General features: G+C 63.9%; 101 protein-coding genes and 1 tRNA gene. 71 read left to right on the top strand and 31 right to left on the bottom strand.

What is annotated here, in order from left to right:
- Nucleotides 1-411: 411 nt before the first annotated feature.
- From GGQ90_RS19530 to GGQ90_RS19535, 3 genes are all read left to right on the top strand, one after another.
- Entirely contained in the window at nt 412-1,890 is a 1,479-nt protein-coding gene (locus tag GGQ90_RS19530; RefSeq protein ID WP_246428329.1) for a glycosyl hydrolase family 79 N-terminal domain-containing protein, read from the top strand.
- Nucleotides 1,891-2,388: 498 nt separating this feature from the next.
- Nucleotides 2,389-2,799: a hypothetical protein gene (locus tag GGQ90_RS29075; protein ID WP_223178359.1), complete on the top strand. Its 411-nt coding sequence runs from the start codon at nt 2,389-2,391 to the stop codon at nt 2,797-2,799.
- Entirely contained in the window at nt 2,796-4,007 is a 1,212-nt protein-coding gene (locus GGQ90_RS19535) for a S1 family peptidase (RefSeq protein WP_188083576.1), read from the top strand. Before GGQ90_RS29075 ends, GGQ90_RS19535 begins: the two co-directional genes overlap by 4 nt.
- 863 nt (nt 4,008-4,870) lie before the next feature.
- Here the strand turns inward: GGQ90_RS19535 and GGQ90_RS19540 are convergent.
- The 3 genes from GGQ90_RS19540 to GGQ90_RS29720 all read right to left on the bottom strand — a co-directional run bounded on the left by GGQ90_RS19540 (nt 4,871) and on the right by GGQ90_RS29720 (nt 5,778).
- Nucleotides 4,871-5,062, bottom strand: a complete 192-nt coding sequence (locus GGQ90_RS19540; RefSeq protein WP_188083577.1) for a helix-turn-helix domain-containing protein — start codon at nt 5,060-5,062, stop codon at nt 4,871-4,873.
- A complete protein-coding gene (locus GGQ90_RS19545; protein WP_188083578.1) occupies nt 5,059-5,268 on the bottom strand; it encodes a helix-turn-helix transcriptional regulator in 210 nt (69 codons plus the stop codon). Before GGQ90_RS19545 ends, GGQ90_RS19540 begins: the two co-directional genes overlap by 4 nt.
- A 381-nt stretch (nt 5,269-5,649) precedes the next feature.
- Nucleotides 5,650-5,778 (bottom strand): hypothetical protein, encoded by a 129-nt coding sequence (locus GGQ90_RS29720; RefSeq protein WP_281391448.1) that lies wholly within the window; start codon nt 5,776-5,778, stop codon nt 5,650-5,652.
- A 192-nt stretch (nt 5,779-5,970) separates the two neighbouring features.
- Here GGQ90_RS29720 and GGQ90_RS19550 point away from each other — a divergent pair, with 192 nt between their 5' ends.
- Nucleotides 5,971-6,606, top strand: coding sequence for a hypothetical protein (locus GGQ90_RS19550; RefSeq protein WP_246428330.1), 636 nt, complete (start codon nt 5,971-5,973; stop codon nt 6,604-6,606).
- Nucleotides 6,603-8,108 (top strand): HEPN domain-containing protein, encoded by a 1,506-nt coding sequence (locus GGQ90_RS19555; RefSeq protein WP_188083579.1) that lies wholly within the window; start codon nt 6,603-6,605, stop codon nt 8,106-8,108. Before GGQ90_RS19550 ends, GGQ90_RS19555 begins: the two co-directional genes overlap by 4 nt.
- On the opposite strand, the gene GGQ90_RS19560 is transcribed toward GGQ90_RS19555, so the two are convergent.
- Both GGQ90_RS19560 and GGQ90_RS19565 read right to left on the bottom strand, forming a co-directional pair.
- Entirely contained in the window at nt 8,093-8,329 is a 237-nt protein-coding gene (locus tag GGQ90_RS19560; RefSeq protein WP_188083580.1) for a conjugal transfer protein TraD, read from the bottom strand. The genes GGQ90_RS19555 and GGQ90_RS19560 overlap by 16 nt on opposite strands.
- Before the next feature lie 22 nt (nt 8,330-8,351).
- Nucleotides 8,352-8,657, bottom strand: a complete 306-nt coding sequence (locus GGQ90_RS19565; RefSeq protein WP_188083581.1) for a conjugal transfer protein TraD — start codon at nt 8,655-8,657, stop codon at nt 8,352-8,354.
- A gap of 173 nt (nt 8,658-8,830) precedes the next feature.
- Here GGQ90_RS19565 and traA point away from each other — a divergent pair, with 173 nt between their 5' ends.
- From traA to virB11, 15 genes are all read left to right on the top strand, one after another.
- Nucleotides 8,831-11,785, top strand: a complete 2,955-nt coding sequence (gene traA / locus GGQ90_RS19570; RefSeq protein WP_188083582.1) for a Ti-type conjugative transfer relaxase TraA — start codon at nt 8,831-8,833, stop codon at nt 11,783-11,785.
- 12 nt (nt 11,786-11,797) lie between these two features.
- Nucleotides 11,798-12,544 (top strand): DUF6118 family protein, encoded by a 747-nt coding sequence (locus tag GGQ90_RS19575; protein ID WP_343053921.1) that lies wholly within the window; start codon nt 11,798-11,800, stop codon nt 12,542-12,544.
- Nucleotides 12,545-12,640: 96 nt separating this feature from the next.
- Nucleotides 12,641-12,979 (top strand): TrbC/VirB2 family protein, encoded by a 339-nt coding sequence (locus GGQ90_RS19580; protein WP_188083583.1) that lies wholly within the window; start codon nt 12,641-12,643, stop codon nt 12,977-12,979.
- A 288-nt stretch (nt 12,980-13,267) separates the two neighbouring features.
- Entirely contained in the window at nt 13,268-14,011 is a 744-nt protein-coding gene (locus GGQ90_RS19585) for a Calx-beta domain-containing protein (RefSeq protein ID WP_223178360.1), read from the top strand.
- Between the two features lie 13 nt (nt 14,012-14,024).
- Nucleotides 14,025-15,785 (top strand): hypothetical protein, encoded by a 1,761-nt coding sequence (locus tag GGQ90_RS19590; protein WP_188083585.1) that lies wholly within the window; start codon nt 14,025-14,027, stop codon nt 15,783-15,785.
- Nucleotides 15,782-18,511, top strand: a complete 2,730-nt coding sequence (locus GGQ90_RS19595; protein ID WP_188083586.1) for an RHS repeat-associated core domain-containing protein — start codon at nt 15,782-15,784, stop codon at nt 18,509-18,511. Before GGQ90_RS19590 ends, GGQ90_RS19595 begins: the two co-directional genes overlap by 4 nt.
- The gene (locus GGQ90_RS19600; RefSeq protein WP_188083587.1) at nt 18,502-18,906 is read left to right on the top strand and encodes a hypothetical protein; all 405 of its coding nucleotides are present in this window, start codon (nt 18,502-18,504) and stop codon (nt 18,904-18,906) included. Before GGQ90_RS19595 ends, GGQ90_RS19600 begins: the two co-directional genes overlap by 10 nt.
- Entirely contained in the window at nt 18,907-19,263 is a 357-nt protein-coding gene (locus tag GGQ90_RS19605; RefSeq protein WP_188083588.1) for a TrbC/VirB2 family type IV secretion system protein, read from the top strand. It abuts the gene before it with no gap.
- Nucleotides 19,264-19,267: 4 nt separating this feature from the next.
- Complete coding sequence (locus tag GGQ90_RS19610; RefSeq protein WP_188083589.1) at nt 19,268-19,552, top strand: VirB3 family type IV secretion system protein; 285 nt, start codon at nt 19,268-19,270, stop codon at nt 19,550-19,552.
- Nucleotides 19,525-21,912, top strand: a complete 2,388-nt coding sequence (locus tag GGQ90_RS19615) for a VirB4 family type IV secretion/conjugal transfer ATPase (protein WP_343053923.1) — start codon at nt 19,525-19,527, stop codon at nt 21,910-21,912. The genes GGQ90_RS19610 and GGQ90_RS19615 overlap by 28 nt, the downstream gene beginning before the upstream one ends.
- A complete protein-coding gene (locus tag GGQ90_RS19620) occupies nt 21,912-23,159 on the top strand; it encodes a TrbL/VirB6 family protein (protein WP_188083590.1) in 1,248 nt (415 codons plus the stop codon). The genes GGQ90_RS19615 and GGQ90_RS19620 overlap by 1 nt, the downstream gene beginning before the upstream one ends.
- Nucleotides 23,156-23,944 (top strand): VirB8 family type IV secretion system protein, encoded by a 789-nt coding sequence (locus tag GGQ90_RS19625; protein WP_188083591.1) that lies wholly within the window; start codon nt 23,156-23,158, stop codon nt 23,942-23,944. Before GGQ90_RS19620 ends, GGQ90_RS19625 begins: the two co-directional genes overlap by 4 nt.
- A gap of 20 nt (nt 23,945-23,964) precedes the next feature.
- Nucleotides 23,965-24,630 (top strand): TrbG/VirB9 family P-type conjugative transfer protein, encoded by a 666-nt coding sequence (locus GGQ90_RS19630; protein ID WP_188083664.1) that lies wholly within the window; start codon nt 23,965-23,967, stop codon nt 24,628-24,630.
- Nucleotides 24,627-25,709, top strand: a complete 1,083-nt coding sequence (locus tag GGQ90_RS19635; RefSeq protein WP_246428331.1) for a TraB/TrbI/VirB10 family type IV secretion system protein — start codon at nt 24,627-24,629, stop codon at nt 25,707-25,709. Before GGQ90_RS19630 ends, GGQ90_RS19635 begins: the two co-directional genes overlap by 4 nt.
- A 17-nt stretch (nt 25,710-25,726) precedes the next feature.
- Nucleotides 25,727-26,710: a P-type DNA transfer ATPase VirB11 gene (gene virB11 / locus GGQ90_RS19640; protein ID WP_188083592.1), complete on the top strand. Its 984-nt coding sequence runs from the start codon at nt 25,727-25,729 to the stop codon at nt 26,708-26,710.
- A gap of 163 nt (nt 26,711-26,873) precedes the next feature.
- On the opposite strand, the gene GGQ90_RS19645 is transcribed toward virB11, so the two are convergent.
- Nucleotides 26,874-26,948, bottom strand: a tRNA-Glu gene (locus tag GGQ90_RS19645).
- Between the two features lie 101 nt (nt 26,949-27,049).
- Complete coding sequence (recJ, locus tag GGQ90_RS19650; RefSeq protein WP_188083593.1) at nt 27,050-28,816, bottom strand: single-stranded-DNA-specific exonuclease RecJ; 1,767 nt, start codon at nt 28,814-28,816, stop codon at nt 27,050-27,052.
- A 150-nt stretch (nt 28,817-28,966) separates the two neighbouring features.
- On the opposite strand from recJ, the gene GGQ90_RS19655 reads away from it, so the two are divergent.
- The 5 genes from GGQ90_RS19655 (at nt 28,967) to GGQ90_RS19675 (ending at nt 38,666) form a co-directional block, all read left to right on the top strand.
- Nucleotides 28,967-31,138 carry an autotransporter assembly complex protein TamA gene (locus tag GGQ90_RS19655; RefSeq protein WP_188083594.1) on the top strand — a complete coding sequence of 724 codons (2,172 nt, stop codon included), beginning with the start codon at nt 28,967-28,969 and terminating at the stop codon, nt 31,136-31,138.
- A complete protein-coding gene (locus tag GGQ90_RS19660; RefSeq protein WP_188083595.1) occupies nt 31,138-35,358 on the top strand; it encodes a translocation/assembly module TamB domain-containing protein in 4,221 nt (1,406 codons plus the stop codon). The genes GGQ90_RS19655 and GGQ90_RS19660 overlap by 1 nt, the downstream gene beginning before the upstream one ends.
- Before the next feature lie 38 nt (nt 35,359-35,396).
- The gene (locus tag GGQ90_RS19665; protein ID WP_188083596.1) at nt 35,397-36,092 is read left to right on the top strand and encodes a hypothetical protein; all 696 of its coding nucleotides are present in this window, start codon (nt 35,397-35,399) and stop codon (nt 36,090-36,092) included.
- 73 nt (nt 36,093-36,165) lie between these two features.
- Complete coding sequence (locus GGQ90_RS19670) at nt 36,166-36,972, top strand: transglutaminase-like domain-containing protein (protein ID WP_188083597.1); 807 nt, start codon at nt 36,166-36,168, stop codon at nt 36,970-36,972.
- A gap of 56 nt (nt 36,973-37,028) precedes the next feature.
- Nucleotides 37,029-38,666 (top strand): alpha-N-arabinofuranosidase, encoded by a 1,638-nt coding sequence (locus GGQ90_RS19675; RefSeq protein ID WP_188083598.1) that lies wholly within the window; start codon nt 37,029-37,031, stop codon nt 38,664-38,666.
- A gap of 37 nt (nt 38,667-38,703) precedes the next feature.
- On the opposite strand, the gene GGQ90_RS19680 is transcribed toward GGQ90_RS19675, so the two are convergent.
- Nucleotides 38,704-39,456, bottom strand: coding sequence for an isocitrate lyase/PEP mutase family protein (locus GGQ90_RS19680; protein WP_188083599.1), 753 nt, complete (start codon nt 39,454-39,456; stop codon nt 38,704-38,706).
- A 90-nt stretch (nt 39,457-39,546) separates the two neighbouring features.
- Here GGQ90_RS19680 and GGQ90_RS19685 point away from each other — a divergent pair, with 90 nt between their 5' ends.
- From GGQ90_RS19685 to GGQ90_RS19695, 3 genes are read left to right on the top strand one after another with little or no spacing between them, the layout of a single operon-like run.
- On the top strand, nt 39,547-40,365 hold the full coding sequence (locus tag GGQ90_RS19685) for an ImuA family protein (RefSeq protein ID WP_188083600.1): 819 nt from the start codon (nt 39,547-39,549) through the stop codon (nt 40,363-40,365).
- Nucleotides 40,259-41,854, top strand: coding sequence for a Y-family DNA polymerase (locus GGQ90_RS19690; protein ID WP_246428332.1), 1,596 nt, complete (start codon nt 40,259-40,261; stop codon nt 41,852-41,854). Before GGQ90_RS19685 ends, GGQ90_RS19690 begins: the two co-directional genes overlap by 107 nt.
- Nucleotides 41,851-45,426 carry an error-prone DNA polymerase gene (locus tag GGQ90_RS19695; protein WP_188083601.1) on the top strand — a complete coding sequence of 1,192 codons (3,576 nt, stop codon included), beginning with the start codon at nt 41,851-41,853 and terminating at the stop codon, nt 45,424-45,426. Before GGQ90_RS19690 ends, GGQ90_RS19695 begins: the two co-directional genes overlap by 4 nt.
- A 187-nt stretch (nt 45,427-45,613) precedes the next feature.
- Here GGQ90_RS19695 and thiL read toward each other — a convergent pair whose 3' ends face one another.
- The 6 genes from thiL to mnmA all read right to left on the bottom strand — a co-directional run bounded on the left by thiL (nt 45,614) and on the right by mnmA (nt 51,909).
- Nucleotides 45,614-46,528, bottom strand: coding sequence for a thiamine-phosphate kinase (gene thiL / locus GGQ90_RS19700; RefSeq protein ID WP_188083602.1), 915 nt, complete (start codon nt 46,526-46,528; stop codon nt 45,614-45,616).
- Between the two features lie 158 nt (nt 46,529-46,686).
- The gene (gene nusB, locus GGQ90_RS19705) at nt 46,687-47,133 is read right to left on the bottom strand and encodes a transcription antitermination factor NusB (RefSeq protein ID WP_188083603.1); all 447 of its coding nucleotides are present in this window, start codon (nt 47,131-47,133) and stop codon (nt 46,687-46,689) included.
- Between the two features lie 100 nt (nt 47,134-47,233).
- On the bottom strand, nt 47,234-48,520 hold the full coding sequence (hisD, locus tag GGQ90_RS19710; RefSeq protein WP_188083604.1) for a histidinol dehydrogenase: 1,287 nt from the start codon (nt 48,518-48,520) through the stop codon (nt 47,234-47,236).
- Nucleotides 48,510-49,172, bottom strand: a complete 663-nt coding sequence (gene hisG / locus GGQ90_RS19715) for an ATP phosphoribosyltransferase (protein WP_004208839.1) — start codon at nt 49,170-49,172, stop codon at nt 48,510-48,512. The genes hisD and hisG overlap by 11 nt, the downstream gene beginning before the upstream one ends.
- Nucleotides 49,173-49,237: 65 nt before the next feature.
- Nucleotides 49,238-50,701, bottom strand: a complete 1,464-nt coding sequence (locus tag GGQ90_RS19720) for a CYTH and CHAD domain-containing protein (RefSeq protein WP_188083605.1) — start codon at nt 50,699-50,701, stop codon at nt 49,238-49,240.
- 101 nt (nt 50,702-50,802) lie between these two features.
- Nucleotides 50,803-51,909 (bottom strand): tRNA 2-thiouridine(34) synthase MnmA, encoded by a 1,107-nt coding sequence (gene mnmA / locus GGQ90_RS19725; RefSeq protein ID WP_188083606.1) that lies wholly within the window; start codon nt 51,907-51,909, stop codon nt 50,803-50,805.
- A gap of 291 nt (nt 51,910-52,200) precedes the next feature.
- Here mnmA and GGQ90_RS29725 point away from each other — a divergent pair, with 291 nt between their 5' ends.
- The 3 genes from GGQ90_RS29725 (at nt 52,201) to GGQ90_RS19740 (ending at nt 53,188) form a co-directional block, all read left to right on the top strand.
- Nucleotides 52,201-52,329: a hypothetical protein gene (locus tag GGQ90_RS29725; protein WP_281391450.1), complete on the top strand. Its 129-nt coding sequence runs from the start codon at nt 52,201-52,203 to the stop codon at nt 52,327-52,329.
- Nucleotides 52,330-52,436: 107 nt separating this feature from the next.
- Nucleotides 52,437-52,736, top strand: a complete 300-nt coding sequence (gene sciP / locus GGQ90_RS19735; protein ID WP_004208844.1) for a CtrA inhibitor SciP — start codon at nt 52,437-52,439, stop codon at nt 52,734-52,736.
- A gap of 194 nt (nt 52,737-52,930) precedes the next feature.
- Complete coding sequence (locus GGQ90_RS19740) at nt 52,931-53,188, top strand: GlsB/YeaQ/YmgE family stress response membrane protein (protein ID WP_007713007.1); 258 nt, start codon at nt 52,931-52,933, stop codon at nt 53,186-53,188.
- 63 nt (nt 53,189-53,251) lie between these two features.
- On the opposite strand, the gene GGQ90_RS19745 is transcribed toward GGQ90_RS19740, so the two are convergent.
- Nucleotides 53,252-53,500 (bottom strand): GlsB/YeaQ/YmgE family stress response membrane protein, encoded by a 249-nt coding sequence (locus GGQ90_RS19745; RefSeq protein WP_188083608.1) that lies wholly within the window; start codon nt 53,498-53,500, stop codon nt 53,252-53,254.
- Nucleotides 53,501-53,732: 232 nt separating this feature from the next.
- On the opposite strand from GGQ90_RS19745, the gene GGQ90_RS19750 reads away from it, so the two are divergent.
- The 3 genes from GGQ90_RS19750 (at nt 53,733) to GGQ90_RS19760 (ending at nt 59,509) form a co-directional block, all read left to right on the top strand.
- Entirely contained in the window at nt 53,733-54,905 is a 1,173-nt protein-coding gene (locus GGQ90_RS19750; protein WP_188083609.1) for an efflux RND transporter periplasmic adaptor subunit, read from the top strand.
- Between the two features lie 92 nt (nt 54,906-54,997).
- Complete coding sequence (locus GGQ90_RS19755) at nt 54,998-58,162, top strand: efflux RND transporter permease subunit (RefSeq protein WP_188083610.1); 3,165 nt, start codon at nt 54,998-55,000, stop codon at nt 58,160-58,162.
- Between the two features lie 81 nt (nt 58,163-58,243).
- Nucleotides 58,244-59,509 (top strand): DUF445 domain-containing protein, encoded by a 1,266-nt coding sequence (locus GGQ90_RS19760; protein ID WP_188083611.1) that lies wholly within the window; start codon nt 58,244-58,246, stop codon nt 59,507-59,509.
- 90 nt (nt 59,510-59,599) lie between these two features.
- On the opposite strand, the gene GGQ90_RS19765 is transcribed toward GGQ90_RS19760, so the two are convergent.
- The gene (locus GGQ90_RS19765; RefSeq protein WP_188083612.1) at nt 59,600-60,202 is read right to left on the bottom strand and encodes a hypothetical protein; all 603 of its coding nucleotides are present in this window, start codon (nt 60,200-60,202) and stop codon (nt 59,600-59,602) included.
- A 185-nt stretch (nt 60,203-60,387) separates the two neighbouring features.
- Between GGQ90_RS19765 and GGQ90_RS19770 the strand changes: the two genes are divergently transcribed.
- From GGQ90_RS19770 to ribH, 6 genes are all read left to right on the top strand, one after another.
- Nucleotides 60,388-61,077 (top strand): energy transducer TonB, encoded by a 690-nt coding sequence (locus GGQ90_RS19770; protein WP_188083613.1) that lies wholly within the window; start codon nt 60,388-60,390, stop codon nt 61,075-61,077.
- A gap of 52 nt (nt 61,078-61,129) precedes the next feature.
- Nucleotides 61,130-61,624, top strand: coding sequence for a hypothetical protein (locus tag GGQ90_RS19775; RefSeq protein WP_188083614.1), 495 nt, complete (start codon nt 61,130-61,132; stop codon nt 61,622-61,624).
- 35 nt (nt 61,625-61,659) lie between these two features.
- On the top strand, nt 61,660-62,613 hold the full coding sequence (gene ribD / locus GGQ90_RS19780) for a bifunctional diaminohydroxyphosphoribosylaminopyrimidine deaminase/5-amino-6-(5-phosphoribosylamino)uracil reductase RibD (RefSeq protein WP_188083667.1): 954 nt from the start codon (nt 61,660-61,662) through the stop codon (nt 62,611-62,613).
- Between the two features lie 36 nt (nt 62,614-62,649).
- Nucleotides 62,650-63,258, top strand: a complete 609-nt coding sequence (locus tag GGQ90_RS19785) for a riboflavin synthase (RefSeq protein ID WP_188083615.1) — start codon at nt 62,650-62,652, stop codon at nt 63,256-63,258.
- A gap of 72 nt (nt 63,259-63,330) precedes the next feature.
- Nucleotides 63,331-64,611, top strand: coding sequence for a 3,4-dihydroxy-2-butanone-4-phosphate synthase (gene ribB / locus GGQ90_RS19790; protein WP_188083616.1), 1,281 nt, complete (start codon nt 63,331-63,333; stop codon nt 64,609-64,611).
- Nucleotides 64,612-64,622: 11 nt separating this feature from the next.
- Nucleotides 64,623-65,045, top strand: a complete 423-nt coding sequence (gene ribH, locus GGQ90_RS19795; RefSeq protein WP_004208857.1) for a 6,7-dimethyl-8-ribityllumazine synthase — start codon at nt 64,623-64,625, stop codon at nt 65,043-65,045.
- Nucleotides 65,046-65,120: 75 nt separating this feature from the next.
- Here ribH and GGQ90_RS19800 read toward each other — a convergent pair whose 3' ends face one another.
- Nucleotides 65,121-66,212 carry an alkene reductase gene (locus tag GGQ90_RS19800; RefSeq protein WP_188083617.1) on the bottom strand — a complete coding sequence of 364 codons (1,092 nt, stop codon included), beginning with the start codon at nt 66,210-66,212 and terminating at the stop codon, nt 65,121-65,123.
- 68 nt (nt 66,213-66,280) lie between these two features.
- On the opposite strand from GGQ90_RS19800, the gene GGQ90_RS19805 reads away from it, so the two are divergent.
- From GGQ90_RS19805 to GGQ90_RS29730, 7 genes are all read left to right on the top strand, one after another.
- The gene (locus tag GGQ90_RS19805; RefSeq protein ID WP_188083618.1) at nt 66,281-67,162 is read left to right on the top strand and encodes a DMT family transporter; all 882 of its coding nucleotides are present in this window, start codon (nt 66,281-66,283) and stop codon (nt 67,160-67,162) included.
- 9 nt (nt 67,163-67,171) lie between these two features.
- Nucleotides 67,172-67,837, top strand: coding sequence for a COQ9 family protein (locus tag GGQ90_RS19810; RefSeq protein WP_188083619.1), 666 nt, complete (start codon nt 67,172-67,174; stop codon nt 67,835-67,837).
- 75 nt (nt 67,838-67,912) lie between these two features.
- The gene (locus GGQ90_RS19815) at nt 67,913-68,170 is read left to right on the top strand and encodes a FeoA family protein (RefSeq protein ID WP_188083620.1); all 258 of its coding nucleotides are present in this window, start codon (nt 67,913-67,915) and stop codon (nt 68,168-68,170) included.
- Nucleotides 68,167-70,023: a ferrous iron transporter B gene (gene feoB / locus GGQ90_RS19820; protein WP_188083621.1), complete on the top strand. Its 1,857-nt coding sequence runs from the start codon at nt 68,167-68,169 to the stop codon at nt 70,021-70,023. Before GGQ90_RS19815 ends, feoB begins: the two co-directional genes overlap by 4 nt.
- An 89-nt stretch (nt 70,024-70,112) precedes the next feature.
- Nucleotides 70,113-70,739: a single-stranded DNA-binding protein gene (gene ssb / locus GGQ90_RS19825; RefSeq protein WP_188083622.1), complete on the top strand. Its 627-nt coding sequence runs from the start codon at nt 70,113-70,115 to the stop codon at nt 70,737-70,739.
- 28 nt (nt 70,740-70,767) lie between these two features.
- A complete protein-coding gene (locus tag GGQ90_RS19830) occupies nt 70,768-71,721 on the top strand; it encodes an NAD-dependent epimerase/dehydratase family protein (protein WP_188083623.1) in 954 nt (317 codons plus the stop codon).
- A 162-nt stretch (nt 71,722-71,883) separates the two neighbouring features.
- A complete protein-coding gene (locus GGQ90_RS29730; protein WP_281391451.1) occupies nt 71,884-72,015 on the top strand; it encodes a hypothetical protein in 132 nt (43 codons plus the stop codon).
- A 47-nt stretch (nt 72,016-72,062) separates the two neighbouring features.
- On the opposite strand, the gene GGQ90_RS19835 is transcribed toward GGQ90_RS29730, so the two are convergent.
- The 3 genes from GGQ90_RS19835 to GGQ90_RS19845 form a co-directional block, all read right to left on the bottom strand.
- Nucleotides 72,063-72,941, bottom strand: coding sequence for a UTP--glucose-1-phosphate uridylyltransferase (locus GGQ90_RS19835; RefSeq protein ID WP_188083624.1), 879 nt, complete (start codon nt 72,939-72,941; stop codon nt 72,063-72,065).
- 89 nt (nt 72,942-73,030) lie between these two features.
- Nucleotides 73,031-73,507: a hypothetical protein gene (locus GGQ90_RS19840; protein WP_188083625.1), complete on the bottom strand. Its 477-nt coding sequence runs from the start codon at nt 73,505-73,507 to the stop codon at nt 73,031-73,033.
- A gap of 158 nt (nt 73,508-73,665) precedes the next feature.
- Entirely contained in the window at nt 73,666-73,839 is a 174-nt protein-coding gene (locus GGQ90_RS19845; RefSeq protein WP_188083626.1) for a DUF1674 domain-containing protein, read from the bottom strand.
- A gap of 108 nt (nt 73,840-73,947) precedes the next feature.
- On the opposite strand from GGQ90_RS19845, the gene htpX reads away from it, so the two are divergent.
- From htpX to GGQ90_RS19880, 7 genes are all read left to right on the top strand, one after another.
- Entirely contained in the window at nt 73,948-74,892 is a 945-nt protein-coding gene (gene htpX / locus GGQ90_RS19850; RefSeq protein WP_223178363.1) for a zinc metalloprotease HtpX, read from the top strand.
- On the top strand, nt 74,892-75,209 hold the full coding sequence (locus GGQ90_RS19855; protein ID WP_188083628.1) for a hypothetical protein: 318 nt from the start codon (nt 74,892-74,894) through the stop codon (nt 75,207-75,209). Before htpX ends, GGQ90_RS19855 begins: the two co-directional genes overlap by 1 nt.
- Before the next feature lie 37 nt (nt 75,210-75,246).
- Nucleotides 75,247-76,557, top strand: a complete 1,311-nt coding sequence (locus GGQ90_RS19860) for an RsmB/NOP family class I SAM-dependent RNA methyltransferase (RefSeq protein WP_188083629.1) — start codon at nt 75,247-75,249, stop codon at nt 76,555-76,557.
- A gap of 51 nt (nt 76,558-76,608) precedes the next feature.
- Nucleotides 76,609-77,094, top strand: coding sequence for a diguanylate cyclase (locus GGQ90_RS19865; protein WP_188083630.1), 486 nt, complete (start codon nt 76,609-76,611; stop codon nt 77,092-77,094).
- Nucleotides 77,095-77,166: 72 nt separating this feature from the next.
- The gene (gene rpe, locus GGQ90_RS19870; RefSeq protein WP_188083631.1) at nt 77,167-77,829 is read left to right on the top strand and encodes a ribulose-phosphate 3-epimerase; all 663 of its coding nucleotides are present in this window, start codon (nt 77,167-77,169) and stop codon (nt 77,827-77,829) included.
- Entirely contained in the window at nt 77,826-79,592 is a 1,767-nt protein-coding gene (locus tag GGQ90_RS19875; RefSeq protein WP_188083632.1) for a heparinase II/III domain-containing protein, read from the top strand. The genes rpe and GGQ90_RS19875 overlap by 4 nt, the downstream gene beginning before the upstream one ends.
- A 232-nt stretch (nt 79,593-79,824) precedes the next feature.
- Nucleotides 79,825-81,012 (top strand): glycosyltransferase family 87 protein, encoded by a 1,188-nt coding sequence (locus GGQ90_RS19880; protein WP_188083633.1) that lies wholly within the window; start codon nt 79,825-79,827, stop codon nt 81,010-81,012.
- Here the strand turns inward: GGQ90_RS19880 and GGQ90_RS19885 are convergent.
- Nucleotides 80,985-82,931, bottom strand: a complete 1,947-nt coding sequence (locus GGQ90_RS19885) for a S9 family peptidase (protein WP_188083634.1) — start codon at nt 82,929-82,931, stop codon at nt 80,985-80,987. The genes GGQ90_RS19880 and GGQ90_RS19885 overlap by 28 nt on opposite strands.
- A 159-nt stretch (nt 82,932-83,090) precedes the next feature.
- Between GGQ90_RS19885 and purH the strand changes: the two genes are divergently transcribed.
- The 5 genes from purH (at nt 83,091) to GGQ90_RS19910 (ending at nt 89,123) form a co-directional block, all read left to right on the top strand.
- Nucleotides 83,091-84,683, top strand: coding sequence for a bifunctional phosphoribosylaminoimidazolecarboxamide formyltransferase/IMP cyclohydrolase (gene purH, locus GGQ90_RS19890; protein ID WP_188083635.1), 1,593 nt, complete (start codon nt 83,091-83,093; stop codon nt 84,681-84,683).
- 228 nt (nt 84,684-84,911) lie between these two features.
- Nucleotides 84,912-85,244 (top strand): UrcA family protein, encoded by a 333-nt coding sequence (locus GGQ90_RS19895; RefSeq protein WP_188083636.1) that lies wholly within the window; start codon nt 84,912-84,914, stop codon nt 85,242-85,244.
- A 181-nt stretch (nt 85,245-85,425) separates the two neighbouring features.
- Complete coding sequence (locus GGQ90_RS19900) at nt 85,426-86,952, top strand: NAD(P)/FAD-dependent oxidoreductase (protein ID WP_188083637.1); 1,527 nt, start codon at nt 85,426-85,428, stop codon at nt 86,950-86,952.
- A 4-nt stretch (nt 86,953-86,956) separates the two neighbouring features.
- Nucleotides 86,957-87,376 carry a GtrA family protein gene (locus GGQ90_RS19905; RefSeq protein WP_188083638.1) on the top strand — a complete coding sequence of 140 codons (420 nt, stop codon included), beginning with the start codon at nt 86,957-86,959 and terminating at the stop codon, nt 87,374-87,376.
- Entirely contained in the window at nt 87,354-89,123 is a 1,770-nt protein-coding gene (locus GGQ90_RS19910; RefSeq protein WP_188083639.1) for a hypothetical protein, read from the top strand. The genes GGQ90_RS19905 and GGQ90_RS19910 overlap by 23 nt, the downstream gene beginning before the upstream one ends.
- On the opposite strand, the gene msrB is transcribed toward GGQ90_RS19910, so the two are convergent.
- The 3 genes from msrB to GGQ90_RS19925 are packed head-to-tail and all read right to left on the bottom strand — an operon-like array spanning nt 89,110 to nt 91,757.
- The gene (msrB, locus tag GGQ90_RS19915) at nt 89,110-89,586 is read right to left on the bottom strand and encodes a peptide-methionine (R)-S-oxide reductase MsrB (protein ID WP_188083640.1); all 477 of its coding nucleotides are present in this window, start codon (nt 89,584-89,586) and stop codon (nt 89,110-89,112) included. The two genes, GGQ90_RS19910 and msrB, sit on opposite strands and share 14 nt — an antisense overlap.
- A gap of 18 nt (nt 89,587-89,604) precedes the next feature.
- Complete coding sequence (locus tag GGQ90_RS19920; protein WP_188083641.1) at nt 89,605-90,795, bottom strand: ABC transporter permease; 1,191 nt, start codon at nt 90,793-90,795, stop codon at nt 89,605-89,607.
- A complete protein-coding gene (locus GGQ90_RS19925) occupies nt 90,792-91,757 on the bottom strand; it encodes an ABC transporter ATP-binding protein (protein WP_188083642.1) in 966 nt (321 codons plus the stop codon). Before GGQ90_RS19925 ends, GGQ90_RS19920 begins: the two co-directional genes overlap by 4 nt.
- A 22-nt stretch (nt 91,758-91,779) precedes the next feature.
- Here GGQ90_RS19925 and queG point away from each other — a divergent pair, with 22 nt between their 5' ends.
- On the top strand, nt 91,780-92,838 hold the full coding sequence (gene queG / locus GGQ90_RS19930; RefSeq protein WP_188083643.1) for a tRNA epoxyqueuosine(34) reductase QueG: 1,059 nt from the start codon (nt 91,780-91,782) through the stop codon (nt 92,836-92,838).
- Here queG and GGQ90_RS19935 read toward each other — a convergent pair.
- Nucleotides 92,819-93,187 (bottom strand): hypothetical protein, encoded by a 369-nt coding sequence (locus GGQ90_RS19935; RefSeq protein WP_188083644.1) that lies wholly within the window; start codon nt 93,185-93,187, stop codon nt 92,819-92,821. The genes queG and GGQ90_RS19935 overlap by 20 nt on opposite strands.
- Nucleotides 93,187-93,861 (bottom strand): EI24 domain-containing protein, encoded by a 675-nt coding sequence (locus tag GGQ90_RS19940; protein ID WP_188083645.1) that lies wholly within the window; start codon nt 93,859-93,861, stop codon nt 93,187-93,189. Before GGQ90_RS19940 ends, GGQ90_RS19935 begins: the two co-directional genes overlap by 1 nt.
- A 119-nt stretch (nt 93,862-93,980) precedes the next feature.
- Here GGQ90_RS19940 and GGQ90_RS19945 point away from each other — a divergent pair, with 119 nt between their 5' ends.
- Entirely contained in the window at nt 93,981-94,979 is a 999-nt protein-coding gene (locus GGQ90_RS19945) for a PfkB family carbohydrate kinase (RefSeq protein WP_188083646.1), read from the top strand.
- Between the two features lie 67 nt (nt 94,980-95,046).
- Here the strand turns inward: GGQ90_RS19945 and GGQ90_RS19950 are convergent, their stop codons facing one another.
- The 3 genes from GGQ90_RS19950 to tsaD are packed head-to-tail and all read right to left on the bottom strand — an operon-like array spanning nt 95,047 to nt 98,615.
- Nucleotides 95,047-96,579, bottom strand: a complete 1,533-nt coding sequence (locus GGQ90_RS19950) for a lipopolysaccharide biosynthesis protein (protein ID WP_188083647.1) — start codon at nt 96,577-96,579, stop codon at nt 95,047-95,049.
- A 33-nt stretch (nt 96,580-96,612) separates the two neighbouring features.
- Nucleotides 96,613-97,584, bottom strand: coding sequence for an NAD(P)H-dependent glycerol-3-phosphate dehydrogenase (locus GGQ90_RS19955; RefSeq protein WP_188083648.1), 972 nt, complete (start codon nt 97,582-97,584; stop codon nt 96,613-96,615).
- Entirely contained in the window at nt 97,581-98,615 is a 1,035-nt protein-coding gene (tsaD, locus tag GGQ90_RS19960; RefSeq protein ID WP_188083649.1) for a tRNA (adenosine(37)-N6)-threonylcarbamoyltransferase complex transferase subunit TsaD, read from the bottom strand. Before tsaD ends, GGQ90_RS19955 begins: the two co-directional genes overlap by 4 nt.
- A gap of 44 nt (nt 98,616-98,659) precedes the next feature.
- Here tsaD and hemC point away from each other — a divergent pair, with 44 nt between their 5' ends.
- The 5 genes from hemC (at nt 98,660) to GGQ90_RS19985 (ending at nt 102,782) form a co-directional block, all read left to right on the top strand.
- On the top strand, nt 98,660-99,586 hold the full coding sequence (gene hemC, locus GGQ90_RS19965) for a hydroxymethylbilane synthase (RefSeq protein WP_188083650.1): 927 nt from the start codon (nt 98,660-98,662) through the stop codon (nt 99,584-99,586).
- Nucleotides 99,583-100,242: a uroporphyrinogen-III synthase gene (locus tag GGQ90_RS19970; RefSeq protein ID WP_188083651.1), complete on the top strand. Its 660-nt coding sequence runs from the start codon at nt 99,583-99,585 to the stop codon at nt 100,240-100,242. The genes hemC and GGQ90_RS19970 overlap by 4 nt, the downstream gene beginning before the upstream one ends.
- Nucleotides 100,243-100,270: 28 nt before the next feature.
- Nucleotides 100,271-101,143, top strand: a complete 873-nt coding sequence (locus tag GGQ90_RS19975; protein ID WP_188083652.1) for a hypothetical protein — start codon at nt 100,271-100,273, stop codon at nt 101,141-101,143.
- 111 nt (nt 101,144-101,254) lie between these two features.
- Complete coding sequence (locus tag GGQ90_RS19980; protein ID WP_188083653.1) at nt 101,255-102,004, top strand: alpha/beta fold hydrolase; 750 nt, start codon at nt 101,255-101,257, stop codon at nt 102,002-102,004.
- Nucleotides 102,005-102,509: 505 nt separating this feature from the next.
- Nucleotides 102,510-102,782, top strand: coding sequence for a MafI2 family immunity protein (locus GGQ90_RS19985; protein WP_188083654.1), 273 nt, complete (start codon nt 102,510-102,512; stop codon nt 102,780-102,782).
- A 77-nt stretch (nt 102,783-102,859) separates the two neighbouring features.
- Here GGQ90_RS19985 and hisN read toward each other — a convergent pair whose 3' ends face one another.
- Nucleotides 102,860-103,687, bottom strand: coding sequence for a histidinol-phosphatase (hisN, locus tag GGQ90_RS19990; protein ID WP_188083655.1), 828 nt, complete (start codon nt 103,685-103,687; stop codon nt 102,860-102,862).
- A gap of 73 nt (nt 103,688-103,760) precedes the next feature.
- Here hisN and GGQ90_RS19995 point away from each other — a divergent pair, with 73 nt between their 5' ends.
- From GGQ90_RS19995 to GGQ90_RS20005, 3 genes are all read left to right on the top strand, one after another.
- Complete coding sequence (locus tag GGQ90_RS19995) at nt 103,761-104,201, top strand: VOC family protein (RefSeq protein WP_188083656.1); 441 nt, start codon at nt 103,761-103,763, stop codon at nt 104,199-104,201.
- Nucleotides 104,202-104,250: 49 nt separating this feature from the next.
- Nucleotides 104,251-104,487: a hypothetical protein gene (locus tag GGQ90_RS20000; protein ID WP_188083657.1), complete on the top strand. Its 237-nt coding sequence runs from the start codon at nt 104,251-104,253 to the stop codon at nt 104,485-104,487.
- A gap of 287 nt (nt 104,488-104,774) precedes the next feature.
- Nucleotides 104,775-105,620, top strand: a complete 846-nt coding sequence (locus GGQ90_RS20005; RefSeq protein WP_188083658.1) for a class I SAM-dependent methyltransferase — start codon at nt 104,775-104,777, stop codon at nt 105,618-105,620.
- Nucleotides 105,621-105,777: 157 nt separating this feature from the next.
- Here GGQ90_RS20005 and GGQ90_RS20010 read toward each other — a convergent pair whose 3' ends face one another.
- Nucleotides 105,778-106,713, bottom strand: coding sequence for a ribose-phosphate pyrophosphokinase (locus tag GGQ90_RS20010; RefSeq protein ID WP_007711880.1), 936 nt, complete (start codon nt 106,711-106,713; stop codon nt 105,778-105,780).
- 222 nt (nt 106,714-106,935) lie between these two features.
- Here GGQ90_RS20010 and GGQ90_RS20015 point away from each other — a divergent pair, with 222 nt between their 5' ends.
- Nucleotides 106,936-108,597 (top strand): NAD+ synthase, encoded by a 1,662-nt coding sequence (locus GGQ90_RS20015; RefSeq protein ID WP_188083659.1) that lies wholly within the window; start codon nt 106,936-106,938, stop codon nt 108,595-108,597.
- A 101-nt stretch (nt 108,598-108,698) separates the two neighbouring features.
- Nucleotides 108,699-110,027, top strand: coding sequence for a glutamate--tRNA ligase (gltX, locus tag GGQ90_RS20020; protein WP_188083660.1), 1,329 nt, complete (start codon nt 108,699-108,701; stop codon nt 110,025-110,027).
- The last annotated feature ends 341 nt before the right edge of the window (nt 110,028-110,368 follow it).

Genomic DNA, 110,368 nt, shown 5'->3' on the forward strand with positions numbered 1-110,368 from the left:
GCATGTCCGGTTCGATGAGCAGGGAGTGGAAACGGACCGTCTGGCAAGCCCCACAGGCGCGCCGCACGACACCGCGCCACTTCCTGACTCTACCGTCATGCGCAGGTAGACTGTTATCTAACGATGCCTCGACAACCGGCCACCCCATCTAAATCCCTCGGCAAGCGTTACGTCATAGGCCACACCTATGGTGCGACCAAAATTCCTTATTTGACCTTAGATTGAAGAGGATGCGACCAAGGCCGCCGATTGGGAGATGGATTGATGCACGCCGGTTACACTACACGCGTCCGTTATCGGCGGGTTCATCGCTATTGTCTTGCCGCGCTGTCGCTATCATCCTTCGTCATGTCGCCGGCGGTTGCGCAAAAGCCAGCGAGCAATCTTCGCGCAGCCGCCGAACCGGCACGCTTGCGCCGGATCGGCACGATCGATTCTCGCTTTCAATCATACAATGTCGAGATGATCGAGGTGACAGGCGGCGCCTTCTGGAAGCCCTATGGTTCGACCGCCAGCGCATTGCTCACCTCTAACGACGCCCAGTTGGGCATAGACACGTACCAGTTCGAATACCGCCCGCCGATCGACCTTGCCAATGCCCGCCTCCGGCTCCTAGCCCGAGCGCTCGGTCCGGCCTATGTCCGCGTTGCGGGAACCTGGGCCAACAGCATTTATTTCGCGGACAGCGAAACTCGGCCTGCAAAGACGCCCGATGGCTTCAAGGGCGTTCTCACTCGCCAACAATGGCGCGGCGTAATCGCGTTCGCCAAGGCGACGGATGCGAAGATCATGACCTCTTTCGCTATCAGCTCGGGCGTTCGAGATTCTAGGGGCGCTTGGACGCCCAAGATGGCCGAGCGCTGGCTCGCCTACACCCACGCGATCGGGGGCACGATTAGCGCCGCCGAATTTATGAACGAACCGTCGATCGCCGGTATCAGCGGTGCACCCAAGGGATACGATGCCGCCGCTTACGGCCGAGACTTCAAATCTTTCCGCGTCTTCGCGAAAAAAGCCGCGCCCGGCATGCTGATTCTGGGCCCCGGCTCCGCGACGGAAACACCTGAGCCATGGGGCATGCCGCCCAGCATCCCCGGATCGATTCCCAGCGCTGATTTGCTAGCAAGCGGTGGTTCAGACGTCGATGCCTTCTCCTATCATCATTATGGCGCTGCATCTGTCCGCTGCGAAGCCTCACACTTGCCGCAAACAAGACTAGAGGATGCTCTATCCGAACAATGGCTGGCCCGCACCGGCGTAACCCATGCCTATTATGCAGCGCTGCGTGACCGCTATGCGCCGGGCAAGCCGATCTGGATGACCGAGGGCGCCGACGCGGCTTGCGGCGGCAATCCCTGGGGCGGAAGCTTTATCGACAGCTTCCGTTATCTCGACCAGCTTGGCCTGTTGGCAAAGCAGGGTGTTCAGGTCTCGATCCACAATACGCTCGCCGCAGGCAGCTACAGCCTGCTGGATCCCGAGGATTTCAGCCCCAAAGCCAATTATTGGGCCGCCCTGCTCTGGCACAGGCTGATGGGGACGACCGTCCTCGACGCGGGCATTCCGCTCCAGCCGGGTCTCCATGTCTATGCCCATTGCCAGCCCGATCGGGTCGGTGGCGTGGCGCTCCTCATCATCAACAATGACGCGGACCGCACCGCGTCGATCACACTGCCCGGCAAGCGCTTTCGCTATACCCTTTCCGTGACAGACACGCCCTCAGTGGGCGTCAAGCTGAATGGACAGCTGTTACAACTCGACGCACGCGACAGACTTCCCGCGATTGTTGGGTTAGCGGAGCGATCACCCGTCGCCAGTTTCGCGCCGCGCACTATTACCTTTTTGGCCATCCCTGAGGCTGGCAACCCGGCCTGCAAACCGCACCTGTAGTCGGCCAGTTTGACGGTCGATGTTTGAATAGCTGCCTTTCCGCTTGCGGAGTCCAATTTGTCGCGCTTGAGGGCCCGGGATGGGTCGAGGACGGAAGCGGCCGCAACGCGCCCATTGTCGCCGTCTAGCGCTTCACTTCCGGTTCTCGGAAGCGGTCATGTGTTCAGATGTGCGCAGCCCATCCGGGGGCAAAAGCTGCCGGTCAGCCGTCGACCAACGCGGGCCACGCAGCGATTTCCCGCCCGTTCCAAAAAGCCGTCCGTCTGCTTTACGTAAATCCACGCCCAGAACGGCCAAAGCCTCGGATAAGCGACAGTTACCTATCGCTGATTTTCGATTGCGACAGCAACTTTACGGCATGAAATACATATTTTTGGCGAAATCTCTCTGCTCTATCGGCAGTCAACAGCCGTATCATCGGCAAGAAAGTAAATATATAATAATCCATGGCGGATGGGCATCGTATCCCGGCACAGGTGCATTCACGAAATTGTCAAAATGAAACGTCACCTTCGAGTTATGAAAAATTTTCTCGCCTACACCGTCGCAACCATGGTCTTAGCTGAGCCATCTTATAGTTGCACTAAACAGGAAATTGAGATTTCCACTTACAAACCGACAAATATAATTCCACTTGGAAAAATTGTTGGTTCGGTTGTGCGTAGGAATGGATGTATTTATATAAAATCTGGTTCAGTTTTATACAATCCCATATGGCCGGAAAATACTTATACATTCAAAAAAACTAATTTTTATTACGATGGCCGAAAATACAATTACGGATCGATTTTGGTATTTTCCGGTGGTGAAATAGGGTCACTTGCATTGGAAGGTGGGAATATAGTTTCCAGATGCAGTAAAGATAAAGTCAATTTCCTTATAAGTGAAATTAGGAGTGATCGGTCATGAAATTTACTGTTTACAGTATCGCGATTGCATATTCTGCTATTTTCATTCATAGCAATTCCAATGCGCAATCTTATGGAACTGTGAAATTTTCAGAGAGATTTAGCGATCAATCCGGGGAAACTACGAGATATTACGCTTCGGTAAATGGGATAACATTGCAAGAAGCTGGAAAGCGCTTAGGATTAATGGTGAAAGCTGCAACTTTGGCAAATAAGCTGAAGGAGCAGTATCCAGATAAATTCGCCGGAATGTCGGTTAAGGAAGGCAGGTTCCTGACTTTTGACTTTAAATTCGCGAACGAAACCGGCGCGTCAATTCTTAAGAAAATTCAAGCTTTCACCACCGACCGCGAACTTCTCAGCGCAGTTTCGGCCGGTCCTGCTCCCAGGTCTGCCAAGGCAACAGCAGAAGCGGCCAGTCAGCTTTTACAGCAAATGAGGGCAGCTGGAATTCAAGGCGAAGTAGCCCGAAATGATCAGACCGGTGAATTGAAAGCGCTGGTCCGCGATCCATCCGCATTCCAGTCTGGAACAAGCAGAGGCAAGATTTCCGCAAATCCGATGGGGGTCGCCTATAAAGTCGAACAATTTTCTGGAATTCGCACTACAGCCGATATAAGCGGCGGCCAATTTTATTGGGCAACTCCAACAATGAGTTGCACGATGGGATTTAATGTTAGGCAGCCTGCGACCAACGTTTATGGGGTTTCAACTGCAGGACACTGTCCAAATTCACCTGCAAGAGTACAGCTTTCTCAGACGTACTCATCGGTTGAGCCTGCTATAAATTTCGTTGGTGAATGGTACAGCTTGGATATTCAATGGGGATATCTTGTAAATGGAAGCGGCGGAGTTAATTGGGTCATAAAGCCGCAAGTATGGAATGGCATAGTCAATTTTAATGTCACCGGAGGGGTCTCGGAATATCCCGGAATGACGGTCTGCAAATATGGAAAGACTACAAAAATTACTTGTGGGCAGGTAGATCCATACGCTTACTCAGACAGTTACGGCGAATTCTCTCGCGTTAATGCAAATTCGTCTTATCCTAAACAGAGTGAACTAGGCGATAGCGGAGGTCCTGTTTATCAAGGTGGCTTAGCTGTTGGGATGGTTCATGGAAAAGATACTGCTGGGAATATGTATTTCTCCCCCATTAGAAAGTGGGCGCCAGCGGGCGTAAATATCAACGTTATTTGCGTTTGCTAAGCGTTGTCAGCATCGTCGCCTCCCGCCGCAATGGCGGGAGGCAGCATCACCAATTGCCGTAGCAGTCTCCAAATTCATCCAGCGGGGTTCATGACGGACCGAGAAACATTGTCTGGCACGGAGGTCGCTATGCGTGGAACGGCTCCTATCGCCCTCCATCTTCTTGAAAGCTCAAAGTCGAACGTTCACCCTTGATAGCCATTAACCGGGCCGCTCGGCGTGAGGCTACCCGGATAGCGGTTGATCCGATCCTGGGGGAGGAAAGCTGCCCGGCCCGAAGAGACCACTCGCAGACATATTACGGACAGCATAGGGTTTCGAAATGCGCGACTTTAGGGCGATCACTTTTGCAGTCATCGGGCTAGCAATTTACCAGTTATCTTTGCTGGCGCTGCATGCAGAGGGCATGAATGGCTGGGTCGCAGCTAGTCTTGCAAGCGTAATTAGCATTGCAACTGTTTTTGCCATTCTTAAAGTTTGGCGGCTAATACGACAGCGGACGGATCGTTAACCACCCGTCACCGCCATTCTGACTTCGGGTCTGGCAAGAGCAAAAAGCGGACCGGAGGGACTAGCGCTGCTCGCAGCGCCTTTCATCCGACCAAATCGCCGGGATGGATGGGTAGGAACGACCGCTCTTGGTCGATCAGCGACAGACAGCTATTTCCGCCTGCGACCGTCTTGACTGCCCGAAAGAGGACCGGCGGCTATCGCCGCTTGCCCTGCTGTAAGTCGACATTCCGAAATCGGCCAATGCGCGACATGGAGGGTTAGCGGAAAGCGTCTCCTTCTTCGGCAGATCCGTGAGGGAGACGCTCCATCGTCTTATTGAGGCGGAAATGCCTGGCGGAAGACAGTGCCGTTCACGCGGCGCTGCGTCGCTTGATCAGTTCGTGCAGGCTAGCCGTAGTGATGCGGGTTGCCTTTCCCAGCCTTACCATGTCAATTTCCCCGGCAGCAATTAGCGCGTAGAGCTTGGTGCGCCCGACTCCGATCATTCTTGCCGCATCATTGACGCGCACGCAGATCGGATCAGGGACAGGAGGATTGCTCATTTCGGATCACCTGTCGGAGCCCGGTAGGTGACGGGATCGGAAAGCCAATGATTAATGGCAGACTCCCGCCATCCAGCACCATGCACGCTGATCTTAATCTGTGCCGGAAAGGTGCCGTCGGCAATCTTGCGATAGAGGGTCGAACGAGAAAGCCCAGTGCGGGCGAGAACGGTTTTCATTCGAATGATACGATCGGAACTGTTCATGGGGCAGTGTCCTCATTTCATGACGTTGCATACGCCCCCTCCGATCAACATCAGACGGCCGGAACCGCCCTGCAAGAGGGTGGGACTAGGCGTCACGGACCGGAAAGCGCGCAGAGCGTGGACGTCTGGAGACTTCTGAAAACAATTGGGAACGGCTGTGGATGATGGCGTAGCAAAGTGAAGGCTTGGCGATCAGCGCAGATTTTTTTCCCATATCGTCCCAATGGATGAGCATCCGGACGTTCCGGATCGCCAAATTGGCGATCTACATTCGATTTAGGTCGAGTCGTTCATGGCGATCTCCAACAAAATGGAGGTCTGCCCGCCATCAACGAGCATGCTGGAATTGTTCTCCGGATACAACAGGAGGGGCTGCGTCTTTCAGGCCTTACCCTGTTCCTTTTCCATCCGCTCGACTTCGCGTTCGAGAACCTCGCGAATGAAGCCTGCCCGCCGTTTGGTACCAACCAGCTTATCGATCCGCTCGCCCAGTCCTTCGGGCAAACGCACATTGGTCGATCTGAGGTTAAGCGGCGGTCTTCCCATGCTTTCGTCGTAACTGCCCGCGAACCCTGTTCAACAAGAAGCAGAATAAGCGGCACCGCTTATTGCAAGATTGTGCGTTTTGCCGTTATAAGCGGTGCCGTTTAATCCGTCTGCGAGACTGAACCGACCTCCAGACGGCTGAATGGAGTGAATGCGATGAGCATCAACGACATGTTCGCCAGCGAATCGGTAGGTCACCCCTCCCGGCGTGAGATCCTGCGAAGTTTCGCGATTGCAGGAGCGGGGAGTGCGATCGTTACTGCTCCCTGGAATGAAGCGTTGACTGCATTGCAAGGGCGATATGCAGACGCGCCAGTGACCTTGCGCCGCAGCCGCGAAAGCCGGGACCTGAGCAGAGACCGTTTTCAGAGCGCCGAGATTGCCTTTACCGGGATCGATGCCGGCTTTTTCAGGCGGCATATCCGCACGACGCTTCATCAGGCCGGCGCGGTCGCAAAACTGGCGCTGTGTGCATATCTGCTCGACGTCGGGTTCTCGGACGCGTGGAATGCCGAGCATATCCGACAGGATATTGCCAAGGCGCTGGCCTATGCCAACGCGACCGGCCTTGGTCTTGATTGCCCGCACATGGCGCGTCTGGCTGCCATTCTCACCCCTTATTGGAAATGGGGATATCCCCATTTGATCGGCGACCCGCCGATGGATGATGGCGGCTTTTCTCCCGAGCAAGTTTGCCTGCTGATCCGTGCCTTGCTGGATCGCGTGCATGACGCCACCGGTCATGCCCGCCTGGCGCATGGAGGCCACCAGCATGCGACGATAGCGTCATGACATTGCGCACCGACTTCGGCCAACTTCCAGCCTCGATCCAGCATGAGCTTGAGCAGGTGACATGGATGGTCTTCGAGACCTTCGCGGAATGCTGCAAAGGCAGACTGTCGCAGCAATATCGCGAGGGGCGTATACTGGCAGTCATTCTGCACGGCCCGCACGCCGAGCAGGCGTGGGAGGACGTTCCGCCGGGCGAGGCGTTTCGTCTGATGCTGATCGTCAACCATGTGCGCCTCGCGCGCAGTGATCAGGATTGGCGATTGGTGCGCGACCGATTGCGCCGCGCATGGGAACATGGAGAAATCGCCCGGCCGGTCCGGATGACGGTGGAAAGCCTCGACCGGATCAATAGCGCGCTCGTCGATGCCGTGCCCCATTTCGTCACGATCGCGGAAAAAGGAATAGCGCTGTATCAGGCGGAAGGATTGCGCCTCAAAGCGCCGCGTCATTTGCCTGAGGAAGAAAGGGCCAGAAGGAGCAGAGCGGAATTCGCGCGCTGGCATAAAAATGGCTGCGACTTTCTGGCTGGGGCAGCCTTTTATCTCGACAGGGGCAATATGCGGATGGCCGCGCTGCTGCTGCATCAGGCCTGCGAGCATCTCTATCAGAGCATATTATGGTCCCTCACGCTCCATGGACCACGCACCCATGCGCTGGATGAACTGCGCGAAGCGGCGGAAGTGCTGGCGCCCAATCTTCGCGCCGCATGGCCACGCGAAGACCGGCACCAGCGACGCGCCTTCGGATGCATCCGCAGGGCCTATGTCGAGGCTCGTTATGAGCGGTCGTATCGCATCACGCCGGCCGAACTGGTCTGGGCGATGGAACGAGGCGAAGTGCTCAGGCAACTGGCAACACAATGTTGGCGCGAGCATGACGCATCGCTTGCCAATCAGCATCAACTGACAGCATCCGAGCCGCCTCCGCCGTCGCTGATCTTGACGCCAAATTCTCGCGCACTGCCGACACTGTTACCCGGAGCCGAAGGCAAGTGCCGACACCTGTCACCCTTGGTTCGGCTGCGCGGCCTTTTACATGCCGGAGAAGGCAGCAATGCCATCAGGCGTTGGGTAAAGCGAACCTCCCTGTTTTGCGCTGGCCTCTGCCTGTTCTTCGCCGGCGCCGAGGCAATGCATTGGCGTTTGCGCGCAGGTCCGGTCATTCCATCTGAGCCGGCCAAGCTGACCGCCATTCTCGATTTCGATATTCACGCCGAAACCGTGTTGCAGGCGGTTGGCGCAGTAGCCAATCGAGCCGGCTATCGGATCGCAGCCAATGAGGACATCTGGACGGTCCGCTGGACCGGAACCTATCGTGCCAAGGCTACTACCTTCGACGCACTTGCCGACATTCTCTACGGCTCAGGCCTTTGCCCGACCATCAGGGATGATTTGATTACCATACGCTTCTGCGATCCATCCGGCCGCTTTGTCATCGCCAGCACTGACGAAGTGATGCAGCCGGAAGAGCAGGCAAGCGCGACAATCTATCGCTCGCGCTGATCGCTTTCAGCCTCGAACGCACGCTTGCCCTTGCGTTGCCATAGGGCAAGCGCCTGTTGCCGATCCTCGCCGCGCAGCCTGTCCGCGACGGTGAGAAAGGCCCCATAGAGGGCAGCACGATCGTCATCGACGAGATCGACCAGGCCGGCCTTGATGACGAGCCCGCCCAGTTCGATCAGATGACGGGTGCGTTCCCGGCGTTTGACGGCCCAGTCTCTCATGTCGGTTCGTGCCTTCTGTGCCTCAAGCCGATGCCGAGCCACCGTCAAGCGGGAGAGTGCCGCTCTGGAGGCGATCAGGTCCGCCCGCAGGCTGACGCTTGTCGCCGCGAAAGAAGGCGGCACCAGCCTTGCGCCACGCCTCCTTGGTTGTCGCATCCTTGCTGCGTGCCGCATGAAGGAGCACCCCGGCCAGCATGTCGGCGTCGAGAATGTCCGCGCCGGTTGCCGTGACCAGTTCGCCCAACTGGCGTACGCGCCGTTCCTTCAACTGCTTTGCCTTGTCAGCCAGCACTTTCAGCTCCGAATCAAAATCGCGGGGTTTGCGCATGATCAAGTCTCCGTTGAATGATGATGCGCTCATGATAGAAGAAGGGCCTGTGGCGCGCAGTAGAGTCGCCGGGACCGTCTGGCACCGCCTAGTCCCTTCCAGGAAAATTTCGAGAAGGGCGCGCTTATACGTCGTTCCGACGTGCGGCTCAGCATAGTAAATGGACGATCGTTATGGCGATCTTCCATTTCTCCGTTCAGGTCATCAGTCTCGCAGCGGGCCGCTCTTCCGTGTCGGCGGCTGCCTATCGGGCAGGCGAGCGGCTGCATGATGAGCGCCTTGATCGCGACCATGATTTTCGCGCTCGGTCCGGTGTCGAGCATAGCGAGATCATGTTGCCCGAAGGCGCGCCCGAGCAATGGCGCGAGCGCGAACGGCTCTGGAACGATGTCGAGGCGTTCGAGAGCCGCAAGGACGCGCAACTAGCGCGCGAAATCGAGTTCGCTATCCCGCGTGAAATGACCAGGGCGCAGGGTATCGAGCTTGCCCGCGAATTTGTTGCCCAAGAGTTTGTCGATCGCGGCATGATCGCCGATCTCAATGTCCATTGGGACATCGGCGCCGATGGCCAGGCCAAGCCCCATGCTCATGTCATGCTGACCATGCGCGAGGTCACGCCCGATGGCTTTGGCCAGAAGGTGCGTGAGTGGAACGACCATGCGAATGTCGAGCGCTGGCGCGAGAACTGGAGCGCCCATGTCAACGCACGGCTGGCCGAACTCGACATCGACGCACGGATCGATCATCGCAGCCTAGCCGATCAGGGCATCGATCTTGAGCCGCAAAGCAAGATCGGCGGCCCCGCGCATCGCATGGGCGCGCAAGGCCTCGAAGCCGACCGTGTCGAACTCCATCGCGAGATCGCGCGGGAGAATGGCGAACGCATCATTGCTGACCCTGGCGTTGCGCTCAATGCCATCACCCATGGCCAGGCGACCTTCACCCATCGTGACCTCGCCATGTTCATCCACCGGCACAGCGATGGGCAGCAGCAGTTCAACGAGGCGATGCGCGCGGTGCGCGGTTCGCCAGCCCTGATTGCGCTCGGCAAGGATGGACGCGGCGAGGATCGCTTTACCAGTCGTGAGATGATCGAGGTCGAGCAAAGGCTGGAGCGCGCGGCCGACCGGCTTGCACTACAGCAGGAGCCTGGTCTCCCGACGGCAACGAACTACGCCATTCGTGCCGCCGAGGGTAAAGGCCTTGCTCTGGGAGCAGAGCAAGACGCCGCGTTGCGACATGTAACAGGTGGGCAGGGATTGTCACTGATCCTTGGCTATGCCGGCACCGGCAAAAGCGCCATGTTGGGTGTGGCACGCGATGTGTGGGAGAACGCCGGCCTAAACGTGCGCGGCGCGGCCCTTGCCGGCATTGCTGCCGAAGGGCTGGAGAATGGCTCGGGCATTGCCTCGCGCACCATCGCCAGCATGGAACATCGCTGGGCGCATGGGCGCGATCTTCTGACGGCCCGCGACGTGCTGGTGATCGACGAGGCCGGCATGGTCGGCACGCGCCAGATGGAGCGCGTTCTCTCCCATGCCGCCGAGGTTGGCGCACGGGTCGTGCTGGTCGGCGATCCGCAGCAGTTGCAATCGATCGAAGCGGGCGCCGCGTTCCGGGCGCTCCATGAGCGTCATGGTGGCGTCGAAATCACCGAGGTCCGCCGTCAGCATGAAGGCTGGCAGCAGGATGCGACCCGTCATCTGGCGACCGGGCGCACCGGAGAAGCGATCGGCGCCTATGCCGAGCACAACATGGTCCATGCCGCCGATACCCGTGATCAGGCGCGCAGCGCTTTAATCGAAAGCTGGGATCGCGATCGACAGGCGAAGCCGGATGCCAGCCGGATCATATTGACCCACACCAATGCAGAAGTGCGCGACCTCAATGAGGCCGCGCGTGATCGCATGCGCGAGGCCGGCGAACTCGGGCCGGACATCGCCGTGGAGACCGAACGCGGCGACCGGCAGTTCGCGACAGGCGACCGCATCATGTTCCTACGCAATGAGCGCAGCCTTGAGGTCAAGAACGGCACGCTCGGCACCGTCGAGAAGATCGGCATCGGCCATATGGCCGTGCAGACCGACGATGGGCGATCGGTGGCGTTCGACACCAAGGATTATCGCGACTTCGATCATGGCTATGCTGCCACGATCCACAAGGCGCAGGGCATGACCGTTGACCGGTCGCATGTGCTGGCAACGCCGGGGATGGATCGGCATGGCGCCTATGTCGCGCTGTCGCGACACCGGGATGGAGTCGCCCTTCATTATGGGCGCAATGATTTCCGCGACCAGGCACGGTTGGTCCGCACGCTCTCGCGTGAGCGCGCCAAGGATATGGCGACGGACTATGAGAAGGCTGGCACCGCGCATCAGCCGTCAACCGAGGTCACGCGGGCCTTTGCCGAGCGGCGGGGCATCAGCTTTCGTGAACGGGTGGTGGAGATTGCGCGCGCAGGCGCGCAGAAAGCGCGTGGTCTCTTCGACCATTTCCGGCCCAAGGCAACGCCTGCGCAGCCCCAGCCAGCAGTCCAGCATGACCATGGCCGTGATCCGCAACCGATCCGGCTCGGTGGTCTTCGCGGTGCCGTGGAGCGCTATGCAAGGGCGGCGCATGAGATCCAGCAGACGCGGGCGCAGGGGTTGGAAGCCATGCCGCACCAGCAGGTGGCGCTGGAGAAGGCTCGGCAGGCGCTGGACGCGATCCGCCCCGAGGGCGCATCGGATCTCGATCGCGCATTCCGGCAAGGCCCTGAACTTGTCAGGGACGCCGCAGAAGGGCGAAGCCAGGCGGCTGTCCGCGCGATGCAACTGGAAGCGGAAATTCGCGCCGATCCCTACGCCCGAGCCGACCGGTTCGTAGAAGGTTGGCAGCAACTTCAGCGGCAGCATGGCGCGCTTGTTCGCGACGGCAATTTCCGGGGTGCCAGAACGGCTTCGCAGCAAATGACCGACATGGCCAAGAGCCTGCAGCGTGACGCCCAACTGGAATCAGTGCTGGGGCTGCGCAGCCGCGAGCTTGGCCTTGAGATTGGCCAGCACGCGCAGCGCAGCCTTTCCCAGCAACTCGCCGCCTCAATCCCCTTCGATCATCGGCACGACGTCAGTCGCGGCTTTGGCCGCTAACTCTCAGGAGGAATGGATATGGATCAACGTGGACGTGCGGGCGATCCCGAGCCGGATCTCGCGGCTGAAGCCTTCGCCAGGCTGGAAACGCGGATATCCGAGATGGATGGCCGGATCGCGCTGATGACACGGGCGCTCGAACATATCGCGATCGAGAAGCAGGGCATCGAGATACCCGATTACACGCCCACGCTCACCAAGATGAACAGCTATTTGGTGGAACTGGCGGCGCAGGCTCAAAAGATGGCCAAGGCGCCGGCGCTGCAAATGACGCCTGAAGATATGGCGGATCGCATCGATCAGGTGGCTCGGCAGGCGCGGGAGGCGGATCGGGTCAATATCGAGCAGGCGCGTATGCTCCTCAATGATGCCCGTGAAAGCCAGTTGCGAGCGATCGGGCACCTTCGGAGCAGGCGGGAGCAAGGATGGCATATGGCCTACAGCGCGATGGGCGCGACGGTGGCCGTTATGTTGCTCTGGCTCATTTATCCTGGCTGGGCGGCAAGTATCGGTCCGCAAAGCTGGCTTTGGCCCGAAAGCGTCGCGCGCAGGACGATGGGCGAGCCGACTTTATGGGAGGCAGGAACCAGACTGCTAGAAACCGGAAATCCGCGAGCTTGGCAGGCAATCGTCGAGGGGATGGATATACTCAAGGCGAATAGCGAAGCCTTGAGTGAATGCGAGCAGACCGCCGCAAAATCCAACCGCCTCGTGCGCTGCACTATTTTAATTCGCAATACCGAGCGATCACGCGAATAAGGTGATTGGCGGTGAGAAAGCCTTTGGGATACGCCAACCGATGATTCGGCCGTCGCGCTGACTTCGATACCATCGAGATTTATCGGGTTCGTCAGAATGAGCAATTCGAACGATAATGGAATAGTTGAGGCCGTCCAATGGGGCGAACGGCTTTTGCTTGGTTCCGTTGGCACGAGCGTGATGATCATGGCGGTCGCGATCCTCGGCCTATTCGCTCTTCGGGGTTGCATGGATCGCAGCTTTGCTGTCCGCGTGCTCCTTGGATGCTTTATCATCATTGGCGCGCCGATGATTGCTGCAGGGATAATGACGACGGCAGCAAGTGGCAGTGGGCAGGTTAACGCACCGACTCAGGAAGTGGAAGTATCGCCTCCGCCGCTGCGCGCCCCGGAGCGTTTTGACCCTTATGGTGGTGCATCGGTGCCCTCGTCCTAAACGCGCAGCGCAACCGCTCCGACTTTATTCAGTCCCGACGTTTCGCAGCGCTGCGCAAAGCAGGTCTCCTCGTCTAAATATTGCGTAAAATACGCAAATAATCTGTACTATATAATTGAGAACGAGCGCAAAAATATCTTGCCAGAATCTTTTGTTGGTGCTGATTTAGCAGCAAGTGGGGGTTTCATGACAAAGATAAGATTTGCGATCTTGGCAGGCGTTTGCCTAGGCGGTAGCGTTTACGCAGCGGAAACGACGACTTTTAGCTATGACGCACTTGGTCGACTGGTGGCGACATCCAATTCTGGAGGCCCCAGAAATGGCAAGCAGACGTCGACCGAATTCGACGAGGCGGGCAACCGTAAGCGCTACTCCAAGGGGACGCCTGGCGCAGCGCCGACCAACAATATCAGCTTCTCGGTTGCCAGCGTCGGCGCGGTGAATGAGGGGCAGAGTTCTGTCTTCACCATTACCAAGTCGGCGCCTTGGTCGGTGCCTCTCACCGTCAATTATGCGACAGCGAATGGCACTGCTGTAGCGCCGGGGGATTACACCGCGACCAGCGGAACGCTGACGTTCAAAGGCTGGGAAACGGTCAAGACGGTTAGTGTCCCAACAATTGTCGACACCCTTGCGGAAGGCGCCGAGCAATTTTCGCTCGCGCTCTCATCGCCTAGCGGAGGAAGCAGTCTTGGAACAGTGTCGGCTGCAGGAACAATCAACGCAAGTTCAGCACCCAATCAGCCCCCGACGACTGTCACCGATACCATGGCAGTCAAAGTGTGCATGAGCGCGGTCAAGAATGTTGTGGCGAATGATACCGATCCTGAGGGCAATTACCCGCTCACCGTGGTCTCGGTCACCTCCACGACGAAGGGCGATACTTACGTCGTCGATGCCAGCAGCATCGGCTTCACAGCCTATGGCTCAACCGGCAACGCCCAAGTCACCTACACGGTAAAAGACAGCCTGGGAGCGACCGCAACCGGAACGCTCGCGATCACCATCACAAGCGGCACTGGCTGCAGCTGACATGAGAGAGAAGATGAAAAAGAAGCCGCTTGCTCGGCCGATCAAGGCCGCGTTTCTTGCGGGCACTACGCTGCTTGCAGGCATTATGTTGCCGAGTCTTGCAAGGGCAGATGACTTTCGGGATGACTTTCCCGAAGTCATGACCATGAGCCCATTGGGGGTAAATCTTCAGACCGGGCGCTTCCGCTACCTCAGTACCGATTTCTCGATTGGCCCGTTCGTCGTGCAATCCACCGCAAGCGTCGCTGGCTCTAACTTGCGGGGGCTCATGTATTGGATTAATAAAAATACCGGCGGCGGCGGTCAGATGACGATGATAAAGTTCACGATGGGGGAAACCCATCTGGGCTTTGCTGTCAGCAATGTATCTGGAAATCTCAGTTATCTACCTTGGGATCCGGGCACGCAAGGGTGGAAGCTCGTAAAGTCAGGCACCAGCTATATCCTCACAAATGCGTCCGGCGAAGTATACACCTTCATTGATCACCCCGCGCTCCCGCCTGCTACCTACCTCGATAAAAATAAATTGTTGGGTAGCAAGGTCGAGCCAAATGGTCATCGGCTGGATTACACCTACGATGTATCTGCCAATCTCCTGAACATAAAGAGTAATCGTGGATACGCGATTGTCTTTCAGAATGACCTCGCAAACTCGAAAATATATATATGCGGCTACAACAGGTCCGTCACATATGTAGATGAAAATACCACGTGTAATTCGTCATCTCTTAAAGTTAACTATAATCTCACTGGGTCATCAGAGATTGCATCTCTGGTGGACGTTCGTGGCGGCACAACAAGCTTGATTCGAACGGCCGGGCAAATAACCTGCATCACGCTAGTCAATAGCAGCACATGCAAGATCCAGAATGTGTTTGGACCTCAGGGGGGTGAATCGACGGTTCAAACCAAGCCCGATCAAGTGCGGTTTCAAACCACTGCTACCGGCGACACGTACGAATACCAATATGATAATACCAATTACGGCGGCGACAATCCTGCGCCTCAGCCGGGGCAGATCATCCTGAGCTATGCCACCATGATGGGGCCCAAGGTGGCCAACATCATATTTGAAAATGGCGTTGCTGCCCATATCGACGACTCCGACAATGGGGCGAGGGACTATAAATTCAGCGCTCTAAAGCCTGTCGAGGTGACTTTCCCTGAAGGGAACAAACTGAAGTTCGATTATGATAACAACGGAAATGCATTGACAAGGCGGGAGACAGCAAAGCCTGGTTCTGGCCTGGCGGACAAGGTCGCCACGCAGACTTTCCCGAATGCCTATCCCTTATCAAGTCCAACGCTGTGCAATGCAGCCGATGTGCTGTGCAATAAGCCCATCACTCAAGTGGATGAAAAGGGTAACCAGACGGACTTCACTTATGACGGCACGCACGGCGGCGTTCTGACGGAAACCGGTCCGTCGGTAGGCGGCATCCGCCCGCAGGTGCGATACAGCTATGCGCAACGCTATGCCTGGATCAAAAATTCGGGCGGCGGCTATTCGCAGGCTGCGACACCTATCTGGGTTTTGACGCAGAAGAGCATCTGCAAGACAGGAGCAGCCTCGGGTTCAGGCTGCGCGATCGCGGGCGATGAGGTCGTCACCACCTATGATTATGGCCCGAATAGCGGCCCCAATAATCTTGAACTGCGTGGCGTGGTCGAAGATGCGACGGGCCTCGCCCTGCGAACCTGCTATGGATATGACGCGATGGGGAACAAGATCAGCGAAACCAAGCCGCGTGCTGGCCTGGGAGGCTGCCCGTGATCAACATCAGCAACTCGCGAACCTCCGCGCGCTTTGGCATGCGCAAGCGCATTCTCCACGGCGTGGCCTGGCTGGGCCTGGCCGCTGGCGGCACCGCCGTTCATTCCGGTGATGCTCAGGCACAGGCCAGTGCCTCTTCATTCACCACCGGCTATCGCTATGATCTGGCCCGCAATTTGGTGGGGACGATCAGTCCGGATCCCGATGGAACTGGCTCGATCAAATATGGCGCAGTTCGCAACAGCTACGATGCCAATGGCAGGCTGACGCAGACCGATTATGGCGAGCTCGCCAATTGGCAATCGGAATCCGTGCTTCCGCAGAACTGGGCCGGCTTCACGATCTTCCGTTCGGTGGTGTTCGAATATGATCTGTCCGGCCGGAAGACGAAGGAGAGCGTGGTCGTAGCGGGTGCGCCGCAGTTGGTGACTCAGACCAATTATAATGGCGATAATACGGTGAATTGCGTGGCGGTTCGCATGAACAACGCAGCCTTCTCCGCATTGCCATCTGACGCTTGCGCCCTCGGTACGCAGGGCAGTTTCGGGCCGGACCGTATCACCCGCACCTTTTATTACGGCGGCAAGGTTCAGAAGGTTCAGAAGGCTTATGGGACGGCGTTGCAGCAGGACTATGTGACCTACAGCTTCACACCGAACGGCCAGATTGCCACGGTGACCGATGCGAACGGCGCTCTTGCCCAATATGCCTATGATGGCTTTGATCGGATGACGCGCTGGTCTTTCCCGTCGAAGACGACGGCGGGCGTCGCCAACATGGCCGATTATGAAGAATATGGCTATGACGCCAATGATAACCGCACGAGCCTGCGCAAGCGGGACGGTCAGGTCATTGGCTATTCCTATGATGCCCTCGACCGGATGACGGTGAAGGACATTCCCGGTGGGACCAGTGCTGACGTCTATTATGGCTACGACCTGCGCGGCCTCCAGCTTTACGCTCGCTTTGGATCGACCAGCGGGCTCGGGCTAACCTCCAGCTTCGACAATGCCGGGCGTCCGACATCATCCTCGAACAATATGAGCGGCAGCGCATGGACACTGGGCTATCAATGGGATGCGGACGGCAATCGTACGCGCCTCACCCATCCGGATGGCAATTATGTCAGCTATGAATATGACGGGCTGGATCGCTCCAGTGCGGTGAAGGAAAATGGTGCTGTTACCCTGGCATCCATCTCCTACAACGCGAAGGGCGAGCGGACCGGGCAGTCGACCGGCGTCAGCAGTCAGAGCTATGGGTTCGACAATCTGTCGCGCCTGTCGAGCCTGACGATCGATGCGGCTGGTACGAATGGCGATCTCACGATCGGCCTGAGCTACAGCCCCGCTTCGCAGATTGCGTCGCGAACGCGCTCCAACGACAGCTATGTCTATGGCGCCGACAGCGACGTGACGCGCTATTATATGGCCAATGGCCTCAATCAATATGTGACGGTGGCTGGTGTTGCCTTTTGTCACGATGCCAATGGCAACCTCACTGCCGATGGTAGTTTCGTCTATAAATATGATGTCGAAAATCGGCTCATAGAGAAGCGCAGCCAAGCCAACAGTGATTGTGCTGCACTGGCCTATACCGGCACACTCCAGGCGACCTTGCGCTACGACCCAGCAGGGAGAATGTTCGAGACGGCAGGCGCGGTGACAGGGACGACCCGATATCTCATCGATGGCGATGCCATGGTTGCCGAATACAATACCAGCAGCTCACTGCTGCGCCGATATGCCCATGGGGCAAACGTAAAAATTGATGATCCGCTAGCCTGGTACGAAGGAGCGACCGTTCAAAACTCCAGTCGACGCCTTCTGCATGCTGACCAGCAAGGATCGATCTCCGCAGCGCTCGATTATGTGGGCAATCTGACGCGGACTTTTCGGTTCGACGATTACGGCATTCCTCAAGCGAGCGATGTCGCGGCATTGACGAGCGCCAATGGCGCTCGGTTCCTCTACACCGGCCAGGCGTGGATGCCTGACCTGGGCCTATATTATTACAAGGCAAGAATGTACTCGCCGACCCTCGGCCGCTTTATGCAAACCGATCCCATCGGATACAAAGACCAAATGAATCTCTATGGCTACACGGAAAATGATCCGATCGGAAAATCTGACCCAACTGGAATGTATTCGTGTGATACAGCGGATACTTGCAAAAAAGCAGAGGCTTACCGCAAATCCATAATTCGATCAGCGCAATCATATGGCCCTGTTTCATCTGAAAGAAGGGCGTTGATGGCAGTGGCCGCGTTTATCGGTAAAGAAAATGTTGAAAATGGCGTAAATATACAAAGTGCAAATCTGGACCAGGGCACGTTAGGTGAAACGAGCGGGGAAAGGGGTGCCATTGTTATAAAGCTAGATTTCAATCAAATAAATGGCAACGGTGGTCAAAATCAAGGAGCTGTTACACTGGCGCATGAGGGAACGCATGGAGCAGATCGAGCCGCCGGACGAGCCCTAACTAACAACAGGGATAGGGCCTACCGCGAGCAAAGAGCCTATTTTATTGGAGGACTAGTGTCGCGCGGATTAAATTGGTTTAATCCCGTAGGCCCGAATGGAATCGGCGGCGACCTCCTTGTTGCCGCTCGCGAAGCTGGTATATTTAATTGTCAAGAATCCTCTATTAGAGAAAGCGAGGCAAGCCACGGACCCGACAATTTTGGTCGAGATCCTGCTACCGGAGGAAATACGCCATGTCGGTAACATTTTATTTAAATAGAACGGCATTATTGTTGACATCATTTATTTCTTGCAATTCTTGTAACGATAAGAAAATTGACCGTATTGAGCAATACGATGGATATGTTGCGCAAGTTAAAATGTTTTCACTTTATTCTTATGATGATAAATTCAAAAAGACAATAAAATTGAATCCTGGTGAAAGCACTTACATGAGAAATGTAACTAAAATTAATGAGCAAGGATCGCAGGGAAAGTGCGGTTCAAAAATGTATAGAATAAAATTTTCTGGCAGGGTTGATGGAGATTATTTAACAGTTATTCATGTCAATGAAATATCAGAATTATCCGGAAATTATGCTAATATTATTAAATCTAATTCAGGTAATATTTCTCTCTCAAGTGTAGAATTTTGTTGAATGAATAAGTTCTTCAATATTTATCGCGTCAATTTCACCGCCGCTCGTCGCGCATTAAAATTAGATGTTATAATTTTTTGTATTTTTTGGCCTAAGATATTGATGGCTCAATCAAGCGTTGAAGATCCATCTGGATCGGGTCCCATAGTGGGGGCCCTTCAATGGCTACAAGGCACGCTACTTGGGACGGTCGCTACCGTTGCCGCTGTGATCGCTGTGGCGGCTGTGGGCTTCATGATGCTGACCGGCCGGATGAACTGGCGCTATGGTGCAGTAGTTATCCTTGGCTGCTTCATCCTCTTCGGTGCAGCCAGTATCGTGGGTGGCATCCAGTCCACCGCGTCCGCCGGCTACTAAGTCGATGGGCGGACTTGATCGCGATACGTTGTTTGTCGCACTCGCGCGGCCACAAATGTTCGCCGGTGTCACCTACAGTTTCTTCGTCATCAACGCGATCGTCACGACCGAACTGTTCCTGATCATGAAATCGGCCTGGGTGCTACTTGCGGCGCTAGTGGTCCACGCGATCGGCTATCTCGCCTGCCTGCGCGACGCCAACATCTTCGACCTGTGGCTGGTGAAGGTCGCTCGCTGCCCCCGCATTCCCAATTATCGGCTGTGGCGTTGCAATTCCTATCATCCTTGAGCGCAACGGAGAAAGTGGCCAAGCGTGAGCGATCGGTGGGAAGCCGGCTGCCTTATGTTGCGCAAATCGATGATCATACGCTGCTGACCCGCGATGGCCTGATAATGCAGGTCATCCACCTGGGCGGCTTTCTATTCGAGACCGCCGACACCGATGAGCTCAACTATCGCAAGGGCCTGCGCGACGCGATGCTCCAGGCGATCGGATCGTCGCGCTTCGCCATCTATCATCATATCGTCCGCAGACGGATCGATACCGCGCTCGAGGCGGAATATCCCGACAGTTTCAGCGCGAGATTGGATGAGGCCTGGCGCGCACGCCTTGGGGCACGGCATCTCTATGTCAACGATCTCTTCCTCACCATCGTGCGGCGCCCTCTTCAAGGGCGTAGCGGGATCGTAGACCGCCTGTCGCGCAGACTGACCGGAAGTAGTTCTTCGGCCGCCGATCGCTCCGCTGACAAGCGCGCCCTCGCCACGGCAACGGAACAGATCATAGCCGCATTAGGCCATTATCGCCCGCGCGTGCTCAGTACTTACGAAACCGAGCAGGGCCTCTATTCCGAGCCACTCGAATTCCTTTCCATGATCCTCAATGGCGAGATGCGGCCCGTTCGCCTGCCCGAAGGCGATGTCGGTGAGTATCTGCCTTATCGCCGGATCAGCTTTGGCCAGGATATGGTCGAGCTTGGCGCTGCGGGCGCCTTGCCCCGCGAGTTCCAGGCCATGCTTTCGATCAAGGATTATCCGGGGCAAACCACGCCGGGTATGCTGGATGATCTGCTGCGCCTCCCCGTCGAGATGGTGGTGAGCCAGAGCTTCGGCTTCGTCGATCGCCAGGCAGGGCTGGGTCGAATGAACCTGGCGCTGCGGCGCATGCGCGCCTCGGACGATGAAGCGCTGAGCCTGCGCGGCGAACTCGGCAATGCCAAGGATGATCTGGCCGCCGGGCGTTCGGCCTTTGGCGAACATCATCTCACCATATCAGTGCGCGGCAGCGAAATTGATCTTGTCGATGCGCAAGTGGCCGAAGTCCAGTCCGCGCTCACCGATCTCGGATTGATTGCGGTGCGCGAGGAGATTGGCCTGGAGGCGGCCTGGTGGGCGCAGTTCCCCGGCAACTTCCCCTATATCGCTCGGCGCGCGCTCATTTCATCGCGCAACTTCGCAAGCCTGGCGAGCTATCATAATTTCCCGAGTGGCAAGGCCACGGGCAATCATTGGGGCGACGCGGTCACGATCCTGGAATCGACCGCTGCTGGCCCCTATCATTTCAACTTCCATCAAGGGGATTTGGGGAACTTCACCATCATCGGACCGTCAGGCTCGGGCAAGACAGTGGTCCTCAACTTCCTGCTGGCGCAGGCGCGCAAATTCGCCCCACGCATCATCTTCTTCGACAAGGATCGCGGCGCCGAACTGTTCATCCGCGCGATCGGCGGCGTCTACGACATTTTGCGCCCCGGCATGTCCGCCGCGCTTAATCCCCTCCAGATCGACGATACGCCCGAGAACCGGCGTTTCCTCAGCGATTGGCTTGCCCGACTGGTCGCGCTGCCGGGTGAGCCGCTGACACCGCAGGAACTGCTCCATATTCAGGAGGCGGTGGACGCAAGCTATGGCGTTCCCAAATCCCACCGCCGCCTGCGCTATGTCGCCCAGCTCTTTCGGGGCAGTGAGCGTCCGCATGCCAACGACCTATGGTCGCGGCTGCGCCCCTGGTGGGGTGAAGGCGAGCATGCCTGGCTGTTCGATCATGCCGAAGACAAGATCGATATCGAAGCCCCGACCATCGGCTTCGATATGACCCGTATCCTCGATACGCCGACCTTGCGCACACCGGCCATGATGTATCTCTTCCATCGGGTGGAGGAGCGGCTCGATGGAACGCCAGCCATCATCGTTATCGATGAGGGCTGGAAGGCGCTGGACGATGATATCTTCGTCCACAAGATCAAGGATTGGGAGAAGACGATCCGCAAGCGCAACGGGCTGGTCGGCTTTGCCACCCAGAGCGCAGAGGATGCGCTTTCCAGCAAAATTGCGAGTGCTATCGTTGAACAGGCCGCAACCCAGATCTTTATGGCCAACGCCAAGGCGCGGCGGGAGGATTATTGCGACGGCTTTGGCCTTACCGCCCATGAATATGACCTCATCCGCAGTCTGCCGGACAACGCGCATTGCTTCCTGATCAAGCATGGCAATGACAGTGTCGTCGCCCGCCTCAATTTGAGTGGCGAAGCCGATATTCTGACGATCCTGTCCGGCCGGGAGCGGACGGTACGCCTGCTCGACGACATTCGGGCGCAGGTTGGCGACGATCCCGATGCCTGGCTCCCTGAACTGCTCAAGGTTGCCTGATGGAAGGCTGCGCGCCCTTCGATGCGACCCAGGGCTATGCCATGGCGCTCACCCGCTATGTCGATTGCCAGGCCTCGCTTCTTGGCGAAGGCGGCTATGCTGCGCTCGCAGCTGCAAATTCGCCCATCATCCTTGCTCTGGGCGGCCTCCTCACCATCCTGATCGCCATTCAGGGCTATCGCCTGCTTCTGGGCGACCAACTGCAAATCCGCGATGGCATATTACTGGCGGCAAAGATCGGCCTGGTGCTCGCCTTCGCCACCCAATGGTCGGCCTATCGTTCGGTGGTCTATAACCTGACCGTCGAAGCGCCGCGTGACCTGCTGACCGTGCTTCCCGGCGCGGGTGGTGGGAGTGGACGGAGCTTTCCGGCCCGGCTGCAGGGCAGCTATCAACTGGTCGCCGAAATCGTGCGCCCGTCGCCCAACGCCGCGCCTCAAAATGTTCAACCAGCGCAGGCTCCATCTGCGGCTGGCTCGGCTGCTACCGATCCGGCGCCCATGGCCTTCTCGCTTGCTGGCAATCCATTGCTCAGCGCAGCAGGCATATTGCTGTTGGTATCGGGCCTGGCCGTGCTGATCTCGGTACGCCTTGTCGCTGGCTTGCTGTTGGCGCTTGGTCCGCTCTTCTTTGCCTGCCTGTTGTTCGATACGACGCGCGGCCTGTTCGAAGGCTGGGTGCGCGGGCTGGTGGGAACGGCAGTTGCCAGCATCTCTACTGCCGTCCTGCTTGGCATCGAGATATCAATTATCGAGCCTCAGCTTGAAAATCTGGTGACGGTCATGGCGGCCGGTGCTTTGCCGGTCATGGCACCCGGAGAGATATTGGCGACAACGCTGATCTTTCTTATCGCGCTGCTGGTGGCACTTGCGGTCTCGTTCAAGATCGGCGCCGGTTTCCGCTTCCTTGAGCGTGGCCTCGCCATAGGATCACAGCTCGGCCGCCGCTGGCAGGCATCAAGCCTGGCTCAGCCCCGTCAAGTGATTGAGCAACGTACCGGATTGCCATCCGCCCCGGCGGATGAAGGGCGCTCACGCGGTGCCTTGATTGCAGATTCCATCAGAGCCAGCGACCAGTGGGCCGTTCGCCCCGTCCTGGCGGGCGTTGGGCCGGAGGCTGGCCGGCGGATAGAGCTGGCAGGGCAGCATGGAAGTGAGCCTCGTCCCACGCCTATTGGCCAGAGCTACCGTCGCACGGGCAATCAGCGCAACACCAAGAGCATAAGCCAGCGGAACAATCGGACATGAGTGAGAAGAAGAACAAGGCGGCAAAGGTCGCGCCCGATCGTGAAGCCTATTATGCGCGCGCCGTCACTTGGGCGGAAGATGGTCAGGCTTGCTTACGCCAATCCCGGCGCATTGCCTGGATCGTGGCAGGCACTGCTTGCGGCGTTGCTGTCCTCGCCATCCTGGCGATTGTGTTGATGATGCCGCTCAAGACGGTGGAATCCAACACTTTGCTGGTCGACCGCACCACCGGCTATGTGCAATTGCTCAAGGGGGATGGCCGTCAGCGCTTGGCGCCAGACGGGGCTTTGACCCAGTCGCTGCTCGCCCAATATGTGATGGCGCGCGAGGGTTTCGACATTGCCACGATCCAGGCCGACTATCGCAAAGTGGGTCTCTGGTCTGCCGAGCGGGCGCGCAGCGACTATATGGCGATGATGCCGGCGACCAATCCGGCGAGCCCATTCCAACGCCTGCCCAGAACCACGATTCTTGCGGTTCGCATAAAGAGCGTTTCGCCGCTGGGCGCCAATGTCGCCCAAGTCCGGTTTGAGACCGAGCGCAAGGATCAGGGACAGGTCGAAGGTTCGAAGCAGGACTGGGTATCGATTATCCGCTACCGCTTCATTGATGCGCCGATGGCAATGGAGGACCGATTGGTCAATCCGCTCGGGTTCCAAGTCTTGCGCTACAGGCGTGATCAGGAGGCGCCTGATCCAGTATCGATGAGCAGCGTGTCCATGCAGGTTCCGGCGCGGCCCGCGCCGCTTCCGCAGACGTCGGCGCTACAGGCGGCCCGGCCATGATCAAGCCTCTTATATGCTTCATGGCGCTGGCGCTGACTGTTCCGGCTTCCGCGGAGGTCATCCCACAAGCGTCGCCGGGCGATCCTCGTATCCAGACAGTCGATTATGATACTGACCAGGTCGTTCGCCTGAGCCTTGAACAAGGCTATACGGTCGCGATCGAGTTTGCGGCGGACGAGCGGGTGGAAAATGTTGCGATCGGCGAGGGGGAGGGTTGGAAAGTGACGCCCAATAAACGGGCTGACCATCTTTTCGTCAAGCCTGTCGAAGGCGCGCAGGACACCAATCTCATAGTGTTGACCGATGCGCGTCGATACAGCTTCATGCTGGTGCCGGGGGCTGGCTTTGGCACCACTCCCTTCATCGTCCGCTTTCGTTATGCCGGTATCGATATGGCGCCCCCCACCGTCATAAGTGAGAGCCATGCGACCTTTCGTGTTCGCGGCGCCAAGGAGCTCATACCAGCCGCCATGTCGGATGATGGCATGGCAACAAGCATTCGATGGGCCGCCGATGTCGCCATCCCGGCAGTCTACGCCATCGATGCACAGGGAGATGAAACGCTGATCAATGGTGCCATGCGCGAAGGTGCATTTGTGGTGGATTCCATCGCACCTCAATTCGTTTTCCGTGCTGGCAAGCGCAAGGCGACCGCAACGCGGCAAGTCCCGGTGGGCCAGCCATGAACGACGAACTAGATCCGCGTGCGGCGCTGTCAGCGCGTGACGTGCGACCCATTGTTCGCACTCAACCTGCAGGGCTTTCCGGCTTTGCCATTGGCGGCATCTGCACCGTTCTTGCAGTTGGGTTGTTTCTCGTTCTGGACAGCAACAGGCGAAACAATGAGCGAATAAATGGCCAGGCGGCATCTGCTCAGGGCATCATAGCTTCCCCTCAGCCGCTTGCCCTGCCTTTGCCAGCTCTACCGGTTGCGACACCAACCGTAGTTATACCGACCTCCGAACCGATTGTGACGCCGCCACCGGCGGCGACCGTAAACCGCCCTATGTCTCCACGGCAGCCGGTACCCATCTACCAATCCCCTATGGCGCCGATACAGGTTGCTCAAGCCGCATCGCCGCCTCGCGCGAAGGAGGATGGCGACGATTCGCCGTTGATCATCGACTTGGGTGTGGGAGACGGTCTGGGTAACGCCTCCGCTGCTGCAGGCGCGGCGGGCGATGACCAGGCCGTCCGCGCGAGTGTCATCCGCAATCGCACCAATCTTGTTCCACAAGGTTCGATGATCAATGCGGTGTTGGAAACGCCGATCGACAGCCGTCGCCCTGGATTGGTGCGGGCAGTAGTCTCGCGTGATGCGCGGGGGTTCGATGGCACGCGTGTCCTCATCCCGCGCGGTAGCCGACTGATCGGAGAAGCGTCGGGCGACCCCAAGGCCGGGCAAAAGCGTGTCCTGGTAACCTGGACCAGGCTCATCGGGCCCGATGGCGTTGCCATCCGCATTGGCTCACCCGCTGCGGATGTGCTGGGTGGCGCGGGTATCGCAGGCAAGGTCAATAATCATTTCTTTGAACGGTTCGGTAATGCGGTGTTGCAATCTGCCCTCACAATTGGCGTCAATCTTGCGTCCCAACCCAAAGGCAATTCCGTGATCGTCGGCCTGCCGGGGCAGGTCGGTGCCACGGCGCAGAACCTCCTCCCCAATGTGGATTCCGCTCCGACCGTCAAAGTAGCCCCTGGCGCAGAAATCTCGGTGTTCGTCGCAAAGGATCTCGATTTTAGCGGCACGGGTCTGCGTCGATGATGGATGGCGGTGCGTGCATGACAGATGCTAGGACGAATTCAGCGATCTCGGACTATCCATTTCTCGACGCCTATCTTTCCCCAATCTCGGATGTGCTCGTCCAACCTGACGTAACCGATATCTACATCAACCACCCTGGCGAGATATGGATTGAGCGGCTGGGCGGCGGCATTGCCCGATCAGTGGTGCCAGCGCTCACGGAAGCCACACTTTGGCGTCTGGCACGCCAAATTGCGAGCCTGTCCCATCAAGGCATCAACAGAGAACATCCGCTGCTCGCCGCCCGCTTACCCGATGGGTCGCGTGTGCAGATCGTCGCGCCGCCGGCGACCAGGGGGCCGCTGGCGCTTGCCATAAGGCGGCACATATCATCCAACCTCACATTGGAAGATTATGCTCTGAATGGTGCGTTTGATGGGCCGGAGGAGCAAGAGATCACGCAAGCGATTGCCGAGACGGATGATCGTGTCGCCATGCTCTCCGAGGCCGTGCGCCAGCGTAAGACAATATTGATTTCCGGTGGCACATCGACCGGCAAGACGACTTTCCTTGGCGCATTGATGCGTAAGATACCTACCGATGAGCGATTGATCCTCATTGAGGATACGCCCGAGCTACAGCCTGATCACGCCAATGCCGTGGGCCTTGTCGCGGTTAAAGGCGAACTGGGGGAAGCAAAGGTCACTACTGACGATCTTCTCCAGGCATCCCTACGTATGCGGCCGGATCGGATCATCCTGGGAGAATTGCGGGGCGGTGAGGCCTATACATTCCTACGCGCGATCAATACCGGTCATCCCGGCTCCATGACGACGATACACGCCGACAGCCCTGCTAAGGCGATCGAGCAACTGGCGTTGATCATTCTGCAATCGGGGACCCAGCTAAAGCGCGAAGATATTCTGCACTATGTGCGCAGCACCGTGGATATTTTTGTGCAGCTTGAGCGACGGAACGGGAAGCGCGTCGTTCGGACTATCGCCCAAAAAGGCGAAATCTGAATCGCTTCGGATTTCAGCGAACCTCTCTGGATTTGCGCAGGGCTGTCTCGATAGATCGCGAATCGGTTCAACATGTCCCAACCAAATTGTGGGAACACATGTGGGGGTGAATTTTCGAGATTGTTAATTTATCAGCCAATGTCAAAGCACTAAGGCGCTTGACTGGTGACCCCTACGGGAATCGAACCCGTGTTTCAGCCGTGAAAGGGCCGCGTCCTAACCGCTAGACGAAGGGGCCGTTCGTTGTCGCCGCCGTGGCAGCGCTGCGAAGCGAGGGCGCAATTAGGCGGGGACGGCGAAAGGGTCAACCCCCTAACGCCAAGAAAATTGCAATCTTTCTCAATCCGCCCAGGCGGCGTCCTCCAGATGCAGCTCTGCCGCGGGTCGGCTGCCCCAATCATCGATCTTCGCACGGCCTGCCACCCACAGGCGGCGATCACGCGGCGCCCCCAGAATCGCCTGGCCCAGTTCCGAATCGGCCTTGCGAAAGGCGATCGTTTTGATCGACCGGCCGTCATCGCCCGCCATGATCGCGCGCAAATGGCCATTGCCGACGACATCCGCCTTGATCACGCGCATCGGGCCGGCGGCGATCAGCGGCGCGGGCCAGCCCGCGCCATAGGGGCCGCCCGCCTCGATCGCGGCGACGAAGTCGGGATTGACCCCGGCTGGCGCAAGCACCGCATCGATCAGCAAAGCGCGATCGTCGCGGGCACGAGCGACGGCAGCCGACAGCCGCTCATCCAGGAAGTCGGCCAGCGCATTGACCTTGTCCGCCATCACGGTAAGCCCTGCCGCCATCGCATGACCGCCGCCCGCGACCAGCAGGCCGCTATCCTTGGCCGCCAGCACCGCCGCGCCCAGATCGACGCCGGAAATGGACCGGCCCGACCCCTTGCCCACGCCATCCTCGTCCAGCGCGACGACGATGGCGGGGCGACCGGCCCGTTCCTTGAGACGCCCGGCGACGATGCCGATGACGCCGGGATGCCAGCCGGGTCCTGCGACCAGCGCCACGGCGCGATTGCCCTGCGCCCCGAGCAATTCTTCCGCCTGTTCCTGCACGATCGATTCGATCGCGCGCCGTTCCTCGTTCAGCCGGTCCAGTTCGGCAGCGATTCGCACGGCCTCCGCCGGATCTTCGGTGGTCAGCAGCTGCACCCCCAGATCCGCCTTGCCGACGCGCCCGCCGGCATTGATGCGCGGCCCCAGCGCGAAGCCGAGATCATGGCAAAGCGGCGCGCGATTCAACCGGCTGGCATCCATCAAGGCAGCGAGGCCGATATTGCGCCGCTTGGCCATGACCTTGAGCCCCTGCGCCACGAAGGCGCGGTTGAGCCCTTTCAGCTGCGCGACGTCGGCGACGGTGCCCAGCGCGACGATATCGAGCAACTCCATGATCGCCGGTTCCGGCCGGGTCGCGAACCAGCCGCGGGCGCGCAGCGTCCGCAGCAAGGCCGCGCCCAGCAGGAAGGCCATGCCGACGGCGGCGAGATGGCCATGGATGGCGGCGTCGGCATTCTCATCCAGCCGGTTGGGATTGACCAGGGCCAGCGCCACCGGCAGCGCCGCCGCGCATTTATGATGATCGACGACGACGACATCGACCCCGGCCGCCTTCGCCATGTCGAGCGCCTCGAACGCCTGCGCGCCGCAATCGACGGTGACGATCAGCTGCGCCCCTTCGCCTGCGAGCCGCACCAGCGCCTCGCCCGAGGGGCCATAGCCCTCCATCAGCCGGTCGGGGATATAGGGCCGGGCATCCAGGCCAATGTCACGCAACAGCCGGATCAACAGCGCCGCACTGGTCGCGCCGTCGACGTCATAATCGCCGAAGATGCGCACATCCTCGCCCCGCTGGACCGCATCGGCCAGCCGCTCGGCAGCCGCATCCATGTCGCGGAACAGGCTGGGGTCGGGCATGAAATGGCGGATGGTCGGGTTGCGATGCGCCTCCACCCCGTCGGGCGGGCAGCCACGCGCCAGCAGCAGTTGCGCCACCAGATCATCGGGCTGATAACCGGGCGAACGTGCATCCGCCCCCAGGCCGCGCCAGCGCCAAGGCTGGCCAGTGATCGATCGGGCAATGTTCAGCGCAAATGTCATGAGACGGCTCTAGACCGGCCGGGGCACCGATGGAAGCACTGCACCGCCGGGCGAAATCGTCACGCAGGCGGAACCGTCGCAAGTCATTGGGCGTGTTGCCAGTTTGCCGGACATATGGGATGCCCGGTGCGAAAGGGGCATCGCAGACAGATGAAGAAGCGGCAGGCGAGATATGTTCGGCATGCGCTGGGCATGATCATGGCAGCCGCCTCTCCCCTGCCCCTGATGGCGCAGACGGTTCCGGCCAGCGCCCCCAGCACCACAGCGCCCGCCGACGAAGAACCGATCCTGCCCGACGACGAGTTCAACGCGCGCCTGCCCGGCGCCAGCAGCGTCGACGACAAGGCCAGCAATAGCGGGACCGACAGCAAGGCCGCCTTGCCCTCGATCGACGACTGGCTCGACCAGCAGATGCCGGCCCAGGGCAATGCCCAGGGCAGCGCGCCGGCCAGCGGCACGGCGCCCGCGACCGGCGCCGAACTGCCCCCCGCCACCGAACCGCCGGTCGAAACCGAACTGGCCCAGCCGCTGCCCGCGCTCGACAGCGTCACCGTGCCGGAAAATGTCGCCGATGATGACAGCGACGAAAAGACACCCGAGGTCCGCTACGCGACCCAGCTCGACGGTTTCGGCAAGACCGGTCTGGAGGATGAGTTCCGCGCCGCGTCAGCCCTGGTCGACGGCAAGGGCAAGGCCGAGACCGCATCGATGGTGCAGCAGCGCGCCCAGGCCGACGAGCAACTGGCGGTGCGGCTGTTCCATTCGGAGGGCTATTATGATGCCACCGCCCTCGCCTCGCTCGACCAGCAGCAGGATGGCACGCTGAAGGCAATCCTGTCGGTAACGCCGGGCAAGCGCTACAAGATCAACGAGATCGTCATCCATGCGCCCGAAACCATCCCGCCCGGCCTGATCCGCGACAGCCTGACCTTGAAGACCGGCGATTATATCGTCGCCACCGCTGTAGAGGCGGCAGAGGCCAATGTCGCGCTCAAGCTGCCGGAACAGGGCTATGCCTTCGCCAGGATCGGCGACCGCGACATCTTGCTCGATCCCGCGACCGTGACCGGCGACTATACGCTGCCGGTCGAGCCGGGCCCGCGCGGCACATTCCGCACCATTACCACCAGCGGCGAGAAGCAGGCGTTCGGCGCCGATCATATGGCGGTGATCGCCCGCTTCGACAAAGGCGACCTCTATGACAGCCGCAAGGTCGACGATCTGCGCAAGGCGCTGGTCGCCACCGGCCTGTTCGCCAGCGTCGCCGTCGATCCGGTCCAGACCGGCGAGCCCGGCCCGGATGGCACCGAATATGTCGACCTGCATGTCGATCAGGAAGCCGGCCCGGCCCGGCGGCTGGCCGGCGAACTGGGCTATGGCACCGGACAGGGCTTCCGCGCCGAAGGCAGCTGGACCCATCGCAACCTGTTCCCGCCCGAAGGAGCCCTGATCGCCAGCGTCATCGCCGGCACCCAGGAGCAGGGCGTATCGGGCACCTTCCGCCGGTCCAACGCGGGCAAGCGCGACAAGACCTTCCAGGCCGGCGCCGGCGTCAACCACCAGAAATATGACGCCTATGAAGCCTTCACCCTGGGCCTCAACGCCAGCTGGTCGCGCCAGTCGACGCCGATCTTCCAGAAGCGCTGGACCTATACCTATGGCGGCGAAATCCTGCTTTCGAACGAAAATACCACGATCGACGAAAGCGGCGAAAACAAGCGGCTGACCTATTTCATCGGCGCCCTGCCGGTGCAGGTCGGCTATGACCGCTCCAACGACCTGCTCAACCCCACCAGCGGCTTCCGCGCCAATCTGCGCGTGTCGCCCGAAGCGTCGTTGCAGGGCAATGTCTCGCCCTATGTCCGCGCCAGCTTCGACCTGGCCGGCTATTATCCGATTTCCGACAGTTTCGTGCTCGCGGCGCGGACCAAGATCGGCACGATCAACGGCGTCGCCCGCGACGATGTCGCCCCTTCGCGGCGCATCTATGCCGGCGGTGGCGGATCGGTGCGCGGCTATGGCTATCAGGAACTGGGGCCAAAGGACGCGAACAATGATCCGATCGGCGGCCGCTCGGTCAATGAATTTGCGGTCGAGGGCCGCTATCGCTTCGGCAATTATGGCGTCGTAGCCTTCGTCGATGCGGGCCAGGTCTATGAAAGCCAGATCCCGCAATTTTCCGACATCCGCTATGGCGTGGGCCTGGGCGGACGTTTCTACACCAATTTCGGACCCTTCCGCGCAGATATAGCCATGCCGATCAACCGCCAGCCCGGTGAATCCAAATTCGCCCTCTACATCGGCATCGGACAGGCCTTCTGATGGCGAAAGATACCCCTCCCCCCGCGCCCGAAGCGACCGAGACCGTGGTGATCCGCCAGGGCCGCCCGCTGTGGCAGAAGATCGCCATCGGCCTTGCCGGCCTGATCGTCGGGCTGGTGGTGCTGGTCGCGGGCCTGCTGCTGTTCCTCGATACCCAGCCGGGCAAGCGCTTCCTCATCAAGCAGATCGCCGCGCTCAAGATGGAATCGGGCATGGGGATCGAGGTCGGCCGGATCGAGGGATCGATCTACAGCGACATGACCATCCACGACCTGATCCTGCGCGATCCCAAGGGCGTGTTCGCGGTCAGCCCCAGGGTCCATGTCGTCTGGCGCCCGTTCCGCTATCTGCAAAATCACATCTCGGTCCAGAATCTGGAAAGCCCGCTGGTGGTGCTGGCGCGCAGCCCGCAATTCAACCAGACGCCGACCGATCCCAATGCACCGATCCTGCCCGACCTCGACATCGACGTCGACCGGATGCGGCTCGACCGTTTCCTGCTCGCCAAGCCGGTGATCGGCCAGAAGCGCGAGATCGCGATCGACAGCATCGTCCATATCGCCGACGGCCGTGCCCAGCTGTCCGCCAATGCGGTGGTCGACAGCGGCGACCGGCTACAGGCGAAGCTGGACGCGGTGCCGGCACAGAATCGCCTGGCGATGAGCGGCACGCTGACAGCGCCCAAGGGCGGCGTGATCGCGGCGATGAGCGGTCTGCCCGACGGCATGACCGCCTCGCTCGACGGCAAGGGCACCTGGCAGGCCTGGAACGGCAAGCTGATCGCCACCACGCCCAAGGGCGAACTGGCCAATATCGCGCTCGCCGCCCGCGACGGCAGCTTCACCGCCAAGGGGCCGCTGCGCCCCGGCCTCGTCTATGGCGACATTGCCGACCGGCTGACCCGGCCGCGGCTCGACGTCGACCTGTTCGCCGGCCTCAACGAACGGCGCGTCAACCTCAAGGGATCGCTGCGCTCGCCCGCCATGTCGGCCGATGCGCAGGGTCTGGTGGACCTGGGCAAGAACACATTCAGCGCGCTCAAGATCAACGCCGCGCTGCTGCAACCGGGTGCCTTCATGGACAAGGTGAAGGGCAAGGATGTCCGTGCCTCGATCATCCTCGACGGGCCGATGGCGACGCCGTTCATCGATTATGACATCAGCGCCACGTCCCTCGCCTTCGACGCCACCGGCATCGAGAATCTGAAGGCCAGCGGCCGCGCCGTGATCGATGCCGATCGCATCCGCATCCCGGTCAACGCAACGGCCAGGCGCGTCACCGGCCTCAATGCGGCGGCCGGCGGCCTGATGACCAATTTGCGGGTGAAGGGCGACTTTGCCTATGCCGGCGGCAAGCTGATCAGCGACAATCTCAAGCTCGACAGCGACAAGATCGACGCCACCGCCGTCATCCTCGCCGATCTCGACAATGCCATCTACCGCGGCGCGCTCAAGGGCCGGGTCAACGACTATCGGATCGACGGCGTCGGCATCGTCAACCTCAACACCGACGTCAAGCTGATCCCCGGTCCCAAGGGCGGCTTCGGCCTGTCGGGCATGTTCGGCGTGCGCACCGCGCGCTGGGAAAATGCCTCGGTCCGCGACTTCCTGGGCGGCAATGCGGTGATGTCCGGCCGGATCGGCATGACGCCGGAGGGCAGGTTCACCCTGGCCGGGCTCAAGGGCGCCGCGCCCAATTTCCAGATCAAGTCCGGTTCGGGCAGCTATGACACCAACGGCCAGCTCGCCTTCGACACCGAAGCCTATTCGAAACAATATGGCCCGCTGTTCCTGACCGTGCGCGGCACGGCAGACCGGCCGCAGGCAGTGCTGCGCGCGCCACGCCCCAATGTCGGCGTGCAGCTGACCGATGTCGTCGCCAAGCTGAATGGCGAACCGGCCGGCTATCGCCTCGATGCCACCGGCGGATCGCCCTATGGCCCCTTCTTCGCCAATGTCCTGATCCGCACCGCGCAAGGCCCGCTGACGATCGACGTGACCAAGGCGCGCTTCGCCGGGGTCGACATGAATGGCCGCATCCAGCAATCCAGTGCCGGCCCCTTCACCGGCCAGCTGGCGATGAACGGGTCGGGCATCACCGGCGCGGTGAAGCTCAACGCCGTGGGCAAGGTGCAGGGCGTCGACGTCAACGCGACCGCCAGCAATGCCAAGCTGCCGGGCGAGGCCGACATCGTCATCGGCCGCGCCGTCGTCACCGCCTCCATGCTGCTGAGCGACCAGCCCAAGGTGATCGCCGACGTGCAGATGGCGAATGCCGCCTATGGCGACTATGTCGTGCGCAAGGCACGGGCAAAGCTCGATTATCAGGGCGGCCGGGGCAAGGCTCAACTGGTCGCCGACGGCTCCAGCGGCGTGCCCTTCTCGGTCGCGGTCAATGCCGCGCTGCGCCCCGACCTCTATGCGGTCGCGCTGCAAGGCAGGGCCAGCAATGTCGATTTCCGCCTGAACCAGCCAGCGATCATTCGCGTCGAAAAGACCGGCTATCGGCTGGAGCCGGTCAGCCTGGCACTGCCACAGGGCAAGGTCGATCTGGCCGGCCATTTCGGCACGGACACGGCGCTGCAGGCCCGATTCAAGGATTTCGACCTCGCCATCGCCAATGTCGCCAATCCGGGCCTGGGCATCGGCGGCAAGGCGACCGGCATGGTCGATTACAGCCAGAGCGGAACCGCTTTCCCGACCGCGACCACGCGCCTGGCGATCAGCGATTTTCGCCGGTCGAGCCTGGCCGCCGTGTCCGACGCGGTGTCGATGAATGTCGAGGGTAAGCTGTCCTCCGCCGGCGGCGACATGCGCGGCCTCATCCGCAAGGGCAACAGCACGATCGGCCGCTTCGTCGCCACCATGGCCCCGCCGGGACCGGGTGACAGCTGGTCGGAACAGCTGATGGCCGCGCCGCTGGGCGGCGGCATCCGCTATGCCGGCCCCGCTGATGTGCTCTTCTCCTTCGCCGGCCTTGCCGATCAGCGGCTGAGCGGCGGTATCGCGGTCGCCGCCGATTTTGGCGGCCGCCTGACAGCACCGCAGCTCAACGGCCTGGTCCGCGCCAATGCGCTAACCTACGACAACACCAGCTTCGGCACCCGTGTCACCCAGATGAAGCTCGACGGCCGCTTCACCAACGACCGGCTCGACATTCGCGACTTTTCCGGCCGCGCCGGCAACGGCACCGTCCAGGCCAGCGGCACCGTCGGCCTGGCCGCAGACAGCGGCTTCCCGATGAACATCGCGGTCAAGATGGACCATGCCCGCCTCGCCCGCAGCGAAGCGATCACCAGCGTGGTCAGCGGCACGCTCGCCATCATCAACAGCGCGGAAAATGGCGGCCTGATTAAGGGCGACCTGTCCCTCCCCGAAACCCGCTATCGCGTCGCCTGGCAAGGCGGCACCGAGATTCGCGAATTGCAGGGCGTCCGCCGCAAGGGCGAGGGCCAGGATGTGCTGGCGCAGCGCATCGCCGACCGCAAGGCCGCTGCGGCATCGCCGACCAACTGGAAACTCGACATCCGCCTGCGCGCCGACAACCAGATCTATGTGACCGGCATGGGCCTCGATTCCGAATGGAAGACCGACATGCGCGTCACCGGCACCGCGACCAAGCCGCGCGTCAGCGGCAAGATCGAGGTGATCCGCGGCCGCTACAGCTTCTCGGGCCACCAGTTCAACCTGGATCAGGGCGTCATCACCTTCAATGGCGACATGATGAACCCGACCCTGGCGATCAAGGCGCTGACCGAAATTGACGATGTCAGCGCCGGCATCGCCGTCGCCGGCACCGCGCAACAGCCGGACATCACCTTCGTGTCGACGCCGACATTGCCGCAGGACGAGATTCTCTCGCGCATCCTGTTCGGTGACAATGTCGCCAATCTTTCCGCTACCCAGGCGATCCAGTTGGCGGCCGCGCTCAACGGCCTGCGCGGCGGCAGCGGCGGGCTCAATCCGATGGGCAAGCTGCAGGGCGCATCGGGCCTCGACCGGATCGGCATCGTCGGTGGTGACGAGGATACCGGGCGCGGCACATCGCTCGCCGTCGGCCAGCATATCTCCAACAATATCTATGTGGAGGTGGTGACGGACTCGAAGGGCTTTACCGCGACCCAGCTGGAAGTCGCCCTGTCGAAGACGCTGAGCATCCTGTCGAAGACCGGCACCAATGCGGGATCTTCCGCCGCACTTCGTTATTCCAGGGACTATTGATCCGGCGCCAGGGTGGCGCCGCCACAACAGGAGAATATGTGCCCTTCGCCCCGTCGCTCTGCCGCCCGCTCATCTGTGCCGTCGCCCTGTCTACCGCGCCCGCCGCGCTGGCGGAAACCCCGCGCGAGCTGCTGACCGCGGCGGCCTTCCAGACCAGCGACAAGGCGCGGGCGCTGAGCCTGATTGGCCAGGCCATCAGCGCGGCCGACCGCATATTGATGACCGCCCCCAATGATCATGAGGCGGTGCTACAACGCGCGGTCGCGATCGGCTATCGCGCCAAGCTGACCCGCAGCCGAGCCGATGCGCGCGCCTCGCTCGGTACCTTCGAGGCGCTTGCCGCCCGCAACCCGCGCGATGCCGAGGCGCAGATGGTGATCGCCGGCTGGCATCTCGATGCGATCGACCAGTTGGGCAGCTTCGTCGCCCGCACCGTGCTGGGCGCCAAGGAACAGGTGGGCGAAGCGGCGCTGGGCAGGGCGGTGGCGCTGGGCGGCAACCGCGCCTTCTATCCCGGCCTCGCCGCCTTGATGCGCATCCGGGCCGATCATAATGATGTCGCCGGCGCGCTGGCGCTGGCCGAACGGGCGGCCAATGCGCCTGCCCCCGCCCCGCTCGACCAGTTGATGAAGCGCAATGCCGCCGCCATCCTGCCCGCGCTGCGCGCCGGCAATGGCAAGGCCGCCGCCTCCCAGGCGCGCAAGCTGCTGCCCTTCGGCCGGCTGGCGGAATAGCGCGACATCCTCCTGAAAGATCGACAGGATGGCAATTGGCCGATTCTCCGGCCCTCCATCAGGACATATCGCCATGCGCCTCGCGATCGAAGCGACCCTCGACTATGAATTTGCCGGGCCGACCGACGTATTGATGGCGGTCGAGGCGGCGGCCATGGCCGACCAGCGCATCGTCGAACAATCGCACATCATCGACAATGCCGGGCCGCTGACCAATTTGATGGGCGGCAGCGCGATCGGCCGCCGCACCTGGACGCGCAGCGGCACCGGCCGGATGCTCAGCCGCTACAAGGCGCTAGTCGATGTCGATCGGCCGGCGCCCGATCTCTTCTTGCTCGCCCGCTCGCCCTTGCCCAGCCTGCCGCAGGATGTTCTGCCCTTCATCTGGCCCAGCCGCTATTGCGAGGCGGACCGTTTCGTCAGCTTCGTCTGCGGCCATTTCGAGGGACTGGACGGCGGTCCGCTGGTGCAGGCGCTGGTGGGCTGGGTGCATGACAATCTGCAATATGTGCCGGGCAGTTCGGACATCACCACCACCGCAGCCGACACGTTCGTCGCCCAGCGTGGCGTGTGCCGCGACTTCGCACACCTCACCGCCGCACTGATCCGATCGCGCGACATTCCCGCCCGGCTGGTCTCGGTCTATGCCGCCGATCTCGACCCGCCCGATTTCCATGCCGTGGTGGAGGTGTGGCTGGACGGCGCCTGGCATATCGTCGACGCGACAGGACTTGCGCCGATCGAGGGCATGGTGCGCATCGCCGTCGGCCGCGACGCCACCGACATCGCCTTCATGACCATCTTCGGCAGCGCCCAGATGAACGAACAGGCGATCCATGTGACGCGGGTGGAAGATCCAAGGGACGGCACGGCCCCTTGACCCCGGCCCTGCCGCCCGCCTAGCCTATACTCAGACAAATTGAGGAAGGGGATGGCATGGTCGTGCAGCTTTCAGGACGGGCTTGGGCGCGGACGCGGCGGGCGCTGCTGGCGGCGACGGCGGGCCTGCTCGCCGGCCTTGCCGGCGCATCGGCCCCGGCGGCAGCGCCCGGCGACAGCGCCGTCCTAACCGTCGACACCGGCAAGCCCGGCGCCACCATTGATCCCAATATCTATGGCCAGTTCGTCGAGCATCTGGGCCGCGGCGTCTATGAAGGCATCTGGGTCGGGCCGGACAGCCCCATCCCCAATGTGCGCGGCATCCGCAGCGACGTGGTCGCCGCGCTGAGCCAGGTGAAGGTGCCGGTGATCCGCTGGCCGGGCGGCTGCTTTGCCGATGGTTATCATTGGCGCGACGGCATCGGCCCGGCCACGCAGCGCCCCGCCGGCATCAACGCCGCCTGGGACAAGTCGGCCGAAACCAATGCGTTCGGCACTCATGAATATATGGATTTCCTGGACCAGATCGGCTCCAAAGCATTCGTATCGGTCAATGTCGGGTCGGGCAGCGTGCGCGAGGCGGACGACTGGATGCGCTACATGACCGCGCCGGCCGACAGCCAACCGGGCAAGGAACGCGCCGCCAATGGCCATGCCGCGCCCTGGACCGTGCCCTTCATCGGTGTGGGCAACGAAAGCTGGGGCTGTGGCGGCAACATGACCGCCGACACCTATGCCACCGCCTTCCGCCATTATGCCGCCTTCCTGCGCGCCTATTCGGGCGAGCGGGCGAAGCTGATCGCGGTGGGCGCGGATACCGACGATTATGAATGGACCGAAAAGGTCATGGCGCAGGCGATGAAATGGCGTCCCAACCCGACGCCGCTCGCCTACAACACCGAACGCCCGCTGATGTGGGGCCTCTCGCTCCATTTCTACAGCTTCGCCGGCAATGACTGGCGCAACAAGGGGCGCAATATCGGCTTTGGCACCGACCAATGGGCATCCGCGCTGGCCCGCGCCCATCTGACCGACGAACTGATCCGCCGCCATGCCGCGATCATGGACCGCTATGATCCGAAAAAGCAGGTGGCGATCGCGGTCGATGAATGGGGCGCCTGGTTCGACAGCGAGAAGGACGCGCCCTCGCAACTCTACCTCGAAAGCACGCTGCGCGACGCGGTGATTGCGGGGATGAGCCTCAACATCTTCAACAATCATGCCGACCGGGTGCGCATGGCCAATGTCGCGCAGATGGTGAATGTGATCCAGTCGCTGGTGCTGACACAGGGCGCAAAGATGGTGGTGACGCCGACCTGGCATGTGTTCGACCTCTACAAGGTCCATCAGAATGCGACGATGATCCCGGTCGATGTGCAGGCGCCCGACTATGTCGAGGGCGCGGTGCGGCTGCCGGGGCTCAGCGTGTCGGCGTCGAAGGATGCAGCGGGCGCGCTGCACCTCAGCATCGTCAATCTCGACCCCGCCGCCGCCCGGCCGGTGCGCATCGACCTGAAGGGCGGCGCTTGGCGCAAGGCCAGCGCCCGGACACTGACCGCCGCGACCATCGACACCCGCATCCGTTTCGAGGGCGCCGATCCCTTCGTGCCCGGCCCGCTGCCGGCACGGCTGGCACAGGGCCAGGTGGCGCTGACCCTGCCGTCCAAATCGGTGACATTGGTGACGGTGGAGTAAGGACGCCTAGCCCCTTACTCCATCCACCTCCGGAGCCTTACCCCTCGGCCGCCTTCAGCCGCGCGGCCGCATCGTCGAACGCCGCCCAGCTGATCTGGGCCAGGCTGGCGCCGATGCTGCAACGGCGCACGCCCAGCGCCGCCAGCGCGGCGATCCCGGCCGCGTCATAGTCATGGATGACGACATTGACCGGCCTGGGCGCGACCGCCGCGATCAGTTCGGCGACGGCGCCATGGTCCAGCAGGAAAGGCACGAACAGGCAGTCGGCCCCCGCCTCCGCATAGGCGACGGCGCGGGCGATGCTCTCGCTCGGCGTCATGCCGGGCACGCGGAAATTCTCGCTGCGTCCGACCAGCATCAGCGCCGGATCGACCCGGTCGATCGCCTCGCGCGCGGCCGCGATCCGCTCCACCGCCAGCGGCAGGTCATATAGCGCGCTGCCCGACCAGTCCTCGATCGACAGGGCCGCGATGCCGGTCTGCGCCGCCAGCGTCACATTGGCGGCGACATCCTCGGGCGCATCGGCAAAGCCATTTTCGAAATCGGCATTGACCGGCAGGTCGGTCGCCGCGACCAGCATCTCCAGATGCGCCAGCACCGCGTCGCGGCCCAGTTCGCCATCATCCTTGCCCGCCGCCCAGGCCGCGCCGGCACTGGTCGACGCGATCGCGCGAAAGCCCTTCTTCGCCAGCCGCACCGCGCTGCCCGCGTCCCAGGCATTGGGCAGCAGGAAGAAGCCATCCTGATGCAGGGCACGGAAATCGGTGCGTTTGCGGGCGGTGTCGGTCATTGGGAAATCCTTCTTTGTCCTCTGGATTGGCAAGCGGATTGACACGGGAAGCCAATGGCGTGAAATAAGAACATATCAGGAACAAATGCAATGAGCGAGTCGATCAACAGCCTCGCCGCATTGAAGCGGCATATCGCGGCGCTGGACCGGACGCCAGCGCCGACGGTCGGCTGTGCCCGGCTTGCGACCGGTCATGCCGGGCTCGACGCGGCGCTCGACGGCGGCCTTCTGCGCGGGCGCGTGCATGAACTGTTCGGCGCGGCGGAGGAGGAAGGGGCGGCGGCCGGTCTGGCGCTGATCCTCGCCCGGCTGGCGGCGGATGAGGCGCCCCTGCTCTGGCTGCGCACCACCGCATCGGCCAAAGCGGGCGGATCACCCTATGGCCCCGGCCTCGCGGCGCTGGGGCTGAACCCGGCCCGCTTGCTGATCGGGCTGATGGCCGATGATGCGATGCTGTTGCGCGCGGCGGTGGAGGGTCTGCGCTGCCCCGCGCTCGGCGCGCTGCTGATCGAATTGCGCGGGCGCGCGCCGCTGCTCGACCTCACCGCCAGCCGGCGACTGGCGCTGGCGGCCGAACAATCGGGCGTGACCGGCTTCCTGCTGCGGGTCGGCGGCGATCCAGTGCCCAGCGCCGCGGAAACCCGCTGGCAGGTGGCGGCCGCCCCGTCCGATCCGCTGCCCGGCAATGCGCCCGGGCACAGCGCCTTCGCCCTCAGCCTGCTGCGGCGACGGGCGGGGCCGGACGGGCTGGCCTGGCGGCTGATGTGGGATGGCGAGAAGGGGGCTTTTGGAGACGGACGGCATGAACGCCATGAGCATGGACAGGACGGACAGCAGGGCGGCGCGCCGCTATCTGGCGCTCTGGTTCCCCTTCCTGCCGATCGATCGGCTGCGGATCGCGCGGCCTGATCTCTGGGCTGCACAGGGCGATGCGCCCGCGGTAGTGGTGGAAAATGTCCGCGGCGCGATGCGGCTCGCGACACTGGATGCCGATGCGCTGGCGGCGGGCCTGACCCCGGGCATGACGCTGGCCGATGCGCGCGCCCGCGAGCCGGAACTGCGCGTGTTCGAGGCCGATCCCCATGGCGACCAGGACTGGCTGGAGCGACTGTGCGATGGCTGCGCCCGCTACACCCCCAATGCCGCGCTCGATTCCGGCCATGGCCTGATGCTCGACATCAGCGGCTGCGCCCATCTGTGGCATGGCGAGGCGGAACTGGCGCAGGCTGCGACCGACCGGCTGGAACGGCATGGCATGCGCGTGCGCCACGCCATCGCCGCATCGCCCGAGGCGGCCCATGCGCTCGCCCGTTTCCCCGCCGCCCCCGCGCCGGACGAGGATGCGGCGGTGCGCCGCCTGCCGGTCGAGGCGTTGGAGCTGGAGGCGGAGAGCGCGGTGGCGTTGCGCCGGGCGGGGCTGCGCACCGTCGGCGATCTCGCCGCGCGCCCGGCCGCCGCGCTCGCCGCCCGCTTCGGCGAGGAGGCGGTCGACGCGCTCCATGCGCTGCTGGGTCTGGGCCACCGCCCGCTTGCCCCGCGCCGCCCGCGCCCCGCGATCCGGGTCGAACGGCGCTTTGCTGAACCGATGGGCAGCAGCGCCCATGCTGTGAAAGTCGTGGCGGAAATGGCAGCGGAAGCGGGCGAACAACTGACCGAGCGCGGCCAGGGCGGCCGCCGGTTCGAGGCGGTCTTCTTCCGCAGCGACGGCCTCGCCTTCCCGATCCGGGTCGAAACCAGCCTGCCGATCCGCGATGCGCCGGCGATCATGCGGCTGTTCCAGGAACGGATCGACAGCCTGTCCGACCCGCTCGATCCCGGCTTCGGCTTCGACATGCTGCGCCTCACCGTGCCGCGCGCCGACCCGATGGCGCCGACCCAGCTCGCGCTCGAAGGGGGCGAGGCGCGCAAGAGCGAGGGCGTGGAGGCGCTTGTCGATCGCCTGTCGATCCGTGCCGGGCGCGCCCGCATCCAGCGGCTGGAACCACGCGACAGCCATATTCCCGAACAGGCGCAGCTGGCGCTGCCGGCGGTCGAACATCGCACGCCCGAAGGCTGGGCGCCGGTCGGCGAGCCCGGCGACCCGCCGATGCGCCCGCTCCATCTGTTCGATCCGCCCCAGCCGATCGATGTGATCGCGGACGTGCCCGATGGCCCACCCCATCGCTTTCGCTGGCGCCGTACCCTGCACGAAGTCACCCGGTTCGAGGGGCCGGAGCGGATCGCACCGCAATGGTGGCAGGCCAGGGACGGCGCGATCGAGGGCGAAAGCACCGGCCGCACCCGCGACTATTACCGGATCGAGGATGCACGCGGCCGCCGCTACTGGATCTTCCGCCATGGCCTTTATGGTGCGGAGACGGTCCATCCCGGCTGGTATATCCACGGCCTGTTCGCATGATCGGCCGGCGCCCGCCGCCCGATCCCGCCAGGCCGCGATCGATCGACCGGCGCGAACTCAATGCGATCGAAGCAGCGCGAGAAAAAACGAAACCCGCCCCGCCGAGCCCGGCACCGGCTGAACCGCCCTTTGCCGAACTGGTCGCCGCCACCAATTTCTCCTTCCTGCGAGGCGCCTCCCACCCCAGCGACATGGTGGAACGCGCCATGGCATTGGGTCTCACCGGCATCGGCATTGCCGACCGCAACAGCGTCGCCGGCGTGGTCCGCGCCCATGTCGCTCTCAAAAAGGCCCCGGAAAAGGCGCGCGCCGCACTGATGAAGGCCAGGGAAGCGGCCGGCCTGCCGCTTATACTCAGCCCGGAGGAGGAACAGGGTTGCGAGAACGATCTGCGCCTGGCGGTCGGCGCCCGGCTGGTGTTCGTCGATGGCACCCCCGACATCATCGCCTATCCGCGCACCCGGCGCGGCTGGGGCGAACTCACCAAATTGCTGACGGTCGGCAATCTCCGCTCGATCAAGGGCGACTGCATCCTGCGCTATGAGGATCTGACCGGCCATCTCGACGAATTGCAACTGATCGTCCTGCCCTATGCCAGCGCAACCGAGCAGCAGGCGCATCGCCATCCGGTCGATTATGATTTTGCGGATCGGCCGCCCGGCGAGGCGGTCCGCCAGAAGCATCTAAGCCTGGTCCCGCCGCCGCGCCCGACCGAACTGGAAGCCCTGCTGCTGCGCCTCCATCGCCTGGCGCCCGGTCGTATCTGGCTGGGCGCAGCGCTGCGTCGCGACGGGCGCGATGCGCGGCGGCTGGCCGGTTTCACCGATCTGGCGGCGCGGACCGGCGTGCCGCTGCTGGCGACGATGGACGCCCTCTACGCCTGTCCCGAGCAGCGACCGCTGCAGGATGTGCTGAGCTGCATTCGCGAGGGAACGACCATCGCCAGGACAGGCAAGAAACTGGAAGCCAATGCCGAGCGCCATATCCATGCCCCGGCCGCGATCGCCCATCTGTTCCGAACCTGTCCGCAGGCGGTGGCCGAAACGATCCGCTTCCTCTCCACCATCCGCTTCACCCTGGACCAACTGCGCTACGAATATCCGCACGAGCCGGTGCCGGAGGGCTGGAGCGCGCAGCAATGGCTGGAAGAACTGACCGTCAGCGCCGCCCATGCCCGCTATGGCCCGGTCATCCCCCACAAGGTGCGCACGCTGATGGACGAGGAGTTCAAGCTGATCGGCGAGCGCAACTATGCCTATTATTTCCTGACCGTACACGACATCGTCGCCTTCGCGCGCAGCAAGGGCATATTGTGCCAGGGGCGCGGATCGGCGGCCAATTCGATGGTCTGCTTCCTGCTCGGCGTGACCTCGGTCGATCCGCAGCAGCATGACCTGCTCTTTTCCCGCTTCGTGTCGGAAGAGCGGGACGAACCACCCGACATCGACGTCGATTTCGAACATGAGCGGCGCGAGGAGGTGATGCAATATATCTATGAGCGCTATGGCCGCCATCGCGCGGGCATCGCCGCGACCGTGATCCATTATCGCTCGCGCAGCGCCGTGCGCGAGGTCGCCAAGGTGTTGGGCCTCAGCGAAGATGTCGCGACCCGCCTCTCCAGCACTGTCTGGGGCAGCTATTCGGGCGATGTCGGCGACCAGCGCATCATCGAAGCCGGCTTCGCGCTCGACAATCCCCAGATCATGCAGTTGCGCGCGCTGATCGGCCAGTTGCTGGACGCCCCCTTCCCTCGTCACCTGTCCCAGCATGTCGGCGGTTTCGTGCTGACCCAGAACCGGCTCGACGAGACAGTGCCGCTCCATCATGCGGCGATGGCGGATCGCAGCTTCATCGAATGGGACAAGGATGACATTGACGCGCTTGGCCTGATGAAGGTCGACATATTGGCGCTTGGCATGCTGACCTGCATCCGCAAGGCATTCGATCTGATGCGCGGCCAAGGGCTGGGCGACCATCGCCTGACCGTCGACCTCAACTCCAGCGACCCGGCCGTCTATGACATGCTCTGCAAGGGCGAGAGCATCGGCGTGTTCCAGGTCGAAAGCCGGGCGCAGATCAACATGCTGCCACGTCTCAGGCCCCGCACCCTCTATGACCTGACGGTGCAGGTGGCGATCGTGCGGCCCGGCCCGATCGAGGGCGACATGGTCCATCCCTATCTGCGTCGTCGCTGCGGCGAGGAGGCAGTGACCTATCCCTCGCCCGGCCCGCAACATGGTCCAGCCGACGAACTCAAGAGCCTGCTCGGCAAGACCTATGGCGTGCCCCTGTTCCAGGAGCAGGCGATGAAACTTGCCATTACGGCCGCCGAATTTTCCAATGTTGAAGCCAACCAGCTCCGCCGCGCGATGGCGACCTTTCGCAATGTCGGCACCATCCATCATTTCCGCGAGAAGATGATCAACGGCATGACCGCGCGCGGCTATGAGGCGGAATTTGCCGCGCGCTGCTTCAAGCAGATCGAGGGTTTCGGCAGCTATGGCTTTCCCGAAAGCCATGCCCTGTCCTTCGCCCGGCTGGTCTATGTCTCGGCCTGGATCAAATGCCACCAGCCCGCCATTTTCGCCTGCGCCCTGCTCAATTCCCAGCCGATGGGCTTCTATGCCCCGGCCCAGCTGGTCCGCGACGCGCGCGAGCATGGCGTCGCCATCCATGATGTCGACGTCAATATGAGCGACTGGGACAATGGCCTGGAACCGCTGTTGCGCAGCCGTCGCGCAGACAAGGGCGAAGGAACCGGCCGGGCGCTGGCGCTGCGCCTCGGCCTGCGTCAGGTCGATGGCTTCCGCGAACAATGGGCAACCCAAATGGTGGACGCGCGGGCGACGGGCGGCCTCTTCACCAGTATCGAGGATATGGCCCGGCGCGCCGGCCTCCCCGCGCGGGCGCTGCGGCTGCTGGCCGATGCCGATGCCTGCCGCTCGCTGGGACAGGACCGGCGCACCGCTCTATGGGAAGCGCGGCGCACCCCGTCGGACGAACTGCCCCTGTTCGCCGCCGCCCGTCGGCACGATCGCGCCGCCCGCGAACTGGGGGAGGAGGCGGATGCGATGCTGCCCGCCATGCCGCTCGCCGAACAGGTGATGGACGATTATGCGGTGACCCGCCTCTCGCTCAAGGGCCATCCGATGCAGTTTCTGCGCCCGATGTTCGCGGCCGAAGGGGTGCTGAGCTGTGCCCAGACCAGCGCGGCGAAGAATGGCGCGCGCGTCCGCACCGCTGGCGTGGTGCTGGTGCGCCAGCGGCCGGGCAAGGGCAATGCCGTCTTCATCACCATCGAGGATGAGACCGGCATCACCAATATCCTGCTCTGGGCGCGCCTGTTCGAGCTGCAGCGCCGCCCGGTCATGGCCAGCCGGCTGATGCTGGTCGAGGGCGAGGTGCAGCGCAGCAAGGAGGGCGTCGTCCATTTGATGGCCAGCCGCATCCACGACCGCACCGCCGACCTCAACCGATTGTCACAATCCGAACTGCCAGCGCAGAGCGCACCAGCCGCCGCCCGCCATCCCCGCGACGTGCGCATCCTGCCCAAGTCCCGCGATTTCCACTGACGGCCGGAGCGACGGCCTGCGATCATCGGGAGATTTGGAAGCGGGGATGAAGCCGCTTTCGGCACTGCTCCTATTCGGCTTTCCGCCCAAACCTCCTGACCGGCGTAGCCTTCCAGAAAGGGCGCCACGCCCGGCCCTTGTTCACATCGGACATTTGCCGGGAGTTATCATCCCGCCTTGCAGAGAATCAATGTTCCCAACCGAGCCGGTCGGGCAGCGGCATGACTGCGCCGTCGATCAGCAGCGTAAGGCCCGCCCCTTCTGCCAGACGGCCGATCGGGATAGCGCGCACCGGCGGAGACACGCCGGGGGGCAGCGCGAAGAGCAGTTCATAGTCGTCGCCGGCACGGGCAGCGGCGAGTTGGGTCGCGGTGCTGGCGCCGCGCACGCTTTCGAGCGCGGGGGAGAGAGGGATATGATCGATGGTGACGGCAAGGTTGCTGGCCGCCCCCATACGCGCGGCGTCGATCAACAACCCGTCCGACAGGTCCATCATCGCGGTCGCGACCCGGGCGAGCAAGGCGCCCTCCGCAAGACGCGGGCGCGGGCGGCGATAGGCGGCGACCAGCGGGCCGGATGCGGCGGGATCGGCGCGGGCAAGGTCGAGGCCGATGCCGGCATCGCCGACGGGTCCGGTGACATAGAGCCGGTCGCCGGCGCGCGCGCCGGCGCGATTGGGCACCGGATCGCTCGTCGCCTCGCCAATGGCGGTCAGGCTGTAACTGCGCGGCGCCCCCGTCGGCATGCTGACCGTATCGCCGCCGAGCAGCGGCATCGCGTGGCGCTCCAGAGCTTCGCCCAAACCTTCGAGGAAAGCGGCGTCCCAGGCGTCGTCGCCCGACAGGCTGTAGTTGAGCAGGCAGCCAACGGGTCTGGCGCCTTTGGCGGCCAGGTCCGACAAATTCACCGCCGCCAGTTTCCAGCCGATATCAGCCGGCGGATCGGTGGGAAGATAATGGACACGCTCGACCATCGTGTCACTGGTGAGGATGAGGCGCGTGTTGCCGACCGGCAGCACGGCAACATCATCCTGCAGTCCCTGCGCGGCGGGATCATGGGCGAGAAGGCGCAGGAGAGTGAGAAAGCGGGATTCGGCGGACATGATGCAATCTCTATCCCAGCATCCGCTTCAACAAAAATCATCCGTCATCCTCGCGGATGCGGGGATCATTCGGCGCTACAGTCAATCCGGAACGCAGAAACGGATCCCGGATCAAGTCCGGGATGACGTCAATTATATGCCGAGGTACCGCCTACGGCTTAGTTACGTGCGTCCTTGGCGACGGCATCGAGCAGGCCGTTGACGAAGCCAGCCTCGCGCTTGTCGTAGAAGGCGTGGGCGACATCGACATATTCACTGATGACGGTGCCGGTCGCGACATCCTTGCGGGCGAGCAATTCATAGGCGCCCGCGCGCAGAATCTGGCGCATCGGCTTGTCGAGGCGGTCAAGGGTCCAGCCGCTCGACAGGCGGGCGGCGATCAGCCCGTCAATTTCGGCGCGGCGGCGATCGACGCCCGACACGACATCGTCGAAGAAATTCTGTTCGGCCTCGACATAGGTCACGTCCTCGATCGTCGCGCCCAGGCGATGTTCGTGGAATTCGTGCAGCAGCAGATGGAGCGGCGTGCCCTCCATTTCGAGCTGGTAAAGCGCCTGGACCGCAGCGAGGCGCGCGGCGGAGCGGGATTTGGAACGTTCGGTCATATCAATCTGTCCATAACCGTTCGGGCCGGGCTTGTCGAAGCCCATGACCAAACGCAGTGAGATGTCCGCCCTTCGACTGCGTCCAGGGCGCATGGAATTTCTAGAGCCGCAGCGCGACCGATGCCGCGTGCGCGGGCAGGCCTTCCGCCTCCGCGAGGGCAACGGCAGCGGGACCGATCGCGCGGATCGCTTCGGGCGTGAGACCCAGGAAGCTGGTGCGCTTCATGAAATCGAGCACCGAGAGGCCCGAGGAGAAGCGCGCGCGACGGCCGGTCGGCAGCACATGATTGGGGCCGGCGACATAATCGCCGACCGCCTCCGGCGTCATGCGGCCGAGGAAGACGGAGCCGGCATGGCGGACCTGCGCGAAATAGCGGTCGGGATCGTCCACTGCCAGTTCGAGATGTTCGGGCGCGAGCCGATCGACCAGCGGCATCGCTTCGTCCAGGTCGCGGACCAGGATGATCGCGCCGTTGGCCGCCCAGCTGGTGGTGGCGACGGCCTGCGTCGACAGCAGCGGCAGGCGGCGCATGACTGCCTGTTCGACGGCATCGGCGAAGGCGGCATCGTCGGTGAAGAGGATCGATTGGCTGGTCGGGTCATGTTCCGACTGGCTCAAGAGATCGGCGGCGATCCAGTCGGCGTCATTCTGGTCATCGGCGACGACGACGATTTCGGACGGGCCGGCAACCATGTCGATACCGACCACGCCGTAAAGCTGGCGCTTGGCTTCGGCGACCCAGGCATTGCCGGGGCCGGTGATGACGTCGACCGGCTTGATGCGATCGGTGCCATAGGCGAGCGAAGCGACGGCCTGTGCCCCGCCGACGCGCCAGATTTCCTCGATCCCCGCAATCTGTGCGGCGGCCAACACCAGCGGGTTGATCTCGCCCTTGGGCGTCGGCGTCACCATGGCGATGCGCTGCACGCCCGCGACCTTGGCTGGGATGACATTCATCAGCAGCGAGCTGGGATAGGCGGCGCGGCCACCCGGCACGTAAAGGCCGGCAGCATCCACGGCGGTCCAGCGCGCGCCGAGGCGCACACCGGCGGCATCAATGCCGTCGCTGTCCACCGGCTTCTGCTTTTCATGATAGGCGGTGATGCGTGCAGCGGCGAGTTCGAGCGCGTCGCGCAATTCACTCGACAGGCCATCGAGCGCGGCACGACAATCGGCCGGGTCGACCGCCCAGCCGCTGACGTTCAGGTCATGATGGTCGAAGCGGCGGGTATAGTCGGCCAGCGCCGTATCGCCATGGGCGCGCACCGCCTTCAGGATGGCGCTGACGTCGCGCGAGACATCCTCGTCCGCCTCGCGCCGAGCGTCGACCAGAGCGGTGAAATCGGCCGCGAAGCCGGCAGCCTTGCTGTCGAGCCTAAGCGGCATCGCGCACCTCCACGGCCTTGCGGAAAGCCTCCACCAGGGTGGTCAGATCAGCCGAGCGCATCTTGTAGGCGGCGCGATTGACGATCAGCCGCGCCGACACCGGCATGATGATCGCGGTTTCAACCAGACCATTGGCCTTGAGCGTGGCGCCCGAGGACACAAGGTCGACAATGCGGCGCGACAGGCCGAGCGAGGGCGCCAGTTCCATCGCGCCATTGAGCTTCACGCATTCGGCCTGCAGCCCGCGCGCCTCATAATATTTGCGGGTGAGGTGCGGATATTTGGTGGCGACGCGGACATGGCTCATCGCCGCCTGATCCTCGTCCCCCGCATCCGCCGGTTCGGCGACCGACAGGCGGCAATGGCCGATATTGAGGTCAACCGGGGCGTAGAGTTCGGAATAATCGAACTCGTCGACCACGTCAGAACCGACGATACCGATCTGGGCTGCGCCATGGGCGACGAAGGTCGCCACGTCGAAGGCGCGCACGCGAATGATCGACACGTCGGGCCGGTTGGTAGCAAAGCGCAGCGCCCGGCTCTTCTTGTCATGGAATTCCGCCTCCGGTTCGATACCGGCTTTGGCGAGCAGGGGCAGCGCCTCTTCGAGGATGCGCCCCTTGGGGATGGCGAAGGTGATCGGGCGAGTCATGACCGGCGGGCCTTAGCTATCGAAGCACCAAAGCACAAGATTTTCGGGCATGAAGGGCGCAAACGTCAGCCCCAGAAGCGCTTTGTATCTAGCAGCGTCGCATAGGCCTTTTCCGCGCGGCGCAGACGGCGGCGGCGAGTTTTGTCATCCGGTGCGGGCAGATCGAAGCCGATGCCGGCCGCCGCGAGGGTGACGGGCGCGGTCGCCAGATCGTTGAGTCCCCCCAGATCATCCTGCAGCTTTTCCAGCATGGCGGAGAAGGCAGCGTGACGCCGCTGCGGCTTGTTCTTCGGGAACAGCGGCGCGAAAAATTCGCTGGCGTAGCGCAGCTTCTTGGCCGCGATGCGGGCCTGATGGCGCCGCTCGTCGCTTCGCTTGGCAAGATGCTTCCCCTTGCGCTTCAACCGCTTGCGTCGATCCGACAGGATTTCGGCAGCGAAGGGCCTGGCAGGCGAACGCAGCAACGCGGAATCGGCCGGTCGGCTACACCAGTCGCCCAGCGCCAGCCATTCAGCGAGGTCCAGCATCAGGATGCGGGTCTCTCGCGCCTGAAGGCAGAGTTCGGCATCAGCCAGCGCTTCCGCTCGGACGAGTGAGAGGCGGGCAGCGGCATCGTCCGACAGCCTGGGCAGAAGTACGTCGATATTGCGGACCCGGCCAAGCGTGGCGGCGAGCGCATGCAGACCATCCTTGAGCGGCGCGAGTGCCGGATCGCCGACAAGCACCGGCGCAAAGATCGATAGCGCCGAGCGCAGCCGACGCAGCCCTACCCGCGCCTGATGCAAAGCGCCGGGCGTGCCGGTGGCGAGCAGCAAATCCTCGTTCAGGCGGAACTGGCGGATGCAGCCATAAGCGATGGCGCGAAACGCCTGTTCGACGGTCGCGTCGGGTGGGATGGCAATGATTTCGGCCTTTGCCGGCTTGCGCCGTTCCTTCGCCAACAGGGCGTAGCCGCGTTCCGACTTTGAACGCATGCCCAGGCGCAGCGGCACGAGGTCATTGAGCTGGCGCGCCATCGAAAAGAGCAGTGCCGGTTCGCCCGACAGCAATTCCAGTTCGACCTCCGCCAGCCCTGTGGCGCGACGACCGACCCGCACCCGGCCAATGTCGATCGCGCACTCGACCCCCTGCCCGTTCCGATCGAGTCGGTGCACGGTGCGTTCGATATCGGTGACAAAGATTTTGTCGGCGGTTGCCACCGTGGTCGTGCCCACTGCCTGTTCCAAAGTATCCGGAATCATATCGAGCAGCGGGACATTGCCCTCTACCGGCCTTTCCCATTCGGACCGGGCGAAGAGACCAGCCGCCTTGCCGCCATCCGCCTTGATCGTCTGGACATGGGCACGCCCCTTGCGCCGGACGCGCAGGGAAAAACCGGCACGATGCAGGTCGAGCCCCGGCGTATCGAAATAGGTGGCGACGAGATGCGCCACTTGCCCTTCCTGTCCCGCAAACAATGGCGCCTGAGCCAGCAGGGCGCGATCCGCTGGGTCGAATTCCAGCTTCAGCTCGACTTCGCGATTGTCCATCCGTGCGCCCCTTGTTGCGAGCGAAGCTCCCGGGGCCGCGACGCTAGATCGAATCGGGCGCGAAAGGAAATATAATTGTCACAATTGGCCGCGCCGCCGGCTTAGGCCGCCTCCGCCAGCGCCGCCTCGGTCGCGGCGATCCAGCCGCCGCCCAGCACCTGGTCGCCGGCATAGAGAACCGCCGCCTGCCCCGGCGCCACGCCATATTCGGGTGCGTCGAAGATCAGACGATCGCCTTCGAGACGCGCGGGGACCGGCTTTGCCATGGAGCGGACCTTGGCGGTCAGCGGCCCGGCAAAGTCGCGGCCAAGCCAGTTGATGTCGCTAAGGCGCGCGCCCGACACAGCCAGCGCCACCTTCGGCCCGACGATCACTCGGCGCCCTTCCGGATCGAGGCGCACGACATAGAGCGGCTCGGCCTGACCGCCGATTTCCAATCCCTTTCGCTGGCCCACAGTATAGTGGATCAGCCCCTTGTGCCGGCCCAGTACCCGGCCATCGACATGGACGATGTCGCCCCCCTCGTCCGCATCGGGACGCAGCTTGCGCACGATCTTGGCATAATCGCCATCGGGCACGAAGCAGATGTCCTGGCTGTCGGGCTTCAACGCCACCGACAGGCCAAGTTCGGCGGCGATTTCCCGCACCTGGGGCTTGGGCAGGCCACCCAGCGGAAAACGCAGATAGTCGAGCTGCGCCTGAGTCGTGGCGAAGAGGAAATAGCTCTGGTCGCGGGCCGGATCGGCGGCGCGGTGCAGTTCCGCGCCCTGCGCCCCTTCAACCCGGCGGACATAATGGCCCGTGGCGAGGCAGTCGGCACCCAGATCGCGCGCAATCTGGAACAGGTCGGTGAACTTCACGCCCATATTGCATTTGACGCAAGGAATGGGGGTGCGCCCGGCCATATATTCATCGGCAAAGTCGGCGATCACCGAATCGCGGAACTGGGTTTCATAATCAAAGACATAGTGGGCGATGCCGATGCGGTCGGCAACGGCGCGCGCATCGCGGATGTCCTGACCTGCGCAGCAGCTGCCGGTGCGGCCGACGGCCGCGCCATGATCGTAGAGCTGAAGCGTCACGCCGATCACTTCCGCGCCGGTCTTGGCGGCCAGCGCAGCGACCACGCTGCTATCCACGCCGCCGGACATGGCAACGACAATGCGCCGCTGCGAGAGCGGCTCTGGGAGCTGAAATTCGGGCTGCATGACGGCTCATATAGTCGCAGGCGCGCGCGCGTTCCAGCGCCTTCCCCACGCTTCGTCGTTTCGATTACGAAAATGTGTCCGACATTTACCGGACCTTATCCATTGGCCCGATAAAAGCCGGACATGGATTTGAGTTTTCTCCGGACAGGCGGGCTGAAGCCCGCTCTGACAAGGCCGACGGGCCGGGCACGCGTCCCGGCCTGGCCTTTCCTGCGGGCAGCTTCTGCTGCGGCGCAGGCGGCCAGTCCCACGGCCCTTGCGGTCGCGGGCGTCCTGCGGGGGCAGGACGGAATGGAGGACTGGATCCAGGAACTAGGCGAGATTTTCGCGCCACGTTCCGACGGCAAGATCGAGGCCGTCCGTCTCGCGGGAAGCTTTAACCCGTTGATCGCGAGCCATTTAGGGGTGGGGCAAGAATGATGAAGCCCGTGTTTACCTTGGGGCTTTAGCCGATCTTCAGGGCTGATGTGACACCAAGGTTTCGCTGCTGAATTCGGCAACGCCAATGCCGCTAATTGAGGGTAAAGATGATAGAGAACCAGAAAATCAGGCCTGCACAGGTCGTAGGACCGCTCGGCGAACCCCTGACGCTGGAAAATCTGCCTCCCGTGAACACGACCCGCTGGGTCGTGCGTCGCAAGGCGGAGGTCGTCGCTGCCGTCAATGGGGGTCTGCTGACCGTAGACGAGGCATGCGCCCGTTACAGCCTGACGCTCGAAGAATTCGCCAGCTGGCAACGGGCGGTGGACCGTTCGGGCATGCATGGCCTGCGCGTCACGCGCATCCAATATTATAAGTCGCTCTACGAGCGGCAGCAGAAATATTGACGGATCAGGCACCGCCGACAGGCAGGCGCCGGAGAGGATGATGCAGGGGCCGCCGGACACACCGTCCGGCGGCCTCTTTCGTATTGCGCCTCGGAGATGGTTTCTAAAGCGGAATCATTTTCTGCGGGAACGCGAAGCCATGTTCCGGGTTGAATAGCCAGCAACCCGTTGGGGGTGTGGTCAAGGAGAGTAACATGGGCATCATCTTGTGGCTTATCGTGGGCGGCGTCATTGGCTGGCTCGCCAGCATGATCATGCGCACGGACGCACAGCAGGGTATTTTGCTGAACATCGTCGTCGGCATCGTCGGCGCCTTCATCGGCGGCCTGATCTTCAGCGGCGGTTCGATCAACAACGCCGGACTGACACTGTACAGCTTCCTTGTGTCGCTGGTCGGCGCAGTCATCCTGCTGGCGATCGTCAACCTGGTACGGCGCGGATCCGTCCGCTAAAAACCCGACTTTCAACGTCAAAGGCTGCGCCCTTCCCAGGAAGAGCGCGGCCTTTTTTTTGCGTCAGCGCCGGACGCTGAACCAGCGATAGAGCGCCAGCACCGTGATCGCGCCCAGCACGGCTGCGATGAAGCTGGCACGCTGACCAGGCGCATAAAAGCCCATGATCTGGCCGACAAAGGCCGCCAGCAGGGCACCGGCCATCCCCAATAATATCGTGACGACACACCCCCCGGGATCGCGCCCCGGCATGACCAGCCGCGCCAATGCTCCGGCGAGCAGGCCCGTCATGATCCATCCGAGCAGTTCCATGGCGCGTATCCTCTTGCACTGCCCAACCCGCCCCAAGGCGCGGCGTAGCGACATAGTCAGGCCCTTTTGGCAAGAGACGGACAAGATGCAAGAGCCCGCCAGCCCTTTCGCAACAGCACAATTGGCTTTGCGAAGCCCCATTCAACCGTGATAATGGGACTTGAGGGCGGTGATATATTCATATAACACAGTTCCGAGTTTGGGCGGAACCCGCCGGAGAGATGGAAACGGCATGAATTACGAAACTACGCTGACGGGCGAATCGTCCGCGATCCTCATCGATGAGGAAGAGCGGTCCCGACGCCGTCGCCGGCTGCTGATTATCGGTGGCGTGGTGGCGATTGCGCTGATCGCTGTGGCCGCAGCATTGTCGATGCGGGGCAAGGGGGCCGCTACGCCCGATGCTGCGCCGCAGGCCCCTGTCGTGACTGTGACCAGCCCAGGCCAGACGATGGTAGCCCGCACCGTGAGCGCCACCGGCTCGTTGGCCGCACGGGTCGACATGCCGGTCGGCGTGGTTGGCGAAGGCGGCATGGTGACGCGCGTGCTGGTGCAGCCGGGCGACTGGGTCCGCGCTGGTCAGGTGCTGGCGACGGTCGAACGTTCGGTCCAGAGCGAACAGGTCAACTCGCTGGCCGCGCAGGTCGAAGTGCAGCGCGCCAATGCCAAGCTGGCGCAGGCCCAGTTGGAACGCGCCAAGGCGCTGGTCGGCCGGGGCTTCATCAGCGCCGCCGATATCGACCAGCGTACCGCGACCCGCGACCAGGCGATCGCTCAGGTGCGTGTCGCCGAAGCCCAACTGGCCGAACAGCGCGCCCGCACCGGTCGCCTGGATATCCGCGCGCCAGCATCCGGCCTGGTGCTGACCCGCACGGTCGAGCCCGGCCAGATCGTCCAAGCCGGCGGCGGCGTGCTGTTCCGCATGGCCAAGGATGGCGAGATGGAGATGCAGGCGCAGGTCAGCGAAGGCGATCTGGTATCGCTGCGTGCCGGCAACAGCGCGGTGGTGACGCCGATCGGCAGTAACCAGCGCTTCAGCGGCCGGCTCTGGCAGGTATCGCCGGTCGTCGATCCGCAGACCCGCCAGGGCATCGCCCGCATTGCCCTGTCCTATAATGACGCGATCCGCCCGGGCGGCTTTGCCTCCGCCACCATCACCAGCGGGTCGGGCAATGCGCCGCTGCTGCCGGAATCGGCGGTGCAGAGCGATGCCAAGGGCAGCTATGTCTATATCATCAACGGCAAGAACCAGGTCGAGCGGCGCGATGTGAAGATAGGCCAGGTATCCGACACTGGCGTCGCCGTCACCAGCGGTATCACCGGCGCGGAACGCATCGTGACATCGGCCGGCGCCTTCCTGACCGTGGGTCAGAAGGTCAAGCCTGAAGCACTGAAGGCGCGCTGACACACGAATCCCGGCCGGGCCAGCGCGCCCGCGCCGGCAGGACTGAATGAATTGGAAGCGGGCGCGACAGCGTCCGGTGAGGGAAGCCCATCATGAGTTTTCGCAATATCTCCGCATGGGCGATCCGCAATCCGGTGCCGCCGCTGGTCATGTTTGCTGCGCTGATGCTGGCTGGCGTCGTCAGCTTCATGCGGATGGACATCAACCAGAATCCCGACATCAGCTTCCCCATGGTCAGCGTCACCGTCTCTCAGCCGGGCGCCGCGCCGACCGAGCTGGAAACCCAGGTGACCCAGCGGGTCGAGGCCGCCGTGCGCGGTATCAGCGGGGTCGAGGACATCACCTCCTTCGCGTCCGAAGGCCAGTCGCTGACCAATGTTCAGTTCAAGATCGGGACGCCGGTCGATCGCGCGGTCAATGACGTCAAGAATGCCGTCGACCAGATCCGCAGCGACCTGCCCGACGGTATTCTGGAGCCGCAGGTCCAGCGCATCGACGTGGATGGCGGCCCGATCGCCTATTTCAGCGCCGAAGCGACCGACCTGACGCTGGAGGAATTGTCCTGGTATGTCGACAATACGGTCGCCAAGCGCTTGCTGTCGGTCAGCGGCATGGCGGCGGTGCGGCGCGGCGGCGGCGTCAGCCGCGAGATCCGTGTCATCCTGGCACCCGCACGCCTGCAGGCCTATGGCGTCACCGCCGCGCAGGTGAATGCGCAGCTGAGCCAAGTGAACCTCAACGCGGCCGGTGGCCGCACCGAGATTGCCGGCGCCGAACAGTCGATCCGTGTGCTGGGCAATGCCCGCAATGCCCATGACCTGGGCCAGACTCAGATCGCCATTTCCGGCGGCCGCACGGTCAAGCTTGCCGACATTGCCGAAGTTCGCGACATGTATGCCGAACAGCGCAGCCTGGCGCTGATGAACGGCCGCCAGGTGACCAGCTTCAGCCTGGAAAAGGCCAAGGGTTCGTCCGACGTCACCGTCTATGACGATGCGATGAAGGTGTTGGACAAGCTGAAAAAGGAAAATCCCAAGGTCCAGTTCAAGCAACTCTATTCCAGCGTCGAATATACCCGTGGCCAGTATCACAGCGCCATGTCGGCGATGATCGAGGGCGCGGTGCTGGCGGTCGTCATCGTCTTCCTGTTCCTGCGCGACTGGCGCGCGACGATGATCTCGGCCCTTGCCATTCCATTGTCCGCGATCCCGTCCTTCTGGTTCATGGACATGCTGGGCTTCACGCTGAACGGCATTTCGCTGCTGGCGCTTAGCCTGGTGGCGGGCGTGCTGGTCGATGACGCGATCGTGGAGATCGAGAATATCGTGCGCCACATGCGCATGGGCAAATCGGCCTATCAGGCGTCGATCGACGCGGCCGACGAAATCGGCCTCGCCGTGCTGGCGACCACCATGGCGATCGTTGCGGTGTTCCTGCCGGTCGCGCTGATGCCTGGTATTTCGGGCCAGTTCTTCATCCAATTCGGCATGACCGTGGTCGTGTCGGTGCTGATGAGCCTGGCCGTGGCGCGCCTGATCACGCCGATGATAGCCGCCTATTTCCTGAAGGCCCATGGCGAAGCGAGCCACGGCGAAGGCTGGCTGATGGACCGCTATATGAACGTGCTCCACTGGTCGCTGGACCAGCGCAAGGCGAAGGCCCGGCGCGCCCGGGGCGGGTTCCGCAACCGCTTCGTCGGCTTTTTCGTCGACCATCGCGTCTGGACGATGGGCATCGGCATACTGGCTTTTCTTGCCACGCTGGTCGCCTTTGGCACGCTGCCCATGACCTTCCAGCCGACGATCAACACCGATTTCAGCCAGGTAAAGATCGAGACCGTGCCGGGCAGCACGCTGGCACAGACCACCGCCATCACCCGCAAGGTCGCCGACATGCTGGCCGCCGACACGGATGTTGTCGAGGCCGCCTTTGCCGATATCGAGCCGACCAGTGCCGACATCTTCCTGACGCTAAAGAAGACTCGGCCGATGTCGTCGGTGGAATGGGAGCGCAAGGTCGCGCCCCAGTTCCAGACGATCGCCGACGCGCGGGTCAATTTCCAGTCGCAGTCGGGCGGTGGTTTCGGCCGAGACATCATCATGATGTATGGTTCGGACGATCCGGAACTACTGGAAAAGACGGCCAACCAGTTGGTGCATGAAATGGCCGGCATTCGCGAATTGCGCGCGCCACGCGTGCAGGGCGACATGCAGCGACCGGAAATCATCATCAAGCCGCGCCTTGACCTGGCTGCCAGCATGGGCGTGACGACGGCCGCGCTCAGCCAGTCGATCCGCATTGCGACGATCGGCGATATCGACCAGAATGTCGCCAAATTCTCGCTGTCCGATCGCCAGATCCCGATCCGCGTCGCGCTGGCCGAGGACAGCCGCAAGGACATGTCGACGATTGAGAATATGCCGGTGCCGACGGTGTCGGGCGGATCGGTGCCGCTCAAGGTGGTTGCCGACATCAGCTTTGGCGCAGGCCCGACGCAGATCCGCCGCTACAACCAGATTCGCCGCGTCGTCGTCGGCGCGGACTTGGCGCCCGGCATCGTCACAAGCCAGGCCAACCAGAAGATCAACGCACTGCCGACGATGAAGGCCATCAAGGAAGGCCGCATCCAAGGCGTGCAGAAGATCGAGGCCGGCGACAGCAAGTTCCAAGCGGAAATGCTGACCAACTTCGTGATCGCCGTCTTCTCCGGCATCATGCTGGTGCTCGCCGTGCTGGTGCTGCTCTACAAGCGGATCATGCCGCCCTTCGTGAACCTGGGGTCGCTGCTGCTGGCGCCGCTGGGCGGGGCGATCGCGCTGCACATCGCCGGCCAGCCCATGTCCCTGCCCGTGTTCATTGGCCTGCTGATGCTGCTGGGCATCGTCGCCAAGAATTCGATCCTGGTGATCGACTTCGCGCTGGAGGAAATGGAAAAGGGCGTGCCCAAGCAGGAGGCGATCATCGACGCCGGCCACAAGCGCGCCCAGCCCATCGTGATGACCACGGTCGCAATGGTCGCGGGCATGGTGCCGACTGCCCTGTCGCTGTCGGGTGACGCCGCCTGGCGCGCGCCAATGGGCATCACAGTGATCGGCGGCTTGCTATTGTCGACAGTGCTGACACTGGTGATCGTGCCGGCCGTGTTCAGTCTGGCGCTGGGCGTCGAGCAATGGGCCGGGCCGCGGCTCAGCCGCCGCTTCCTGACCCACAAGTCGCATGACGGCCATTCGGGCAGCCATGCCCAGCCGGCGGAATAAGGAGCCGGGTTCGCGCGGGCAGCCCAATGGCAAAATATGGGGCTTGCCTGAACGAAACGGGCGCGTAACCGTTTCACCGTCATGAAGCTGCTGCGCATGCCCCGTTCGCCCCTCGACGCCGCTGCCCATCCCGCGCGGCGCATGCGGCTGGTGGCGACGGGGATGTTGCTGGCGATGGCAGCGATTTTCATCGCGGCGCGTGCCACCGTCCATCTCCACCCCGCGATCGGCTTCGTCCAGGCCTTTGCCGAGGCGGCGATGGTCGGCGGCCTGGCCGACTGGTTCGCGGTTACCGCCCTGTTCCGCCATCCGCTGGGCCTGCCGATTCCCCACACCGCGATTATTCCGCGCAACAAGGACCGGATCGGCGACACGCTGGCGATCTTCCTGCGCGACAATTTCCTGACCCCGGCCGTGGTCGCGCGGCGGATGCGCGGCATGGACGTGGCCGGCGCGGCCGGCCGTTTCCTCGCCAGCCCGTCGGCGGGTGACGGGCGATTGCGCATGGGCGCATCGCGGCTGCTCGCCGACATGCTGGAGGCACTCGACCAGGAGCGGCTGGGCGGGATGGTGAAGGGCGCAATCGGCCAGCGACTACGCGCTATCAATATCGGCCCGTTGGTCGGCCAGGCGATCGAGGCGGCGATGCGCGATGGCCGTCACGCACCGGTGATGGACGGCATCATCCAATGGGCAGACAAAGCACTGGAGGCGAACGACCATCTGATCCGCCAGATGGTGCATGAACGCGCAGGCACGGTGCTGCGCTGGACCGGACTGGACGAAAATCTGGCTAACGCGATTCTGGGTGGCCTGCGCAAGCTGTTGGCGGACATGGCTGCCGATCCCGGCCACAGCCTGCGCCTCAAGGCCGAGGAAGGCATGGCCAAGCTCGCCTTCGATCTGCAGTTCGACATCGAGATGCAGGCGAAGGCCGCGAAGATTCGCGACGAGATACTCGACAATCCGGCGATGCAGCGCTGGATCGAGGGGATGTGGGAACAGGCCCGCACCGGCCTGCTGCGCGCGGTGCGCGATCCGGGCAAGGCGATGGCGGGGCGACTGGGCGAGGCGTTGCAGCAACTGGGCGGCACCCTGCAGGAGGATGCGCGGCTGAAGCTGGTGATCAATCGCTTCGTGCGGCGCGGCGCGGTCGGGGCAACGGCAACCTATGGCGATTCGATCGTCAAGCTGGTGAGCGAGACCGTGCGCGGATGGGATGCCGGCACGGTCACCAGCCGGCTGGAGAATGCGGTCGGCCGCGATCTGCAATATATCCGCATCAACGGCACCCTGGTGGGCGGACTGGTGGGGCTGGCGATCCACGCGATCGACACATTCTTCTGAGAAATGGTCGGGGCGCATCGGGCCAAAAACGACGCGCCCCGACCGGAACCGGTCGCACAGAGGAGACGGCTTCCGGTTCCTAGCTGAAAATCAGTCTTCGGGGCCGCCCTCTCCACCCGGCGGCGGCGATGGCGGCAGTTCGTCGGCGCTCAGCACGCCGTCGCCATTGCGGTCGAGATCATGGAACATGGCGAGCGATGGCGCGGAAAACTCGGCGCGGTCGATCACGCCATCCTCATTGCCATCCTCGGGATAGGGCATGGCCCGGCCTGGCGGCGGTGGTGGGGCGGTCTCGCTGCGCTGGCTGCCAGGAGGCGGCCCGGGCGGTGGTCCGCCGGGCGAAGAGCCACCGGCACCGCCGGGGCCTCCAGGACCGTCACGGCCATGCCCGCGTTCCCCCTGCCCTTCCTCGCGCGGACCGCGCTGATGGCCCAGCATCTGCTGCATCGCTTCGACCGAGATCGCGCCATCGCCGTCCGAATCCATCGCCGAAAAGCGGCGGTCGAGCCAAGCCTGCATCTCGTCCCGCGTGATCCGACCGTCGCCGTCGGCATCGGCGGCCCAGAGGCCATCGGGCCGGCCCTTGTCGCCTTGCGACCCTTCCATCCGCGCAGACAGGTCAGCCGGTTGCTGGGCGAACAGCGGCACCGGCAGCAACAAGGTCGACAATAGCAGCATCGTGGGAAGGCGCATCGGGGCTCCTGGATTGGCGTTACCCCAGTTCCTCGCATCGCCGCTTTGCCCCGATATGTCCCAAGGCGACGCGAATGTTTCAAGCGGACCCGGTCTGAAAATTGATGTTGCAACATATCATAAATTGATGTTGTATCATTGCATGAGCGCCGCAGGGACGGCGCCACAAGAGGAGGGTGCAGTCCATGTATATGACGATGCAACCGGCACATGATGCGACCCGGTCGGGCTATGCCGCACGGCGCAAGTCACCGGTCGGGATAGGCGGCGCGATCGCCGTCCATGCGGTGGTGGTGGGCGCCTTCCTGCTGATGCCCAAGGAGGTCATCGACTGGGTGCGTCCGGCACCGCCGATCACTGGCTATCCCGTCCCGCTCCCTCCGCCGCCCGAACCGGCGCCACCGGAACCGAACAACCAGACGGTGCAGACCAACCCGCTACCGCAAAAGCCGACGACCACCGATCCGATCGTGCCGATGCCCGTGCCGGCCGGCCCGACGGTGGAAACCGGTCCATCCTCACCCTTTGACGGCTCCGGAACCGGGACGGTCATCGATCCGCCCCTGCCTCCGCTACATATCCCGGTACAGGTCGAAGCCAGCATAGCGCCCAATGCGCTGGGCACTTTTCAGCCCGATTACCCCGGCACGATGATCCGCCAAGGGCTGGAAGGCAACGTCACCGTGCGCGTTACCATCAGCCCGGAAGGCCGCGTCACCGACATCGTCAAGGTATCGGCCACTGACGAGAGCTTCTGGCTCGCCACCCAGAAGCATGCGCTACGCAAATGGCGCTTCCGCCCGGCGACACGCGACGGCGTGGCGGTGAGCAGCATCAAGACGCTGACCGTCCGTTTCACCCTGACCGATCGCTGAGCAAAGAACGGGCTGGCAAGCCCCGCCCGTCCCTTTCATGGAGGGATGTTCGATGGATCATTTTGCATCCGCGCCCGCCCTGCCCTATAAGCGCGGCATGGCGATATTTCCCCGTCCCGTTTCTCCCAAGAGCGCCTTTGGCGACTTCTGGAGCTATTTCCGGCAGCAGCGGAAGCATAAATGGCCGCTGCTCGGCGTGTCCGCGGCCTTCACCTATGTGATCGTCTGGGCCTTCATCGTCGATGCGAACACCAACACGATGCCGACCCGCAACAAGATCATCTATGTCCAGAGCTGGGACGCGAACCGATCCGATGCGGCGGTGATCCTGCAGCAGAAGATCGACTTCGCCAAGCGCGAGGCGGCCCTCGTCAAGCAGCAGAAGAAGATGCAGGGCTTTGCCGACGCATTCGGCATCGAATGGCGCGACGAAGAGGCTCGCAACACCGCACGCCGCAAGGAAGCCGTCCGCCAGATCAATGGCTTGCTGGATGAGCGGTTGGCCAAAGCCGAAGGCAAGGCCAAGCCGGCGACCGCGCAACCCTGACCATGATGAACGACATCGCCGCCGACCGTCGCTACATGGCGGCGGCGATTGCCCTGTCGGAACGTGGCCGGGGCCTGTCCACCCCCAACCCCAATGTCGGCTGCCTGATCGTGCGCGACGGTCATGTCGTCGGGCGCGGCTGGACCCAGAAGGGAGGCCGCCCCCATGCCGAGGCACAGGCGCTGGACGAGGCGCTTGACCGTGCGGAGGGGGCCACCGCCTATGTCACGCTGGAGCCCTGTTTCCACCTCAGCCCACGCGGCCCCCGCTGCGCCGACCTGATGGCGCGCGCCGGCGTCGCCCGAGTCGTGATCGCGCTGCGCGATCCCGATCCACGCACCGATGGCCAGGGCGCAACCTGGCTGCGTGAGCGCGGCGTGACGGTCGAGATGGGGCTGATGGCGGCCGAGGCGGCCGAGGCGATGCGCGGTTTCGTGCTACGCCAGACGCTGGGACGCCCGGCGGTCACGTTGAAGCTCGGCCTCTCGCTCGACGGGCGGATTGCGCTCGCCGACGGGTCGAGCCGCTGGATCACCGGCCCCGATGCCCGCGCCCATGCCCATCTGGAGCGAGCGCGGCATGACGCCATATTGGTCGGCGGCGGCACGCTGCGCGCCGACGCCCCAAGCCTGGACGTGCGCCTGCCAGGGCTAGAGGATCGATCGCCCCGCCGGCTGCTGCTGAGCCGCAGCCCGGCGCCCGAAGGCTGGAGCGCGATTGCCGATCCGGAGGATATCGCGACGCTCGACCGGGTCGATCATCTGATGGTCGAGGGCGGAGCCGAGGCCGCCGCCGCCTTCCTGCGCGCCGATCTGATCGACCGGTTGCTGCTCTATCGCGCGCCGATCCTGATCGGCTCGGGCATGGCCGGGATCGGCGACATCGGTCTTGTCGACCTGGCCGATGCCCATGGCCGCTGGCGCCAGACCGAGGAGCGCCGGCTGGGTCCGGACCGGCTGGAGGTTTACGCGCGGACGCGCAGCGCCTAGATCAGCGCAAATTTCTTTCCCAAGGATCTGGGCACCATGTTCACCGGCATCATCACCGACATCGGCACCATTCGCACCCATGAGCAGCGCGGCGACCTGCGCCTGATCATCGAGAGCGGCTATGACATGGAGACGGTCGCGATCGGCGCATCGATCGCCTGTTCGGGGGCCTGCCTGACGGTGGTCGAAAAAGGACCGGGCTGGTTCGCGGTCGACCTGTCGGCCGAGACCGTCGCCCGCACCGCGCCGGGCCTGTGGGCACAGGGCGGCAAGCTCAACCTGGAACGCGCACTGAAGGTCGGCGACGAACTGGGCGGCCATATCGTCACCGGCCATGTCGACGGCATCGGCCATCTGGTGTCCGCCAGCCGCGAGGGCGATTCGATCCGCCTGGTCATAAGCGCGCCGGCGGAACTGGCCGCAGCGCTGGCCGCAAAGGGGTCGATCACATTGGACGGCATCTCGCTGACGGTGAACAGCGTCGAGGATCAGCCCGACGGCAGCGTGCATTTCGGTCTCAACATCATCCCGCACACTGCGATCGCAACGACGCTGGACAGCCTGCCCGATGGCCGGACGTTCAATCTGGAGATCGATGTGCTGGCCCGCTATCTCGACCGGATGCAGAGCCTTCGCAGCAAATGATGTGATTCCACCCTTGAAGAAATCACATTGCAGTGTGATATAGCTCTCATCCCGATCCGGGAAGGAGTAACTATGTCGTCCTCGCTTATCGATTCCGTCCGCGCCCTCGTCACCGATGGCGGCATGTCCCGATCGGGTCTGGCGCGCGCCGCCGGCCTGCACGCCAACAGCTTGCGCAAGCTGGGCGAAGGCGACTGGAATCCGACCGCCGAGACACTCGGCAAGCTGGAAGCCTATCTGCTCAAGCGCGAGGGCGGCACCGCGCTCGCCAGCCCCGAAGAAATCATCAACGAGGCCCGCAACGGCCGCATGTTCATCCTGGTCGATGACGAGGATCGCGAAAATGAAGGCGATCTGGTCATCCCTGCCCAGATGGCGACACCGGACGCGATCAACTTCATGGCCACCCATGGTCGCGGCCTCATCTGCCTGGCGCTGACCAAGAGCCGGGTGGAGGAACTGGGCCTGGACCTGATGAGCCGCAACAACGGCACCCGCCATGAAACCGCCTTCACCGTGTCGATCGAGGCGCGCGAAGGCGTCACCACCGGCATCAGCGCCGCCGACCGCGCGCGCACCGTTTCGGTCGCGATCGATTCGAGCAAGGGCAAGCAGGACATCGTCACGCCCGGCCATATCTTCCCGCTGATCGCCAAGGATGGCGGCGTGCTGGTGCGCACCGGCCATACCGAAGCGGCGGTCGACGTTGCGCGCCTGGCCGGCCTCAACCCATCGGGCGTCATCTGCGAGGTGATGAAGGATGACGGTACGATGGCGCGCCTCGACGACCTCATCCCCTTCGCCGCCAAGCACAAGATGAAGATCGGCACGATCCGCGACCTGATCGCCTATCGCCGCCGCCACGACCATGTCGTCGAGCGTCGCGCCGAAACGGCCTTCGAAAGCAAGTGGGGCGGTGACTGGAAGGCGATCACCTTCTTCAACAAGGCAACCCAGTCGGAACAGCTGGTACTGCAGAAGGGCAAGGTCGACCCCGACCAGCCGACTCTGGTCCGCATGCACCAGCTGGCCCCGCTGAGCGACATTTTCGGCGGCGAGGGGCCACGTGGCGACGTGCTCGCTCGGTCGATGGAAATCATCGCCAAGGAAGGCGCTGGCGTGGTCGTGCTGCTGCGTGACGGCGAACCTGACATGCTGACCCGCATGATCCAGGCCCATGCCGGCAAGCAGCCCGGCGGCATGGACGAACTGCGCGACTATGGCGTGGGTGCGCAAATCCTGGCGGAACTGGGCGTGCATGACATGATCCTGCTCAGCAACACCCAGCACAGCCTGATCGCCCTTGACGGCTATGACCTGGCCGTGGTTGGGCAGCGTCCGATCGAGCTCTGAAGGATATTCGCATGGCCAAGTTTCTCATCGTCGAAGCCCGCTTCTACGACCATCTCAACGACCTGCTGATCGAAGGCGCGAAGGCCGCGCTGGACGAGGCCGGCCACAAATATGAGGTCGTGACCGTGCCGGGCGCGCTGGAAATCCCCGGTGCGATCGCGCTGGCCGCCGAGACCGGCCGCTTTGACGGTTTCGTCGCGATCGGCGTGGTTATCCGCGGCGAAACCTATCATTTCGAAGTGGTGTCGAACGAAAGCGCGCGCGGCCTGATGGCCCTCAGCATGGACGCGATCGCGATCGGCAACGGCATCCTGACCGTCGAGAATGAGGAGCAGGCCCTGGTCCGCGCCCGCCCCGATCAGAAGGACAAGGGCGGCGAGGCGGCCAAGGCGGCGATCGCCATGCTGGGCCTGCGCGAGCGTTTCGCGATCTGATCCGCGGCCTTTTGGCAGACACAAGGAAGGGCGCGCTCCGCGAGGAACGCGCCCTTCTTCATTGGTGACGAAGGATCAGGCGGCTGCCTTTTCCTCGGCCAGGGTCGGATAGTCGATATAGCCTTCCGCGCCCTGGCTGTAGAAGGTCGCCATCTGTGCCTGGGTCAGCGGCGCACCGTCGCGCAGGCGATCGACCAGATCGGGATTGGCGAGGAAGGGACGACCGAAGCTGATCGCGTCGGCCAGCCCAGAGGCGAGATCGGCCTGGGCGCGGCCCAGCCCATAGTCGCTGTTGAGGATCAGCGGTCCCTTGAAATGCTTACGGATCAGCGGCGACAGGCGCGGCACGTCGGTGGCGCCGAAGGTGCCGTCCGGTCCGGGCTCGCGCAGTTCGAGGAAGGCGATGCCGATCTGGTTCAGCACATCGGCGGCGGCAGCAAACAGCGGCTCGGGGTTGCTGTCATTGACGCCCTGGCTATCGCCATTGGGCGACAGGCGCACGGACACGCGATCCGCGCCGATCGCATCGACCACCGCCTGCGTCACTTCGCGCAGCAGGCGGACACGATTTTCGATGCTGCCGCCATAGATGTCATCGCGGAAATTGCTGTTGTCGCGCAGGAACTGGTCGATCAGATAGCCGTTCGCGGCGTGGATCTGAACCCCGTCGAAACCAGCGGCGATCGCGTTGTTGGCCGCCGTCACATAGTCGGCGATGATGCCGGGGATTTCGTCGATCGCGAGCGGACGAGCAACCTCATAGGGCTTCTTGCCCTCATAGGTATGGGCGTCACCCGGTGTCGCGGTGGCACTGGACGAAACCGGCTGCTCGCCGGTGACGGCCGAATGAACGGCGCGGCCCATATGCCAGAGCTGGGCGACGATCAGCCCGCCCTTGTCATGCACAGCCTGGGTGACCGGCTTCCAGGCTTCGACCTGTTCGTCGGACCAGAGGCCCGGCGCATAGGGCCAGCCCAGCCCCTGATGCGAAATGCCGGTCGCCTCGCTGATGATGAGGCCGGCCGAGGCGCGCTGCGCATAATAATCGACCATGATCGGGGTCGGGACATGACCGCGAGTGGCGCGGCCACGGGTGAGCGGCGCCATGATGGCGCGGTTGGCGGCAGTGTCGGCGCCGAGTTTTATCGGATCGAAGATAGTGGTCATGAAACCTCCCTCATGAACGTTGCAATTTGCAACGGGACGTGATGCAGAAAGCCAGCTAGGGAGCCGCCATGGCCGCTTCAACCCCCATGGCGCATATCGCAACGCCCAAACTCGCTTTTCCCGCACTGATCCTGGCCAATATTATTTTGGCGCTAGGGCCGGTGCTGGTTCGGCTGGCCGATGTCGGGCCGGTGGCGGCGGCGTTCTGGCGGCTGACGATCGCCATGCCCTTCCTGTTCATCCTGGCACTGCCGAAGCTGCGCAAGAGCCGATTGTCGCGCGGCCAATGGACGATTGTGATTCTGGCCGGGGTCTGCTTTGCCGCCGATCTGGCCGCCTGGCATCTGGGTATCGGCCATACCAAGGTCGCCAATGCGACGCTGTTCGGCAATATGAGCGCATTGATGCTGCCGCTCTGGGGCCTCATCGTGCTGCGCGATCATGTGTCGAAGCTGCAAATCGGGGCGCTGGTTCTGGCCGCGATCGGCGCGAGCATCTTGATGGGCAGCAGCTATGAACTGTCGCCTGCCAACCTGAAGGGCGATCTTTTCTGCCTGCTCGCCGGGCTGCTCTACACCACCTATCTTCTGCTGATCCAGGATGCGCGCAAGCGGCTGGACAGCTGGTCGGTGCTGGCGATCGTCAGCGCGGTCGGCGCGCTGCCGCTGCTGCTTGCCGCCAGTGCGATGGGCGAGGCGGTGATGCCGCAGGACTGGACGCCACTGGTCATCCTCGCCTTGTCCAGCCAGATCGTCGGACAGGGGCTGCTGACCTATGCGCTGGGCTGTTTCTCGCCGCTGGTGCTGGGCCTCAGCCTGTTGCTACAACCCGCCATCGCAGCGCTCGCCGGTTGGCTGCTGTTCGGCGAGACATTGAGCACGACCGACATTGTCGGCGGCGTGGCCGTTGCGGTCGCACTGGTGCTTGTGCGCCTGCCCCGGCGGGCCTAGATTGTCGCCATGACCGACCAGACCCAAGACCTGACCCTGGACGAAATCCGCGCACTGCTGGCGCCGATCCTGCCGCGCCACGCCGCCTTTGACGGCTGGCGCCCCGAAGCGGTGGCGATGGCGGCGGCGGAAAAGGGCATCGATGCCGATGTTGCCGCGCTGGCCTTCGACGGTGGCGCCATGGGCATGATCGAGGCCTGGTTCGCCAGCATCGACACGCGGATGCTGGAGGCGTTGCCGCCCGAAAGGCTGGCCGCCATGTCGATCCGCAAGAAGATCAGCGCGCTGATCGAGACCCGCCTGGCGCTGCTGGCACCCGACCGCGAAGCGCTGCGCCGGGCACAGGCGATCCTGGCGATGCCGACCAATGCCGTGCGCGCCGCCAAGCTGGGCTGGCACGCCGCCGATATCATGTGGCGCGCGGCGGGCGATACCGCCACCGACCTCAACCATTATAGCAAGCGCGCGACGCTAGGCAGCATCTATGCCGCGACGCTGCTGACCTTCGTCAATGACGAGAGCGAGGATCATGCCGACAGCCGCGCCTTCCTGGCCCGGCGGATCGAGGGGATCATGCGCTTCGAGAAGATGAAAGCCCGTTTCAAGGGCGTGGGCGATGGCGAGCATCTCAGCCTGTCGCGCTTCATCGGCCGGCTGCGCTACCCGGCGGTGTGAAGTTCGGGCTGGCCTTCACCAGACGTAATTGATAGTCAGTCGCAAATCTGATTTCTGGTTAAGAGTCCATCCTCCTTGCGCCTGACCGATCTGCCCCTGCGCCAACCCGCTTTTGTTGAAACCATCGATTGGGAGTCGCTGTCGTCCGTGGAAGGACAGCGCCTGCGCGAGTTCGGCCTGTGCGAAGGCGCCAGTGTCGAGGCACTGCATCATGGCGGGCTGCTGGGTCGCGGACCGCTGGCGGTCAAGATCGGGCGGATGACGGTGGCGATGCGCCGCAACCATGCCGCCGCCGTGGAGGTCAGCACCGGCCCGCAGGAGGCGCAGGTATGAGCGGCCTCCCCCTCGTCGCGCTGGTCGGCAATCCCAATGCGGGCAAGAGCGCGCTGTTCAATGCGCTGACCGGCGCGCGACAGAAGCTGGGCAATTATCCGGGCGTCACGGTGGAGCGCAAGGCGGGCCGCCTGTCGCTGGCCGACGGCCGGCCGGTCGAGCTGGTCGATCTGCCCGGCACCTACAGCCTGTCCCCGGCCAGCCCCGACGAACAGGTGACGCGCGACTTCGTGCTGGGCAAGCAGGCGGGCGAGAAGCTGCCCGACGCGCTGGTGATCGTGGTCGACGCCTCGAACCTCGACAATCATCTGCGCTTTGCGCTGGAACTGATCGCGCTGGGCCTGCCCACCGTGGTCGCGCTCAACATGGTCGACCTCGCCACCCGCGATGGGCTGGAACTGGACGCCAATGTACTGGCGCAGGAACTGGGCGTGCCGGTGGTGTCCACCGTGGCGGTGCGCAAGCGTGGCCTGGATCATCTCAAGACCGAACTGGAAACGCTGCTCGGCGCCCAGACGGGCATGTTGCGCGCCTCGGCCGGCGAACCCGATTTCGACGCCGTGCGCCGCGAGGCGCGCCGGATCGCCCGCGCCGCGATCGTGCGCGAAACCCCGTCGCGGCGGCTGACGGCGGCGGTCGACAGGGTCGCGTTGCATCCGGTATTGGGCCTCGCCCTTCTGCTGGGGCTGTTGTTCGTGATGTTCCAGGCGGTCTTCTCCTGGGCGTCAGTGCCCGCCGACATTCTGGAAGGCTGGGTCACGGCACTGGGCGAGGCCGTGACCAACACCCTGCCGCCGGGCATCCTCCACGATTTCCTGCTGCAAGGCGTGGTCGGCGGCGTCGGCGCGGTGATCGTGTTCCTGCCGCAGATCCTGATCCTCTTCTTCTTCATCCTGATGCTGGAAGCGACCGGCTATATGGCCCGCGCCGCCTTCCTGATGGATGGCATCATGGCGAAGGTCGGCCTGTCGGGCCGGGCGTTTATCCCGCTCCTTTCCTCCTTCGCCTGCGCCGTGCCGGGCATCATGGCGACGCGCACGATCAGCGATCCCAAGGACCGGTTGACCACGATCCTGATCGCGCCGCTGATGACCTGTTCGGCGCGGCTGCCGGTCTATGGCCTGATCATCGCCGCCTTCATTCCGGCGCGCAGCGTGGGGCCGGGCATCGGCCTGCAGGGGCTGGTGCTGTTCCTGCTCTATGTCGCCGGCATCGTCGGCGCCATGCTGGCCGCCTGGGCGCTGCGGCTGACCGTGGCCAAGGGACGCAGCGGCGGATTCCTGATGGAGATGCCGAAATATCAGTGGCCCCGGCCGCAGGACATATTGATCGGCCTGTGGCAGCGCGGCGTCATCTTCCTGAAGCGCGCCGGCACCATCATCCTGGCCACCAATATCGTGCTGTGGGTGCTGGCCAGCTTCCCCCATGCGCCCGAAGGCGTGCGCCAGAGCGAATATTCGATCGCCGGGCGGATCGCGGGCGGCATCAATGTGCTGGTCGAGCCGATCGGCTTCAACCGCGACATTTCGCTCGCCCTGTTGCCGAGCATGGCGGCGCGCGAAGTGGCGGTGTCCGCCATCGCCACCGTCTATGCGATCGATGCCGAGGATGATGCCGAGGCCCTGGAACAGGGACTGGGCGACCGGCTGGCGGGCCGCTGGAGCCTGGCCACCGCCCTCGCCTTCCTGGCCTGGTTCGTGTTCGCGCCGCAGTGCATCTCCACCATCGCCGTCACCCGGCGCGAGACCAATGGCTGGAAATGGCCTTTGTTCATGATCTTCTATCTGTTCGTGCTGGCCTATGCCGCGGCGGGCGTGACATATTGGGCGGCGGTGGCGATGGGACTCGGCTGAGCCCAAGTCGCGGACATTTGGCCTAGCTTTGTTCTTTACCGCCAAGGCGAGGCTTCTATAACGGCGCCTTTAGTGCTTTCGGAGGAATCATGGCAGGCTCGGTCAACAAGGTCATTCTCATCGGGAATCTGGGGGCCGACCCGGAAGTGAAGAGCTTCCAGAATGGCGGCAAGATCTGCAACCTGCGGATCGCGACCTCGGAAAGCTGGAAGGACCGCATGTCGGGGGAGCGCAAGGAGCGCACCGAATGGCATAGCGTCGTCATCAATTCCGAAGGTCTGGTGGGCGTCGCCGAGCGCTTCCTGCGCAAGGGATCGAAGATCTACATCGAAGGCCAGCTGCGCACCCGCAAGTGGCAGGACAATAATGGCAATGACCGTTACACCACCGAGGTTGCCCTGTCCGGCCCTGGCGCGGTGCTGACCATGCTGGACGGCGCACCGGGCGGCGGTGGCGGCCAGGGCGGCGGCTTTGGCGGCGGTCGCTCGTCGGGTGGCGGCAACCAGGGCGTGAGCGACTGGGGCGCAGGCAGCAGCGGCTTTGGCGGCGGCGACTATGACGATTTCGGCGGCGGCAACAGCGGCGGCGGCTTTGGTGGCGGGCGCTCCTCGGGCGGCGGCAACCAGGGTGGCGGCTTTGGCGGCGGACGCTCCTCGGGTGGCGGTCAGGGCGGCCCGAACTTCGACAATGATCTGGACGACGAAGTACCGTTCTGATCGGTCCTTTCCCAGAGATTGACCTGACATGCATGTCCTGCTGACCGGATCGTCGGGCTGGCTGGGCCGTTTCCTGGCGCCGATGCTGCGCGCGGCGGGACATGCTATGACCGGCCTGGACGTCGCGCCGGGCCAGGACACCGACATCATCGGATCGGTCGCCGACCGGGCGCTGATCGACCGGATCTTTGCCGAACGCGGCATCGAGGCGGTGATCCATGGCGGCGCGCTGCACAAGCCGGACATCGTCCGCTATCCCGCCCAGGCCTTCATCGACGTCAATGTCACCGGCACGCGCAACCTGCTGTCGGCGGCGGTCGCGGCGGGGCATGACCGCTTCGTCATGACATCCACCACATCGCTGATGATCAGCCAGGCGGTGCGCGACGAGGCCGGCGACGCGGCGGTGTGGCTGGACGAGCAGAGCGGCCCGCTGGAACCGCGCAACATCTATGGCGTGACCAAGCTGGCGGCGGAGGGGCTGTGCCGGGTGCAGCAACTGGAGCACGGCATCGGCTGCACCATATTGCGCACCGCCCGCTTCTTCCCGGAGGATGACGACAGCGACGCCAGCCTGTCGGGGCAGAATCTGAAGGCGAATGAATTTCTCCATCGGCGGCTGACGGTGGAGGATGCGGCGCGGGCGCATCTGGTCGCGCTGGAACGGACGCCGCCGGCGCGCTGCGAAACCTATCTGGTATCCGCGCCGACGCCCTTCGTCCGGGAGGAGACCGAGGAACTGAAGCGCGATGCGGCAGCGGTGATCACGCGCCATTTCCCGGAGGCAGTCGAGCTTTATACCCGGCGCGGCTGGCAACTGCCGACTTCGATCGGCCGGGTCTATGATGCGGGGTTGGCCGAGCGCCAGATGGGGTTTCGCTGCGAGACGGACTTTGCCGCGATCCTAACGGCGCTGGCGAACGATGCAGCGATGCCGTTCATCCATGATGCCGATTATGTGTCGCCAACCGTGCAAAATTGACAACGAAGCTGACAGTTTGAGCATGGTGTTGCGTTACTGATTTGAGCGCGCCCATTCCCATCATTCGTTACTTTAAATCACGAATTATGATCGATCCGCTACATCAGTGTGAGCGAAAGGATGCGTGTGACTTTGAATCAATGACGCATGATAACAGTTCGCATGAGCAAAATTGAAACCGCAATTGCCGTCCCGGTCCGGCAAATGGTCAACCCGCTGCAACTCGCCATGGGCGGTGCGATTGCGCTGTCGGGGGTCGCGCTGCTGCTGGCGCAAGCGGCCAGCCTGGCCTGACGGGCCGAATGGGGTAGCCTGCACAGCCACCCCATCGGGTCAATCGATCAGTTGGCGAGTTCGGCCCTGGCGAAGTCGCGAATATGGGCGCCGATATCCTCACGCTCCAGCGCGAGAGCAAGGTTCGCCTCGACATAACCGGCCTTGGAACCGCAGTCGAAGCGGCGGCCGTCGAAGGTGACCCCGTGGAAGGGCTGCTTGCCGATCAGCGCGGCCATCGCGTCGGTCAGCTGGATCTCGCCACCCGCGCCCTTTTCCTGGGTTTCCAGGATCTTCATGACATCGGGCTGCAGGATATAGCGCCCGGGCAGGATGAGGTTGGAAGGCGCGGTGCCGAGCTTGGGCTTTTCCACCAGGCCCTTCACTTCGGTCAGGGCGCCATCTCGGGCACCCGGATCGATCACGCCATAGCTGGGCGTCTGGTCCATCGGGATTTCGAGGGCGCAGACGAGGTTGCCGCCGACCTTTTCATAGGCCTCGACCATCTGCTTCATGCAGCCATTGCCTGGCGCGCCCTTCATGAACTCGTCGGGCAGGATGATGGCGAAGGGCTCGTCGCCGACGATGTCGCGGGCGCACCAGATGGCGTGGCCAAGGCCCAGCGGCTCCTGCTGGCGCAGAAATACCGCATTGCCCGGAGCCAGCCGGGTGCCTTCGAGCGCCGAAAGATCCTTGCCGCGCTCGCGCTGGGTGATCTCACATTCGAAGGCGATATCGAAATAGTCCTCGATCGCGCCCTTGCCGCGTCCGGTGACGAAGATCATCTGCTCGATCCCCGCCTCGCGCGCTTCATCCACCGCATATTGGATCAGCGGACGATCGACCACCGGCAGCAACTCCTTGGGCACCGACTTGGTCGCGGGCAGAAAGCGCGTGCCAAGACCGGCAACAGGAAAGACGGCTTTGCGAATCGGCTTGTTCGACATGGGACTCCGTTCTCGATGAATACCGGTCCGCTGGGGATCGCGAACCGGGAGGAAAAGGTCAAGTGGTGCGACTACTTGTCTTTTATCTGTCAGATATTCAGCAGGCGCTGCGCCACTTGTTCAAGCGCGGCGATTTCTTCGTCCAAATGTTCCAGACTGACATGCTGAGCATTATTACGTAGATCGCGGCAGAGAAAGCCGTCGTGCGCTGGCTGCTGAAAACCGCCGATGATCAATGCACGGAAACGGTCAATTCGCTGGAGGTCGCGCTCGACCTCCGCAATTTCGGTCAGCGCCGCCGCGTTGCGACGGTCACGCATGGCGACAGTGGTGCGCAATTCGGTCATCAGCTTCGTCATGGCCGGGCGCGTGCGGGCTCCCACGGTGCGGACGTCGCCCATGGTCTCACGCAATTCGGCCAGCCGCGCCTCCAGACTCTGTTCCAGCATCGTCCAGGTACAGACCAGTCGCCCGATACCGCATAATAATGCCGCATCTTCCGGCGCATAGGCCGTCGCCGGCTTCACCTTGTCGTCCTGCGCCAATTCCGCGCTCACGCCCCGCATACTCCTCATGCCCATGAATCTGCGCAGACCCGCCCGGAAAGGCCAGAGCGAGGAGTCGCGCTCGCCCGCTGCCCGGGCACGGGCCAGCGGAATATGTGCTGAAACGTCGGTAAGCCGAACAAGTTGCGTTCAGCGGTGGCCGATCAGAAGTCGCCAAATCAGAAATCTATGGCGATGCCCTTGCGCTCCCAGTCGCCATAGCGAACGGGGCTCAGTTCCTCGTCCAGCGCCGGCGGCTGGTCGACCGGATCGGGCTGGGGCACGGGCGGGCTCTTGGAGAGATGCTCGGGCGCCTTCACATGCGCCGGGCGCTTGCCGTTGAAATGTCCCATGGTGGGCCTTTCGATTGCGGAGCGCGCGCGGCAACCCCATATTCAGTGTCAGGCCCGCTATCTGGGCCGCAAAGGAGCGATGTGCAAGTGAGTGGTTTTCGCACGGTGATGCTGTTGTCGGCGCTGACGGCGCTGTTCATGGCGCTGGGCTATACGCTGGGCGGCAGCGGCGGCGCGGTGATCGCCCTGCTGGTGGCGGCGGGGATGAACCTGTTCACCTTCTGGAATGCCGACAAGATCGTGCTCCGCATGCACAATGCGCGCGAGGTCGATGCCCAGAGCGCACCTGAATTTTACAGCCTGGTGCAGGCGCTGAGCCAGCGCGCCGGCCTGCCGATGCCGCGTGTCTATGTGATCGACCAGGACGCGCCCAACGCCTTTGCCACTGGCCGCAACCCTGAAAATGCCGCCGTGGCGGCGACCACCGGCCTGCTCAATATGCTGACCCGCGACGAAGTGGCCGGCGTGATGGCGCATGAACTGGGCCATGTGAAGAATCGCGATACCCTCATCATGACGATGGTGGCGACCATCGCCGGCGCCATTTCGATGCTGGCCAATTTCGGCCTCTTCTTCCGCGGCGGCAATAACGAGAATGGCCATGGTAACATGATCGCGACCTTGCTGGCGGTGATCGTCGCCCCTTTTGCCGCGATGATCGTGCAGATGGCGATCAGCCGCACGCGCGAATATGGCGCCGACCAGGCCGGGGCGGAGATCAGCGGCAATCCGCGCGCACTCGCCTCCGCCCTCGCCAAGATTTCCGGCCGGGCCGAGTTGATCCCCAATCCGGTGGCCGAGCGGAATCCGGCCGCCGCGCAACTCTATATCGTGCCAGTGCATGTGAGCGAGTTGTTCTCCACCCATCCCGCGACCGAGAAGCGCATCGCCGCGCTGGAGGAAATTGCGCAGGATATGGGGCAGAATGGCGGCCCGCCGCCCATGAGCGTGCCGTCGCAGACTTCGACGCGGGCATCGGCCCTGTCTCCGGTGGCGTCGCCGGCGACAGCGCCGAAACGGCGCCGCAGCGCGCTCGATCCGCACGGGCGCTGATGCCGGTCGACGAGATTGGCGAGATCGCCTTCCGCGCCGCCGGCTTTGTAGCGCGCGAGGCGGCCGGCCTGGTCGTCGACATTGCCGTCGAATATATATTCTCCCGCCATACGCCGCGCCTGTTCCACGCCATCGGCCGGCGGATGATCGCGATCGCCACGCTGGGCCGCAAACGCATCCCCTCATCCTTGCGGGTCGTGCCGAAGGGGATGGTGCCGCGCCCGCGCCGGTCGGACTGGTTGGCGCTGTGGGTCGGCGTCGCGACCAGCATCGCCCTGGTTGCGGCAGCGATCTACACGGTCATCTGCTTCGTTTGAAGATGACCCCAGGGCCAAAAGCGCGTAGGGGCCGCTGATGTCCCGTCGTCCTAACGCCCGTTCCGGTGCCCCGCGCGCCGATGATGTCCCCGGCCTGCCCGCGCGCCGTGCTGCACTGAAGCTGCTGGACGCCGTCTTGCGTCGGGGCGATCCGCTGGAAATCGCGCTGCATGGTGCGACCCAGGGACTGGCCGACCGGGCCGACCGCGCGCTGGTCCATGCCATCGTGGCCGAGACGCTACGCCACCTGCCCGATCTCGACGCGCTGATCGACGGCGCGACCAAGCAGCCCCTGCCCGACGACGCCAAGGCGCGGATGGTGCTGCGCATCGCGCTCATCCAGGTGCTGGCGCTGGGCACGGCGCCCCATGCGGCGATCGCCACCGCGCTGCCGCTGGTCGATGGCGGCCCGCGCAAGCTGGTCCATGGCGTGTTCGGCACCGTGACCCGTGCCGAGCCGAGCCTGCCGGTGCCGCCCACCCTGCCCGCCGAAGTCGCCGAGCGCTGGACCGGGCAATGGGGCGAGGCGATGCCATTGGCCGCCGCCCATGCCTATGCCGTGCGTCCGCCGGTCGATGTCAGCCTGCGCGATCCGGCCGAGACGGGCAAATGGGTCGAGGCGCTGGGCGGCAGCAGCTTTGCGCCCGGCCATGTCCGCCTGCCCGAAGGTTCGGTCGTGCCCGACCTGCCCGGTTTCGCCGAGGGCGCCTGGTGGGTGCAGGATCTCGCCGCGTCCTGCCCGGCCCGGCTGCTGGGCGCGGGCGAAGGGCGAACCGTGCTGGACCTGTGCGCCGCGCCGGGCGGCAAGACGATGCAGTTGGCCGCCGCCGGCTGGGCCGTCACCGCGGTCGACCAGTCCAAGAAAAGGCTGGAGCGGCTGAGCGAGAATCTGGCGCGCACCGGCCTGCCGGCCGATGTCGTGCCGGCGGATCTGCGCCAATGGGCGCCAGACGCGCCGGTCGACGCACTGCTGCTCGACGCGCCCTGCACCGCGACCGGCATCTATCGCCGCCACCCCGACGTGCTGCATCGCATCGGACCGCGCCAGATTGCGGAACTGGCCGAGTTGCAGGGCGAACTGCTCGCCCGCGTCGCCGATTGGGTGAAGCCGGGCGGGACGCTGGTCTATGCCACCTGCTCGCTGGAACGCGCCGAGGGCGAGGAGCAGCTGGCGCGCTTCCTGGAAGCACGGCCCGATTTTGCGGCCCAGCCGGTGACGGCAGGCGAACTGCCCGACGGCATGGCGCCGACCGCCGACGGCTGGCTGCGCACCCTGCCCGACACGCTGGCCGATCAGGGCGGCGCCGACGGCTTTTTCGTTGCAAGGATCGTGCGCATCGGGAACTAAGGCTTAACCATGAGGGGCTTAAGGTTTTGCCCTTCGCTGGAAAGGCCTGCCTTGCGTCCGACCGAACCCCTGCCCCTGCACCATAGCTGGCCGCTCTACGACCTGCGCGAACATCTCGCGCCGGTGGTGCTGGACCAGGAGATTGCGGGCAATGAAGCAGCACTGGCAGACCGGGGGCTGGGCCTGTGGCATTGCAACCTGGCCGATAGCAGCATCAGTTGGACCCACGGCGTCTATGACATATTCGGACTGGAGCCCGGCAGCATCGTGCCCCGGCTGCTGTCGGTATCGCTCTATGCCAACGATAGTCGCGAAGCGATGGAGCGGCTGCGCGCCTATGCCATCCGCCACCAGCGCGGTTTCACCCTGGATGTCGATATCCACCGCCCGGATGGCAGCGATTGCGCGATGCGGCTGATCGCCGCGCCGGTGCTGCTGGATGGGGAGACGGTGGCGCTGCGCGGGGTCAAGCAATGGCTGCCAAGGGACGTTGGCGCGCCCGTCCGGCTGGAACCGACGACCTTCTTCATCCCCTGACGCGACTCATCGCCGCGCCGCGCAAATCATGCGTTGCCCTCGCCCCGAGGGAGGGCTAATGCGGGCGGTCAAATGACCCATCCCATTCTCATCTCTCCATCCATCCTGTCCGCCGATTTCGCACGGCTGGGCGAGGAAGTCCGCGCCATCGACGAAGCCGGTTGCGACTGGATCCATATCGACGTCATGGACGGCCATTTCGTGCCCAACATCACCATCGGCCCCGCCGTGGTGAAGGCGCTGCGCCCGCACACCAAGAAACCGTTCGACGTGCATCTGATGATCTCGCCGGTGGACCTGTATCTCGATGCCTTCGCCCAGGCGGGCGCCGACATCATCACCGTCCATCCCGAGGCCGGCCCGCACATCCACCGCAGCGTGCAGCATATCAAGTCGCTGGGCGTGCAGGCGGGCGTGGTGCTGAACCCCGGCACCCCGGCCAAGATGCTGGACTATCTGATCGACGATATCGACCTGATCCTGGTGATGAGCGTCAATCCCGGCTTTGGCGGCCAGAGCTTCATCGAGAATCAGCTGCGCAAGATCGAGGCTTGCCGCAAGATGATCGAGAAGAGCGGTCGTGATATCCGCCTGCAGGTCGATGGCGGCATCGACATCAACACCGCGCCCAAGGCGATCGCGGCGGGCGCCGACGTGCTGGTCGCCGGCACCGCGACCTTCCGTGGCGGCCCGACCGCCTATGCCGATAATATCAGGACGCTGCGGGGCGGGTGACGAACCAGCGGCGCCAGTCCTCCCCTGTCGCCGTCGAGGCCGGGCATGAACCGGCCGACGACGGCATCGAACAGGGTAAGCGGCTCATCCGCGTCGCGGATGACAAGGGCCTGTCGCTGGCCGAGCGGATCGCCAATCATTTCTATCGGCTGAGCTGGAAGACGCCGCTGCACAGCCGGCGGCTGAAGGGCAAATATCCGCTCAAGCTGCTGGCAGTGCCCGATGATGTCATGCCCGGCGACCCGCGCGCCGGCCAGGCGATCCGTGCCGGCTATTTCCTGTTCCGGGGCCAGAAGCTGGCGATCGACACGGTCGATTTCGGCAAGTTGGCGGTCGGCCCGGCTTTCACCGACTATCTGCACAGTTTCCGCTGGCTGCGCGACCTGTCGACCGCGGCGACGCGTGAACAGGGCGCGCCGGTAGCCGAGGCGCTGATGCGCAAATGGCTCGCCGCCCATGCCGAAACGCCGAGCGACCCGGCCTGGCGCGCCGACAATGCGGCCTGGCGGTTGTTGTTCTGGACCGCCCATGCGCCGCTGATCCTGTCGTCGAGCGACCTGGTCTATCGGTCGCTGGTGCTCAACTGCATCGCCCGCACCGCGCGCCATCTGGACCAGAGCGCGGACAAGGCCGCACCGGGCCTGCCGCGCCTGGTCGCCTGGGGCGGGATCGTCGCGGCGTCGATGCTGATGCCCGGCGGCAATCCGCGCAAGCTGTTCGGCGAAGCGGGGCTCAAGCGCGCGATCGATAGCGCCTTCCACGGCGATGGCGGCATCATTTCCCGATCGCCGCTGGCGCAGCTGGAAGGCGTGATGCTGCTGGCGATGGTGGTCGCGGTCTATGAAGTACGGCGCGAACAGGTGCCCGGCTTCCTGGTCGACGGGCTGACCCGCGCGGTGCCGGCGCTGCTGGGCCTGACCCATGGCGATGGCGGCCTGGGCAACTGGCAGGGTGCGGGCGCGGTCGATGCCGACATGGTCGAGGCGCTGGTGCAGGCCAGCCGGGTGCGGACCCGGCCGCTGCGCCAGGCGCGCGACTGGGGCTATCAGCGGATCAGCGCCGGCAATACGGTGGTGCAGATCGATGCGGCACCGCCGCCGGTCGCGCGCCTGGCCGAGTCCGGCTGCGCCTCCACCGGTGCGATCGAGATCAGTGACGGGCGGCTGCGGCTGGTCATCAACTGCGGCGGCGCGGCGCTGGAAGGCGCCTATATCCCCCGCGACCTGGCCCAGGCACTGCGCTCCACCGCGGCGCACAGCACGCTAGTGCTGGACGACAGCAATTCGACCGCGCTGATGCCCGACGGCACGCTGGGCAAGGGCGTGACCGAGGTCGAGCTGAACCGGCAGGAACTGGACAATGGCAGCCGGGTGGAGCTGAGCCATGACGGCTATGTCCGCCGCATGGGCTATGTCCACCGCCGCCTGCTGATGATGAGCGGCGACGGCAAGGAAATCCGGGGCGAGGACATGCTGACCCCGGCGACGCGCGGCAAGAAGCCGGTCAAGCGGCCGGTGCAGCTGCGCTTCCATCTGGCGCCCGGCGTGGAACCGACGCTGACCGCCGACAGCCAGGGCGCGCTGCTGCGGATCGAGCTGGGCGCGCTGTGGCAGTTCCGGACCGGTGCCGGCGTGCTGAGCGTCGAGGATAGTCTGTGGGTCGATGGCGACGGCCGCCCCCACCCCACGAGGCAGTTGGTGGTGACGAGCGAGGCATTGCCGGGCGGCTCCAGCATCGGCTGGCTGTTCAAACGGGTCGGCTGACCCGCATCGCATTGACCATCACGCGGGCACTATTGTGCAGCCGGCCATCGATGTCCGTTTTATCCTATGAACGACGCAGACATCGGCGCATGCAAGATGAGCGACCCGAGGCCCGTTTGCTACCAATCAACGACCTCGCTCTCAGGCCCGGCCACTTTCAGCGGCCGGGCCGCTAGCCCCCCCCTCAGTCGAACCTAATCCGATCTTCATTCTTTCATTCTAGGCACCCGGCATGATGGCGGGCTTTTATGACCGGATGGGATTGATCCCGACGGCGCGGTTGCGACGGATTGCGCGCATCTGGTGTCTGGTCGCGGGCATTTTGTTCCTCGCCTATCTGGTGCGACAGCTGCGCCAGGGCATGACCGATGGCGCCGGCCATCCCTTTGGCGAGGATTTCCTGAACTTCTGGTCGGGTGCGCATCTGGCGGTGACGGGGCACGCCGGTATCATCTATGATCTGGCCCGTTTCCATGCGTTCGAGACCGGGATCGCCGGCGCGCCGATCGACCTCTATCATTACAGCTACCCGCCGGTGATGTGGCTAATCTCCGCCCCCTTCGGCCTGCTGCCCTATCCGCTGGCCTGGGCGGCCTGGCAGTTGCTGGGCTGGGGTGCGTTCGCGCTGGCGGTGCGGCGATTGGCACCGGGGCATTGGGTGCTGGTCGCGCTGGCGCCGCCGGCGGTGTTCATCAATGCGATGGGAGGCCAGAATGGCTGCTGGACAGCAGCGATGATCGGCTGGGGCCTCATCCTGCTGCGCGACCGGCCGGTGGCGGCGGGCATGATCCTGGCGCTGTTCGTGGCGAAGCCGCAACTGGGCTGGCTGATCCCGCTAGCCCTGCTGGCCGGCCGGCAATATCGGGCGCTGGGCGCGTTCATAGGGTCGGCTCTGGCGCTGATCCTGGCGACCCTGCCGCTGTTCGGCCTTGATGCCTGGATCGCCTATGCGCAGCAGGGCAGCCTGCTCAAGAGCGTCATCCTGGAACATGGCGACGGCACCTGGCACCGGATGCTGTCCATCTTCGTGCTGGTCCGGCATGGCGGCGCACCAACCCCGTTGGCCTATGCGGCGCAGGCAATCGCCAGCCTGACGGTCGCCCTGCTGGTGCTGCGGGTCTGGTATCGCGAGGGGCCGACGACGCGGGCCAAGGCGCTGCTGGTGCTGGGCGTGCTGGCCGGGTCGCTCTATGTCAGCGACTATGATTGCGTCATGGCGCTGCTCGCCGCGCTATGGCTGTGGCCACGGGCGACGGCGGAGGTGCGCGCGCGAATGGCGCTGTTGCTGGCGATGCCCCTGTTCGCCGCGCCGCTGGCGCTGATGAGCGGCGTCGCGCTAGGCGCTTTGGCCTTGTGGCCGGCGCTGCTGGGCGCCGGCCTGCAGCGCGCACCCTATCTGGCGGACGACGGCTTGAGATAAGTATCGAACCAGGCAACGGTGCGGGTCAGCGAATCGAGCTGATTCTCCTTCTTCTGGAAGCCATGCCCCTCGGCCGGGTAGAAGATCGTCTCCACCACATTGCCCTTGGCCTTGAGGATGTCGTGCACTTCCTGCGCCTGGCCGCGCGGCACGCGAATGTCGTTCTCGCCCTGGATGGTGAGCAGGGGCGCCTTCGCCGCACGGATATAGGTGAGCGGCGAGGCTGCGTCATAGACCCGGGGATCGCTGTCCGGCGTACCGAGCAGGCTGCGCTGATAGGCCTTTAGCTGTTCGTCCTGATCGCGATACATGGTGCGCCAGTTGATGATGCCGAACCATTGGACGGCCGCGGCGAACTCATCGGGCGCCCGGCCGATCGCCATCAGGGTCATGAAACCGCCATAGCTGCCGCCGAAAATGCCGACCCGCTTGGCGTCGACATAGCCACTGTCGACCAGGAAATGCTTGGCCGCGACCGTGTCCTTGAGATCGGCGCCGCCCAGATCCTTGACATTGCCGTCCTGGAACGCCTTGCCATAGCCGGTCGAGCCGCGGAAATTCGGCTGGATCACGACATAGCCGCGGCTGGCGAAGGCGGTGGCGTAGCGGCTGTAACCATCCTGCGCCTGACCGGTGGGGCCGCCATGGGGCAGGACGATGGCGGGGTTGCTGCCGTCGCGCTTCAGATTGGCGGGCATGGTCACGATCGCGCTGATCAGCGTGCCGTCGAAACTCTTGTAGGTGACGACATCGGACTTGGGCAGCGCGGCGGGCTGGAGGCTGGCGATGGCGAGTTGGGTCGCGGGACGCGCAGTGCCAGCCGTCAGATCATAGAGATAGAGATTGGCCGGCGAATCCGCCCCCGAATGATTGACCATCAGGGTCCGGCCATCAGGCGAGCGGGGCTCGCTGCCGACGGGATAGTTCACGCCAGGCGGGATCGCCAATGGGGTTTCGGTCCCGGTCGCCAGATCATAGCGATAGAGCGTGCTGCGCGTGTCCGCATTGGTGCCGAAAATCAGCGTCCTGCCATCCCGCGTGAAGATGCTGGCGGTCTGTTCCCAAGGCGTGGGCTTCAGCCATTTCCACTGCCTGGAGACGCTATCGTACAGGCCAGCATGAATCTGGCCGGTATCGACGTCGGTGTTGACCGCAATCCACCGGCCGTCGGCGGTGGCGTCCGCGGCGGTATAGACTGTATCGGCCTTGGCGATCAGCTTGGTTGCGGCACCGGTCGCGATATCGATCCGCCAGACCTCCCCTACCTTGGAATCGACGCGGTCACGATTGGCGATCAGCGCCTTGCCGCCATCGATCCAAGCGATCGGCGACCAGCCATATTGCGGATCGGCTTCCTTGGTCAGCACCCTGACCACACCATTCGCATCCATCACCGCGACGTTCGACTGGCCTTCGGACCGGAGCTTGGTCGACAACGCCACGAGCCCGCCGCTGGGACCAGGTAACATACCGCTTTCACGTCGGTCGGGGGTATTGGTGAGATTTTCGACCGCGCCGCCATTCACCGGCACGCGGTAGATATCGCTATATTCGTTGCCGCCGACATCCTGCTGGAAATAGAGATATTGGCCATCGGCCGATGCGGTAAGACCGGTCTGCGCATCATCGGACTGGGTAAGCTGGACAGGCCAGCTGCCGGCTGCGTCGGTCCGCCAGATGTTGGTCCGCCCGGTCAGGTTGGTCGCAACGAATATCCGCTTGCCATCGATACTCCATGCAACGCTACCCAGGCTGCGCGAGGCGCCGATATCGGCCAGCGGCACAGCGCGGGCATCGGAATTGACTGGCGAGGTCAGGCTTTTGGGATCGGTAACTGCCCGTTCCGGCGTAGGAATTTGCGCCAGCGCCGGGAAGGCGGCGAGCAAGGGCAAGGCGGTGGCGGCGAGCAGATAGCGCATGTCAGATCCCCCAACTGTTATGCGATCACAATACAGTAGCGGCAAAAGCCCGCAAGATCGGGAAATTCCCTGCGCTTGAGGACTGTATTTTTGCGCCGCGCGCGACTAGAGGGCTGCGGCAAGCCTGAAGCGGCATCCCGAACAGCAGGAAGCATCCCCATGACCACCGACGTCACCATCAAGCGCGCCCTCCTTTCCGTATCGGACAAGACCGGCCTCATCGAACTGGGCCAGGCACTGGGCCAGCATGGCGTCGAACTGGTGTCGACCGGCGGCACCGCCAAGGCGCTGCGCGAGGCGGGTCTGGCCGTGAAGGATATTTCCGAGCTGACCGGCTTCCCCGAAATGATGGACGGCCGCGTCAAGACGCTGCACCCCAAGGTCCATGGCGGCCTGCTGGCGGTGCGCAACAACCCCGAGCATGTCGCGTCGATGGACGAACATGAAATCGGCGCCATCGATCTGGTGATCGTCAATCTCTATCCCTTTGCCGCGACCGTGGCCAAGGGCGCCGACCGCGACGAGATCATCGAGAATATCGACATTGGCGGCCCGTCGATGGTCCGTTCCGCCGCGAAGAATCATGAGAGCGTCGCGATCGTCACCGATCCGGCCGACTATGCCCGCCTGATCGCCGAAATGGCCGAAAAGGCTGGTGCCACCAGCTATGATTTCCGCCGGATGCTGGCGGCCAAGGCCTATGCCGCCACCGCCGCCTATGATTCGATGATCGCCAGCTGGTTCGCCTTTGCCGACCAGGGCGTCGCCTTCCCCGAGAGCCTGTCGCTGTCGAGCAAGCTCAGCACCACGCTGCGCTATGGCGAGAACCCGCACCAGTCGGCCGCGCTCTACCTGCCCAACGGCCCGACCGCGAACGGCATCGCCCAGGCCAAGCAAATCCAGGGCAAGGAACTGAGCTACAATAATTACAACGACGCCGATGCGGCACTGGAGCTGGTCAGCGAATTCCGCGACGGCCCGCCGACCGTGGTGATCGTGAAGCACGCCAATCCGTGCGGCGTCGCCACCGGCGAGACGCTGATCGAAGCCTATGAAGCCGCGCTCGCCTGTGACAGCGTGTCGGCCTTTGGCGGCATCATCGCCGTCAACCGCCCGCTCGATGGCCCGACCGCCGAGGCGATCAGCGGCATCTTCACCGAAGTCGTGGCCGCGCCCGACGCCGATGACGAAGCCAAGGCGATCTTTGCCAAGAAGAAGAATCTGCGCCTGCTGCTGACCGGCGAACTGCCCGATCCGGCCCGCCCCGGCCTGATGGTCAAGAGCATCGCCGGCGGCCTGCTGGTCCAGAGCCGCGACAATGGCAAGGTCGACCGCGATGCCCTCAAGGTCGTGACCAAGCGCGCGCCGACCGAGCAGGAGTTGAAGGACTGCCTGTTCGCCTGGACCGTGGCCAAGCATGTGAAGTCGAACGCGATCGTCTATGCCAAGGGCGGCAGCACCGCCGGCGTCGGCGCTGGCCAGATGAACCGTCTGGAATCGGCGCGCATCGCCGCCTGGAAAGCGAAGGATGCGGCTGAGAAGGCGGGCTGGAGCGAACCCCGCACGATCGGCTCGGCCGTCGCTTCCGACGCCTTCTTCCCCTTCGCCGACGGCCTGCTGGCGGCGGTGGAAGCCGGCGCGAGCGCGGTGATTCAGCCGGGCGGCTCGATCCGTGACGAGGAAGTCATTGCCGCAGCAGACGAAGCGGGCCTGGCGATGGTCTTCACCGGCATGCGTCACTTCCGCCATTAAGGCTTGTTTCCCAACGCGCTAGACGGCGCGTCGGGACAGCCACGCGGCAAAGTTTATGCGGGTGCGAAACGATCCTGTTCGCACCCGCAAAATCGCAGAAAACTGCCATTTTTTGGCAATTGGCCTCTTTTCAACATCACCGGCGAGGCCTATTTATAACGATGACCCCGCACCCACGTCAGGCGTTGGGCACGACATAAGAAAAAGCATGTTCGACAGGAGAATAGGATGACCAAGAAGACGCTGGTGGCGATGGCCGCCACCATGGCCCTTGCGCTGCCTGGCATGGCTGTCGCCGGCAACAGCAGCAGCGAAGTCGTCGTTGACGGCACCACCGGCCTCACCACCCGCACCATCGCCGTATCGGTGGCGGACCTGAACCTGGCCAGCACCAATGGCCTGCGCCGCGCCGATTATCGCATCAGCCGCGCCGCCAAGCAGGTGTGCGGCTGGGTCAATGGATCGATCCTGCCGGCGACGCCCGACTATCGCGACTGTGTCGGCGATGCGCTGGACGGCGCGCGCAGCGACCTCAACACGCTGGCCCAGCGCCAGGGCTGATCTTCACCCATCCCGCAAGGGCAGCCTTCCCCGTCACGGGGACTGCAGGGGGCCGTTCCACATCTGTGGAGCGGCCCTTTGTCCTGTCGGCCGCGCGCTCATGCTTACCAGCGATTAACCACTCCTTAGAGGATTTCCTGCACTCAGCGAGACACGAAGGACCATCCAGGGGATATAGAGCATGTCGCGTGTCGACCAGAGTGTGGACGTCGCCATCATCGGGGCAGGCCCGGCCGGCCTGACCGCCGCCTATCTGCTGACGAAAAAGGGCTTTTCCGTCACCGTCATCGAGAAAGACCCGGTCTATGTCGGCGGCATCAGCCGCACGGTCGAACTGGATGGCTATCGATTCGATATTGGCGGCCACCGCTTCTTTTCCAAGTCGAAGGAAGTGGTCGACCTGTGGAACGAGATTCTGCCGGACGATTTCATCCAGCGCCCGCGCATGAGCCGCATCTATTATGAGGGGAAATTCTACTCCTATCCCCTGCGCGCATTCGAGGCGCTTTGGAATCTGGGCATCTGGCGCTCGACCCTGTGCATGGCGAGCTTTGCCAAGGCGAAGATGTTCCCGAACCGCAATGTCCGCTCCTTCCAGGACTGGACCGTCAACGCGTTCGGCCACAAGCTCTTCTCGATCTTCTTCAAGACCTACACCGAGAAGGTCTGGGGCATGCCGTGCGACGAGATGTCGGCCGACTGGGCGGCGCAGCGGATCAAGGGCCTGTCGCTATGGGGCGCGGTGGTCGATGGCCTCAAGCGCTCGCTGGGCCTCAACAAGAAGCCCAATGACGGCATGGCGACCAAGACGCTGCTCGAAACATTCCGCTATCCGCGCCTTGGCCCCGGCATGATGTGGGAAGCCGCGCGCGATCGAGTGATCGAAGGCGGCAACCAGATCTTGATGGCGCACAGCCTGAAGCAGCTGGCACAGGACCAGGGCACCGAGCGCTGGCGCGTGGTCGCCGACGGACCGAACGGCGATGTCATCATCAACGCCGCCCATGTGATTTCGTCCGCGCCGATGCGCGAACTGGCCGCGCGCATCCATCCGCTGCCCGAAACCCTGCCCGAGGCGATGGAACTCAAATATCGCGACTTCCTGACCGTGGCGCTGATGATCAAGTCGGAGGATCTGTTCCCCGACAACTGGATCTATATCCATGACAGCAAGGTGCAGGTCGGCCGCATCCAGAATTTCCGCAGCTGGTCGCCCGAAATGGTGCCCGATGAATCGGTCGCCTGTGTCGGTCTGGAATATTTCTGCTTCGAGGGCGATGGCCTGTGGGCGTCGGCCGACGCCGACTTGATCGACCTTGCCAAGAAGGAAATGGCGATATTGGGCCTGTGCAATCCCGACGATGTCGTCGGCGGCGCGGTGGTGCGGCAGGAAAAGGCTTATCCGGTCTATGACGACGCCTATGCCGACCATGTGCTGGCGATGCGCACCGAGCTGGAAGCCGTCGCCCCGACGCTCCACCTGGTCGGCCGCAACGGCATGCACCGCTATAACAATCAGGATCATGCAATGATGACGGCGATGTTGACAGTGCGCAACATCGAGGCGGGCACGCGCGTCTATGACGTCTGGGGCGTCAACGAGGATGCCGAATATCATGAATCGGGCGAGGAAGGGCAGGATGTCGAAGGACAGCGCGCCGCCCTCGCCAGCGAACGGCTGGTGCCCTCTCGCCTGAAGGCCGCATGAGCCGATGGGCGAGCCGTTGCGCGCCCTGACGGCCCGGCTGGGCAGCATCGCCGCGCGCTTCATGTTCGCCCGCTATCTGCTGGCCAGCATCTGTGCGCTGTCGAGCGACATGGCGGCCTTCCTGATGCTGAGCCGGATCGGTGCCACGCCGATGTTGGCAGCATTTGGTGGCTATGCGGTTGGCCTGGTCGTGCATTGGGTGATCAGCATCCGTTTCGTGTTCGACACGGGCGCTGGCCCGAGCAACACGCAACGTGTCGCCTTCGTTGTCAGCGCGTTGATCGGCATGGGGATCACCATCGCCATGGTCGGCGGGCTGAGCGCCGTCGGCATTGCCCCGGCGACCGCCAAGCTGATATCCGTGCCCGCCAGTTTCCTGAGCGTCTATGCGATCCGCAAATATGGCATTTTCGCGCGTAGTTGAGCGCTATAACCTGTGGCTGATCCTGCTCGCCTGGCTGGCGTGCAGCGCGGTCATGCTGTGGCTGTTCCATGGCGATTTCGCCGCGTTGGGCTTTCGCGATCCCGACGATGCAATGCGGCTGGTGCAGGTGCGCGACTGGATCGGCGGACAAGGCTTCCGGGATGTCAGCCAGCATCGGGTGAACCCGCCACTGGGCGGACCGATGCACTGGTCGCGCATCGTCGACATGCCGGTGGCGGCGTTGATCCTACTGGCGCGGCCGTTGTTGGGGCCTGCGACCGCAGAACTGGTCGCCTGCATCATCGTGCCGCTGCTGTTGCTGGGCGGGCTGGCCGGCGCGGTGCATCTGGCGGCCCGGCGACTGGGCGATCCTGTTCCTGCGCTGGTGACCGTGGCCCTGCTGCTGACGACACCGTCGATCCTGGTGCAGTTCACGCCGCTGCGGATCGACCATCATGGCTGGCAGATCTGGATGGCGACGATCGCGCTGGCCGGCGCACTGGATGATCGACGTGTCCGCGGTGGCGTGACGAGCGCGCTGGCGCTGGCGATATGGTTGCAGATTTCGAGTGAAGCCCTGCCCTATGTCGCGCTGTTTGCCGGGCTGTTTGCGCTGTGCCAATGGCTCGACGGCCGGGAAGCGTCGCGCTTCATGGCCTTTGCGGCGACGCTGGGCGGGGCGGCGCTTGCGCTGCTGGCCTTGCTGCGTGGTCAGCCTGCCTTGCTGCATAGCCAATGCGACGCGCTTTCGGCCGCCTATGTCTGGCCGCTCGTCGCGCTGGCCGTGCTGGTGCCGCTGGCCGGCTCACTGATCGGCACCGGCAGCATGACCCGGCGCTTCCTGATCGCCGCGATCGGCGGTGGGGCCGCCATCGCGATCCTGCTGGCGATCGGTGGCCCCTGCCTGTCGGGCGATCCGTTCCAGGCGCTGGGGCCGCTGGCCTATAAATATTGGTATTTGCAGGTGATGGAGGGTCGGCCGATCTGGGACCAGAGCCTGTCACTGCGCGGCGTCATCCTGTTGCCCGCGCTGGTCGGACTGGCAGGGACCTTGTCCGCCGCTCGCCTGGCCGCCAACAGGGATGCGCGCATGCGCTGGCTGGCGTTGGCGCTGTTGCTGCTGGGGGCGATGGCGGTGTCGCTGCTGGTTATGCGCGCCGTGTCGGTCGCCCATGTCTATGCCCTGCCCGGTGTCGCCTGGTTGCTGATCGCCCTGTTCCGCAAGGTACAAGCATCATCGCAGGCGCTGGTGCGCGTCCTGGGATCGGTGGCGCTGATCCTGCTGACCCCTGCCGGGATAAGCGCATTGTGGATTGCCCTGATCCCCGAGGCGCCATCGGCCAAGACCAGCGCCGTCAATTGCCGGGCCGCCGCCACGCTGGCGCCGCTGCACGCCCTGCCCCCATCCACCCTGTTCGCGCCGCTGGACCTTGGCCCTGACATATTGGTGCAGACGCAGCATCGCGTGATCGGCACCGCTCATCATCGCAATGCCGCGGGCATTACCGCCGTGATCGAAGGGTTCATGGCGACGCCCGACACGGCGCGCGCGGTGATCCGATGGGTCAACGGCAGGCATGGCGCAGACTATGTCGTGACCTGCGCGGGGCTTACCGAATATGCGCTCTATGCCAAGGATCAGCCCCAGAGCCTGTCGGCGCAACTGATGCGGGGTAATGTGCCTGGCTGGCTGCAACCGCTGCCGGGCAAGGGGCCGCTGCGCATCTACAAGGTCAGGCGGGACTGAAGGCCAGTGCGACGCCGTTTATGCAGTAGCGCAGGCCGGTGGGTTTCGGCCCGTCGTCGAACACATGGCCCAGATGGCCGCCGCAGCGGGCGCAATGCACTTCGGTCCGCGGCACCCCCAGGCTGAAGTCGCGCGACGTGCCGATCGCGCGGGGCAAGGGCGCATAGAAGCTGGGCCAGCCGGTGCCGCTGTCGAACTTGGTCTTCGAACTGAACAGATTCTGCGCGCACCCGGCGCAGGTGAAGGTGCCGGCGCGATGTTCGCGGTTGAGCGGGCTGCTGTCGGGAAATTCGGTCGCGCCCTGGCGCAGTACCTTATAGGCCCAGGGGCTGAGCCTGCTGCGCCATTGCGCGTCGGTCAGGCGATAGGGATAGGCGGCCTGTGCCGCGTCGGGGCGGAATTGCCACAGGGCCAATGCAGAGGCGCCGGTCGCGACGCCATAGAGAAAATGCCGCCGGTTCATTGATTCTCCTTAGCCTGCTCAGCCTGTCGAGCCCCTGAACAACTGCTTCCACCAGCGGCCACCCGATTTCAGCACATGGCGGCGGAACAGGAGCACGCCGATGCGGATGATGAGCGCCACCCACGCGCCCTGCCACAGGATCGCCACCAGATGCGGCCACAGCGCCGCGTCCTGCGCCGCCCGTGCGATCATCGCGAAGGGGGAGGAGAAGGGAAAGACCACCGACGCCACTTCCAGCGGCGATCCCATATGGTCGACCGTGTAGGAGACGAAGAAGAAGATCATCATCTGACCCATGGTGATCGGCATGTTGAGCGTCTGCACCTCGCGCACGGTCGCCGCCTGTGCGCCGATGCCCAGGAACAGCGAGCCGAGCAGCGTATAGGCCATGGCGAAATAGACGATGCCGAGCGCGATGAAGGCCGGCCAGCCCACCGCGGGATCGGGCAGCACCGTGCCGGGCGCCTTCAGTGCCATGAAGATGGCGAAGGCGGTGCCGCCCCAGAAGGCGATCCCGACGAAGCTCATCCCCAGCATGGCGATCAGCTTGCCGAGGAAGATCGCGTCCACCGGCACGGCGGCGGCCAATATCTCGATGATCTTGTTCGTCTTCTCTTCGACCAGATTGGACAGGATCATGCCCGCGAGCAGGATGGTAAGGAAGAAGATGACGATCTGGCCGGTGCGGCCGATCAGCAGCCGGGCCTGCGACTGGGCGCCGAGACTGGTCGACACTTCTTGCCGTTCGACCTTGACCATGTGCAGCACCTTTTCGGCCTGCGCCGCGCTGGCGATCAGGCTGAGATCGCCCTGCAACCGGTCCAGATCCTCGGGCTTTCCGGTCAGGACCGGGCGCGATACCGTGCCCGAGAGAATGGCGACGACGTCGGAATCGGGCCTGGCCAGCTGGGTGCGCGGCGGGAGACCGAGCGGCACAGCGTGAAGCCGCGGCAGCGCCTGCGGACCCATGCGTTCGGTCAGGCGCTTGTGCGCCCGTTCGAGCGCGCCGACATCGGCCGGCGTCATGGCGATGCCCACGACCGGGCGCAGATCGGTGCTGGAAATCTTCTGGGTGAAGCCGGCAAAGACCATGCCGATGACGATCGGCACCAGCGGCCCGATCAGAAACAGGATGAAGGTGCGCGACAGCACGACGGCGGTGAAATCCCGCCGGGCGATGACGCTGGCGGCGCGCAGCAATTCCCTCATGCCCCGGTCTCCTGCGTGGCGTCATCGCGCATCTGACGGGCGGCGGCCTCCCCCGCGATCGCGACGAAGGCGTCATGCAGGCCCGGCCGTTCGATCGACAGGCTTTCGATGCCGGCCTGACCGTCGAGCAGGGCACGCAGCAATGGTTCGATGCCATCATCGGGCAGCGCGAAATGCCAGGCGCCATCCTGCGCCAGCGTGTCGGTCGGCAAGGCGCGGCGCCAGGCGCCGTCGCTCAGCCGCGTGCGCAATGTCACCTGGGGCGGCAGACGGTCGCGCGCGTCGCTGACCGACCCTTCGAACCGGATGCGGCCGCCCGCAACGATGGCGATGCGTTCGCACAGCCTTTCGGCATGGGCGATGACATGGGTGGAAAAGAGGATGGTGACGCCCTTGCGCGCCTGATCGCGGATCAGCGCCTCCAGCTTCTCCTGATTCATCGCGTCGAGGCCGGAGAAGGGCTCGTCGAGGACGATGAGGCGCGGTTCATGGACGATGGTCCCGAACAACTGCACCGTCTGGGCCATGCCCTTGGAGAGCTGGCGGATCGGCTTTTCGACCGATGCGCCCATGCCATAATCCTGCAGCATCGCCCGCGCCCGTTCGCGCCCGACATGGAGCGGCAAGCCGCGCAGCGCCCCCATGAAGGCGATCGCCTCATAAGCCTTCATCGACGGGTAGAGGCCGCGCTCCTCGGGCAGATAGCCGACCTGCCTGGCCATGCGCAGCGGCGCCGGATCGCCGAGCAGGGTGCGGTGGCCTTCGTCAGGATCGATGATCCCCAGCAGGGTGCGCAACAAGGTGGTCTTGCCCGCGCCGTTCGGCCCCAATATGCCATAAATGGTGCCAGCGGGCACGGCGATGTCTACGCCATCCACCGCGCGAAAATCGCCGAACGCCTTGACAAGGGCATGGCCTTCGACGGCATAGGGGGCGGCAGGAGCCGGAGTGTCACCGATCATCCGCCCCTGATAATCCCGGACCATGCCAGTGCAAAACGAAACATTGGAGCAGCGCCTGAAAGCGCAGGCCGCGCAGTTGGGCTTTGCCGCCTGTGCGATCGCGCACGCCGACGCCGCGCCGCGCACGGCCGAGCGGCTGCACCAATGGCTTGAGGCCGGCCATCATGGCGACATGCTGTGGATGGAGGAGCGGGCCGAGCAGCGCGGATCGCCCACGGGCCTGTGGCCGCAGGCGCGGAGCGTCATCATGCTGGGGATGAGCTATGCCCCCGGCCGTGATCCGCTGGCGCTGGCCGATGTCGGCGACCGGGGCCGCATTTCCGTCTATGCTCAGGGCCGCGACTATCATGATGTGGTCAAGAAGGCGCTGAAGGCACTGGCCCGCTGGCTGGTCGATCAGCAGCCGACCGCGCTGAAAGTGTTCGTCGATACGGCGCCGGTGATGGAAAAGCCGCTGGCGCAGGGCGCGGGGCTGGGCTGGCAGGGCAAGCACAGCAATCTGGTGAGCCGCCAACATGGCAGCTGGCTGTTCCTGGGCGCCATCTATACCGAGATCGCGCTGGAGCCCGATGCGCCGGAGGTGGACCATTGCGGCAGTTGTACCGCCTGTCTGTCATCCTGCCCGACCGATGCCTTTCCCGCGCCCTATATCGTCGATGCGCGACGCTGCATCTCATACCTGACGATCGAGCATAAGGGGCCGATCCCCGAGGAGTTCCGGGCACGGATGGGCAACCGCATCTATGGCTGCGACGATTGTCTGGCGGCCTGCCCCTGGAACAAGTTCGCGCAAGGGGCGGCGGCCAATCGCGCCTTTATCGGCCGGGCGGAGCTGGCGGCGCCGGCGCTGGGCGATCTGCTCGACCTTGACGATGCGGGCTTTCGCGAGATTTTCTCCGGATCGCCGATCAAGCGGATCGGACGCGACCGGATGGTGCGCAACGCCGCGATCGCGGCGGGCAATAGCGGCGACCTGGGGCTGGTCGATCGCTTGCGGCCGCTGACATCCGATCCCGATCCGGTGGTGGCGGAGGCGGCCGAATGGGCGCTAGGGCAGTTGCTCAGCGCTGCTGGAGCGTAGCCGCACAGGAGGCGTGGTCGACGTCTGTGCCGGCGGGCGTGCGCGCGTCGACATGGGTCACCACCGGCTCCTTCCCCTTGCCGGGCGAATAGAGATAGGCGTCGAGCACGCAGCGGCCATTGGCAAATTGCAGCTTGCGCACGGTCGTTTCGCGAATGTCGAGGCGCGGCGTGCCGAACATCTGGGTCAGGCGCCTGGCATCCATGCCCATCAGCGGTCCGGTCTTGGTGAAGGCGCTGGCCGGCGGACCGGCGGGCGGTGGGGTGTAGCTGGTGGCGGGCGGCACGACACCGCCACAGGCCGCGAGCGGCAGCGACAGGAGCGCGGCGAGCGCGAAACGGGGCGACATCAGACCGGTTTCCTCTTGGACCCTAGCAACATGTGGACCGCCATAGCCGCGCTCCAGATCGGTGCAAGCAGGTTGACCAGGGGAATGAGGAAGAGAAGCGCCGAAACGAGGCCCATGAGCCACCGGTTGCCACGGCCGATCGGCGGCAGGCCGGGATGGCGCGGCTCGACCATGTCAGCCAGGTCACGGCCGAGCAGATAGGCGTTCACCGCGAGGAACAGCCCGATCGTGCCGATCCCCGTGACCAGCAGCAGCACATAAGCGGGCAACGCCAGCAGGTTCCAGCCGAGCGTGCGACCGACCGAGCGTAGCGCATAACGAAGGCTGCGGGTGAAGCCCACCGGCCGGCCCATAGCCTGTGGATAAGTGTCGCGCTCCACCGCCTCGATCACATCGTCGGCGAACAGGCCCATGACCAGCATGGCGATGGTACGGAACAGCAGCCAACTGGCCGCGATCAGGGCAAGGCTGGTCGCTGCAGCCTCCGCCATGCCGCCCCAGCCATCCCCCTCGCCCCAGCCGAAATGCAGGCGCGTTGCGTGAAAGGCCGCCCATAGCCCGACACCCAGCAGCACGAAGAGCAGCAGCGTCAGCGCGAATGTCTTCGCCAGCAGCCGGCGCGCAGCGGCATGGAAGATCAGGGGGAAGGCGCGCAGCGCAGCGGTGATGATCATGGCCCGATATCCAGCGCCCGGGCGCGCCCGTCAATCAGCAGCGTTGCGCGGCGGCCCCCGGACCGGTAGAGACGGCCCAATTTACCGCTATTTTCCCATCATCTTTCACAGGAGCCCGCGTGACTTCTTCCCCCACGCTTGACGTTGTCGCGATCGGCAATGCCATTGTCGACGTTCTGGCCCGCAGCGACGACGCCTTTCTGGCGCAGCATGCGCTGACCAAGGGCGGCATGCAGCTGATCGACGCCGAAATGGCCGAAACCCTTTATGCCGACATGCCCCAGGCCAAGGAAATCAGCGGCGGTTCGGCCGCCAACACGCTGGCCGGCCTCGCCGCGCTGGGCGCCAAGTGCGGCTTCATCGGCCAGGTCAATGACGACCAGCTCGGCGCGGTGTTCGCCCATGACGTGCGCGCGCTGGGCATCAAGTTCGACACGCCCGTCGTGCAGGGCGACATCCCGACCGCCCGCTGCCTGATCCTGGTGACGCCTGACGCGCAACGCACCATGAATACCTTCCTGGGCGCATCGCAGTTCCTGCCCGAAGCGGCACTGGACCTGGAACTGATCCGGTCGGCCCGCATCCTGTATCTGGAAGGCTATCTGTGGGATCCCGAGCAGCCGCGCGCCGCGATGCGCGCCGCGATCGACGCCGCCCGCAATGCCGGCCGCAAGGTTGCCTTCACCCTGTCCGACAATTTCGTGATCGACCGCCATCGCGCCGACTTCGTCGACCTGATCGAACAGGGGTTGATCGACATCCTGTTCTCGAACGAGGGCGAGATCCAGTCGCTGGCGCAGGTCGATGATTTCGACAAGGCGCTGGCCCGCTTCGCCGACAAGGTGCCGGTGCTGGTATCGACCCGCAGCGAAAAGGGCGCGGTCGCCATCGTCGATGGCGTGCGTCACGAGGCGCCTGCCGCTCCCGTCAGCCAGATCATCGACACCACCGGCGCAGGCGACCTGTTCGCCGCCGGCTATCTGGCCGGCCATCTGGAAGAGCGCAGCGTCGAGGATTGCCTGGCGCTGGGCGCGGCGGCCGCCGCCGAAGTCATTTCGCACTGGGGCGCGCGTCCCGAAGAAGACCTGAACCTGATCCGCGCCAAGCTGTTCGCCTGATCGCGACAGACACTGACAAAAAGACCCGCCTCTCCATCCGGGAGGCGGGCCTTTTTATTTGGCAGGATCAGGCGGGGTTCTTCTGCTTGCGGAACAAGGCGCGATCGTCCGGGCCAAAGCCCCAGCGCCAGATGACAAAGCCGTAGGCGGCCAATATCGCCCACACGCCGACCGCCAGTTCCACCCATTCGAAACGCGCTGGCAGGGCGACGAAGGCCGCGCCGACGATGCAGGCGACACCCGAGGCGCTGAGCAGGGGCCAGCGCCAGGCATTGATGCGGGCGTGGAGCAGGCTGGACAGCAGCCGCGCCTTGACGAAGGCACTGGCGCCCAGTGCGATACAGAGGCCCAGTGCCGGAGCGGCAGCCAACTCCTGCCCCGTCAGGCCAAACCGCTTGCCGAGCAGGATCAGGCCGAAGCTGAGCGCCGCCTGCAGCGCGATCATGCTGAGCGAGATCATGAGATTGCGGTGGCGGGCGATATAGACCAGCGCGGATTCGCTGACCACGGCGGTGGCGGCGACGACTTCGGCCAGCAGCAGGAAGGCCAGCGCGCCAGTGCCGCCGACGAAATGCGGGCCGACCAGCCCCATGACGGCCTCGCCCGGAATGCCGAGCGCCAGCGCAATGCCGGCCTGCGCCGCGATGATCCAGAAACCGACCTGGCTGACCTGGCGCGCGATCGCCGCCAGATTGCCTTCGGCGAGGTTGCGGGTGATGACCGGGCCGAGGATGGGGTCGAAGCTGGTCTTCAATTTCTGCGGCAACGAGGCGACCTGTTGCGCGACATAATAGATGCCGACGATCGCCGGGCTGACGAACAGGCCGAGGATCGCCATGTCGAGCCGCCGCGAGCCCCATTCGACGCCATCCGCTGCGGCGAGCGGCAGGTTGCGGCGGGCTAGGCGCCAGAGCCGCCCGGCATCGGGGCGCCAGCCATGCGGTCGACCATAATGCCGCAGCATCGGAATGATCGAGGCGATCATCGCCGCGACCATCGACACGACATAGGAGAGGATGAGACCGTCGCGCAGCGAATAATAAGCAAAACCGAAGGCGCCGATGCTGATCGCCCAGGGTTCGATGATCGACCGCGCACGCACCGTGGCCCCAATATCGAAGCGATAGGCGCAGGCGGCGAGCGCGACGTCGGAGGTGGCGACGGCGATGACGATCAGCGCCAGCAGCCGGTCGAGCCCGTTGATGCCGCTGTTGGGGAACATCGCCTGAGGAAAGGCGATCAACAGGCCCGCGCCCAGCAGCGACGCGATCAGCGTCACCACCATCGCATCGGTCACGACATGGCTATGCGGCCGTTCGGTCTGGGCGAGCGCGCCGGCAAGGCCCCGCTTCAACCCCAGCGTCGCGATCTGGGCGACGAACTCCACCACCAGCACGGCATAGGCGAAGCGCCCGAGCGCGTCAGCGCCATACCAGCGCCCGGCGATGAACAGGAAAGGCAGGCGCGCAGCGAGGCGTAGCAGGAAGCCGAAGATGTTGGTCCGCCCCCCCTTGGCCAGGGCGGCGATGTCATCCTTCTGTTCGGCAGGGGTCGCCTGCGCGGTCACAGGCCCCTGGTCCCCCTCGATTGTCATGCTCATGGCTATAGGCGATCTATTGTGTCGCGGCGATGTTTATTCGGGCCGCAACGGACGCGCCAGCAACGCGTCGATGACCTGTGCCAATGGTGCGGCATCGCCGAGCAAGGCACAGACGGCTTCGACCACCGGCATTTCCACGCCCGCCGCGCGGGCCGCATCGCGCAGGACCGGCGCGGTATGCGCGCCTTCGGCCACGGTGCGACGGTTGGAGAGAAGGTCGGCGGCGCTCTGCCCCTCGCCCAGCCCCTTGCCGAGCGAGAAGTTGCGCGAATTGGTGGAGGAACAGGTCAGGACGAGGTCGCCCAGGCCCGACAGGCCGCCCAGCGTTTCGGCGCGGGCGCCACGCGCGAGACCAAAGCGGGTCATTTCGGCAAAACCCCGGCTGATCAGCGAGGCGCGCGCATTGAGGCCGAGGCCCGCGCCTTCCGACACGCCGCAGGCGATGGCCAGCACATTCTTGACCGCGCCACCGATTTCCGCGCCGACGACATCGTCGGACAGATAGGGGCGGAAGGTCGGGCGGGCGATGCGCGCTGCCAGCTTCTCGGCCAGCGCCTGGTCGGCGCAGGCGAAGGTGACGGCGGTCGGCAGCCCTTTGGCCACTTCATGGGCGAAGGTCGGGCCGGAGAGGACGGCGATCGGCGAGCTTGGCTGCGCCTGTGCCGCGACTTCCGACATCAACAGGCCGGTGCCCGCCTCAATCCCCTTGGAACAGAGGACCAACGGCACGCCGGCCGGCGCCTGCGCGACAACGCCGCGCAGATGCTGGGCCGGGCTGACCACCAGGATCAAGTCACGATCGGCCAGATCCGCCATGGCGCCGGTCGCGCGGATCGAAGGCGAAAGCGGCAGGCCGGGCAGATAGAGCGGATTTTCATGTGCGCCATTGATCGCATCGACCACATCGGCCTCCAGCGCCCAGAGGCGCACATCCTGCCCGTCGGCCGCCAGCAATTGCGCCAGCGCGGTGCCCCAGGCCCCTGCTCCGATGACTCCCGCCTTCATGCCTTCACTCCTGCCCCACGGGCCTTTTCCGCCGTCGGATCGAGCGGCCAGCGCGGCCGGGCGGGGATGGTGAGATCGTCGGTCATGCCCGCAGCATAGCGCTCCGCGCCGGCCCAGGCGATCATCGCCGCATTGTCGGTGCAGAGCCACAGCGGCGGCGCGACGAAGGGCAGGCCATGGTCCTGCGCCAGCGTGGTCAATGCGCCGCGCACCGACTGGTTGGCGGCGACCCCGCCGGCCACGACCAGCGCGGTCACGCCTTCGCTGGCGGCGAGCGCGCGCCGGGTCCGGTCGAGCAGGCAGTCGATCACCGCCTGCTGGAAGCTCGCCGCGATATCCTCGACCGCATATTGGCCCGACTGGGCGGCGCGCATCACCGCGCTCTTGAGGCCGGCGAAGGAGAAATGGGGTTCTTCGGTGCCGACCAGTGGACGCGGCAGCGGCACGGCGCGCGGATTGCCCCTAGCCGCCGCCTTTTCCACCGCCGGACCGCCGGGGAAGCCGAGGCCGAGCAGCTTGGCAGTCTTGTCGAACGCTTCGCCCGCCGCATCGTCGATGGTGGTCGCCAGGCGGCGATACTGGCCGACGCCGTCCACCCGCAGCAACTGGCAATGACCGCCCGACACGAGCAGCAGCAGATAGGGGAATTGCAGATCCTGGTCGGCGAGGCGCGGCGAGAGCGCATGGCCCTCCAGATGATTGACCGCGACCAGCGGCTTGCCAGTGGCATGGGCGAGCGCCTTGCCGGTGACGAGACCGACCATCACGCCGCCGATCAGGCCGGGGCCGGCGGTGGCGGCGATGACATCGACATCGGCCAAAGTCATCTTTGCGTCTGCCAGGGCCGCTTCGATCAGCGGGGCCAATGCCTCGACATGGGCGCGGGCCGCGATTTCAGGCACGACGCCGCCATAGGGACGGTGCGCGTCTTCCTGCGTGGCGAGGCGATGGGCCAATATCTGCCCGTCGGCCGTCACCAGCGCCGCCGCGGTTTCGTCGCAGCTTGATTCCAGGCCGAGGATGATGGTCATTGCCGCTTCCATCTAGTGCCCGTGGCCATTAGAGCAAGCCGCTTATGAAAAGACCCGAACGACCGTTGCGCCTGGGCACCAGGGGATCGCCGCTTGCGCTGGCCCAGGCTCATATGACCGCGCAGGCACTGCGCGATGCCCATGGATGGGATCAGGACGCTATCGTCACCGTCATCGTCCAGACCAGCGGCGACCGGATTCAGGACCGGGCACTGGCGGAAATCGGCGGAAAAGCGCTCTGGACCAAGGAGCTGGACCGGGCGCTGGTGGAGGGCGAAATCGACTGCGCCGTCCACAGCATGAAGGATGTCGAGACGATCCGGCCCGAGGCGATCCATGTCGCAGCGATGCTGCCGCGTGCCGACGTGCGCGATCGGCTGGTCGGCGCAGAAAATCTTGCCGCGCTGCCGCCGCAGCCGATCGTCGGGACCAGTTCGCCGCGCCGCGCCGCGCAGGTGAAACGGCTGCGCCCCGATGCGCAGATCATCCTGTTCCGCGGCAATGTCGCCACGCGGCTGGCCAAGCTGGAGGCCGGCGAGGCCCATGCGACGTTGCTCGCGGCTGCCGGACTCGACCGGCTGGGCCAAGCGGACATTGGTGCCACGGTCGAGATCGACACCATGCTGCCTGCCCCGTCGCAGGGGGCGGTCGGCATCGAGACGCTGGCCGACAATGCAGACATGCTGGGCTGGCTGGCGGCGATCAACCATCGCGACACTTTCGATTGCGTGATGGCCGAGCGCGCCGTGCTGCGCGGGCTGGGCGGCACATGCCATTCGCCGATCGCGGCGCTGGCCGTGCTGGAAGGCGCACAGATTCATCTGCGCGCCGAGATCATCAGCCCCGAAGGCGACGAGACGGTGGGGGACGAGGCGTGGCTGGCACGCGGCGATGCGGCGGCGGCCGAAGCGATCGGCCGGGGTCTGCTCGAACGGGCAAGCCCGGCGCTGCGCAGCCTGTTCGAGGGGTGAGACCGCTCATCATCCTGCGGCCCGCGCGCGGCGCCGGCAGGACGGCGGACAAGGCGATGGCCATGGGGCTGGCAGTGCGACTGTGCCCGCTGTTCGCGGCCGAGGCGCTGGCCTGGACGCCGCCGAGCGCCGGGGATTTCGATGCGCTGCTGGTGACGAGCGCGCAAACGGTGCGATTCGGCGGGGCTGCGCTGCAGGCCTATCGCGCCTTGCCGACCTATGCCGTGGGCGCGGCGACGGCCGAGGCGCTGCAGGAAGCGGGTTTTGTCGATCCGGTCGCGGGGGATGGCGATGCGAGCGCGATCGCCGCGCGGATCGCGGCCGACGGGCACCGGGCCGTGCTGCACCTGTCGGGCGAGGCGGTGGCGCCGATGGACGCCGAGCCGCTGCAGGTAACGCGCCTTCCGGTCTATCGGATGAAGCCCCTGCCCTGCGATCCGCCGGAGCTGAGCGGTGGCGTGCTGCTGGTCCATTCCCCGGCCGCCGGTGCCCGGCTGGCCGAGATTTTCCCCGAAAATCAGCGCGCGACGACCGATATCGTCGCGATAAGCCCGGCCGCCCTCGCCGCCTGCGGGAGCGGATGGGCCAGTGCGCAGGCCGCCGACGCCCCCAATGATGCGGCGGTACTGGCCCTCGCCCGTCGATTATGCGAATGAAACGCCGGTCGCAAACGAGAGAGACTTGATGAACGAGCAGGAGAGTGTGGAAATTCAGCAGGAAACGCCGCCGCCCGCGCGCCGACGCACATCCTGGCTGACGCCCGTGCTGCTGCTGTTCGCGTTCCTGATCGGCATCGGCGTCACCATCTGGGCGATGCCGCAGATCGAACGGCGCTGGGGTAGTGACGAGGCGGCGACGCCCGCCCTGCCCGCGCCGCTGCTGGGCAGCAACGCCATACCGTCGGGCCGTCCGCTGACGGCAGACGCCGCGCAGATGCTCGACGCCCGCGTCATCCAGCTGGAGGAGCGGCTCAATCGCATCACCGTCGAGGCGCAGGCCGCGTCGGGCAATGCCGCGCGCGCCGAGGGGCTGCTGGTCGCCTTTGCCGCCCGCCGCGCGCTCGATACCGGCGCCCCGCTCGGCTATGTCGAGGGGCAGTTGCGGCTGCGCTTCGGCCAGGCGCAGCCCCGCGCCGTCGCCACCATCATCAATGCCGCGCGCGAGCCGGTGACGCTGGCTGACCTGCGCGCCGGCCTGGTCGACGTCGCCGATCGCGTCACGTCGCCGCCGGCCGACGCCAGTTGGTGGGACAGTTTCGAGCATGAAGCGCGCGAACTGATCATCATCCGCAAATCCTCCACTCCCTCGCCGCGGCCGCAAATGGCGATGCAGCGGGCGTTGCGCTATATCGACGCCAGCCGCGTCGGTGCGGCGCTGGCCGAGGTGGAGCGCATGCCCGATCGCGCGGCGGCCGATCGCTGGATGCAATATGCCCGCCGCTATCTGGAGGCGCGCCGGGCGCTCGACCTGATCGAGACCGCAGCGATATTGGAGCCGCGCCAGCTGCGCACGACCGAGGGCGCCAGCGTCGCGCAGACCTCCCCCCTAGCCCCCTGACCCGCCTTTTCTGAGACATGCCGTTCATCGCTTGCGATGAAACCCATGGACGCCCCCTGCGTTTGTCACGAGAATGTCACCTTTTCCGCCCGGTTCAGGACAGAGTCTCTCGTGCCACCCTATGCCGATGCCATTGCCAGCTTCTGGAAGGGCCGCCTCGCGAGCGGTCCGCGTGCATCCGCGCGCCCGTCGCTGTCGCATCTGCTGGGCAATGCGTCGGTGCCGTTCGACATCAACCGCACCAGGGCGCAGGCCGAGACGCTGAGCCGTGCGATTCGCGGGGACGGACGGCATATATTGCTGGTGCCGGGGCTGATGGCATCGGAACAGCGGATGGAGCCGCTGCGCGCGATCCTGAACGCCGCCGGTTATCAGGCGCATGGCTGGGACATGGGCCGCAATTTCGGGCCGCGCGCCGATACGCTGGAGAAGATCGACGCCCGCGTCGATGCGATCCGCCGGACATGCGGCAAGCCGGTGACGCTGGTCGGCTGGAGCCTGGGCGGCCTTTATGCGCGCGAATATGCCAAGTTCGCGCGATCCAAGGTCGGCGGCGTGGTGACGATGGGCACGCCCTTTTCCGGCGACCCGCGCGCCAACCATGCCTGGCGCCTTTATCAGCTGGTGTCGGGCTTCCCGGTCGACACGCCCCCCTTCCCCTGCACCCGCGAGGAAAAGCCGCCGGTGCCGACCGTGGCGCTCTGGTCGCAGCGCGACGGCGTGATCCTGCCCGAATGCGCAAGAGGCCGCGCCGGCGAGCGCGACCGCGCGATCGAGGTTGATTGCACCCATATGGGCTTCGCCGCCGCGCCGGAGGGGATTTTGGCCGTCGGCAAGGCGCTGGAGATGATGGCCGCCTGAGCGGTCGGCGCTGCTTTCAGGGTCATGGGTTCGACCGACAGGGTCACAGCGGCAAAGTTCACACCGTTGATCGCGACGCATTTCCGGGCTTTCGGACCGGAAACGCGACAGCCACGCGCGCCCGACGCGCCCCTCACGCGCCTGTTGGATCATGATGACGCGCCCCCTGCGCGTCGGTGGCGCGTCACCTGGGTCACGGTTGCATCGCTGTTGGCGGATGCCATGCGGGGACGAAAGGGGATGGAGGGCAGGTTGGTCCATCCATGAGGATAGACCAGCAAAAATCCTACATTGAAAGACAATAGGAGGCGGCGGAGCGCGACGAATGCGGAAGCGTGCCACGTGGATTGCCGCTCCTCCGCGCTCTCCGCGCCGCCGCGTGATTATTTTTCGCGCGGAGACGCGGAGGAGAAAGGGCGGCGCTTGACCGGCTGTAATGGGTGGGGGGGCGGACTGACGGGTTTAGGATGATGAAAGGGCAAATCCGACCTGTTATGGTAACTTGATGCAGTCCTTTAAAACCGAAGCTCGCATCATCGCTGCCCGAAACCTCACGCCCAATGTGGCTAGTGTAGCTGTATCGCTCGATGAGCGAGCGGGCCACGTTCACGTCACCTACTATCTATATAATTCAAACACGGAAGACGACGAGGAGTGGAGAGAATTGACGGTAGGTGAGCTTATAGCTGCGTTTCCAGTCATCCGCTCAGCAACATCATTATTTAGGCCGATGGCAGACCTAAAGATGCACAGCGATATCGTCTTCAATCGCGAGTGAGCGTCCGCTTTGTGGAGCAGTTATGAGGTCTCCAAATGGCCGCAAATGGTCGCTAGCAGACTGCCCATACCCCATCCTCAATGATCGTGATGATGCCCATGGTCATGCCCATCACCCGCGCCGTGGATCGCCTCCAGCACATCCTCCAGCCGCGCCGGATCGCCCAGCGCCAGCACATGGCCTTCGCTGTCGGCGGTCAGCGGTTCGCCATTCCAGTCGCACATCAGGCCGCCCGCGCCCTCGACCACCGGCACCAGCGCCGCGAAGTCGTAGCTTTGCAGCCCGGATTCGATGACGATGTCGAGGAAGCCCGACGCCAGCAGGCCATAATTATAGCAGTCGCCGCCATAGACCGGCCCCTGGCGCGGCGATCCGCCGGACACCGCACCGACCAGCGCCATATAATGGAGCACGTCGCCTTCGGCGAACAGATGCGGGCTGGTGGTGGCGATGCCTGCGCCCTCCAGTGCCTTGCACGCGCGGGTGCGCACCGGCTTGCCGTTGAAGGTGGTGGGCTGGCCGCTCATCCCGGCCCAGCGTTCCTGCGCGATCGGCTGGTCGATGATGCCGATCGTCGGCCAACCCGCCTGCGTCAGCGCGATCAGCGTGCCGAAGATCGGCCGCCCGGCGATGAAGCTGCGCGTGCCGTCGATCGGATCGAGAATCCACACCCGCTCGGCATCGGTGCGCACCGATCCATATTCCTCGCCGATGATGCCGTCATCCGGGCGCTCTTTCTCCAGAATCGCGCGGATCGCGGCTTCGGCGGCGCGGTCGGCCTCCGTCACCGGCGACTTGTCGGCCTTGATCTCCATGTCGTAGCGCGCCCGGAAGAACGGGCGGATGGCGGCGCCGGCGGCGTCGGCTAGGCGGTTGGCAAGGGCCAGGTCATCGCGGGTGGTCATCTGCTCCGCCTAGCCCGTTGGCGGGCGCCACGCTAGACTGGCCTCAACCGATTCACCGAAGGAGAGAGGAAAGATGCCCGGTTCCCCCGTCATCCCGTGCCTGCGCTATGCCGATGCGCCCGCCGCCATCGATTTCCTGTGCGCCGCCTTCGGCTTCGAACGGCACGCCGTCTATCCCGACGATCTCGACAACAGCATCATCCATCATGCCCAGCTTGTCCTGGGTCAGGGCATGGTGATGCTGGGCAGCGTCAAGGATATGGAGGGCGAATCGCTCTACACCTGGTCGACGGTCCGCGACCTGGGCGGCATCACCGCCTGCGTCTATATGGTCGTGCCCGATGTCGATGCCCATTGCCTCCATGCCCGCAATGAAGGCGCAGTGGTGGTTGACGAACCGCATGACAATCCGGGCTATCCGGGGCGCGGCTATACCGCGCTCGATCCCGAGGGGAATGTCTGGAGCTTCGGCAGCTATGACCCCTGGGAGCCTATCCCTGAAGACGCGGATTAAGCATTTGGCAACCGTGCCGTTCTAGCCTCCCAGGGGAAAGGGGGTCGTCATGGCGCTGGTTGGCTGGATCTTGAGCTTCATCTGCCTGTTCGCGGGCCTCGCGCTGCGGCAGGACATGCCGATCGGCGGATCGGTGGCGATGTCCAACATCCTCGTCGTCTTCGCTTTGCTCGCCTGTCCGATGGTGTGGCGCGAACTGCCTTTGGGCGTCTCGCGCGGCCAGCGCATCGTCTCCGGCCTGGCGCTGGTCTTTGCCCTGCCGATCATCCTGTTTCCGACGCACTAGACTGATCCGCGCCGGCGCTGGACTATATTATATATAATTCAATAGTTTGGTTCGCAATTATCCCCATAAGTTAAGTATTATTACTTAATTTCGGTCATGGGCGATTGTCACGACCCCCTGTCGCGTTATTCGGCTCTCAATTTGCAATAGCGATAAAATGTTTTGAAATCGAACTCGCATGAGTCATGCTGTCCTTGATAGAGTTAAATCTATTGGGAGGTATTTAGGTGGCGACGTCATTAGCTAGTGCCGTAAGAGATCCTCGTACTGCAGAATTTAGGAACCTTTTGACCGGCTTGCTTGAAAATGGCGGGGATCCGGGGCTGATCGTAGGACCGCATGTCCCGCGAGTTCAGTTCGACCATGTGCTGGAACTGATCAGGCCGCACAATCTGTCATTCGAGAACAAGAAAGTCCTGGATTTCGGCTGCGGTGCGCATCGGCCGCTCAGTGCTGCCCTGGTCTTCCATCTGTGCGGCGCGCGGGAGGTCACGGCGATCGACCTGGAGCCTTTTTTTGATGAAGGCAGCATCGCGGTTGGTCTGGTTGCCCAATGTCTGGGGGTCATGTTCGATCGCGACTTCTTCGACCTGAAGGGGGCGGGCCTGGACTATGGCCAGGCGATGACGCGTCTCGGTGCCATTGCGCTGGACAGGTTGCTGGACGGCGACATTCGTTCAGGATTGCCCGAATCCATAAGATGGCGGCATTGCTTCTACGAGGAACTGCCCGAGCAGGAGCAGCTTTTCGATGTCATGGTCTCGCATACCGTTTTTGAGCATGTGGCGGATCCCAAGACGACCCTCATGAATCTTCGGCGCAACATGAGTCCAGACGGGTTCGGTATCATCGTCATCGATTACAAGGATCATCGTGCCTATGCCGGCACGGCGCCAAGCTATTATCAATATCTGATGGATGACCTGGACCATATGCCGGGCTACATCAACAAGATCAGGCACAGTGCATTTGTCGATATCGTGGCCAGCGCCGGATTCGAGGTGCTGGAATGCGTCCGAGAACGCATGTATCCTTCGCAGGAGGAGCGCAATCAGTTTTTACCGCGCTACGCCAGCCTGTCCGAAGACGATATCACGACGAGTGGTGCGCGTATTTTGATCCGGCCGATCTGAGGCGCCGAGGGGAGCGGGTGGCTGAGCCGTGTATCGGTGAGCCGCCGCGCTACCGTCGAAAAAGCCCTGGGCTTCAATCGGCGGGGCGCCGCATCACTGGCTTGTTCGAACAGGCTGGCGAACGGTCCTTAGGGTCGGCCCGCCAGCCTGTTTCTCGTCAATCGAACAGGCTCGACACAGAGCTTTCGTCCGCGATACGCTTGATCGCCTCGCCCAGCAGCGGGGCGATCGGCAGGTGGCGGATATTCTTGGCGTTGATCACCGCATCGGTACCCTGGATCGAATCGGTGATGACCAGTTCGCGCAGTTCCGACGCATCGACGCGGGCAACGGCGCCGCCCGACAGCACGCCATGGCTGACATAGGCGACGACGTCCTCGGCGCCCTGTGCCTTCAGCGCCGCGGCGGCGTTGCACAGCGTGCCGGCCGAATCGACGATATCGTCGATCAGGATGCAGAAACGCCCCTTCACGTCGCCGATGATGTTCATCACTTCCGACTCGCCAGCGCGCTCGCGGCGCTTGTCGACGATGGCGAGCGGGGCGTTGTCGAGGCGCTTGGCCAGCGCACGGGCGCGCACCACGCCGCCGACGTCGGGCGACACGACCATGATATTCTTGTCGCCGAAACGGGCCTGGATATCGGCCGACATCACCGGGGCGCCGAACAGATTGTCGGTCGGGATGTCGAAGAAGCCCTGGATCTGGCCGGCATGGAGATCGACCGACAGGACGCGGTCGGCGCCGGCAGTGGTGATCAGGTTGGCGACCAGCTTGGCGCTGATCGGCGTGCGCGGGCCGGGCTTACGGTCCTGGCGGGCATAGCCGAAATAGGGAACCACGGCGGTGATTCGCTTGGCCGACGCGCGCTTGAGCGCATCGATCATGATCAGCAATTCCATCAGATTGTCGTTGGTGGGATAGCTGGTCGACTGGATCACGAACACGTCTTCGCCGCGGACATTCTCATGAATTTCCACGAAAACTTCTTCGTCGGCAAAGCGACGGACGCTGGCCTCGGTCAGGGGAATTTCGATATAGTCGGCGATGGCGGCCGCGAGCGGCTTGTTCGAATTGCCGGTCATGAGTTTCATGGCGAAAATCCCCAGGCTAATTGGCGTGACGAATTGATGACGATGCGCGAAACGCGGCCCCTTTAGCGGCGCATGTCCCATGTGGAAAGGCGCTTTTGCGCCCTGCGACAAAATGCACCCCGCATTTTCAGAACGCGCGCGAAGCGGGCGTTCGGTTCGAAAATGCGGCATCGGAAAACAGAGCATTTTCGCAAATAGGCAAAATGCTCTAGGGCGCGGTGCATGACCGACAAACTCGTGATCGCGCTCGCCCAGATGACCCAGACCATGGGCGACCCCCGGGCCAATGCCGACGCCATGCTGGAATGGCGCGCCCGCGCCAAGGGCGCGGACCTGATCGTCTATCCCGAACTCCAGCTGATCGGCTATCCGCCCGAGGATCTGGTGCTCAAGCCCGCCTTGCTCGACCAGGCCAATTATCATCTCGACCGGCTGGCGCAGGAAAGCGCCGATGGCGGCCCGGCGATGCTGGTCGGCACCGTCGTCGCGTCGCAGGGCGTTCTCTTCAACGTCGTCGCCCTGATCGAAAATGGCGCCGTCACCGCGATCCGGCAGAAGCGCGAACTGCCCAATTACGGCACCTTCGATGAAAAGCGCCTGTTCGCCCCCGGCCCGCTGCCCGCGCCGATCGATTTTCGCGGCGTGAAGATCGGCGTGCCGATCTGCGAGGATATCTGGTTTCCCTTCGTCACCGCCCATTTGCGGGCGGAGGGTGCGGAAATATTGATCAGCCCCAATGGCAGCCCGTTCGAGGTCGACAAGGATGATCGCCGCCTGAACGTCGTCGCCGGCACCCGCGTGCGCGAAACCGGCCTGCCGCTCGTCTATCTGAACCGTGTCGGCGGCCAGGATGAACTGGTGTTCGACGGCGCCTCCTTCGTCATGAACGGCGACCTCTCCATCGCCCAGCAACTGCCCGACTGGGAGGAAAAGCTGGTGCTGACGCAGTGGGAGAAATGGGACGGTCAGTGGGTCTGCCTGCCAGGCGAGCGCCATGAACTCGATCCGCGCCCGGCCGACATCTACAATGCGATGGTGCTGGGCCTGCGCGACTATGTGAACCGCAACCGCTTCCCCGGCGTCGTCCTCGGCCTGTCGGGCGGCATCGATTCCGCTTTGTCCGCCGCCGTTGCGGTCGATGCGCTGGGCACTGACCGGGTCTGGTGCGTGATGATGCCCTCGCGCTTCACCAGCCAGGAAAGTCTGGACGATGCAGTCGAATGCGCGCGGCTGCTCGGCGTGCGCTACGACACCATCCCGATCGAACCGGCCGTTTCCGCCTTCGACACGATGCTGGCCCCGGTGTTCGAGGGCAAGGCGCGCGACCTGACCGAAGAGAATATCCAGTCGCGCATTCGCGGCCTCACCCTGATGGCCCTCTCCAACAAGTTCGGCCATATGCTGCTGACCACCGGCAACAAGAGCGAGATGTCGGTCGGCTATGCCACCATCTATGGCGACATGGCGGGCGGCTATTCGGTGCTGAAGGACGCCTACAAGACGACGGTGTTCGACCTCTGCCGCTGGCGCAACGAGCATATGCCCTCGCTCGGCGAAGGCTTTGGCCCGGCCGGCCCGGTCATGCCCGAACGCGTCATCACCAAGCCGCCCAGTGCCGAACTGCGCGACAATCAGAAGGATGAGGACAGCCTGCCGCCCTATGAGGTGCTCGACCCGATCCTCTATGGCCTGGTCGAGGAGGAATTGTCGGTGGCCCAACTGGTCGAGCGCGGCTTCGACAAGACGGTCGTCACCCGGATCGAGCATCTGCTCTACATCGCCGAATATAAGCGCCGCCAGGCGCCGCCCGGGGTGAAGCTGGGCATCCGCAATTTCGGCCGCGACCGCCGCTACCCGATCACCAACGCCTTCCGCAGCGTGTAAGTAATTCAGCCGTTCGGTTCGAGCCGCTTCGAGCGTGTCGAGAAGCGTCGTCGAGAACTGTTCTCGATAAGCCCGAACCGAACGGGTTCAGGACCGGATTTATGACTGTCATCACCCGCTTTGCCCCCTCGCCGACCGGACATCTCCATGTCGGCAATATCCGCGCCGCGCTCCACAACTGGCTGTGGGCGCGCAAGTCCGGCGGCAAGTTCCTGCTGCGCCTCGACGATACCGACCTGGAACGCTCGCGCCCCGAATATGCGGATTCGATCAAGGCCGACCTGCGTTGGCTCGGCCTCGACTGGGACGCCGAGGAAAAACAGTCCGAGCGCTTTGCCCTCTATGAAGCGCGGTTTGCGGCACTCAAGGCCTCGGGCCATGTCTATCCCGCCTATGAAACCAGCCAGGAACTGGAACTGCGCCGCAAAGTGCTGCTCGGGCGCGGCCTGCCGCCGGTCTATGACCGCGCCGCCCTGTCGCTGACCCCGGACCAGATCGCCGCTTATGAAGCCGAAGGGCGCACGCCGCACTGGCGCTTCAAGCTCGACCATGACCAGCCGATCGTCTGGACCGACCTCATTCGCGGCGAGCAGCGCTTCGATCCCGGATTGCTGTCCGACCCGGTGATCCGCCGCGCCGACGGCTCATGGCTCTACATGCTCCCCTCGGTCATCGACGATGTCGACATGGGCGTCACCCATGTGCTGCGCGGCGAGGATCATGTCTCCAACACCGCGACCCAGATCCAGATGTTCACCGCGCTCGGCGCGCCGCTGCCCCAGTTCGCGCATGAAGCGCTGCTGACCGGCAGCGAGGGCAAGCTGTCGAAGCGCCTCGGCTCGCTCGGCGTCGCCCATTTCCGCGAGATCGGGCTGGAACCGGCCGCGATCGCGTCGCTACTCGCCCGCCTCGGCAGCTCGCAGCCGATCGAGCCCTTCGCGGACCGTGCGCCGCTGATCGAGACGTTCGACTTCGCCCATTTCGGCCGCGCCCCCGCGCGCTTCGACGAAGCCGAACTGGCGAGCCTCAACCAGAAGATCGTTCATGCGCTGCCCTATGATGCGGTCGCCGACCGCCTGCCCGCCGGCATGGACGCCGCCGCCTGGGCCGCGATCCGCCCCAATCTGGAGACGGTGGCGGGCGCCGCCGACTGGTGGCAGATCGTCACCGGCCCGATCGCCGTGCCCGAAGGGACGCAGGAGGACCGCGATTTCCTCGCCGTCGCCCATCGCATCCTGTCCGCCGCCGCCTTCGACGCCGACATCTGGCGCACGCTGACCGGCGCGCTCAAGGATGAAACCGGCCGCAAGGGCAAGACCCTGTTCCAACCCCTGCGCCGCGCGCTCACCGGCCTGGATCACGGCCCCGACATGGGCCAGTTCCTGCCCCTGATCGGCCGGGACGAGGCGCTGAAGCGGCTTCAGTCCTGAAGGCCTGAAGCGGACCTTTCCTACTCCCCTCCCTTCCAGGGAGGGGCCGGAGGTGGGTGCGCCGCGGAGCGGCGGTCTACGCTCGATGGGGTTGAAGCTCGCTGCGCTCGCCACCCACCCACCCACCTTTGGAGGGGGGGTATGTCTCGTTCCCACCCTCGATCGCCGGCCACCGGGTCGATCGGTGCCAGGCTTTTTCGTTATCCGGCTGTCCGCTCTTGATCGGGAAAGCTGCCCGCCACGAAGGGTCGTGTCCCACGGGGTGGTGTAGGAAGGTTTCCCTGAGAGGGTGGCCACCGTCGATCTTCTGGTAGGGTTCGGATGCGAACTCGAACCTGGAG

Source organism: Sphingobium scionense, from assembly GCF_014197035.1.
Taxonomy (GTDB): Bacteria; Pseudomonadota; Alphaproteobacteria; order Sphingomonadales; family Sphingomonadaceae; genus Sphingobium; species Sphingobium scionense.

Excerpts from the sequence above, each read along its gene's own strand:
- GGQ90_RS19560 (WP_188083580.1), bottom strand. The coding sequence starts at position 8,329 with ATGAGAGACTGGGCCGTCAAACGCCGGGAACGCACCCGTCATCTGATC.
- GGQ90_RS19690 (WP_246428332.1), top strand. The coding sequence starts at position 40,259 with ATGAACGCCATGAGCATGGACAGGACGGACAGCAGGGCGGCGCGCCGC.
- GGQ90_RS19905 (WP_188083638.1), top strand. The coding sequence starts at position 86,957 with ATGGGCGAGCCGTTGCGCGCCCTGACGGCCCGGCTGGGCAGCATCGCC.
- htpX (WP_223178363.1), top strand. The coding sequence starts at position 73,948 with ATGCTGTTGTCGGCGCTGACGGCGCTGTTCATGGCGCTGGGCTATACG.
- traA (WP_188083582.1), top strand. The coding sequence starts at position 8,831 with ATGGCGATCTTCCATTTCTCCGTTCAGGTCATCAGTCTCGCAGCGGGC.
- GGQ90_RS19755 (WP_188083610.1), top strand. The coding sequence starts at position 54,998 with ATGAGTTTTCGCAATATCTCCGCATGGGCGATCCGCAATCCGGTGCCG.
- GGQ90_RS19995 (WP_188083656.1), top strand. The coding sequence starts at position 103,761 with ATGCCCGGTTCCCCCGTCATCCCGTGCCTGCGCTATGCCGATGCGCCC.
- GGQ90_RS19880 (WP_188083633.1), top strand. The coding sequence starts at position 79,825 with ATGATGGCGGGCTTTTATGACCGGATGGGATTGATCCCGACGGCGCGG.
- GGQ90_RS19605 (WP_188083588.1), top strand. The coding sequence starts at position 18,907 with ATGAATAAGTTCTTCAATATTTATCGCGTCAATTTCACCGCCGCTCGT.
- hisN (WP_188083655.1), bottom strand. The coding sequence starts at position 103,687 with ATGACCACCCGCGATGACCTGGCCCTTGCCAACCGCCTAGCCGACGCC.
- GGQ90_RS29075 (WP_223178359.1), top strand. The coding sequence starts at position 2,389 with ATGAAACGTCACCTTCGAGTTATGAAAAATTTTCTCGCCTACACCGTC.
- GGQ90_RS19885 (WP_188083634.1), bottom strand. The coding sequence starts at position 82,931 with ATGCGCTATCTGCTCGCCGCCACCGCCTTGCCCTTGCTCGCCGCCTTC.
- GGQ90_RS19745 (WP_188083608.1), bottom strand. The coding sequence starts at position 53,500 with ATGGAACTGCTCGGATGGATCATGACGGGCCTGCTCGCCGGAGCATTG.
- GGQ90_RS19630 (WP_188083664.1), top strand. The coding sequence starts at position 23,965 with ATGGCGCTGGCGCTGACTGTTCCGGCTTCCGCGGAGGTCATCCCACAA.
- ribB (WP_188083616.1), top strand. The coding sequence starts at position 63,331 with ATGTCGTCCTCGCTTATCGATTCCGTCCGCGCCCTCGTCACCGATGGC.
- GGQ90_RS19620 (WP_188083590.1), top strand. The coding sequence starts at position 21,912 with ATGGAAGGCTGCGCGCCCTTCGATGCGACCCAGGGCTATGCCATGGCG.
- hisD (WP_188083604.1), bottom strand. The coding sequence starts at position 48,520 with ATGCCGCTTAGGCTCGACAGCAAGGCTGCCGGCTTCGCGGCCGATTTC.
- GGQ90_RS19785 (WP_188083615.1), top strand. The coding sequence starts at position 62,650 with ATGTTCACCGGCATCATCACCGACATCGGCACCATTCGCACCCATGAG.
- GGQ90_RS19555 (WP_188083579.1), top strand. The coding sequence starts at position 6,603 with ATGACATTGCGCACCGACTTCGGCCAACTTCCAGCCTCGATCCAGCAT.
- GGQ90_RS20010 (WP_007711880.1), bottom strand. The coding sequence starts at position 106,713 with ATGAAACTCATGACCGGCAATTCGAACAAGCCGCTCGCGGCCGCCATC.
- GGQ90_RS19950 (WP_188083647.1), bottom strand. The coding sequence starts at position 96,579 with ATGAGCATGACAATCGAGGGGGACCAGGGGCCTGTGACCGCGCAGGCG.
- GGQ90_RS19590 (WP_188083585.1), top strand. The coding sequence starts at position 14,025 with ATGAAAAAGAAGCCGCTTGCTCGGCCGATCAAGGCCGCGTTTCTTGCG.
- GGQ90_RS19625 (WP_188083591.1), top strand. The coding sequence starts at position 23,156 with ATGAGTGAGAAGAAGAACAAGGCGGCAAAGGTCGCGCCCGATCGTGAA.
- ssb (WP_188083622.1), top strand. The coding sequence starts at position 70,113 with ATGGCAGGCTCGGTCAACAAGGTCATTCTCATCGGGAATCTGGGGGCC.
- feoB (WP_188083621.1), top strand. The coding sequence starts at position 68,167 with ATGAGCGGCCTCCCCCTCGTCGCGCTGGTCGGCAATCCCAATGCGGGC.
- hemC (WP_188083650.1), top strand. The coding sequence starts at position 98,660 with ATGAAAAGACCCGAACGACCGTTGCGCCTGGGCACCAGGGGATCGCCG.
- GGQ90_RS19565 (WP_188083581.1), bottom strand. The coding sequence starts at position 8,657 with ATGCGCAAACCCCGCGATTTTGATTCGGAGCTGAAAGTGCTGGCTGAC.
- nusB (WP_188083603.1), bottom strand. The coding sequence starts at position 47,133 with ATGACCGAACGTTCCAAATCCCGCTCCGCCGCGCGCCTCGCTGCGGTC.
- GGQ90_RS19940 (WP_188083645.1), bottom strand. The coding sequence starts at position 93,861 with ATGATCATCACCGCTGCGCTGCGCGCCTTCCCCCTGATCTTCCATGCC.
- GGQ90_RS19750 (WP_188083609.1), top strand. The coding sequence starts at position 53,733 with ATGAATTACGAAACTACGCTGACGGGCGAATCGTCCGCGATCCTCATC.
- virB11 (WP_188083592.1), top strand. The coding sequence starts at position 25,727 with ATGACAGATGCTAGGACGAATTCAGCGATCTCGGACTATCCATTTCTC.
- GGQ90_RS19830 (WP_188083623.1), top strand. The coding sequence starts at position 70,768 with ATGCATGTCCTGCTGACCGGATCGTCGGGCTGGCTGGGCCGTTTCCTG.
- sciP (WP_004208844.1), top strand. The coding sequence starts at position 52,437 with ATGATAGAGAACCAGAAAATCAGGCCTGCACAGGTCGTAGGACCGCTC.
- recJ (WP_188083593.1), bottom strand. The coding sequence starts at position 28,816 with ATGACATTTGCGCTGAACATTGCCCGATCGATCACTGGCCAGCCTTGG.
- thiL (WP_188083602.1), bottom strand. The coding sequence starts at position 46,528 with ATGTCCGCCGAATCCCGCTTTCTCACTCTCCTGCGCCTTCTCGCCCAT.
- rpe (WP_188083631.1), top strand. The coding sequence starts at position 77,167 with ATGACCCATCCCATTCTCATCTCTCCATCCATCCTGTCCGCCGATTTC.
- GGQ90_RS19855 (WP_188083628.1), top strand. The coding sequence starts at position 74,892 with ATGCCGGTCGACGAGATTGGCGAGATCGCCTTCCGCGCCGCCGGCTTT.
- GGQ90_RS19610 (WP_188083589.1), top strand. The coding sequence starts at position 19,268 with ATGGGCGGACTTGATCGCGATACGTTGTTTGTCGCACTCGCGCGGCCA.
- GGQ90_RS19550 (WP_246428330.1), top strand. The coding sequence starts at position 5,971 with ATGAGCATCAACGACATGTTCGCCAGCGAATCGGTAGGTCACCCCTCC.
- GGQ90_RS19910 (WP_188083639.1), top strand. The coding sequence starts at position 87,354 with ATGGCATTTTCGCGCGTAGTTGAGCGCTATAACCTGTGGCTGATCCTG.
- GGQ90_RS19720 (WP_188083605.1), bottom strand. The coding sequence starts at position 50,701 with ATGGACAATCGCGAAGTCGAGCTGAAGCTGGAATTCGACCCAGCGGAT.
- GGQ90_RS19545 (WP_188083578.1), bottom strand. The coding sequence starts at position 5,268 with ATGAACAGTTCCGATCGTATCATTCGAATGAAAACCGTTCTCGCCCGC.
- GGQ90_RS19810 (WP_188083619.1), top strand. The coding sequence starts at position 67,172 with ATGACCGACCAGACCCAAGACCTGACCCTGGACGAAATCCGCGCACTG.
- GGQ90_RS29725 (WP_281391450.1), top strand. The coding sequence starts at position 52,201 with ATGGAGGACTGGATCCAGGAACTAGGCGAGATTTTCGCGCCACGTTCC.
- GGQ90_RS19770 (WP_188083613.1), top strand. The coding sequence starts at position 60,388 with ATGTATATGACGATGCAACCGGCACATGATGCGACCCGGTCGGGCTAT.
- GGQ90_RS19860 (WP_188083629.1), top strand. The coding sequence starts at position 75,247 with ATGTCCCGTCGTCCTAACGCCCGTTCCGGTGCCCCGCGCGCCGATGAT.
- GGQ90_RS19600 (WP_188083587.1), top strand. The coding sequence starts at position 18,502 with ATGTCGGTAACATTTTATTTAAATAGAACGGCATTATTGTTGACATCA.
- queG (WP_188083643.1), top strand. The coding sequence starts at position 91,780 with ATGCCAGTGCAAAACGAAACATTGGAGCAGCGCCTGAAAGCGCAGGCC.
- mnmA (WP_188083606.1), bottom strand. The coding sequence starts at position 51,909 with ATGCAGCCCGAATTTCAGCTCCCAGAGCCGCTCTCGCAGCGGCGCATT.
- GGQ90_RS19835 (WP_188083624.1), bottom strand. The coding sequence starts at position 72,941 with ATGTCGAACAAGCCGATTCGCAAAGCCGTCTTTCCTGTTGCCGGTCTT.
- GGQ90_RS19775 (WP_188083614.1), top strand. The coding sequence starts at position 61,130 with ATGGATCATTTTGCATCCGCGCCCGCCCTGCCCTATAAGCGCGGCATG.
- tsaD (WP_188083649.1), bottom strand. The coding sequence starts at position 98,615 with ATGACCATCATCCTCGGCCTGGAATCAAGCTGCGACGAAACCGCGGCG.
- GGQ90_RS19670 (WP_188083597.1), top strand. The coding sequence starts at position 36,166 with ATGCGCCTCGCGATCGAAGCGACCCTCGACTATGAATTTGCCGGGCCG.
- GGQ90_RS19580 (WP_188083583.1), top strand. The coding sequence starts at position 12,641 with ATGAGCAATTCGAACGATAATGGAATAGTTGAGGCCGTCCAATGGGGC.
- GGQ90_RS19920 (WP_188083641.1), bottom strand. The coding sequence starts at position 90,795 with ATGAGGGAATTGCTGCGCGCCGCCAGCGTCATCGCCCGGCGGGATTTC.
- gltX (WP_188083660.1), top strand. The coding sequence starts at position 108,699 with ATGACTGTCATCACCCGCTTTGCCCCCTCGCCGACCGGACATCTCCAT.
- GGQ90_RS19805 (WP_188083618.1), top strand. The coding sequence starts at position 66,281 with ATGGCCGCTTCAACCCCCATGGCGCATATCGCAACGCCCAAACTCGCT.
- GGQ90_RS20015 (WP_188083659.1), top strand. The coding sequence starts at position 106,936 with ATGACCGACAAACTCGTGATCGCGCTCGCCCAGATGACCCAGACCATG.
- GGQ90_RS19955 (WP_188083648.1), bottom strand. The coding sequence starts at position 97,584 with ATGAAGGCGGGAGTCATCGGAGCAGGGGCCTGGGGCACCGCGCTGGCG.
- GGQ90_RS19975 (WP_188083652.1), top strand. The coding sequence starts at position 100,271 with ATGAACGAGCAGGAGAGTGTGGAAATTCAGCAGGAAACGCCGCCGCCC.
- GGQ90_RS19840 (WP_188083625.1), bottom strand. The coding sequence starts at position 73,507 with ATGCGGGGCGTGAGCGCGGAATTGGCGCAGGACGACAAGGTGAAGCCG.
- GGQ90_RS19765 (WP_188083612.1), bottom strand. The coding sequence starts at position 60,202 with ATGCGCCTTCCCACGATGCTGCTATTGTCGACCTTGTTGCTGCCGGTG.
- msrB (WP_188083640.1), bottom strand. The coding sequence starts at position 89,586 with ATGAACCGGCGGCATTTTCTCTATGGCGTCGCGACCGGCGCCTCTGCA.
- hisG (WP_004208839.1), bottom strand. The coding sequence starts at position 49,172 with ATGACTCGCCCGATCACCTTCGCCATCCCCAAGGGGCGCATCCTCGAA.
- GGQ90_RS19685 (WP_188083600.1), top strand. The coding sequence starts at position 39,547 with ATGAGCGAGTCGATCAACAGCCTCGCCGCATTGAAGCGGCATATCGCG.
- GGQ90_RS19925 (WP_188083642.1), bottom strand. The coding sequence starts at position 91,757 with ATGATCGGTGACACTCCGGCTCCTGCCGCCCCCTATGCCGTCGAAGGC.
- GGQ90_RS19680 (WP_188083599.1), bottom strand. The coding sequence starts at position 39,456 with ATGACCGACACCGCCCGCAAACGCACCGATTTCCGTGCCCTGCATCAG.
- GGQ90_RS19535 (WP_188083576.1), top strand. The coding sequence starts at position 2,796 with ATGAAATTTACTGTTTACAGTATCGCGATTGCATATTCTGCTATTTTC.
- GGQ90_RS19695 (WP_188083601.1), top strand. The coding sequence starts at position 41,851 with ATGATCGGCCGGCGCCCGCCGCCCGATCCCGCCAGGCCGCGATCGATC.
- GGQ90_RS19800 (WP_188083617.1), bottom strand. The coding sequence starts at position 66,212 with ATGACCACTATCTTCGATCCGATAAAACTCGGCGCCGACACTGCCGCC.
- GGQ90_RS20000 (WP_188083657.1), top strand. The coding sequence starts at position 104,251 with ATGGCGCTGGTTGGCTGGATCTTGAGCTTCATCTGCCTGTTCGCGGGC.
- GGQ90_RS29730 (WP_281391451.1), top strand. The coding sequence starts at position 71,884 with ATGAGCAAAATTGAAACCGCAATTGCCGTCCCGGTCCGGCAAATGGTC.
- GGQ90_RS19935 (WP_188083644.1), bottom strand. The coding sequence starts at position 93,187 with ATGTCGCCCCGTTTCGCGCTCGCCGCGCTCCTGTCGCTGCCGCTCGCG.
- purH (WP_188083635.1), top strand. The coding sequence starts at position 83,091 with ATGACCACCGACGTCACCATCAAGCGCGCCCTCCTTTCCGTATCGGAC.
- ribD (WP_188083667.1), top strand. The coding sequence starts at position 61,660 with ATGGCGGCGGCGATTGCCCTGTCGGAACGTGGCCGGGGCCTGTCCACC.
- GGQ90_RS19660 (WP_188083595.1), top strand. The coding sequence starts at position 31,138 with ATGGCGAAAGATACCCCTCCCCCCGCGCCCGAAGCGACCGAGACCGTG.
- GGQ90_RS19900 (WP_188083637.1), top strand. The coding sequence starts at position 85,426 with ATGTCGCGTGTCGACCAGAGTGTGGACGTCGCCATCATCGGGGCAGGC.
- GGQ90_RS19540 (WP_188083577.1), bottom strand. The coding sequence starts at position 5,062 with ATGAGCAATCCTCCTGTCCCTGATCCGATCTGCGTGCGCGTCAATGAT.
- GGQ90_RS19895 (WP_188083636.1), top strand. The coding sequence starts at position 84,912 with ATGACCAAGAAGACGCTGGTGGCGATGGCCGCCACCATGGCCCTTGCG.
- GGQ90_RS19760 (WP_188083611.1), top strand. The coding sequence starts at position 58,244 with ATGAAGCTGCTGCGCATGCCCCGTTCGCCCCTCGACGCCGCTGCCCAT.
- GGQ90_RS19575 (WP_343053921.1), top strand. The coding sequence starts at position 11,798 with ATGGATATGGATCAACGTGGACGTGCGGGCGATCCCGAGCCGGATCTC.
- GGQ90_RS19635 (WP_246428331.1), top strand. The coding sequence starts at position 24,627 with ATGAACGACGAACTAGATCCGCGTGCGGCGCTGTCAGCGCGTGACGTG.
- ribH (WP_004208857.1), top strand. The coding sequence starts at position 64,623 with ATGGCCAAGTTTCTCATCGTCGAAGCCCGCTTCTACGACCATCTCAAC.
- GGQ90_RS19985 (WP_188083654.1), top strand. The coding sequence starts at position 102,510 with ATGCAGTCCTTTAAAACCGAAGCTCGCATCATCGCTGCCCGAAACCTC.
- GGQ90_RS19740 (WP_007713007.1), top strand. The coding sequence starts at position 52,931 with ATGGGCATCATCTTGTGGCTTATCGTGGGCGGCGTCATTGGCTGGCTC.
- GGQ90_RS19655 (WP_188083594.1), top strand. The coding sequence starts at position 28,967 with ATGAAGAAGCGGCAGGCGAGATATGTTCGGCATGCGCTGGGCATGATC.
- GGQ90_RS19845 (WP_188083626.1), bottom strand. The coding sequence starts at position 73,839 with ATGGGACATTTCAACGGCAAGCGCCCGGCGCATGTGAAGGCGCCCGAG.
- GGQ90_RS19675 (WP_188083598.1), top strand. The coding sequence starts at position 37,029 with ATGGTCGTGCAGCTTTCAGGACGGGCTTGGGCGCGGACGCGGCGGGCG.